The sequence below is a fragment of the Actinomadura pelletieri DSM 43383 genome, assembly GCF_003634705.1.
GTDB lineage: Bacteria > Actinomycetota > Actinomycetes > Streptosporangiales > Streptosporangiaceae > Spirillospora > Spirillospora pelletieri.
In genome coordinates this window covers 572353-685807 of record NZ_RBWU01000001.1, presented here as the reverse complement: position 1 = coordinate 685807, position 113455 = coordinate 572353, and the positions used below count along the sequence as shown (strand labels likewise).

The 113455-nt window shown below is 69.3% G+C and carries 110 protein-coding genes and 2 pseudogenes (2 of these 112 running past the window's edge); 65 read left to right on the top strand and 47 right to left on the bottom strand.

All coding sequences use genetic code 11. The features are described from left to right. Positions 1-777: the 5' portion of a metallophosphoesterase gene (locus BZB76_RS03100; protein ID WP_121432754.1), read on the bottom strand. It extends 123 nt beyond the left edge of the window; the window shows 777 of its 900 coding nt (coding positions 1-777); the start codon lies at positions 775-777; its stop codon lies beyond the left edge, outside the window. A gap of 78 nt (positions 778-855) precedes the next feature. Here BZB76_RS03100 and BZB76_RS03095 point away from each other — a divergent pair, with 78 nt between their 5' ends. Then, entirely contained in the window at positions 856-1308 is a 453-nt protein-coding gene (locus BZB76_RS03095; RefSeq protein WP_211342798.1) for a GatB/YqeY domain-containing protein, read from the top strand. A 153-nt stretch (positions 1309-1461) separates the two neighbouring features. Here the strand turns inward: BZB76_RS03095 and BZB76_RS03090 are convergent, their stop codons facing one another. Further along, positions 1462-3660 (bottom strand): penicillin-binding protein, encoded by a 2199-nt coding sequence (locus tag BZB76_RS03090; protein WP_170180493.1) that lies wholly within the window; start codon positions 3658-3660, stop codon positions 1462-1464. A 437-nt stretch (positions 3661-4097) separates the two neighbouring features. On the opposite strand from BZB76_RS03090, the gene BZB76_RS03085 reads away from it, so the two are divergent. Continuing rightward, positions 4098-4409: a WhiB family transcriptional regulator gene (locus tag BZB76_RS03085; RefSeq protein ID WP_117397528.1), complete on the top strand. Its 312-nt coding sequence runs from the start codon at positions 4098-4100 to the stop codon at positions 4407-4409. Between the two features lie 1099 nt (positions 4410-5508). Then, positions 5509-6432 carry a DUF418 domain-containing protein gene (locus tag BZB76_RS03080; RefSeq protein ID WP_147449296.1) on the top strand — a complete coding sequence of 308 codons (924 nt, stop codon included), beginning with the start codon at positions 5509-5511 and terminating at the stop codon, positions 6430-6432. Here the strand turns inward: BZB76_RS03080 and bagB are convergent. Both bagB and bagA read right to left on the bottom strand, forming a co-directional pair. Beyond that, complete coding sequence (bagB, locus tag BZB76_RS03075) at positions 6353-7489, bottom strand: ATPase BagB (protein WP_121432750.1); 1137 nt, start codon at positions 7487-7489, stop codon at positions 6353-6355. The two genes, BZB76_RS03080 and bagB, sit on opposite strands and share 80 nt — an antisense overlap. Before the next feature lie 42 nt (positions 7490-7531). Beyond that, a complete protein-coding gene (gene bagA, locus BZB76_RS03070; protein ID WP_121432749.1) occupies positions 7532-8527 on the bottom strand; it encodes an ATPase BagA in 996 nt (331 codons plus the stop codon). A gap of 222 nt (positions 8528-8749) precedes the next feature. Between bagA and BZB76_RS03065 the strand changes: the two genes are divergently transcribed. After that, entirely contained in the window at positions 8750-9796 is a 1047-nt protein-coding gene (locus BZB76_RS03065) for a slipin family protein (RefSeq protein WP_121432748.1), read from the top strand. Positions 9797-9842: 46 nt separating this feature from the next. On the opposite strand, the gene BZB76_RS03060 is transcribed toward BZB76_RS03065, so the two are convergent. Further along, complete coding sequence (locus BZB76_RS03060; protein ID WP_121433413.1) at positions 9843-10871, bottom strand: MFS transporter; 1029 nt, start codon at positions 10869-10871, stop codon at positions 9843-9845. 225 nt (positions 10872-11096) lie between these two features. Here BZB76_RS03060 and BZB76_RS03055 point away from each other — a divergent pair, with 225 nt between their 5' ends. Further along, positions 11097-12119 (top strand): LysR family transcriptional regulator, encoded by a 1023-nt coding sequence (locus BZB76_RS03055; RefSeq protein WP_211342797.1) that lies wholly within the window; start codon positions 11097-11099, stop codon positions 12117-12119. Here the strand turns inward: BZB76_RS03055 and BZB76_RS03050 are convergent. Beyond that, on the bottom strand, positions 12095-12442 hold the full coding sequence (locus BZB76_RS03050) for a peptidase inhibitor family I36 protein (RefSeq protein ID WP_170180491.1): 348 nt from the start codon (positions 12440-12442) through the stop codon (positions 12095-12097). The two genes, BZB76_RS03055 and BZB76_RS03050, sit on opposite strands and share 25 nt — an antisense overlap. Before the next feature lie 280 nt (positions 12443-12722). Between BZB76_RS03050 and BZB76_RS03045 the strand changes: the two genes are divergently transcribed. Together BZB76_RS03045 and BZB76_RS03040 are read left to right on the top strand one after the other, a co-directional pair. Next, positions 12723-12881, top strand: a complete 159-nt coding sequence (locus BZB76_RS03045) for a Sp36 family protein (RefSeq protein WP_021591512.1) — start codon at positions 12723-12725, stop codon at positions 12879-12881. Positions 12882-12913: 32 nt separating this feature from the next. Beyond that, the gene (locus tag BZB76_RS03040; RefSeq protein ID WP_121432745.1) at positions 12914-13375 is read left to right on the top strand and encodes a RidA family protein; all 462 of its coding nucleotides are present in this window, start codon (positions 12914-12916) and stop codon (positions 13373-13375) included. A 575-nt stretch (positions 13376-13950) separates the two neighbouring features. Here the strand turns inward: BZB76_RS03040 and BZB76_RS03035 are convergent. Continuing rightward, complete coding sequence (locus BZB76_RS03035) at positions 13951-14913, bottom strand: NADP-dependent oxidoreductase (protein ID WP_121432744.1); 963 nt, start codon at positions 14911-14913, stop codon at positions 13951-13953. A gap of 127 nt (positions 14914-15040) precedes the next feature. Between BZB76_RS03035 and BZB76_RS03030 the strand changes: the two genes are divergently transcribed. From BZB76_RS03030 to BZB76_RS03020, 3 genes are all read left to right on the top strand, one after another. Further along, positions 15041-15460: a winged helix-turn-helix transcriptional regulator gene (locus BZB76_RS03030; RefSeq protein ID WP_121432743.1), complete on the top strand. Its 420-nt coding sequence runs from the start codon at positions 15041-15043 to the stop codon at positions 15458-15460. Positions 15461-15587: 127 nt separating this feature from the next. Further along, on the top strand, positions 15588-16427 hold the full coding sequence (locus BZB76_RS03025; protein ID WP_246006723.1) for an NUDIX hydrolase: 840 nt from the start codon (positions 15588-15590) through the stop codon (positions 16425-16427). 128 nt (positions 16428-16555) lie between these two features. Next, positions 16556-17359: an MBL fold metallo-hydrolase gene (locus BZB76_RS03020; RefSeq protein WP_246006722.1), complete on the top strand. Its 804-nt coding sequence runs from the start codon at positions 16556-16558 to the stop codon at positions 17357-17359. 53 nt (positions 17360-17412) lie between these two features. Here the strand turns inward: BZB76_RS03020 and BZB76_RS03015 are convergent, their stop codons facing one another. Then, positions 17413-18099, bottom strand: coding sequence for a Crp/Fnr family transcriptional regulator (locus BZB76_RS03015; RefSeq protein ID WP_117397539.1), 687 nt, complete (start codon positions 18097-18099; stop codon positions 17413-17415). Between the two features lie 477 nt (positions 18100-18576). Between BZB76_RS03015 and nth the strand changes: the two genes are divergently transcribed. From nth to BZB76_RS03000, 3 genes are all read left to right on the top strand, one after another. Next, positions 18577-19317 carry an endonuclease III gene (nth, locus tag BZB76_RS03010; protein WP_117397540.1) on the top strand — a complete coding sequence of 247 codons (741 nt, stop codon included), beginning with the start codon at positions 18577-18579 and terminating at the stop codon, positions 19315-19317. Positions 19318-19435: 118 nt separating this feature from the next. After that, complete coding sequence (locus BZB76_RS03005; RefSeq protein WP_121433411.1) at positions 19436-20032, top strand: NUDIX hydrolase; 597 nt, start codon at positions 19436-19438, stop codon at positions 20030-20032. Between the two features lie 178 nt (positions 20033-20210). Further along, the gene (locus BZB76_RS03000; protein ID WP_211342796.1) at positions 20211-21407 is read left to right on the top strand and encodes a MarP family serine protease; all 1197 of its coding nucleotides are present in this window, start codon (positions 20211-20213) and stop codon (positions 21405-21407) included. A 24-nt stretch (positions 21408-21431) separates the two neighbouring features. On the opposite strand, the gene BZB76_RS02995 is transcribed toward BZB76_RS03000, so the two are convergent. The 4 genes from BZB76_RS02995 to nhaA all read right to left on the bottom strand — a co-directional run bounded on the left by BZB76_RS02995 (position 21432) and on the right by nhaA (position 24535). Further along, positions 21432-21791 carry a DUF309 domain-containing protein gene (locus BZB76_RS02995; protein WP_246006721.1) on the bottom strand — a complete coding sequence of 120 codons (360 nt, stop codon included), beginning with the start codon at positions 21789-21791 and terminating at the stop codon, positions 21432-21434. Positions 21792-21916: 125 nt separating this feature from the next. Then, positions 21917-22840: an alpha/beta fold hydrolase gene (locus tag BZB76_RS02990; protein WP_121432740.1), complete on the bottom strand. Its 924-nt coding sequence runs from the start codon at positions 22838-22840 to the stop codon at positions 21917-21919. Positions 22841-22849: 9 nt separating this feature from the next. After that, entirely contained in the window at positions 22850-23281 is a 432-nt protein-coding gene (locus BZB76_RS02985) for a phage holin family protein (protein ID WP_121432739.1), read from the bottom strand. A 15-nt stretch (positions 23282-23296) separates the two neighbouring features. Continuing rightward, entirely contained in the window at positions 23297-24535 is a 1239-nt protein-coding gene (nhaA, locus tag BZB76_RS02980) for a Na+/H+ antiporter NhaA (RefSeq protein ID WP_211342795.1), read from the bottom strand. A 149-nt stretch (positions 24536-24684) separates the two neighbouring features. Between nhaA and BZB76_RS34545 the strand changes: the two genes are divergently transcribed. After that, positions 24685-24858 carry a hypothetical protein gene (locus BZB76_RS34545; RefSeq protein ID WP_170180434.1) on the top strand — a complete coding sequence of 58 codons (174 nt, stop codon included), beginning with the start codon at positions 24685-24687 and terminating at the stop codon, positions 24856-24858. Positions 24859-25062: 204 nt separating this feature from the next. On the opposite strand, the gene acs is transcribed toward BZB76_RS34545, so the two are convergent. Then, entirely contained in the window at positions 25063-27030 is a 1968-nt protein-coding gene (acs, locus tag BZB76_RS02970) for an acetate--CoA ligase (protein ID WP_121432737.1), read from the bottom strand. Positions 27031-27268: 238 nt separating this feature from the next. Here acs and BZB76_RS02965 point away from each other — a divergent pair, with 238 nt between their 5' ends. The 9 genes and pseudogenes from BZB76_RS02965 (at position 27269) to BZB76_RS02930 (ending at position 36826) form a co-directional block, all read left to right on the top strand. Then, positions 27269-28036 (top strand): Fic family protein, encoded by a 768-nt coding sequence (locus BZB76_RS02965; protein WP_121432736.1) that lies wholly within the window; start codon positions 27269-27271, stop codon positions 28034-28036. A 31-nt stretch (positions 28037-28067) separates the two neighbouring features. Next, complete coding sequence (locus BZB76_RS02960) at positions 28068-28694, top strand: pentapeptide repeat-containing protein (protein ID WP_121432735.1); 627 nt, start codon at positions 28068-28070, stop codon at positions 28692-28694. A 2052-nt stretch (positions 28695-30746) separates the two neighbouring features. Next, on the top strand, positions 30747-31826 hold the full coding sequence (ssd, locus tag BZB76_RS02955) for a septum site-determining protein Ssd (protein ID WP_121432734.1): 1080 nt from the start codon (positions 30747-30749) through the stop codon (positions 31824-31826). A gap of 660 nt (positions 31827-32486) precedes the next feature. Continuing rightward, complete coding sequence (locus BZB76_RS02950; protein ID WP_121432733.1) at positions 32487-33638, top strand: TadA family conjugal transfer-associated ATPase; 1152 nt, start codon at positions 32487-32489, stop codon at positions 33636-33638. Then, positions 33635-34339, top strand: a complete 705-nt coding sequence (locus BZB76_RS02945) for a type II secretion system F family protein (protein ID WP_211342883.1) — start codon at positions 33635-33637, stop codon at positions 34337-34339. The genes BZB76_RS02950 and BZB76_RS02945 overlap by 4 nt, the downstream gene beginning before the upstream one ends. 48 nt (positions 34340-34387) lie before the next feature. Beyond that, positions 34388-34552 (top strand): annotated as a pseudogene (locus BZB76_RS34115) (class I SAM-dependent methyltransferase); the annotation flags it as partial. Between the two features lie 1089 nt (positions 34553-35641). Next, positions 35642-36196 (top strand): type II secretion system F family protein, encoded by a 555-nt coding sequence (locus BZB76_RS35650; protein WP_246006720.1) that lies wholly within the window; start codon positions 35642-35644, stop codon positions 36194-36196. An 82-nt stretch (positions 36197-36278) separates the two neighbouring features. Continuing rightward, a complete protein-coding gene (locus BZB76_RS02935) occupies positions 36279-36473 on the top strand; it encodes a DUF4244 domain-containing protein (protein WP_121432731.1) in 195 nt (64 codons plus the stop codon). Positions 36474-36484: 11 nt separating this feature from the next. Next, positions 36485-36826 (top strand): TadE family type IV pilus minor pilin, encoded by a 342-nt coding sequence (locus BZB76_RS02930; protein ID WP_121432730.1) that lies wholly within the window; start codon positions 36485-36487, stop codon positions 36824-36826. Positions 36827-37482: 656 nt separating this feature from the next. Here the strand turns inward: BZB76_RS02930 and BZB76_RS36620 are convergent. Continuing rightward, entirely contained in the window at positions 37483-37719 is a 237-nt protein-coding gene (locus BZB76_RS36620) for an S-adenosylmethionine:tRNA ribosyltransferase-isomerase (protein WP_170180433.1), read from the bottom strand. Positions 37720-37869: 150 nt separating this feature from the next. On the opposite strand from BZB76_RS36620, the gene BZB76_RS02920 reads away from it, so the two are divergent. From BZB76_RS02920 to BZB76_RS02915, 3 genes are all read left to right on the top strand, one after another. Further along, positions 37870-38625 (top strand): Rv3654c family TadE-like protein, encoded by a 756-nt coding sequence (locus tag BZB76_RS02920; protein ID WP_420534758.1) that lies wholly within the window; start codon positions 37870-37872, stop codon positions 38623-38625. Positions 38626-38699: 74 nt separating this feature from the next. Beyond that, positions 38700-39953 carry a hypothetical protein gene (locus BZB76_RS34105; RefSeq protein WP_147449294.1) on the top strand — a complete coding sequence of 418 codons (1254 nt, stop codon included), beginning with the start codon at positions 38700-38702 and terminating at the stop codon, positions 39951-39953. Between the two features lie 720 nt (positions 39954-40673). Further along, positions 40674-41045 carry a hypothetical protein gene (locus tag BZB76_RS02915; protein WP_121432728.1) on the top strand — a complete coding sequence of 124 codons (372 nt, stop codon included), beginning with the start codon at positions 40674-40676 and terminating at the stop codon, positions 41043-41045. Positions 41046-41054: 9 nt separating this feature from the next. On the opposite strand, the gene BZB76_RS02910 is transcribed toward BZB76_RS02915, so the two are convergent. Then, a complete protein-coding gene (locus BZB76_RS02910; RefSeq protein ID WP_121432727.1) occupies positions 41055-41471 on the bottom strand; it encodes a VOC family protein in 417 nt (138 codons plus the stop codon). A 72-nt stretch (positions 41472-41543) separates the two neighbouring features. On the opposite strand from BZB76_RS02910, the gene BZB76_RS02905 reads away from it, so the two are divergent. After that, complete coding sequence (locus BZB76_RS02905) at positions 41544-42143, top strand: TetR/AcrR family transcriptional regulator (RefSeq protein ID WP_121432726.1); 600 nt, start codon at positions 41544-41546, stop codon at positions 42141-42143. Between the two features lie 879 nt (positions 42144-43022). Here the strand turns inward: BZB76_RS02905 and BZB76_RS02900 are convergent. Beyond that, positions 43023-45338, bottom strand: a complete 2316-nt coding sequence (locus BZB76_RS02900; protein WP_121432725.1) for a DEAD/DEAH box helicase — start codon at positions 45336-45338, stop codon at positions 43023-43025. A gap of 254 nt (positions 45339-45592) precedes the next feature. On the opposite strand from BZB76_RS02900, the gene BZB76_RS02895 reads away from it, so the two are divergent. The 4 genes from BZB76_RS02895 (at position 45593) to BZB76_RS02880 (ending at position 51390) form a co-directional block, all read left to right on the top strand. Further along, entirely contained in the window at positions 45593-45946 is a 354-nt protein-coding gene (locus BZB76_RS02895) for an STAS domain-containing protein (RefSeq protein ID WP_021597910.1), read from the top strand. A 16-nt stretch (positions 45947-45962) separates the two neighbouring features. Beyond that, entirely contained in the window at positions 45963-46403 is a 441-nt protein-coding gene (locus tag BZB76_RS02890) for an ATP-binding protein (protein ID WP_121432724.1), read from the top strand. Positions 46404-47747: 1344 nt separating this feature from the next. Next, entirely contained in the window at positions 47748-50201 is a 2454-nt protein-coding gene (locus BZB76_RS02885) for a sodium-translocating pyrophosphatase (protein WP_246006719.1), read from the top strand. 721 nt (positions 50202-50922) lie between these two features. Beyond that, positions 50923-51390 (top strand): SixA phosphatase family protein, encoded by a 468-nt coding sequence (locus BZB76_RS02880; protein ID WP_121432722.1) that lies wholly within the window; start codon positions 50923-50925, stop codon positions 51388-51390. Positions 51391-51923: 533 nt separating this feature from the next. Here BZB76_RS02880 and BZB76_RS02875 read toward each other — a convergent pair. The 5 genes from BZB76_RS02875 to BZB76_RS02855 all read right to left on the bottom strand — a co-directional run bounded on the left by BZB76_RS02875 (position 51924) and on the right by BZB76_RS02855 (position 58578). Next, positions 51924-54173, bottom strand: a complete 2250-nt coding sequence (locus BZB76_RS02875) for an FUSC family protein (RefSeq protein WP_147449293.1) — start codon at positions 54171-54173, stop codon at positions 51924-51926. A 19-nt stretch (positions 54174-54192) separates the two neighbouring features. Continuing rightward, on the bottom strand, positions 54193-55401 hold the full coding sequence (serB, locus tag BZB76_RS02870) for a phosphoserine phosphatase SerB (protein ID WP_121432720.1): 1209 nt from the start codon (positions 55399-55401) through the stop codon (positions 54193-54195). A 65-nt stretch (positions 55402-55466) separates the two neighbouring features. Further along, positions 55467-56531 carry an S-adenosylmethionine:tRNA ribosyltransferase-isomerase gene (locus BZB76_RS02865; RefSeq protein WP_121432719.1) on the bottom strand — a complete coding sequence of 355 codons (1065 nt, stop codon included), beginning with the start codon at positions 56529-56531 and terminating at the stop codon, positions 55467-55469. Continuing rightward, on the bottom strand, positions 56528-57895 hold the full coding sequence (locus tag BZB76_RS02860) for an MFS transporter (RefSeq protein ID WP_121432718.1): 1368 nt from the start codon (positions 57893-57895) through the stop codon (positions 56528-56530). The genes BZB76_RS02865 and BZB76_RS02860 overlap by 4 nt, the downstream gene beginning before the upstream one ends. Beyond that, positions 57892-58578 carry an SDR family NAD(P)-dependent oxidoreductase gene (locus BZB76_RS02855; protein WP_121432717.1) on the bottom strand — a complete coding sequence of 229 codons (687 nt, stop codon included), beginning with the start codon at positions 58576-58578 and terminating at the stop codon, positions 57892-57894. The genes BZB76_RS02860 and BZB76_RS02855 overlap by 4 nt, the downstream gene beginning before the upstream one ends. A 212-nt stretch (positions 58579-58790) precedes the next feature. On the opposite strand from BZB76_RS02855, the gene BZB76_RS02850 reads away from it, so the two are divergent. From BZB76_RS02850 to BZB76_RS02830, 5 genes are all read left to right on the top strand, one after another. Further along, positions 58791-59936 carry a GAF domain-containing sensor histidine kinase gene (locus BZB76_RS02850; RefSeq protein WP_121432716.1) on the top strand — a complete coding sequence of 382 codons (1146 nt, stop codon included), beginning with the start codon at positions 58791-58793 and terminating at the stop codon, positions 59934-59936. Continuing rightward, a complete protein-coding gene (locus BZB76_RS02845) occupies positions 59933-60619 on the top strand; it encodes a response regulator (RefSeq protein ID WP_117397570.1) in 687 nt (228 codons plus the stop codon). The genes BZB76_RS02850 and BZB76_RS02845 overlap by 4 nt, the downstream gene beginning before the upstream one ends. 36 nt (positions 60620-60655) lie before the next feature. Then, on the top strand, positions 60656-61441 hold the full coding sequence (locus BZB76_RS02840; protein ID WP_121432715.1) for a PP2C family protein-serine/threonine phosphatase: 786 nt from the start codon (positions 60656-60658) through the stop codon (positions 61439-61441). Positions 61442-62074: 633 nt separating this feature from the next. Continuing rightward, positions 62075-62524, top strand: coding sequence for a DUF2752 domain-containing protein (locus tag BZB76_RS02835; protein WP_211342792.1), 450 nt, complete (start codon positions 62075-62077; stop codon positions 62522-62524). Positions 62525-62611: 87 nt separating this feature from the next. Beyond that, entirely contained in the window at positions 62612-63304 is a 693-nt protein-coding gene (locus BZB76_RS02830; protein WP_121432714.1) for an RDD family protein, read from the top strand. A gap of 49 nt (positions 63305-63353) precedes the next feature. Here the strand turns inward: BZB76_RS02830 and BZB76_RS02825 are convergent, their stop codons facing one another. After that, on the bottom strand, positions 63354-64109 hold the full coding sequence (locus tag BZB76_RS02825) for a hypothetical protein (protein ID WP_121432713.1): 756 nt from the start codon (positions 64107-64109) through the stop codon (positions 63354-63356). Positions 64110-64299: 190 nt separating this feature from the next. On the opposite strand from BZB76_RS02825, the gene BZB76_RS02820 reads away from it, so the two are divergent. The 5 genes from BZB76_RS02820 (at position 64300) to BZB76_RS02800 (ending at position 68301) form a co-directional block, all read left to right on the top strand. Then, entirely contained in the window at positions 64300-65088 is a 789-nt protein-coding gene (locus tag BZB76_RS02820; RefSeq protein ID WP_121432712.1) for an ABC transporter ATP-binding protein, read from the top strand. A gap of 108 nt (positions 65089-65196) precedes the next feature. Then, the gene (locus BZB76_RS02815) at positions 65197-65967 is read left to right on the top strand and encodes a sulfite exporter TauE/SafE family protein (RefSeq protein ID WP_121432711.1); all 771 of its coding nucleotides are present in this window, start codon (positions 65197-65199) and stop codon (positions 65965-65967) included. A gap of 90 nt (positions 65968-66057) precedes the next feature. Beyond that, positions 66058-66291, top strand: a complete 234-nt coding sequence (locus BZB76_RS02810) for a hypothetical protein (protein WP_121432710.1) — start codon at positions 66058-66060, stop codon at positions 66289-66291. Between the two features lie 349 nt (positions 66292-66640). Beyond that, positions 66641-67102: an RrF2 family transcriptional regulator gene (locus BZB76_RS02805; RefSeq protein WP_121432709.1), complete on the top strand. Its 462-nt coding sequence runs from the start codon at positions 66641-66643 to the stop codon at positions 67100-67102. Beyond that, entirely contained in the window at positions 67102-68301 is a 1200-nt protein-coding gene (locus tag BZB76_RS02800; protein WP_121432708.1) for a globin domain-containing protein, read from the top strand. Before BZB76_RS02805 ends, BZB76_RS02800 begins: the two co-directional genes overlap by 1 nt. 7 nt (positions 68302-68308) lie before the next feature. On the opposite strand, the gene BZB76_RS02795 is transcribed toward BZB76_RS02800, so the two are convergent. Further along, positions 68309-69223, bottom strand: a complete 915-nt coding sequence (locus BZB76_RS02795) for a Rieske (2Fe-2S) protein (protein ID WP_121432707.1) — start codon at positions 69221-69223, stop codon at positions 68309-68311. Between the two features lie 246 nt (positions 69224-69469). On the opposite strand from BZB76_RS02795, the gene BZB76_RS02790 reads away from it, so the two are divergent. Both BZB76_RS02790 and BZB76_RS02785 read left to right on the top strand, forming a co-directional pair. After that, entirely contained in the window at positions 69470-70573 is a 1104-nt protein-coding gene (locus BZB76_RS02790) for a CapA family protein (RefSeq protein WP_121432706.1), read from the top strand. 11 nt (positions 70574-70584) lie between these two features. Next, positions 70585-71538, top strand: a complete 954-nt coding sequence (locus BZB76_RS02785) for an alpha/beta fold hydrolase (protein WP_121432705.1) — start codon at positions 70585-70587, stop codon at positions 71536-71538. Here BZB76_RS02785 and BZB76_RS02780 read toward each other — a convergent pair. Both BZB76_RS02780 and BZB76_RS02775 read right to left on the bottom strand, forming a co-directional pair. After that, the gene (locus tag BZB76_RS02780) at positions 71516-72613 is read right to left on the bottom strand and encodes an AraC family transcriptional regulator (RefSeq protein ID WP_121432704.1); all 1098 of its coding nucleotides are present in this window, start codon (positions 72611-72613) and stop codon (positions 71516-71518) included. The genes BZB76_RS02785 and BZB76_RS02780 overlap by 23 nt on opposite strands. Before the next feature lie 38 nt (positions 72614-72651). Then, entirely contained in the window at positions 72652-72861 is a 210-nt protein-coding gene (locus tag BZB76_RS02775; protein ID WP_121432703.1) for a hypothetical protein, read from the bottom strand. 403 nt (positions 72862-73264) lie between these two features. Between BZB76_RS02775 and BZB76_RS02770 the strand changes: the two genes are divergently transcribed. The 6 genes from BZB76_RS02770 (at position 73265) to BZB76_RS02745 (ending at position 78433) form a co-directional block, all read left to right on the top strand. Next, positions 73265-74017: an endonuclease/exonuclease/phosphatase family protein gene (locus BZB76_RS02770; RefSeq protein WP_170180490.1), complete on the top strand. Its 753-nt coding sequence runs from the start codon at positions 73265-73267 to the stop codon at positions 74015-74017. 92 nt (positions 74018-74109) lie between these two features. Next, entirely contained in the window at positions 74110-74571 is a 462-nt protein-coding gene (locus tag BZB76_RS02765) for a carboxymuconolactone decarboxylase family protein (protein ID WP_121432701.1), read from the top strand. A gap of 156 nt (positions 74572-74727) precedes the next feature. Next, positions 74728-75351 (top strand): TetR/AcrR family transcriptional regulator, encoded by a 624-nt coding sequence (locus tag BZB76_RS02760; protein ID WP_121432700.1) that lies wholly within the window; start codon positions 74728-74730, stop codon positions 75349-75351. Positions 75352-75398: 47 nt separating this feature from the next. Beyond that, positions 75399-76007, top strand: a complete 609-nt coding sequence (locus BZB76_RS02755; RefSeq protein WP_246006718.1) for an LURP-one-related family protein — start codon at positions 75399-75401, stop codon at positions 76005-76007. Positions 76008-76582: 575 nt separating this feature from the next. Continuing rightward, positions 76583-77287, top strand: a complete 705-nt coding sequence (locus tag BZB76_RS02750; RefSeq protein WP_121432699.1) for a hypothetical protein — start codon at positions 76583-76585, stop codon at positions 77285-77287. Between the two features lie 516 nt (positions 77288-77803). Next, entirely contained in the window at positions 77804-78433 is a 630-nt protein-coding gene (locus BZB76_RS02745; RefSeq protein ID WP_121432698.1) for a septal ring lytic transglycosylase RlpA family protein, read from the top strand. A gap of 25 nt (positions 78434-78458) precedes the next feature. On the opposite strand, the gene BZB76_RS02740 is transcribed toward BZB76_RS02745, so the two are convergent. Next, positions 78459-79601 carry an alpha/beta hydrolase gene (locus BZB76_RS02740; RefSeq protein ID WP_121432697.1) on the bottom strand — a complete coding sequence of 381 codons (1143 nt, stop codon included), beginning with the start codon at positions 79599-79601 and terminating at the stop codon, positions 78459-78461. Between the two features lie 346 nt (positions 79602-79947). Between BZB76_RS02740 and BZB76_RS02735 the strand changes: the two genes are divergently transcribed. After that, the gene (locus tag BZB76_RS02735; protein WP_121432696.1) at positions 79948-80310 is read left to right on the top strand and encodes a YkvA family protein; all 363 of its coding nucleotides are present in this window, start codon (positions 79948-79950) and stop codon (positions 80308-80310) included. Between the two features lie 3 nt (positions 80311-80313). On the opposite strand, the gene BZB76_RS02730 is transcribed toward BZB76_RS02735, so the two are convergent. The 3 genes from BZB76_RS02730 to BZB76_RS02720 all read right to left on the bottom strand — a co-directional run bounded on the left by BZB76_RS02730 (position 80314) and on the right by BZB76_RS02720 (position 82129). Next, positions 80314-81060 (bottom strand): IclR family transcriptional regulator, encoded by a 747-nt coding sequence (locus tag BZB76_RS02730; protein WP_281273830.1) that lies wholly within the window; start codon positions 81058-81060, stop codon positions 80314-80316. 367 nt (positions 81061-81427) lie between these two features. After that, positions 81428-81808, bottom strand: coding sequence for a hypothetical protein (locus BZB76_RS02725; protein WP_121432695.1), 381 nt, complete (start codon positions 81806-81808; stop codon positions 81428-81430). Beyond that, positions 81809-82129, bottom strand: a complete 321-nt coding sequence (locus BZB76_RS02720; RefSeq protein WP_121432694.1) for a hypothetical protein — start codon at positions 82127-82129, stop codon at positions 81809-81811. A 283-nt stretch (positions 82130-82412) separates the two neighbouring features. Between BZB76_RS02720 and BZB76_RS02715 the strand changes: the two genes are divergently transcribed. Further along, positions 82413-82769, top strand: a complete 357-nt coding sequence (locus BZB76_RS02715) for a hypothetical protein (RefSeq protein WP_121432693.1) — start codon at positions 82413-82415, stop codon at positions 82767-82769. 168 nt (positions 82770-82937) lie between these two features. Beyond that, entirely contained in the window at positions 82938-83840 is a 903-nt protein-coding gene (locus BZB76_RS02710) for a carbohydrate-binding protein (RefSeq protein WP_147449292.1), read from the top strand. Positions 83841-83860: 20 nt separating this feature from the next. Here the strand turns inward: BZB76_RS02710 and BZB76_RS34535 are convergent, their stop codons facing one another. The 7 genes from BZB76_RS34535 to BZB76_RS02680 all read right to left on the bottom strand — a co-directional run bounded on the left by BZB76_RS34535 (position 83861) and on the right by BZB76_RS02680 (position 89829). Next, positions 83861-84031 (bottom strand): hypothetical protein, encoded by a 171-nt coding sequence (locus BZB76_RS34535; RefSeq protein WP_170180489.1) that lies wholly within the window; start codon positions 84029-84031, stop codon positions 83861-83863. An 11-nt stretch (positions 84032-84042) separates the two neighbouring features. Further along, the gene (locus BZB76_RS02705) at positions 84043-84396 is read right to left on the bottom strand and encodes a PRC-barrel domain-containing protein (protein WP_121432691.1); all 354 of its coding nucleotides are present in this window, start codon (positions 84394-84396) and stop codon (positions 84043-84045) included. Between the two features lie 80 nt (positions 84397-84476). Then, positions 84477-84782: an imine reductase family protein gene (locus tag BZB76_RS02700; RefSeq protein WP_121432690.1), complete on the bottom strand. Its 306-nt coding sequence runs from the start codon at positions 84780-84782 to the stop codon at positions 84477-84479. 131 nt (positions 84783-84913) lie between these two features. Further along, positions 84914-86533 carry a DUF4153 domain-containing protein gene (locus BZB76_RS02695; protein WP_121432689.1) on the bottom strand — a complete coding sequence of 540 codons (1620 nt, stop codon included), beginning with the start codon at positions 86531-86533 and terminating at the stop codon, positions 84914-84916. Then, positions 86530-87597 (bottom strand): HAMP domain-containing sensor histidine kinase, encoded by a 1068-nt coding sequence (locus tag BZB76_RS02690; protein WP_246006717.1) that lies wholly within the window; start codon positions 87595-87597, stop codon positions 86530-86532. The genes BZB76_RS02695 and BZB76_RS02690 overlap by 4 nt, the downstream gene beginning before the upstream one ends. After that, the gene (locus BZB76_RS02685) at positions 87594-88283 is read right to left on the bottom strand and encodes a response regulator transcription factor (protein WP_121432688.1); all 690 of its coding nucleotides are present in this window, start codon (positions 88281-88283) and stop codon (positions 87594-87596) included. The genes BZB76_RS02690 and BZB76_RS02685 overlap by 4 nt, the downstream gene beginning before the upstream one ends. Positions 88284-88347: 64 nt before the next feature. Beyond that, complete coding sequence (locus tag BZB76_RS02680) at positions 88348-89829, bottom strand: glutamate-cysteine ligase family protein (protein ID WP_121432687.1); 1482 nt, start codon at positions 89827-89829, stop codon at positions 88348-88350. A gap of 158 nt (positions 89830-89987) precedes the next feature. Between BZB76_RS02680 and BZB76_RS02675 the strand changes: the two genes are divergently transcribed. Then, positions 89988-91355, top strand: a complete 1368-nt coding sequence (locus tag BZB76_RS02675) for a sensor histidine kinase (protein WP_121432686.1) — start codon at positions 89988-89990, stop codon at positions 91353-91355. Between the two features lie 47 nt (positions 91356-91402). Here the strand turns inward: BZB76_RS02675 and BZB76_RS02670 are convergent, their stop codons facing one another. The 3 genes from BZB76_RS02670 to BZB76_RS02665 all read right to left on the bottom strand — a co-directional run bounded on the left by BZB76_RS02670 (position 91403) and on the right by BZB76_RS02665 (position 92687). Then, entirely contained in the window at positions 91403-91951 is a 549-nt protein-coding gene (locus BZB76_RS02670; RefSeq protein WP_121432685.1) for a YceI family protein, read from the bottom strand. Between the two features lie 176 nt (positions 91952-92127). After that, entirely contained in the window at positions 92128-92265 is a 138-nt protein-coding gene (locus tag BZB76_RS34530; RefSeq protein ID WP_170180488.1) for a hypothetical protein, read from the bottom strand. Further along, positions 92262-92687, bottom strand: a complete 426-nt coding sequence (locus BZB76_RS02665; protein WP_121432684.1) for an ATP-binding protein — start codon at positions 92685-92687, stop codon at positions 92262-92264. Before BZB76_RS02665 ends, BZB76_RS34530 begins: the two co-directional genes overlap by 4 nt. A gap of 217 nt (positions 92688-92904) precedes the next feature. On the opposite strand from BZB76_RS02665, the gene BZB76_RS02660 reads away from it, so the two are divergent. The 6 genes from BZB76_RS02660 to BZB76_RS02635 all read left to right on the top strand — a co-directional run bounded on the left by BZB76_RS02660 (position 92905) and on the right by BZB76_RS02635 (position 97213). Continuing rightward, the gene (locus BZB76_RS02660; protein ID WP_121432683.1) at positions 92905-93762 is read left to right on the top strand and encodes a DUF5753 domain-containing protein; all 858 of its coding nucleotides are present in this window, start codon (positions 92905-92907) and stop codon (positions 93760-93762) included. Next, entirely contained in the window at positions 93674-94036 is a 363-nt protein-coding gene (locus BZB76_RS02655; protein WP_337959729.1) for a DUF397 domain-containing protein, read from the top strand. The genes BZB76_RS02660 and BZB76_RS02655 overlap by 89 nt, the downstream gene beginning before the upstream one ends. A 208-nt stretch (positions 94037-94244) precedes the next feature. Next, positions 94245-94433: a DUF397 domain-containing protein gene (locus tag BZB76_RS02650; RefSeq protein WP_337959739.1), complete on the top strand. Its 189-nt coding sequence runs from the start codon at positions 94245-94247 to the stop codon at positions 94431-94433. Between the two features lie 325 nt (positions 94434-94758). Continuing rightward, on the top strand, positions 94759-95403 hold the full coding sequence (locus BZB76_RS02645; RefSeq protein WP_121432681.1) for a DUF4360 domain-containing protein: 645 nt from the start codon (positions 94759-94761) through the stop codon (positions 95401-95403). 403 nt (positions 95404-95806) lie between these two features. After that, positions 95807-96448, top strand: a complete 642-nt coding sequence (locus BZB76_RS02640) for a DUF4360 domain-containing protein (protein WP_121432680.1) — start codon at positions 95807-95809, stop codon at positions 96446-96448. 135 nt (positions 96449-96583) lie between these two features. After that, on the top strand, positions 96584-97213 hold the full coding sequence (locus BZB76_RS02635) for a DUF4360 domain-containing protein (protein WP_121432679.1): 630 nt from the start codon (positions 96584-96586) through the stop codon (positions 97211-97213). Between the two features lies 1 nt (position 97214). Here BZB76_RS02635 and sigE read toward each other — a convergent pair whose 3' ends face one another. After that, a complete protein-coding gene (gene sigE / locus BZB76_RS02630; RefSeq protein WP_121432678.1) occupies positions 97215-97754 on the bottom strand; it encodes an RNA polymerase sigma factor SigE in 540 nt (179 codons plus the stop codon). A 212-nt stretch (positions 97755-97966) separates the two neighbouring features. On the opposite strand from sigE, the gene BZB76_RS02625 reads away from it, so the two are divergent. Continuing rightward, positions 97967-99568 carry a serine/threonine-protein kinase gene (locus tag BZB76_RS02625; RefSeq protein WP_121432677.1) on the top strand — a complete coding sequence of 534 codons (1602 nt, stop codon included), beginning with the start codon at positions 97967-97969 and terminating at the stop codon, positions 99566-99568. Here BZB76_RS02625 and rho read toward each other — a convergent pair. Continuing rightward, positions 99565-100743: pseudogene (gene rho / locus BZB76_RS02620) on the bottom strand (transcription termination factor Rho); the annotation flags it as partial. The gene BZB76_RS02625 and the pseudogene rho sit on opposite strands and share 4 nt — an antisense overlap. Positions 100744-101180: 437 nt before the next feature. Here rho and BZB76_RS02615 point away from each other — a divergent pair. After that, positions 101181-101966 carry an enoyl-CoA hydratase/isomerase family protein gene (locus BZB76_RS02615; RefSeq protein ID WP_121432675.1) on the top strand — a complete coding sequence of 262 codons (786 nt, stop codon included), beginning with the start codon at positions 101181-101183 and terminating at the stop codon, positions 101964-101966. Between the two features lie 289 nt (positions 101967-102255). On the opposite strand, the gene BZB76_RS02610 is transcribed toward BZB76_RS02615, so the two are convergent. The 3 genes from BZB76_RS02610 to BZB76_RS02600 form a co-directional block, all read right to left on the bottom strand. Further along, entirely contained in the window at positions 102256-103116 is an 861-nt protein-coding gene (locus tag BZB76_RS02610; protein ID WP_121432674.1) for a coiled-coil domain-containing protein, read from the bottom strand. 266 nt (positions 103117-103382) lie between these two features. After that, the gene (locus BZB76_RS02605; RefSeq protein ID WP_121432673.1) at positions 103383-104027 is read right to left on the bottom strand and encodes a LuxR C-terminal-related transcriptional regulator; all 645 of its coding nucleotides are present in this window, start codon (positions 104025-104027) and stop codon (positions 103383-103385) included. Next, on the bottom strand, positions 103991-105289 hold the full coding sequence (locus BZB76_RS02600; protein ID WP_121433402.1) for a sensor histidine kinase: 1299 nt from the start codon (positions 105287-105289) through the stop codon (positions 103991-103993). The genes BZB76_RS02605 and BZB76_RS02600 overlap by 37 nt, the downstream gene beginning before the upstream one ends. Positions 105290-105852: 563 nt before the next feature. On the opposite strand from BZB76_RS02600, the gene BZB76_RS02595 reads away from it, so the two are divergent. Beyond that, positions 105853-106221: a hypothetical protein gene (locus BZB76_RS02595; RefSeq protein ID WP_121432672.1), complete on the top strand. Its 369-nt coding sequence runs from the start codon at positions 105853-105855 to the stop codon at positions 106219-106221. Positions 106222-106299: 78 nt separating this feature from the next. On the opposite strand, the gene BZB76_RS02590 is transcribed toward BZB76_RS02595, so the two are convergent. Then, entirely contained in the window at positions 106300-107145 is an 846-nt protein-coding gene (locus BZB76_RS02590) for a polysaccharide deacetylase family protein (RefSeq protein ID WP_246006715.1), read from the bottom strand. Between the two features lie 140 nt (positions 107146-107285). After that, positions 107286-108032: an IclR family transcriptional regulator gene (locus tag BZB76_RS02585; RefSeq protein WP_121432670.1), complete on the bottom strand. Its 747-nt coding sequence runs from the start codon at positions 108030-108032 to the stop codon at positions 107286-107288. Positions 108033-108141: 109 nt separating this feature from the next. Here BZB76_RS02585 and BZB76_RS02580 point away from each other — a divergent pair, with 109 nt between their 5' ends. From BZB76_RS02580 to BZB76_RS02570, 3 genes are read left to right on the top strand one after another with little or no spacing between them, the layout of a single operon-like run. Beyond that, on the top strand, positions 108142-109410 hold the full coding sequence (locus BZB76_RS02580; RefSeq protein WP_211342791.1) for an amino acid deaminase: 1269 nt from the start codon (positions 108142-108144) through the stop codon (positions 109408-109410). Next, on the top strand, positions 109410-110999 hold the full coding sequence (locus BZB76_RS02575; protein ID WP_121432668.1) for an N-acyl-D-amino-acid deacylase family protein: 1590 nt from the start codon (positions 109410-109412) through the stop codon (positions 110997-110999). Before BZB76_RS02580 ends, BZB76_RS02575 begins: the two co-directional genes overlap by 1 nt. A 40-nt stretch (positions 111000-111039) precedes the next feature. Continuing rightward, complete coding sequence (locus BZB76_RS02570) at positions 111040-112434, top strand: GntP family permease (RefSeq protein WP_121432667.1); 1395 nt, start codon at positions 111040-111042, stop codon at positions 112432-112434. A 545-nt stretch (positions 112435-112979) separates the two neighbouring features. On the opposite strand, the gene BZB76_RS02565 is transcribed toward BZB76_RS02570, so the two are convergent. After that, a protein-coding gene (locus tag BZB76_RS02565) for a helix-turn-helix transcriptional regulator (protein ID WP_121432666.1) crosses the window boundary here: on the bottom strand, positions 112980-113455 show its 3' portion. It continues 355 nt past the right edge of the window; only the last 476 of its 831 coding nucleotides appear in the window; its start codon lies beyond the right edge, outside the window — the gene reads right to left on this strand; its stop codon occupies positions 112980-112982.

Below are 113455 nucleotides of genomic sequence, written 5' to 3'. Positions count from 1 at the left end.
GCCCTTGACGCGTGGACGGTCGATGCCGCAGTTGGTGGCGAGGGCGCCGTAGAAGGGGACGCGGACCTGGCCGCCGTGGGTGTGACCGGCGAGGAGGAGGTCGTAGCCGTCGGCGGTGAACCGGTCGAGGTTGCGGGGCTCGGGGGAGTGCATGACACCGAGGTGGACGTCGGCCTGCGGGTCGACCGGGCCGGCGATCTTGTCGTAGCGGTCGCGGTTGATGTGGGAGTCGTCGATGCCGCCGAACTCGATGTCCAGCTCGCCGACCTTGAGGCGGCCGATGCGGTTGTTGAGGTCGAGCCAGCCGGCGGTCTGGAGGGACGAGCCCAGCTCCCGGTAGGGGAGGTCGGGTTCCCTGCGGTGCCGGTCGTAGTCGGACTTGCTGGTCCGCCAGATGTAGCGGAGGGGGTTCTTGAAGATCGGCGAGTAGAGGTCGTTGGAGCCGTAGACGAACACGCCGGGACGTTCAAGGAGGGGGCCGAGCGCGTCCAGGAACGGGCCGACCGCGTCGCGGTGCGAGACGGAGTCGCCGGTGTTGACGACGAGGTCGGGTTCCAGGGCGTCCAGGGCACGGACCCAGTCGATCAGGCGGGTCCGGCCGGGCGTCAGGTGCGCGTCGGAGATGTGCAGGATCTTCACCGGCGGGCGGCCAGGCGCGAGTATCGGCACCTCGATGCGGCGGAGCCGGAACCAGTTCCGCTCGATCACCGAGGCGTACCCGAAGGTCGCGGCGCCCGCGCCGAGGAGCGCCAGCGGCACGGCGTAGAACTTTCGCACCCCTCCATGCTTCCAGAGAATTGCACGGCGCGGTAATCCTGATGGGGCTTGGGATGCGGGAGGGGCATGATGGTGTGCATGACCTTGAAGGAGAAGCTGGAGACCGATCTTTCGGCGGCGATGAAGGCGCGCGACGAGGTGCGGACCCGTACCTTGCGGATGGCGCTCACGGCCGTGAAGAACGAAGAGGTCGCCGGCAAGCAGCCGCGTGCCCTGTCCGACGAGGACGTCGTCAGGGTGCTGAACCGGGAGGCGAAGAAGCGGCGCGAGGCGGCGGCCGCGTTCGGGGACGCCGGGCGCGAGGAGCAGGCCCAGGCGGAGCGGGCCGAGGGCGAGGTGCTGGAGGGATACCTTCCCGCGCAGCTCGGGGATGAGGAGTTGACGGCGCTGGTGGCGGACGCGATCGCCGAGACGGGTGCGGCCGGGCCCCGCGCGATGGGGCAGGTCATGAAGGTCGTCAACCCGAAGGTCGCGGGACGTGCCGATGGCGGACGGGTCGCCGCCGAGGTGAAGCGCCAGCTCGCGCAGTAGGGCTCTGGGCCTGGCTCGTGTCAGTGTCTGAGGGGGCGGCGGGAAGTGGGCTGAGGGGACGACAACCGTCCTCCTGATGATCCCATCATTGACCGACCGCCCCCGGCCCAAGTCAACGCTTGCTGCATTTCGCTTTGGCGTGGGCCCTGGGCGTCAGTCGCCGTTGCCCGGGGGACGGTCGCCGCCGCGGTTCTCGCCGCTGCTCACGTAGAGGATGACGCTGGTCCCGGGCGGGGCCTCGCTGCCGGCGGCCGGTGAGGTGGAGACGATCGTCCCCTTGGGCTGGTCCGAGGGGACGGAGCCGGGGGCGACACGGGCCCTGAGGCCGGCGGCGTGGAGTTTGGCGGTGGCCTCCGCGATGGTTTTGCCCTTCACGTCCGGGATTCGGGCGGTGTCGCCGAAGTCGCGGGACGGGGTCCGGAACCCGGGGGCGGGCTTCCCAGAGAGGGCGCGCTGCATGCTCTGCTGCCAGATGCCGCCGGGGATGTCGGCGCCGTACACGCCGTGGACCTTGTACCGCCAGGGGCCGCGGTAGTCCCAGTAGGCGGTGGCCGCGGCCAGGTTCGGGGTGAAGCCGGCGAACACGGCGCAGGTGAACTCTTCGCAGGTGCCGGTCTTGCCCGCGGCGGGACGGCCGATCCCGCGGCCCGTGGCGGTTCCCTGGGTGAGGACGCCCTGGAGGATCGAGTTGACCTTGTCGGCGACGTCCTCGTCGAGGGCCTGGTGGCAGTCCTGCTTGGGCAGTTCGAGCTGCTTGCCCTCGGCGTCGACGACCTCCGTCACCGAGATCGGGGCGCAATACTTGCCGCGGGCCGCGAATCCGGCGTACGCGGCGGCGAGGTGGACCATGTCGATGTCGTTGACGCCGAGGACCTGGGACGGGAGCGGCAGCAGCGGGTTGCCGTTGCCCTGCTTCATGCCGAACTTCTCGGCCATCTTCACCGCGTTGCAGACGCCGACGCGCTTCTCCAGGTACGCGTAGAACGTGTTGACCGAGTGCCAGGTGCCGGTCTTGAGGTTGAAGTTGCCCTTCTCGCTGTCACCCGCGTTGGACAGCGTCCAGGTGCCTCCGCCGAGAATGCCGTTGTCGTACTTCTTGCCCTGGTACATCCCGGTGTACCGGCAGGACTGGAAGCCGCCGACGGTGGTGGTCTGCGGTGAGTTGATCGTCGTGCTGACCGGAATGCCCTGGTTGATGGCGGCGGCAAGCGTAAAGATCTTGAACGTGGAGCCCGCGGACACCCCGTTGCCTCCGCCGTGCGCGGCGTCGGCCGGGAGGTTGATGGTGGTCCGTCCCTTGCCGGGGCCGAACTGCTTGCTCAACCCGATCGCCCTGACCTTGCCGGTGCCGGGCTCGACCATCGCCTCGGCGGCGACGCGGTTACCGGCGGGCGGAACCGTGCTGCGCAGGGTCTTGTCGACGGCGCGCTGGCTCTGGGGGTCGAGGGTGGTGCGGATCGTGTAGCCGCCCCGGTTGAGCTTGTTGACGACGTTCTCCTGCTCCTTCGGGGTGAGCTTCCAGTACTTGCCGTCCGACAGGATGTTCAGCAGGTCGTACTTCACGTACTCGCAGAAGTAGGGCGCCTTGCTCGTCTCGCAGCCGCCGACCGGGTCGGTGGTGTTCAGCTCGATCGGCTTGGCGGCCTCCGCGGCGGCCTGCTGCTTCGTGATGTGGCCGAGTTCCGCCATCCGGTTGAGGACGATGTCGCGGCGGCTCCGGGCGTCCCTCGGGTTGCGGATCGGGTCGTAGGCCGTGGGGTTCTGCGTGATGCCCGCGAGCAGCGCGGACTGTCCGAGGGTGAGCTGGGACGCGGGGACGCTGAAGTACCGCTTGGCCGCGGCCTGGACCCCGTACGCGCCCGCGCCGAAGTACGAGATGTTGAGGTAGCCCTCAAGGATCTGGTCCTTGGTCAGCCGCTCCTCGATGTCGAGCGCGTAGCGGAGTTCGCGGACCTTTCGGCCGATGGTCGGCGCGGTGACCTCGCGGTACTCCTCCGGCGTCTTGGCGGCGTCGACCAGCAGGTTCTTGACGTACTGCTGGCTGAGTGTCGATCCGCCCTGCGTCTTCTCGGACTCGACGTTGGTCGCCAGCGCGCGGAGCGTGCCCTTCAGGTCGAGGGCGCCGTGCTCGTAGAACCGCGAGTCCTCGATGTCGATGATCGCCTGCCGCATGACGGGCGCGATCTGGTCGAGCCGGACGGATTCGCGGTACTTGTCGAAGAACGTGGCGAACGGCTTGCCCTCCGAGTCGTACACCACCGTCTTCTCGGACGGTGGTGTCGTCTTCAGTTGGCTGTCCATGTCCTCGAAGTTGTTCGCGGCGTCGCGTGCGGTCAGCCCGGCGCTACCCACGGCGGGTAGCGCGATGAAGGCGGCAAGGACGCCTGCGACGACCCCCGCCCCGAGAAGCCTGAGGACTGTGGATACCGCCTTCGCCCGATCCATATTCGCAACGCGCACGGGCACTAGGGTACGCGGGATGACCAGTGCATTTGGGACGTGCCCCCCGTCGTCGAACCTTCCGGGCCCCCGCTGACCATGAGCTTCGTCCCTTATGCCCTCCTCATGACAACCTGTGCAGTGTCTGGCGCGTCTACTACAGGTAACTAGTCCGTTCCGGCGATATGGCCCCGGTGGGCCATATCGAGAATGGGCCCATCGGGGACTGTCGAAACGTGCCTCGCTTCCGTAAGTTCTTCCCCACGGCTTTCGTTTGGCGGCCTGACGTCCGCGCCCGTCCGGCCAAGGAGCGCAAATCGACACACAGACCCTAGGGGAGTGGGGCCAAGATGTGGATCACGGATTGGACCGCCCGCGCCGCCTGCCGTAACGCGGATCCGGACGCCCTGTTCGTGCAGGGAGCAGCGCAGAACCGGGCCAAGATGATCTGCCGCGGCTGCCCGGTGCGCACGGAGTGTCTTGCCGACGCCCTCGACAACCGGATCGAGTTCGGCGTGTGGGGCGGGATGACCGAGCGGGAACGTCGCGCTCTGCTGCGTCGGCGGCCGGATGTACGGTCGTGGCGCGACCTTCTGGAGACCGCCAAGGAAGAGTACGAGCGGTCGGTCGACGTGGACGAACAGGAACTCGTCGCGAGCTGACCCGATCCGCCGAACGGCGGTCGTCCGATTTCACGGGCTTTGAGAGCGGCCCGTCCAGGCTGATGACCTACCCGGTCCACTCAGAAACGTGTCAGCGGGCTCGTATCCCACCGAGATGCGAGCCTGTAACCACGTTCCCGGTCGTGGACGGGCTTGTCTGGTCGTCACTCACCCTTCGCCACGCTGTGTGGTCCGTGGCCGTGTGCATGTCGGCTGCTTCCTTTCGGACGGCGTAAGCCGCGACGCCGGCGGCCGTCGCCGGACTGCCTGCCTCTGCACAGGCGCGACATCAAGAGGATGAGGACGCCTTCACCAACTCGAATGTGGCTAGATGCTCGTCCATGTCCGCCACCAAGGGTTGTGGGTGTCCTCGGTGTTCGCCAGGGGAGGTCGCCGCGACTGCGATGCGGTGGTGGCGCAGAGGGTGAAGGCCGCATCCTTGACCGTTCGGCTTGTGCGGTGTGACGTCGTTGCGCTGTGGGGGCGGCGGTAGCGCGGGTAAGGGCATCTTCCGCTAGCTCGATCGACTGTCGGCTGGTACTCGTCCGCGTACGCCATCGGGGCTGAGCGGTGCGTGGGGTTCGTTCGTTGTGATTTCGTTGCGGCCGTAGGGACGGTGAGGTGGTGGCGGAGCGGGTCGCGGTGTTGTCTTCAGTCTGGATGTTGCCTGGTACCTGGCTATGTCCATGAGGGGGTGTGTTGGGATTCGTTTGGTTGTGATGTCGTTGCGGTTGCAGGGATGGCGCGGCGGAGCGGGTGAGGGGGGCGTCGACCAGGTCGAGTGTCGGTCGTATTCGTCCAGGTTCGGTTCGGTTGTTGGGAGTGTGCCTGGTGGCGCTGTTGTGGGGGCGGCTGGTCGGTGCGGCGCGGTGTGAGGGGTTTTCCTGTGACGGGAAGGTGAGCTTGCCGATGGTCTGGGTGTGATGTGAGGTGTTGGGCGGTCGGGTGGGTGTGGTCTTGTGGGTTGGTGGTCGGGCTTCGGGAGGGGGTAGGGCCGGCCTTGCTCCGAGGTTCCGTGGTGCCTGTTGGACGGGCTGAGACGGCGCGGCTTGTCGAGGTCGATGTGCTTCGTGGGTTCGCTCTATTTGGCATCTCGGTCGTGAACGCCGTCGGGCTCAGTGGAGCGTCCTCTGAGGGTGCGGGGAACTGGGTTTACGAAGCCCTGTTGCATCAGCGGTTCTTTCCTGTCTTTTCGTTCCTGTTCGGGGTCAGCTTCGGGTTGTTCCTGGACGCGGTACAGGAGAGGGCACAGAATCCGCGGCTGGTCATGTTGGCTCGGCTCGGGTTTCTCGTGCCCTTTGGTGCGGTGCATCGGGTGTTGCAGCCGGACGAGGTGTTGTTGACCTACGCGGTTGTCGGCATCGTCGTCCTGCTGCCCGCGTCGTTTCTGTCGCGACGGGTCGTCCTGATGATCGGAGTCGTTGCCGAGGTGGTCGCGGTGCTGGTCACGGGGGGTGGCAGCGTGTTGATCCCTGGGCTGTTCCTGCTGGGTTACGCTGCCCAGCGTTACGGAATTGAGAGATTGTTGAGTCTCTCTGGGTGTGGGTTCGGCCTGGGGGTCGGGGGTGTTTCCCTGGGGGCCATCGCCTTGAATGGCTGGCAGGTTGAGGGTGGTTCGGGTTTCGGGGGGCGGCTGGCGGGGTTGGTGACTGCGGCCGCTTATGTCGGTGTGATTTTGGTGTTGTTGCGTTCGCGTGCTCGGGGCGTCTTGCTGAGACTTGCGCCGGCCGGTCGGATGGCGTTGACCAACTATCTGGGTGCCACATTGATGGTCGTGGCAGCCGGTCAATTCGTGAGGCTCGGGACGGCGCGTGAGGCCATGGCCCTCGGGGCGTGCGTGTTCGTGGTCGAGGCGGTCTTCAGCGCATTGTGGCTGCGCCACGCGCGGTACGGGCCTGCGGAGTGGGTGTGGCGTTGTCTCACCTGGTGGCGGGTCGTGCCGATCAGGCGGCGAGGTCCTCGCCCACCCGGCGTAGGCCGTCCAGGTCGTGGACGTCCTCCGCCTGCGCCGCGACCGCCGTGACCGGGACGTTCGGATGCGCCGACGCGAAGTGGTCCCGGAGTCGTTCCTCGCGGGCGGACAGCTGCAGCCGGTCGGTGTGGAGGCGCAGCAACGCCGCGGTCAGCGTGTGCTCGCCGCGTTCCTCCAGGGTTTCGGCGGCGGCCTGGCTGCGGGCGGCGGAGAGCGTGTCGGCGGCGGACTCGTGGACGCGGTTGATCACAAGTCCGGCGAGCGGCATGCGCTCCTCCGCGAGACGTTCCACGAAATAGGAGGCTTCGCGGAGCGCGTCCGGTTCCGGTGCGGCGACGACGAGGAACGCGGTGCCGGGGGTCTGCAGGAGCCGGAACGTCTTCTCGGCGCGCTCCCGGAAACCGCCGAACATCGTGTCGAACGCGGCGACGAACGTCTGGACGTCCCGGAGGAGCTGGACGCCGATGACCTTGTTGAGGACGCCCGTGACCATGCCGAAACCGGCGCTGATCACCTTGACGCCGAACCGTCCACCGGTCTTGGCGGGGGTGGCGAGGATCCGCATGAAGCGGCCGTCGAGGAAACGACCCATCCGCTCGGGGGCGTCCAGGAAGTCGAGCGCGTTCCGGGACGGTGGAGTGTCCACGATGATCAGGTCCCACGCGCCGGAGCGGTGCAGTTGGCCGAGCTTCTCCATCGCCATGTACTCCTGCGTCCCGGACAGGCTGGACGACAGCGACTGGTAGAAGGGGTTGGCGAGGATCTGCTTGGCCCGGTCGGGGTCGGCGTGCGCCTCGACGATCTCGTCGAAGGTGCGCTTCATGTCGAGCATCATGGCGTGCAGCTCGCCGTCGCCCTCGATCTCGATCTTGCGCGGGTTGTTGTCGAGTTCGGACAGTCCCATCGACTGGGCGAGCCGCCGGGCCGGGTCGACGGTGAGGACGACCACGTCCCGACCCCGTTCGGCGGCGCGGACGCCGAGGGCCGCGGCCGTCGTCGTCTTGCCGACACCGCCTGAGCCGCAACACACGATGATCTTCGTGCGCGGGTCGTCGAGGAGCGCGTTCACATCGAGGGCGGGTGGGGTCTTGCCGCCGGTCGAGCTCATCGGTTCACCTCCGTCCGACCTCGGGGTCGTCGTTGTGCTCGGTCATGCGGCGCCCTGGGCGCGGAGGGCGGCGGCCAGGTCGTACAGGCCCGCGAGGTCCATGCCGTCCGACAGGAGCGGGAGGGTGTAGCGGGGACGGTCGATCGACTCGAGGCGCTCCTTCTCGCGCCGCTGGAGTGCGGTGCGGCGGGCGTGGTCGGCGGCCTCGGCGGCGAGCACCGCGGCGATCGACTCGGCGTCGTGTTCCAGACCGGCCGCCTTCACGCCCCGGATGATCTCGTCCATGTCGAGGTCGCCGGACGCGGCGGCGGCGAGGGTGTCCTCGGGGAGGACGGGCGGGTGCTCCATGTTGACGACGACGCCGCCGATGGGCAGGCCCACCTCGGTGAGGTCGCGGATGCCGTCCATCGTCTCCTGGACGGGCATCTCCTCAAGCACCGTGACGAAATGCACGGCCGTTTCGGGGCTGCGCAGAACCTTCATCACGGTGTCGGCGTGGTTGCGCACGGGCCCGACCTTGGCGAGCCCGGAGATCTCGTCGTTGACGTTCAGGAACTTGGTGATGCGGCCCGTGGGCGGCGCGTCCATGACGACGGCGTCGTAGATGAACGAGCCGTCCTTCTTCTTGCGCCGGACGGACTCGCTCGTCTTGCCGGTGAGGATCACGTCCCGCAGGCCGGGCGCGATGGTGGTGACGAAGTCGACGACGCCGAGCCGGGTCATCGCCTTCCCGGCGTGCTTGAGGTTGTAGAACATCTCGAGGTACTCGAGGAGCGCCTCTTCGGTGTCGATGGCGAGCGCGTAGACGTCGCCGCCGTCCGGTGCGATCGCGACGCGCCGTTCCCCGTACGGCAGGGGCGGGCAGTCGAACAGCTGGGCGATGCCCTGGCGTCCCTCGACCTCGACGAGCAGGACCTTGCGGCCACCGGCGGCCAGCGCGAGGGCGAGCGCGGCCGCGACGGTGGTCTTCCCGGTTCCGCCTTTCCCGGTGACCACGTGGAGGCGTACGCCGTCCCAGTCGGTGTCTCTCGCGCTCACTCGATCGACCATATCGTTCACTCGACAAACACTTGAGGGTGCGCCCGTCCCGCTGCAGTGATCCCTGACACGGTTCCGGCCACGATCGTTGGCTCGGGCACTGTCAATCGGCGTGCCCGCGCGGTTAGCTGGGAAACGTGAACCGTCCTCCGGGTGGTTCCGAGCTGTCGGGGCCTGGGCGCTCCCCGTGGTCCCGCCGATCACGAGAGAGAGGTGCCCGTGATGGCCGCGGTGGCCCTTGTCGTCTTGCTGATCGTCCTCGTCGGCGGGCTGGTCCTTCTGACGTCTTCGATCCGCGTCGTCCAGCAGTATGAGCACGGCATCGTGTTCAGGTTCGGCCAGGTGCAGCGGGGCGGGCAGCTGCGTCCTGGTGCGGTCCGCGAGCCCGGTATCACGGCGATCGTGCCGATCATCGAAAGGATGCAGAAGGTCAGCAGACAGACGGTCACGATGGGCGTTCCGGGCCAGGACGGCATCACCCAGGACAACGTGAGCGTCCGCGTGGACGCCGTTGTGTACTTCCGGGTGATCGATCCGGTGAAGGCGATCGTGAACGTCCAGAACTACGGTTACGCGGTCTCCCAGGTGGCGCAGACATCGCTGCGGTCGGTCATCGGCCAGGCCGACATGCAGGAGCTCCTCGGCGAACGCGCGAAGATCAACACGCGGCTTCGGGCGATCATCGACGAGATCACCGAGGGGCCGTGGGGCATCCGGATCGAGATGGTCGAGATCAAGGACGTCTCGCTGCCGGAGGGCATGAAGCGGTCGATGGCCCGGCAGGCCGAGGCGGAGCGGGAGCGGCGTGCCCGCATCATCACCGCGGACGGCGAGTTCCAGGCGTCCAAGCGGCTCGCCGCCGCCGCGGAGATCATGTCGCAGGACCCGGCGGCCCTGCAGCTCCGGCTGCTGCAGACGGTCGTCGAGGTCTCCGCCGAGAAGAACAGCACGCTGGTCATGCCGCTGCCGGTGGAGGTGCTGCGATTCTTCGACCGTGTCACGAGCGGCACCGGTGGAGGCGAGGCGGCGGGCAAGCGGGGCGGACCGGGTCTCGGGGAACGGCTCGCCAAGGCGGAGGAGGAGCTGGCGAAGGCGGCGGAGGCCTCCTCGGCGCTGGAGTCCCCCGACGACGTCCCGCCGGTCATCGGCCTGGACGAGCCGAAGCAGCGTGACGAGGCACCGGCCGTGCGGGATGGGTCGTCCCACGATCGGCCCGGAATCACGAGCGGTGACCCCCAGCCCGGCGACCCGCCGACCGCCGCTCCCTGATGCGGTGACCGGGGACCTTGCCCGACGGTTGGCAAGGCCCCCGCTGTTACTGGGCGGGCTCGGTGCCAGGGGTCTTGAGGGGCGCCGGGGGCTCTGGCGTGGGCATGGTCAGTTGGCGGACGCTCGGCACCGGCGCCGTGCCCAGGCAGGACGCGGCGACCAGAACCGCGGAAGCCGTCAGCGGCACGGCCGTTCCCCACGCCGACGCCGCCAACGGCGCGAGCGCGTAGCCGAGCGGCGCCGCCGCGAGGGAGAGCAGCCAGTCGTAGGACGTCACCCGGGCCAGCGCGTGCTGCGGAATGGTCAACTGGCCGACCGTCTGCCAGGTCGGGTTGAGGACGCCCAGCCCGGCGAGCGCCACCCCGTACGAGCCGATGACCAGTGGCGCGGGCGCGGGGACGGCCAGCAGGGCGAGCGGCAGAGCGAAGATCGCGAGGCCGAGGTTCGCGACGAGGACCGGGCGGCGCAGGTGGATGCGGGACGCCGGCAGCGACCCGGCGACGAGCCCGACGGCGCCGACCTGGACGGTCGCGATCCATGTCTCCTCGCCGCCGAGATGGTCGATCGCGATGGCCGGTCCGAGGGTGAGGAGGACGGCGGACGCGCCGTTCCAGACGCCGTGCGCGATCAGGCTCGTCCAGTACCAGTCGCGCGTCCGGACCTGCGCCCAACCTTCGGCCATGTCGCGTTCGAGTCGCTGGAACGCGCCGGATCGGCCGTCCGGGAGGTCCGGCTGCGGCACGTGCCGGACGCGCGTCGCCGCGAGCAGGGCGCCGCTGGCGGCGAACGTGGCGGCGTCGAGGACGAACGTCCAGCCGGGGCCGATGGTGAGCACGAACGTCCCGGCGAGGGCGGGACCGGCGAGCCGGGTGGCGCCGGTGGCGGCGCCGAGGAGGGAGTTGGCCTTCTGTAACCCGGACGGCTCCACGGTCCCGGCGACCAGCGGCGAGATCGTCGGGGTCTGGAACGCCGAGGCGGTGCCGCCGATCGCCTGGCGCCCGGCGCGCGGGCCTGGCCACGCTCCCGGGTGCTTCTGAAGATTCTCGCTGCCTCCCAGGCCGGACTGGACTAGCATGCCCGCGCCTTGCCGGCCCGGGGCGTCCGCGTCCTGACCCTCGGTCAGCCGCCCGCGCACGTTGTCACCGTCCTTCGGAGCGTTGACGTCTGGGTGTATGTCCGGGTGGTGCCCTCCAGAATGCGGGAGGCGAAGGGGAAGATCAGGGTTGGCGGAAGCCCGCCCGGTCGCCGGGGTGTTGCGGCGGGGCGTGAGGGACGGCCACCGGAGGTCATGGTGGAAGACGTGGCGACGCCGACCGCGGCGCAGTTGCAGGCGTTCCTGATGCTGGCGGAGGAATTGCATTTCGGACGGGCGGCGGTGCGGTTGTTCATGACGCAGCCGGCGTTAAGTCGGCAGATCAGAGCGTTGGAGCGGCGGCTCGGGGTGGCCGTGGTCGAGCGGACCAGCCGGTCGGTCGCCCTCACACCGGCGGGGCAGGCGTTGCTGGTCGAGGCGCGCACGGTGGTCGACGGCCTGTCGCGGTTGTGTCGCGTGGCGCGGGAGCACGCGCGTGCGGTGAGCGGTCACGTCGTCATCGGCACGATCGGTGCCGAGGGGGCGATGCCGCACGTCCACGCGGTCCTGGCCGAACTCAGGCGGCGCAGCCCGGACTTGCACGTGGAACTGCGACTGCTGAACCTGATCGAGCACTACCGCTCCCTGGAGCGGGCCGAGGTCGACCTGGCGTTCTGCCGCCCCCCGGCGCCCGACGGCATCCGCACCCTCCAACTTGCGACCGAACCCCGGGTGGTGTGCGTGCCGACCGGGGACCCGCTGGCCGAACGGAACGCCGTCACACTGGCGGATCTCGCCGGGCGCGCCGTCGTGTCGGCCCCCGACGCCTGCCCCGAGGTGTGGCGGGACTTCTGGGCGGTCGATCCACGGCCGGACGGGTCACCGGTGGTGTACGGGCCGGTCGCCCAAGACGTGGAGTCGATCCTGGCGACGGTCGCGCAGGGGCAGGGGATCGCGTTCATGCCGGAGGCGGCGCGCCGGTTCTTCCCCCGACCAGGTGTCGCGTACGTCGATGTCGTTGGTCTGTCGCCGTGCACGTCGGCGCTGGCGTGGTCGGCGTCGCGAGGGAACGAACCGCATGTCCTGGCCGTCCGGCAGGCGGCGTACCGACCGCTTGCCGCGGCGGACCCGGGCCCCGCCGCGCGGGGTGGGCGCGACCGCCGGGACCATCGGCGGTCGAGCCCGGGTCCGGTAAAGCGGTCACCCCGAGGGGATGACGGTGACCGTTATCGGCATCGCCAAACGATGTAGCTTTCCGCCCGGTCGTTGAAGCCGGGGAGGGTGCTGTGCACTTCGTCGTAGCCGATCGTGTAGGTGGCCCCGCTCCAGTCGTCGTTGTCATAGAGCCGGACGCAGAAGTCGAACGAGTTGTTCATCGCCGAAGAGATCTCGTTGTCGCCGTTCCACCAGTCGATCTGGTATCTCCCCGGAACCGCCGTATGGCTGACGTACCGGTCGCCGCGGTAGAGGGCGTCCTCGAACATGCAGATTTCGTTCCATCCACACCACTCTCCCGCCGAAGCCGGTGCGGATAGCCCGACGACGCCGAGCGGCACCATGGCGACCAGTGCCATGGCGGCCTTCAATACTCTCATTGCCTCTCCTTTACCCCGTTTTCCGGCAATGGCCGTGCAGAATTCGGCGCGTCGCCGGATTTGTCGCTTCGATTCTGCGCAGCGGATATGTGAAGATCAACAAAACGGCGATGCTGTCTCGAGCCGCATCGATAGCGGTCCGTGCATCGCTGCGGTCGACGGACGCGCGGTGGCCGGGAACCGGTCGGGTCCGCGCCTGTCGGGGCGTACGGGCGGGTTCCAGGGGGACGTGGCTGGGGCGATCGCTAAGGTGAGGCGCATGAAGAAGTGGGAGTACGCGACCGTTCCGTTGCTGGTGCACGCGACCAAGCAGATTCTTGACAACTGGGGACAGGACGGGTGGGAGCTCGTGACCGTCCTGCCGGGGCCGAATCCTGAGAATCTCGTGGCTTACTTCAAGCGCGAAGTGCAGTCCTGACCGATCGAGCAGCGCTTTCACGAGGAGTGGTCATGAGCACGCCCGAAGAGCGAATCCGCGAACTGGGGCTCGAGTTGCCGGAGGCCGTTCCGCCGGTCGCGTCGTACGTCCCGACGGCGCGGACGGGGTCGCTCGTCTACACGTCCGGGCAGGTCCCGATGGTCAAGGGTGAGCTGGCGGTCACCGGGAAGGTGGGCGCCGAGGTCGACGCCGAGGAGGCCGCCCGGCAGGCGCGCATCTGCGCCCTGAACGCGATCGCGGCGCTCAAGGCCGAGGTCGGCGAGCTGTCCCGGATCGCGCGGATCGTCAAGGTCGTCGGCTTCGTCGCCAGCGCGCCGGACTTCCACGGACAGCCCCAGGTGATCAACGGGGCGAGCGATCTGCTGGTCGAGGTGTTCGGAGACGCGGGCAGGCACGCCCGCAGCGCCGTCGGCGTCGCCGTCCTGCCGCTCAACGCCCCCGTCGAGGTAGAGCTGATCGCCGAGATCGCCTGACCCCAGCGGCCCGACGCCGGGGCGTCCCAAATGCCGGGCCAGCACGCTCGACCGGAACACTCGGAGGGGACGCCGGGCCGAGGCGCTAGGCACGACGCCAGGGCGTTCCAGACGCCGGGCTAGGGATGCTCGGCGGAACGCTTGGCGGGAACGCCGGGCTGGCATGCCGGGCCGAGATGCAGGGCGTTCAGAACGCCGAGCCAGGGATGCTTGGTCGGAACGCTCGGTGGGGACGCCGGGCCGGGGTGCTAGGCCAGAATGTCAAAGCGTTCAAGTCGCCAGGCCAGGGACGCTCGGCCGGATCGCTCGGGCGGGGGCTCGGCTGGCACGCCGGGCTGAGACGCAGGGCGTTCAGAACGCCGAGCCAGGGATGCTTGGTCGGAACGCTCGGTGGGGACGCCGGGCCGAGGTGCTAGGCCAGAATGTCAAAGCGTTCAAGTCGCCAGGCCAGGGACGCTCGGCCGGATCGCTCGGGCGGGGGCTCGGCTGGCACGCCGGGCTGAGACGCAGGGCGTTCAGAACGGCGGGCCAGGGACGTTCAGGCGGGAGGTCGGGTCTGGGTCGGCGGGGCGTGGTCAGGGGATGAGGATGAGGCGGCCGCGGAGGCCGCCCGCCTCCATTCGTGTGTGGGCCTTGGCGGCCTCCGTCAGCGGGAGGGTTTCGGCCACGCGAAGGGTGAGTCGGCCTTCGTCCACCAGGTCGGCGAGGTGGCCGAGTTGCCCGGCGTCGGCGCGGATCCACTGGTTGCGGACGCTGATCCCGCGCAGTGGTGGCGGTGTGGCCCGGGTGCCGCCGACGACCACGAACGTTCCGCCGTTGCGGACGGCGCCTAGCGCGGCGGTGGAGAGCGCGGCGGCGTCCATGGCCCCGTCGACGCCGCCTGGCACGAGATCGCGGACCGCGTCGGTGAGGTGGACGTCCCGCGGTACGAACATCTCCGCGCCGAACCCGCGGACGGCGGCCTCGTCCGCGGCGGCGGCGGACCCGACGACGCGGAGCCCGCGGAGCGCGGCGAGTTCGACGGTGTAGCCGCCGACCGCGCCGGCGGCGCCCGTGACCAGCAGCGTGCTCCGGGGGGGAAGGTCGAGCAGGTTCAGCGCCTGGAGGGCGGTCAGCCCGTTCAGCGGCAGCGTCGAGGCCTCCGCGAGGGAGACCGAACGGGGTGCCCGGACGACGGCGCCCGCGTCGAGGACGATGCTCTCCGCGTAGGTGCCGAGCGGCACGTCGGGCCGGTCCTGGATGCCGATGACGTCGTCTCCGGGGGCGAGCGGCGCCCTGTCACGCCGGACGACGTCAGGGCCGAGTTCGAGCACGGTCCCGGCGACGTCCAGTCCGAGGCCGACCGCCGGTCGCGCGCCGAGGGCGGGCATCACCCCGACGTCCGCCAGTGCGCCCGTGCGGACCGCCACGTCGACCGGGTTGACCGCCGCGGCGGCCACCCGGATCCGCACCTGGCCCGGCCCGGGGACGGGCTCCGGAACCTCGACCTCCTCCAATGCCTCCGGTCCGCCGAAGGCCTTGACGATGATCGCGCGCATGCCGGTACTCCTTGAGCGAAAGTGGTTTCGTGCGGGGAATCCCGCACGAACCACTGTCGGTGGAATTGCGCGGGGCGGGAAGGAGTTACTTCGGAGTGCGTTCGACACCCGGAGGTGAGCCCGCGGTATGGCCACGATGACGGCGGCGCAGCGCCGAGAAAAGGAGAAAGAGGCGTTCGGTGCCTTCATGGAGGCGTGTCCGCTGAATCAGTTCCTGGGCATTGTCGGCAGGCAGTGGACCACGATGGTGCTGACCGAGTTGGCGCGCGGGCCCCGCAGATACGCCGAAGTCAGCCGCGCCATGCCGGGTGTCAGCGCGAAGATGCTCACGCAGACGCTCCGCTCCCTGGAACGGGACGGTTTCGTGGTGCGGACCGTTACCCCCGCTGTGCCGGTTCAGGTGGAGTACGCCCTGACGTCGCTGGGTGAGCGCGTCATCCCGTTGATCCAGTCGATGCTGCATTGGGCGAATAACCACATGAGCGACGTCCATACCGCCCGTGAGCATTACGACGCGCGGTCAACGAAGGCGGCCCCAGATCGGTGACCCTGCCCCGGCAGTCGGGGCCGCTCAGGCAGGTCGGGCGGCACCCGAGCCGTCCGGGCGGGGTTGACGGAATGACGTTCGGTGTGTCCGAATGGGCCGCCAGGGGTGCCGTTTCGGATGGGGTGAAGTGAACGGGCGCAAGTTGCCGGAGTCGTTCCGGGGCCGGGTCGAGGACCTCCGGTCGGGCAGGATCGAGCCCGTTCCCGCACGTCCCGCCGCCACGGTCGCCGTACTTCGCGATCACGAGAGGCATGGGCTCCAGGCCTTCCTGCTGCGCCGCGTCGGGTCCATGGCGTTCGCGCCCGGCATGTACGTGTTCCCCGGCGGCGCGGTCGATCCGCGGGACGGGGAGGCGGACCTCGCGTGGTCCGGTCCGTCGCCGGCCGTGTGGGGCGAGGCGCTCAACGCGGACGAGACGCTCGCCCGCGAACTGGTGTGCGCGGCCGTCCGGGAGACGTTCGAGGAGACGCTGGTGCTGCTCGCCGGGCCGACGGAGCGGACGGTCGTGGCGGATACACGCGGTGAGGGCTGGGAGGCCGACCGCCAGGCGCTGCTGGACCGTTCACAGTCGTTCGGCGGGTTCCTCGACCGGCGCGGCCTTGTCCTTCGTTCGGACCTGCTGCGGCCCTGGGCGCACTGGATCACCCCGAAGATCGAGACGAAGCGCTACGACACCCGGTTCTTCGTCGCCGCGATGCCGGAGGGGCAGCGGGCCAGGGACGTCAGCACGGAGGCGGACCGGGTGGCGTGGGTGCGTCCGGCGGAGGCCGTCGAACGGGCCCTCGACGGCGCGTGGCCGATGTTGCCGCCGACGCTCGCGACGTTGGCCGATCTCGCCGAGTTCGAGACGGTCGCGGACGTGCTCGCCGCGTCCCGTGAGATCGTCGCCCATGAGCCCACCGCCGAGATCATCGACGGCGAGGCGTATCTCGTGCTGCCCGAGTCGGCGGCGCGGCACTACCGATGAGCCGTAGGGACGCGATGTCCAGGGCCGTGCTGCGGTGGCTGGTGGGGACGTCGGCGCTGCGGCGTCTCGAGCGTTTCCGCTGGAACCCGGTCCGTCACCCGGATCGGGCCTCGGGCAGGATGGGTGGCATGTCGGAGATCGACGGGATGGGCACCGAGCGGGCGACGTGCGTGCTCGCCCCGAACCCGTCCGCCATGACCCTGGACGGCACCAACACCTGGATCATCGCCGAGCCCGGCTCGGACGAGGCCGTCGTCGTCGATCCGGGCCCCAAGGACGGCAAGCATCTCAGGCGCGTCCTGGACACGGTCGAGGCGCAGGGACGCCGGGTCGGCCTGGTTCTGCTGACGCACGGCCATCCCGACCATTCGGCCGGGGCCGGGAAGTTCGCGCGGCTCGCGGGCGGTCCGGTGAAGGTGCGGGCGCTCGACCCCCGACACCGGCTCGGCGACGAGGGGCTCGGCGAGGGTGACGTGATCACCACGGGCGGGCTGGAGCTGCGGATCATGGAGACGCCCGGTCACACCGACGATTCGTTGACGTTCTGGCTTCCGGCGGACGGCGCCGTCCTCACCGGCGACACGGTCCTCGGGTACGGGACGACCGTCCTCGAAGGGAGCCTCGGCGACTATCTCGCCTCGCTCGACCGGCTCCGCGCGTTCGCCGCCGATGTCGAGGCCGCCACCATCCTCCCAGGTCACGGGCCGAAGCTGGACGATCCGATCGCCGTCCTCGACCATTACATCGATCATCGCCGTGAGCGTCTCGCCCAGGTGGAGGCGGCCGTCGCCGCGGGTGCGCGCACGGCGCGCGAGGTCGTCGAACGCGTGTACGCGGACGTCGACAGGTCCCTATGGGGGGCGGCCGAGTGGTCCGTCCAAGCGCAACTCGACTATCTGAACGAACGCCGGGGGCCACACGACGCTGTGTGACGCGGGCGCGGCGGTGGCCCGGTGGTCAACCGGTGATCAAACGGGACGGACGGTCACTTGGAGCGCTTGCGGAGGCGCTCGATGTCGAGGATCACGACGGCGCGGGCCTCGATCCGCAGCCAGTTGCGCTGGGCGAAGTCGGCGAGCGCCTTGTTGACCGTCTCGCGGGACGCGCCGACGAGCTGCGCCAGCTCCTCCTGCGTGAGGTCGTGGTGCACGTGCAGACCCGCCTCGGACGGCTGCCCGAACCGTTCCGCCAGGTCGAGAAGCGCCTTGGCGACACGCCCCGGCACGTCGGTGAACACCAGGTCGGCCATGACGTCGTTGGTCTTGCGCAACCGCTGCGCCAGCGCGCGCAGCAACTGGACGGCGACCTCCGGGTGTCCCGTCAACCAGGGCCGCAGGTCGTCGTGGCCGAGCCCGGCCAGGCGGCACTCGGTCACCGCGATGGCGCTGGCGGTACGCGGACGCGGGTCGAACAGCGACAGCTCGCCGAACATCTCGCTCGGCCCGAGCACGCTCAACAGGTTCTCCCGGCCGTCCGGGGCCGTCCTGGTCAGCTTGATCTTCCCTTCGAGGACGACGTAGAGCCGGTCCCCGGTCTCGCCCTCGTTGAAGAGCGTCTGACCGCGGGCGAGCCGTACCTCGGCCACGTTGGCGCGCAGCGCCTTGGCGCCCTGCTCGTCGAGGGCTTCGAAGAGCGGGGCTCTGCTCAGAACGTCCACGTCGCGATCGGTCACGCTTCTTCCTCCTCGAACACCGACATGCCTAGTGTGACGTACGTCCCACCGCGTACGTGAAGGCAGGGTCACGGCGCGCCGAAACGAAAGACCGGGCTTACCGTCCTTCCCGGGGCCGCCGCGGTCCCGTTCGCCCAGTGTACGGACCATTGGGTGAATGCCATCACACCGGTCTCAACACCTGTTACCGGACGTCCCGGGCAAGTATCGGCTGTGCCGTAATCTGATCAGATGTCCGGGATTGCTCCGGGCCCGTGCCCCAGGGGCGAACACGCGCCGTCACGCGGAGTCGAGGGGCCATGTCATGACCGTGGGAGGGTTCGTCCGCCTTCCCTGAAGTGTGGTCATGCTCACGTTGCGTGATATCGGAGTCGAACGGGTCGGGTCCTGACCTTGTGGGTCTCAAGAAGGCCCGGGACGACCCGAGATGGCTCGGGAGAAGCCGGATGGGGCCGGTGAGGCCTTAGGCTGGCCGGTATGGCGACGGAGGCGTCCGCGAGGCCGCGAGCCCGGAAATGGCAGAACGAAACGCGGTTGGGGCTCGTGCGGCGGGCCCGCCGGATCAACCGCATCCTGGCCGAGACGTACCCGGACGCGCACTGCGAGCTGAACTTCGGTACACCGTTCCAGCTTCTCGTCGCGACCGTCCTGTCGGCACAGACCACCGACGTACGCGTGAATCTGACCACGCCCGCCCTGTTCGCCAAGTACCCCACGCCGGAAGACCTGGCCGCCGCCAACCCGGAAGAGGTCGAGGAGATCCTCAAACCCACCGGGTTCTTCCGCGCCAAGACCAAGTCGGTCATGGGACTGTCCGCGGCCCTGCGCGACCGGTTCGACGGTGAGGTTCCAGGGCGGCTCGAAGACCTCGTCACCTTGCCCGGTGTCGGCCGCAAGACGGCGAACGTCGTTCTGGGCAACGCGTTCGACGTCCCCGGAATCACCGTCGACACGCACTTCGGACGTCTGGCCCGACGATTCGCGTGGACGTCTGAAGAAGACCCCGTGAAGGTCGAACAGGAGATCGGAACGCTCATCCCGCGCAAGGACTGGACGATCCTGTCCCACCGGCTGATCTGGCACGGCCGCAGGATCTGCCACGCGCGCCGTCCGGCCTGTGGAGCGTGCCCGGTCGCCCGTCTCTGCCCCTCCTTCGGCGAAGGGCCCACGGACGAGGAGACCGCCCGCAAACTCGTCAAACCCGGACCCTTCTCATGACCCGCGCCTTCGGGCCCGCGGGAAGGAACACGGACGTACCGGAGTTGGGACGGACGTGACCGACATCTCCCCCATCGGCCCTCCCTGGCTGGCCCGATTCCAGGTCGAGGGGCCCCGGATGACGGCGCCGCCGATGGCCGAGCCCGTCCCGGGCGCCCGTCCCGCCGCCGTCCTGATCCTGTTCGGTGAGGGGCCGGACGGTCCCGACATCCTGCTCACCCAGCGGGCCGCCACCCTGAACAAGCACGCCGGGCAGCCCGCGTTCCCCGGTGGCCGCATCGACCCGGGCGACGACGGGCCGGTCGCCGCCGCGCTCCGTGAGGCATGGGAGGAGGCCGGGGTCGAACCGTCCGGCGTGGACGTCCTGTGCATGCTGCCCGAGCTGTACCTGTCGCACAGCGAGCACCGGGTCACGCCCGTCGCCGGCTGGTGGCGCGAACCGTCGGACATCGCACCCGGGCATCCTGGAGAGGTCGAGGCGGTCGCGCGCGTTCCGATCGCCGAGCTGGTCGATCCCAACAACCGGGTGATGGTCCGGCACACGACAGGGCTCAGGTTGGGGCCTGCGTTCCGTGTCCGTGACATGTTCGTGTGGGGGTTCACGGCGGCGCTGCTCACCCGCGTCCTGGACGCCGGAGGGTGGAACCGCCCCTGGAACACCGACCGCATCGAAGAACTCCCGCAGGAGATCCTGAACCTCGCCGCACGCGACTGACGGCCCCCACCGGGTGGTCATATGACCCGCGACGCGTCCGACCGCAGGTCAGACGGCGCCGCTCATCCGGAACGACGACGCGGACGCGAGGACATCACACCGGGCGGCTACCCAACACGGCCCAATCTGGTACATCGAGGGGACGTTAAGCGGCGTCGCGGCACAGTACGGTGAAGCGGTGCTGCACGACCACGTTCTCGATCTCATATTGCTCGTGCTCGTCGTGCTGTTCGGAGTCTCGGGCTACCGGCAGGGCTTCATCGTGAGCCTGCTCAGCTTCGTCGGCTTCGTCGGCGGAGGCGTCGCCGGGGTGCTGATCGCCCCACCGATCGCGGAGGCCGCGGTGGACGGTGCCGCGCAACAGGCACTGCTCGCCATCGTGATCGCGTTCCTGGCCGCCACGCTGGGGCAACTCGTCGCGTCCTCGGTCGGCGCGGTCCTGCGCAACCGGGTGACCGGGATGAGCGCGCGCACGGTGGACGCGGTCGGTGGAACCCTCGTCAGCGCCCTGTCGCTACTGATCGTCGCCTGGTTCTTCGGGAGCCTGGTCGCCAACTCCGAGTTCAAGCCCGTCCGGACGCAGGTCAAGGGCTCCTCGATCATCAACGGCATCGACGACGTGATGCCCACGCAGGCCCAGACCTGGTTCACGTCCTTCCAGGGCTTCGTGAAGAGCAGCGACTTCCCGCAGGTCTTCAACGGGCTCGGCGGCGAGTCGGTGGTGCAGGTGCCGCCGCCGGACGAGTCCGTGCTGAACACGCGGGGACTGCGGGCGGCACGCGCCAGCATCGTGAAGATCGTCAGCACGGCGCCGCAGTGCCAGCGCCGGATCGAGGGCACCGGGTTCGTGTTCGCGCCGAAGCACGTCATGACCAACGCGCATGTCGTCGCCGGGGCGCGCGGCCACTCCAATGTGGCCACCGTGGAGGGCGAGACCGGCCGCGGACGGGTCGTCCTGTACGACCCGAAGCGCGACGTGGCCGTGCTGTACGTGCCGGGGCTCGACGCGCCGCCGCTGAAGTTCGCCGACGAGGCCCGCGTCCGCGACAGCGCGATCATCGCCGGGTTCCCGAAGAACCAGCCGTTCACGCCGGGCGCCGCCCGCATCCGTGCCCGGCAGACGGCGCGTGGTCCGGACATCTACCACTCCGGCCAGGTCACCCGCGAGATCTACGCCATTCGCGGCAAGGTCGAGCCCGGCAACTCGGGCGGCCCGCTGCTGTCCACCGACGGCCGTGTCTACGGCGTGATCTTCGCGGCGGCGTTGGACACCCCGTCCACGGGGTACGCGCTGACCGCCGACGAGGTCGCCCCGGACGTGCGCGCGGGCGCGACCGCCACCGAACCGGTGTCCACCCAGAGGTGCTCCGACTGAGCCGTGTCAGCCGACTGAGTCGTGTCAGCCGCGCGTTAGACGGACCGTGATGGGACCGTCGGCGGGAGCATCGGCAGCTAGTGCGCGTGCACGCCGAACGATCCCCTTGACGTCGACACCGTGCGGAGGAGCGGATTCATATGGGACGAGGCGTTCGGCGGCGCGGCTGAGGAGCGCCTCGGCGCCGCGGGCGTTTCCTCGACGAAGGTGGGTCACCCCTACTGCGACCTGGGCCAGACCCCTCCAGAGTTCCCGTTCAGGCTCTGGAGCGGCCTTCCAGACCGCTTCCAATACCTCGTGCGCGTGGAACGGCCGGTCGGCGTCCAAGAGCCGCTGTGCTTCTGTCAGGGCCTCTTTGGGGGGTATGTCGAGGTCGTCCGGCATTGTTGGTATACCGGTCGTGCCGTGGGGCAGCGGACGCCCGTACGCGTCCCTGGGCCGTGCGTTGCGTGGGCGTCCAGCCTCGTCCCGATCCCGCATGCTTCAAACGTACGTCGGGCGTCCCACAGTCAGTGTTCGGGTTCGGGATCGGAGAGCCAACCGAGGAGCTGGGCGTCGAACGCGTCAGGACGCTCCTGGTGCGGGAAATGACCGGCCCCGTCGATGAGCTTCCAGCGGTAGGGAGCCGAAACGTAACGTCCTGACCCCTGGGCGCTGGCGGGGAGCGTGCACGTGTCCAGCGCACCGTGCAACTGGAGTGTCGGTACCTGGATGGGGGCGCGCATACGGTGCGCGTAGCGAATGCCGTCCGGACGGGCCTGTGACCGGAACAACCAACGGTGGTACTCAAGCGCGCTGTGCGCCGCCCCCGGGATCTGGACGGCCCTCCGGACGAGCCGCTCGGTACGTTCGTCCGGCCACCCCTGGGCCGACCAGTCGTGCAGAAGCTTTCCCACAAGGGCGGCGTCGTCCCGGACGAGGCGCCGTTCGGGCCACAACGGCACCTGGAAGGCGAACGTGTGACGCGCCGCCCACCCCTGCCCGCGCGGGTCACCTGCGAAGGACTGGCGCAGCCGCAGCGGATGCGGGGCGCTCACCACCGCCAGCCGCTGGACGACCTTCAGATGGTAAACGCCCATCGTCCAGGCCAGCAGCCCACCCCAGTCGTGCCCGACCACGATCGCGTTGGCCTCGCCGAGCGCCCGGACGAGCCCGGCGGCGTCCCCGGCCAGCGTGACCAGGTCGTACCCGCGCGGCGGCTTGTCGCTCCCGCCGTATCCGCGCAGGTCCACGGCGGCGGCGCGGAAGCCCGCCGCGGGCAGCGACACGAGCTGGTTGTGCCACGACCACCAGAACTCCGGAAAGCCGTGCAGCATCAGGACGAGCGGCCCCTCACCGGCCTCGACGACATGGAACCGCGTCCCACCGGCACTGACCTGCCGGTGGGTCCATGGCCCTTCGACCTCGACCAGGGACGCGTCGTGCCCCGACATGGCGTCCGGTCACTCCGTCAGTTCGGGGACGTCGGAGTCACCGCCGCGCCGCAGTTTCGCCAGGTCGTCCTTCAGCGTCTTCCGGGTGCGTTTCGCCCCTTCGATCTTCTTGATGAAGCGTTTCGCGACGAGCATCAGCACGAGCGCGAGGATCACGTACACGACCGCGACGGTGAGGAACGCGGCCCATCGCCACAAACCCAGCCCGATCAGCCCGTACGCCAACGAGATCGACAGCAGAATGACGACGATTCCGCCCATCACCGCGGCGATGGTGAACATCACGCTGCTGACGGCGGCCTTCTTGGCGTCGGCCTTGAACTCGACCTTCGCCAGTTCCATCTCCAGCTTGATGGTGTCGGAGACGTCGCTCAACGCCAGCGCGACCAGCTCACCGAGAGACTTGTCCTCGACGCGCTCGTCCGGTACTGCCTCGGACATATCGCTGTTTCTCCTTTAGTCCGGGCGCGCCCGCAGACGCACCCTCCTCCGGAAGACGACGGCCGCGGCCGCCGAGGCGAGAACGCTCGCGATCAGGACCGCAGTCGTCACTCTCTCGAATTGTGACGGGTCGGTATAGGCCAAACCGCCGATCAGCAGCGAAACGGTGAAACCCACCCCGGCGAGCAACGCGACCCCCGCGATCTCATGCCAGTGCAGATCCTCGCCGAGAGTGGCCCATCCCAGCCGCACGGCCGCCCACGCGCCGCCGAAGACCCCTACGAACTTACCGATGACCAGACCGGCGATCACACCGAGGGCCACCCGGTCCTGGAACACGTCCCCCAACTGGGAAACGCCGAGCCCGACGCCCGCCGAGACGAACGCGAAGACCGGTACGCACACGCCCGCCGAGAACGGACGGAGCGCATGGTCGGCGCGTTCCGCGTTCGTGGGTCGTCCGTCCGGGGTCTCCTTCGAGCTGGTGAGCATTCCCAGCGCCACACCCGCGACGGTCGCGTGGACCCCGCTCCGCTGGAGGCAGTACCAGGCGAGAACGGCGAGCAGTACGTAAATCCAGGGGGATCGAACGTTCTTGTACTGCAACAGCCCGTACACGGCGATGAAGACCACTCCGAGGGCGAGCGGCGTCCAGTGCATCTCATCGGTGTAGAACAGCGCGATGATGCTGATGGCGATCAGGTCGTCCACCACGGCGAGCGTCAGCAGGAACGCGCGCAGGGGAGGCGGGCACGCCGTGAACGTCACCGCCAGCACCGCCAGCGCGAACGCGATGTCCGTCGCCGTCGGCACCGCCCAGCCGCGCGCCGCGCCCGTCTCGCCCGCGCTGACCACCAGGAAGATCAGCGCCGGGGCGGCCACTCCGGCGACTGCGGCGAGCACCGGCAACGCCGCGTCCTTCACATGGCGCAGCTCCCCGTGCGTCAGCTCCTCGCGCAGCTCCAGCCCGGCGATGAAGAAGAACACCACGAGCAGGCCGCTGGACGCCCAGTGCTGGACGTCCATATGTCCGAGGTGCAGCCAGTCCGGGCTGATCTCGAATGTTTGGAGACTCTTGTAGGCGTCCGCCCAGGGTGTGTTCGCCCACACGAGCGCCGCGATCGCGGCGAGCAGCATGATCACGCCGCCGATCGTCTCCGTGCGCAACGCCATGGCGACCTGCGTGCCATAGCGAACGGTCGGACGAAACGGCCACGTCGCGGCGACGCGGCGCCGCACAGGAGGGCGCGCCATGGATGAACTCCCGGAAAGGTGACGAACGGTCAGGTCCAGACCCGGCCCGCCATACGCGACGAACCCGGCGTTGCCGACCAGACTTCCCGGCGCACCGTCTCCGACCTTACCTGGACGATCACTGCCGCTTATAGGGCGACACGTCCGGAGTGGGGGATTTCACCAGCCACGTCGCCCCTAAGCTCGCGGTCGTCGAAGCCGCGTCGGTGCAGGCGCTCGACCAAGCCCTCCCCCTCACGCGGCGCGAACCTGACGCCGAAAGGCTCGACGTCGGCGGGCTCGAAGCCGCGCTCGGCCGGGCAGCCCTCGCGGAAGTTCGGTGACTCGGGGTGTTCAGGTACTTGGAGCCGTCGTCCTCGTAGAGCCGCCACGCACCGAACCTGATGACGTCACCGAACAGATCACAGACCGGCCACATCCGTCCTGCGACTGACCGGCTGTGCGGAGGTAACGCGACGGCCCGCGCCCGGTGCGTACCGGGCGCGGGCCGTCCTTGCGGGCCGTCCTTGCGGGTCGTCCTCGCAGGGTCAGTCGTCGGACTTGGCGCTCGGAAGCTTCTCCGAGATCAGGTCCATGACCGTGCTGTCGGCGAGCGTCGTGACGTCGCCGATGCTGCGGTTCTCGGCGACGTCCCGCAGCAGCCGCCGCATGATCTTGCCGGAGCGGGTCTTGGGCAGCTCCGGAACGATCATGATCTGGCGGGGCTTGGCGATCGGGCCGAGCGTCTTGGCGACATGGTCGCGCAGCTCCCGCAGGAACTCCTCGCCCTCCACGTCCCCACCGGCGTCCCCGCGCGGGATGACGAACGCGACGATGGCCTGCCCGGTGACCGGGTCCGTCGCGCCGACCACCGCCGACTCGGCGACCTTCGGGTGGGCGACCAGCGCCGACTCCACCTCCGTCGTGGAGATGTTGTGACCGGACACGAGCATGACGTCGTCGACGCGGCCGAGCAGCCACATGTCGCCGTCCTCGTCCTTCTTCGCGCCGTCACCGGCGAAGTACAGGCCGTCGAAACGGGACCAGTAGGTCTTGACGTACCGGTCGTCGTCACCCCAGATCGTCCGAAGCATGCTCGGCCAGGGTTCCCGGATCACCATGAACCCGCCGCCGCCGTTCGGGACGGACTGGCCCTGGTCGTCCACCACGTCCGCGGCGATACCTGGCAGCGGACGCATCGCCGCGCCCGGCTTGCCCTCCGTCACACCCGGCAGCGGACTGATCATGATGGCGCCGGTCTCCGTCTGCCACCACGTGTCGACCACCGGCGCCTTGTCACCGCCGATGTGCTTCCGGTACCAGACGTACGCCTCCGGGTTGATCGGCTCACCGACCGAACCCAGCACGCGCAGGGACGACAGGTCGTACTGCGCGGGGATGTCGTCGCCCCACTTCATGAACGTGCGGATCGCCGTGGGCGCGGTGTAGAAGATGGACACCTTGTACTTCTGGATGACGTCCCACCAACGTCCCTTGTTGGGGGTGTCGGGCGTCCCCTCGTAGATGACGCTGGTCGCGCCGTTGGCGAGCGGCCCGTACACGATGTAGGAGTGGCCCGTGACCCAGCCGATGTCGGCCGAACACCAGTAGACGTCCGTCTCCGGCTTCAGGTCGAACACCGCGTAGTGCGTGTACGCGCACTGGGTCAGGTAGCCGCCCGTGGTGTGCAGGATGCCCTTCGGCTTACCCGTAGTACCGGACGTGTACAGAATGTACAGCGGGTGCTCGGAGTCCATGGGTTCGGCCGTGTGCTGGTCACTCTGCCGGTCGACGACGTCGCTCCACCACAGATCACGGTCGTTCTCGGTCACCGGCTCACCCGTGCGACGGACGACGATCACATGCTCGATCGTCGGCGTCTGCGCGACGGCCTCGTCGACGATGCTCTTCAGAGCGGACGGCTTACCGCGCCGGAAACCGCCGTCGGCGGTGATCACGAGCTTGGCCTGCGCGTCGTCGATCCGGGTCCGGAGCGCCTCGGCCGAGAACCCGCCGAACACGACCGAGTGGGTCGCGCCGATACGGGCACACGCCAGCATCGAGATCGGCAGCTCCGGAATCATCGGCAGGTAGATCGCGACCCGGTCGCCCTTGCGGACCCCCAGCTCCAGCAGGGCGTTGGCCGCCTTGTTCACCTCACGCTGGAGGTCGGCGTAGGTGAGGGTACGGGAGTCGCCCGGCTCACCCTCCCAGTGGTACGCGACCTTGTCCCCGCGTCCCGCCTCGACATGACGGTCGACACAGTTGTAGGCGACGTTCAGTTCGCCACCCACGAACCACTTGGCGAAGGGGGGGTTGCTCCAGTCGAGGACGTCGTCCCAACGTTTCGACCAGGACAGTCGGTCCGCCTGTTCCGCCCAGAACCCCAGGCTGTCCTCGGACGCTCGCTCGTACGCCTCGGCCTTGACATTGGCCGACGCGGCGAGTTCTGCGGGCGGGGGGAAGCGGCGCGTCTCCTGCAGCAGGTTCGACAGTGTCTCTTGGCTCTGGCTCAACGCGAATACTCCTTGGTAGCTGAAGCGGGGGTCGCCCGGTATCCCCACTTCACCAGGAAGGTCCGCTGTCCCACAAGGCCGCGGTACCGGAAGTCGACCTGCGGAGACGACGGTCGATGGTGTCGTGTGGCGCCCGACACAGCAGACCTTCCCGATATCCGGTCAGGGAATCGCTTCCGTTTTACGCGTCCGCGCACCCTCTCGTCCATGCCGGCGACCCACCACGTAGGGTCGGCCCGTGACCGATGCCCTCGCCGATGTGGCGAACCTGCGCGATGTGCCCGGCGCCGTCGACGACGCGCGTGCCGCCGTGGATCGACTTCTCGGGCATCGAGTTCTGCGTCGGCGGAGCGCCGAGGTGTCCACCGAGTCCGCGTTGCGGGGTGCGCGGGCCTCGGCCGTCCTCGAAGGAGCCTCTGTCACGCTGGACGAACTGCGCTCCACGGAACACCCGTCCGACCCGATCGTCCAAGGGTCTCTGCGAGTATCGGCCGAACTGGGGAACCTGACCGAGACATGGCGCAAGGCGCCCAGGCAGGCCCTCGCCCGGCTCCACGTCCTCGCGGCGGCGGACGCGGTCGACAGCACAGCCCTTGGACGTCCGCGCAACCGGAACCTGGACGAGGCCCCTCCCCCGTCCGAGGTGGCCGCTCGTCTCGATCTGCTCAGCACGCTGCTGACCGCACCGACGAGAGCACCCGCCCTAGTAGTGGCGGCCGTCGTACACGGCGAACTGCTGACCCTGCGACCCTTCGGTTGGGGGGACGGGCTCGTCGCACGGGCCGCACAGCGGCTCACGCTCATCGCCCGTGGACTCGACCCCAAATCGTTGGTCGCCCCAGAAGTAGGACACCTGGAACTCTCCGAGGAGTACGCCGAAGCGCTCCGCGCCTACGCGTCCGGTACTTCAGAGGGCGTCGCCCAATGGATCGGCCACTGCTCCGCCGCGGTGGCCGCGGCGGCCAGGGACTCGCAGGCCATCTGCGAGGCGTTCATGCGCGGCTGAAACCGTCAGTGGTCTCTTGCATGCTGTGCGGATGGCCGAACGCATGCACGGACGCCCAGCCTCGCCCACCGAGACCACCATCGCTTCGGCGAACTGGGATTCGCGTGACCTGACGGGTGAAGAGCACGAGAACGTCCTGTTCGTGGACGTGGACATGACCGAGGCCAGCGGAGTCGGCGCCGTCTTCACCGACTGCACGTTCCGCGGTGTTCGGTTCAACGCGTCCACCCACACCGACGCGGCGTTCGTGAACTGCACCTTCGTGCGCTGCGGCTTCTTCGACGCCACCTTCACCGGATGCAAGCTCGTCGGCAGCATGTTCGACGGCTGCACATACGACCTGTTGAAGGTGAAGGGCGGCGACTGGTCGTTCACCGGCCTGCCCGGAGCCGACCTCCGCCGCGCGTCGTTCACGGACGTCCGCATGCGCGAAACGGACCTCACCGGCGCACGTTGCGCGGGCGCCGAGTTCCACGACGTCGACCTGTCCGGCTCCATGCTCCACCGGGCCGACTTCTCCGGCTGCGACCTGCGCGGAAGCGACATCTCGTCCCTGGACCCGCACACCACCGAACTGAAGCGCACGGTGATCGACACGTATCAGGCGGTCGTCCTGGCGGCGGCGCTGGGCCTTGACGTCCGCGACCGGGCCTCCTGAACAAGCGAACGGCGTCCCACGGCCGGGACGCCGTCGCCGAGCACGTCAAACCGGGTTACCAAGCGTGCACCTCATATCCGTCGGACCGGGTCAAGCCCGTCTCGACGCGCCTCCCGCGGCTGGTCGCGCGTGGGTGCCCGGCTGCCGTGCGCGGACACATGGTCCGTATGACCTGTCTACGCCTCATTTGCCCAGTTGACAAGCCCTTGTTCGGAAAACTCGTCCACCCGCCGAGTGCCACCCCGACAGCGGTACCGGCGGCCCCCGGTGTGGAACACACTATTCCGGACTAACCGGAACTACCTGACGCTTCCGGAATTGATCACTCACTGTGATCGTTTCCATTGGAAAGGGGCGATCTGACGGTGTGGCCGGAAAGATCTTTAGTTCTCCTGTACGCTCCCACTCCTGTTCTGATGTACTCCATGTGCTGGGGATCGGAGTTGCCCCGTCGAGGGCGGGACGGCGCCGCAGGCGCCGACTCGCCGCGTGTCGAAGGGATCGTCCCAACCAGATGAGAAAAATCGACACCTGCCGGGCGAGTTTGCGCCTCGACGGACCTATCAACGATCGGGCAGCATATGTTGTATCTGCCTAGACTGGAGGCAGTGAGTTTGCCTCTCCTTAGGGCAGACTTGTGTTCGGTATACCGAGCCCCCTGAGACTTTCTTGGGAAAGCGGCCCGGCTCTACCCCCCCGGAGCCGGACCGCCCGGCGACCCCCGCTCTCCCCCCCGGCGGGGGTCGCCCAGTCTTCACCGGCCGGGCGGTGGCGCACCAGCGCCACCGCCCGTCCCACATACAGCGACCACATCGCCCTAAGAGCAGCCCGCTCACCCAGCCCCCCACAGGTCGCCGCCCCCGGGTCCACCCTCCTGAACGCCCACGCCGCCCCCACAAACGACGGCGAACCCCCACGCCCCTCAACCAGCCGACAACGCCAACACCGCTCCCGACTCCTCCCCATGCGCTCGACATCCGGCCCCCACTCCAACCAAAGACCCGGCACTGAGCCCCCGCCACACCTCAGCTGAGACCCACCCCCTCAGCAACGCCGCCACCACCAACACCACCCCTCCTCGACCTCCGCATCCCTAACGACCCCGCCGCGCGGCCCCGCTGCGCCCTGTCGCCGTCTTCCCGCGCTGCAGAACACTGCTGAGCACGGCCTGCGGGCGGACGGCGTCCAGCAACTCCGCGCCGTGGACTTTGCAGCGGCCAAGACCACCCCGCCACCCTCCAGACTGAGACGCGAACCCATCCCCGCACCCCCGGCGCCAAGGTCAACACCACGCTTCCTCTGCCCCCGCATCCCTTCAATGACCCGCCGCGTGGACTCGCTGCGACCTGTCGGCGTCGTCCCTGCGCCGGAGAACTCGGCTGTGCATGGCGTTTCTGGAGCGGTTGCCGGGCGAACGGTGTCCAGCAACTCCGCGCCGTGGACTCTGCAGCGGCCAAGACCACCCCGCCACACTCCAGACTGAGACGCGAACCCACTTTGCAACAGGCCGCCGGCGTTATCACCACGCTTCCTCTGCTCCCGCATCCCTTCAATGACCCGCCGCGTGGACTCGCTGCGACCTGTCGGCGTCGTCCCTGCGCCGTAGAACTCGGCTGTGCATGGCGTTTCTGGAGCGGTTGCCGGGCGGACGGTGTCCAGCAACTCCGCGCCGTGGACTTTGCAGCGGCCAAGACCACTCCGTCACACTCCAGGCTGAGACGCGAACCCATCCCCGTACCACCGGCGCCAAGGTCAACAGCACGCTCTCTCTGCTCCTCGCGTCCCTCAACGACCCGCCCCGCTCCTGCTCCCAGCGTCCGAGCAGGACAGCGGCCCGCTCGCTCGATCAGTGCGGCAGCGCCTGGACGTGCCCTACACGCCTAACGACTGTCCCCGACCCGCGACCCGGGCCAACGGAGGCACAGGCTCGCCGTGCCCTGATCCGCACGTCACACGCCGCCGGGGCGAAGTTATCCACAGTTCGCCGAAGGCCTTCAGGGCCGACGCCAAGGGCCGCAAGGTGGAGGTCTCCGAACGTCGAAGGAGCATCCGATGAACCTCGCGGCACTGATCGTCACCGGCGACTCCGCGCTCGCCGACGGCCTGCTCCGTCTGGCGGCCGCCGCCGACGCCCACGCGGAGGTCGCCTACGACGCCGATGAGGCCAGAGCCGCCTGGACGTGGCCCGCCCTCATCCTCGTCGGCGCCGACGTGGCCGAGGACATGGCGTCCGCCGACCTCCAACGCCGACCAGGCGTCGTGCTGGTCACCCCGTCAGCGGCCACGCCTGACACATTCCGCCTCGCGGTGGAGGTCGGTGCGCAGGACGTCGCGACCCTTCCCGACCACGAAGACTGGCTGATCAACGCTTTCGCCACCGCCAGCGAACCCGAAAGCGGGTGGGCTACCACCCTCTGCGTCGTCGGATCCCGAGGCGGCGCGGGCGCCAGCGTCCTCGCGACCGCGCTCGGCCTCGCCGCCGCCGGGCAGGGCCTGCGCACACTCCTCGTGGACGCCGACCCCTTCGGCGGTGGCGTCGACCTCATGCTCGGCCTTGAGAAGCACGAGGGCGTCCGCTGGCCCGACCTGGCCGAGCGGCGGGGACGGCTCAACACCGCCACCCTGCGCGAGTCGCTGCCGCGTTCCGGCGACCTGTCGGTCCTGTCGTGGCTGCGAGGCGAGCCCGTCCCCGTCTCCTATGAGGCGGCCCGGTCGCTCTTCGACGCCGCGATACGTGGCTTCGACCTGGTCGTCGTGGACGTCCCCCGCTACCCCGACGACCTCGGCCGCGCCGCCCTGCGCTCCGCCGACACGACGTTCCTGCTCGTCCCGGCCGAGGTCCGCGCGACCATCGCCGCCGACGGCCTGGCCACCGCCCTCCGCCGCCACACGACCGACCTGCGCCTCGTCGTCCAGGGCCCGGCCCCGGGCGGGCTCACACCCGACGCGGTCGTGCACGCGCTAGACCTCCCGTCCGCAGGCGCGTTCGAACGCGACCGCCGCCTCCCCGCCGCCATCGACGAGGGCGACCTCGAGCGGGCCTGCCGCCGAGGCCCCCTCACCGAGTTCTGCACCGGCGTCCTCGCCGACCTAGCCCTCCAGCCGTACGCGTACCGCGAAGAGGCCGCCTAATGCCCACCGAACAGCGGACCCGCCCCCAACGCGGCGCAAACGACCCATGGACCTGGCTCACGAACCACCTCGCAGCAAGCACCCACATCCCAACTCCGGCGCTCCCCGTCAGCACCGGCATCTCACCGACCCGCCCTCCGACCCGCCTTCCGACCGGTCCGCCTACCGAGAAGAGGCCGTCAAACAGGCACGGAGGTCCTGGTCACCGGTCTCCCAGCCTTTCCCGTGCAACGCACGCAGCGCATGGATCTGGCTCGCGAACTTCCTCGCACCAAGCTTCACATCGCGGCTCCGGCGGTCTTCATTTACACCGGTGTCCTCGCCGACCTTTCCTCCAGCCGTACACGCACCGCAAGGCCGTCAACAGGCACAGACGTCCTGGTCACCGGGCCTCCAGGCGACCCAGCACGGCGCGCATAAGGCCCATGGATGTGGCCCGCGAGACACCTCGCAGAGGGCATTCAGATCCCGGCTCTGGAGTGCCGCGAACGCGCACCGGACAGAGCGAGGGCGGCTTCCGCTTCCGGGATCTCAGGGGGCGTTCGTGCGGACGCGGCGGCCCAGTCGCACGCCGAAGGCTTTCAGGCGTCCCCGTTTCGGGGGTTCGGGTGCGAAGTCTCGGCGCAGCGGTGTCCGGCCAATTCTGGAAGGGGAAATCGTATGACCAGGTTGTCTGATGCCGTGCGCGATCGGCTCGCGGGCACCGGCGGCGAACCGACCACGGGCCAGGTCGCCGCGGCGCTTCGGGCGGAGGAGCGGTTGCTCGGCGACCGCGAGGTGCTGACGCTCGCCGACGAGTTACGAGCCGAGTTCGTCGGCGCCGGTCCACTGGAGCCGCTTCTGCGCTCTCCGGATGTCACCGATGTTCTCGTCAACGGCCCGGACGAGATCTGGGTCGACACGGGCTCTGGCCTTGTCCGCACATCCTTGAACTTTCCGGACGAGCAGTCCGTCCGCCGCCTGGCTCAACGCCTGACCGCCGCAGCGGGACGCCGCCTCGACGACGCCTCCCCGTACGCCGACGCCCGGCTCCCCGGCGGGGTGCGCCTGCACGCCGTACTCCCGCCGGTCGCCGCCACCGGCACGTGTCTTTCCCTGCGCCTTCCGCGCCGCCGCGCCTTCACGTTGGACGAGTTGGTCGCGGCGCGCACCGTCCCACCCGAGGGCGCCGAACTGCTCGCCGCCCTGATCCGATCCCGGGCCGCGTTCTTGATCACCGGTGGCACGGGAAGCGGCAAGACTACCCTCCTGAGCTGTGTCCTTTCGCTGGTCGACCCCGGCGAACGGCTGGTCCTGGTCGAGGACTCCGCTGAACTGCGCCCCTCCCATCCGCACGTGGTCCGCCTGGAGTCACGTCCGCCCAACATGGAGGGCGCCGGGGGCGTCACCTTGAACGACCTGGTACGCCAAGCACTCCGCATGCGCCCAGATCGTCTCGTCGTAGGTGAGTGCAGGGGCTCCGAAGTCGTAGTCCTCCTCCAAGCGCTGAATACGGGACATGAGGGTGGCTGCGGAACACTCCACGCGAACACGGCGGCGGACGTACCGGCTCGGCTCGAAGCGCTGGCCTGCGCGGCGGGTCTGTCCAGGGAGGCCGTCCATAGCCAACTGGCCGCCGCCCTGGACATCGTCGTCCACCTGGTGCGCGACCCGGGTGGAGGCCAGCGGCGAGTCGCCGAGGTATGCCTCCTTCGCCGGGGGCCCGATGGCCTGGTCGGCGTCGTCCCCGCGGTGTCGTTCACAGCATCGGGCGAGATCCGTTTCGATTCCGGCGCCGAGGCCCTGTCCGCCAGACTGGAAGGAGCAACGTGATCACCACGCTCGCGGCCCTCTGCGCGGCAGCCGCAGTGTGGACGTTCCTGGCTCCACCCACCGCCGTCCACCGCCTTAACCGTCTCGCCTTCCCTCCACCCGGCAACCCGTTCGGCCTCCTCCTCGCTGTTAGGGCCAGAACAACAGCACTGCGTGAACGCCGGGCCCTCCCCCGACTTCGACGCACGTCCGTCATCGAACTCTGCGACGCGATGGCCGCCGAACTCGCCGCGGGCCGCACCCCTGACGAGGCGTTCACAGCGGCCACAACCACCCTGGATCCGCGAATTTCCAAGGAACTGCTGAGCATCCCCCGTCCACCTCCCGACCACCTGGCAGACCTCGCGGTCCGCCCAGGCGCCGAGGGGCTGCGTCTACTGGCGGCATGCTGGCGCGTGGGAGCCGAACGCGGCGGAACCCTCGCCACCGTGCTGGACGGTCTGGCCACGGCCCTCCGGGATGAGGAGGCCCAACGCCAGGACGTATCCGTCCAACTCGCCGGTCCCCGCGCGACAGCCCGCCTCCTCGCCGCACTCCCGGTCCTGGGCCTGGCCATGGCCGCAGCCCTGGGCGCGCACCCCTTGCCCTTCCTCTTCGGAACACTCCCAGGCATGGCATGCCTGCTCACAGGCACGACCCTCAACCTGACCGGCCTCTACTGGACCCGCCGCCTAGCCAAGTCCGCCGAGTCCCCCCACTAGAAACACCCACCCAATCCGTTCGCCACTAAGCCCCGGCAAGCCCTACAGATCGCCTCGCACGGTTGCCCCGCGCCACCCGCCCGACCAACACATCCGAGCCACGCCCTCCCCTTCCCCTCCGACACCTTCGACGCCTGCGTCACCTACAACGGCCTCCACTGCCTGACCGACCCACCCGCCGCCATCGCCGAAATGGCCCGCGTCCTCCGCCCGGGCGGCACCCTCCGCGACACGACCATCGTCCGCGGCACCTTCCGCGACCGCGTCATCCGCCACATGCAGCGCCGCGGCCTCTTCGGCCCGTCCGGCACCGCACCAAACCGTGGACGAGCTACCGCCCTCCAACTCCAAACAGACCAAACGAGAAAGCGACCAATACACACCGCCCCGCCCCCGTGCCCCGCCCGCGCCAGCGTGGCTCCCCCTCGACCGTGCGGCGGTCCAGAAGTCGTCCATGTCCCACCAAGTCCGCCGCTTCTCCTCGAGGAGACGGGGTCGGTACCCCGTTGCCGAGCGGTGACCTGCGAGGTGCGTAAATCCCGGCGGCTTGCAGCGACTCCACCCGCACCTGCGCGTCACCGCCGTTCCCTGGTTCCACACGAGGCGGGGCCAGCATGTAGGCGATCGCTTGCGCCGGACGCCCCAGAGACCGGTCGATATCGCGCGTCCGCTGCTGCCCGCGTCCCGTCCGCCCGCCGGGCTGGTGCCGGCGCTGTCGCGTGGAGGGCTGGAGTGTCGAGGGCGACTCCTTCTGACCTCAGGACTTCGACGAGCAGGAGAGATATGACGATTCTGTTGGCCGTGCTCTGCGCGGCGGCTGCGGGCTTCGTTCTTCCCGCATGGCCGACCACTGCCACGCGGCGACTCGCAGCCCAACTCCCGTGTCCATCCCGGCGTCATGGAGCCCCGGGATCCCACCCCATCAAGCATCAAAACGACCCGTCCACACGCGCAGGCCACAACCTCCAGGCCGCCCCCGTCGCCCGGACCAGGAATGACTATCGGGGCTGGCCGACCTTCTCCCCCCGCGTCTCTGATGGGCGAGGAAGGACGTTTCCCGCGCTAGTCGGCGGCCGGGAAGGTGAGAGCCTCTCGCTCCCTACTCCTAGTGACCAGGTACAAGAGGTAGACCACACAGCGAGTGGTTCCTGGGACCGGGGGCGCGGCAGGGCTTATGTGTGGCGCCAAGCCGCGGACGAGCAGACCCCGAGCCGTGCAGACGAGCCGTCGTCGGGCGGACGTCCTGGCCATCGTGATGTTCTTCTCCGGCGCGCGGCAGCGGCCGTTGCTGGGATTGTGTGCGTGGTGACGCTCGGCGGGCCGTTCGGCGCCGTGATCGGAGTTCTGGCCGCGGTCGGCGTCTGGTATTCGTTCGGTCGCCTCGGGGTTGCGGAAAGGAGACGCAGGCGGGCGCGCCTCGTCGCTGACCTGCCCGTGGCCGTCGATCTGTTGGCGGCTTGTCTGCGTGGTGGCGCTCCCTGGCAGGAGGCGGTGGACGCGGTCGCGGATGCGGTGGGTGGCCCGCTCGGCGACGAGTTGCACGCCGTTTCCGTCCAGATCCGGCTCGGAGCGGATCCTGCCGACGCCTGGCGTGCGCTCGCGAAGGAACCAGCGCTTGCTTCCCTGGCCCGGACGGCCGGGCGCGCGGCGTCCACCGGTGCGTCGCTGGCGCCGTCCCTGAGCCGGCTCGCACGAGACCAGCGGCGGGTGGCTCGCACGGCCGCTGCCGCCAGAGCTCGAGCAGCGGGCATCCGCGCGCTCGCCCCACTGGGCCTGTGCTTCCTGCCCGCCTTCGTACTGCTCGGCGTCGTCCCGGCCATCGCCGGGATCGCCTCAACGATCCTCCTCCCCGAGTGAGTTATCCACAGGTCGACGTTCATGCGTCCGCCGGGGCCTTGCCGAAGCAAGCTGAGGACAACCACAAGCGAAAGGAGCCCATATGCGGGCCATACAGAAGGTGGTGCGACGCTGTTCCCGAGCATCCGAGGACCGCGGGATGTCGACCGCCGAATACGCGGTCGGCACGATCGCCGCGGCCGCGTTCGCCGGTGTCCTGTTCAAGATCGTGACCAGCTCGCAGGTGAAGTCCCTCCTCTCACAGATCATCGAGAGGGCCCTCAATCTGGCCGGTTGAAAGACGGCGGGATGGCCACGGCGGAGATCGCCGTGGCGCTCCCCACCCTGGTCCTGATCACAGCGGTCGCGTTGTGGGGTCTGAGGGTCGCCTCCGTCCAACTCACCTGCACGGATGCCGCCCGAACCGGTGCCCGCGCCGCGGCGAGAGGTGAATCCCTCACCGCCGTACGCGAGCTCGTGGTGAGGGCCGTCCCCAAGGGAGCGACGGTGCGGGTGCACCGAGACGAAGCCACCGTCCAGGTCGACGTCTCGGCTTCCATCAGGGCACCCGCGGCCGCAGACCTCCCGGCCCTGACCGTCCACGGCCACGCGACCGCCGCCACGGAACCAGGCGCCTCGGCAAGCGAATGATCATCTCCGACCGGACGCGTGTGCTGGCCGTTCATGGCCGGAGCACCAGAGCGGCCACGCGATTGTCCCAATGAACCCGGCGGGCGAGAGATCTGCTCACTGGCGGTCGCTCAGGCGGCAAATCCTGATCTTTCACGGCCGGACGCCCGGCGCGGTTGGGAGAGTTAGCGGCTGCCGCCGTGGCCCCAGTCGCGCCGGTGAGCGGACGGCCTGTTCGGCGACGGTTGCTTGGCGGCGAGCGCTGGTCGTTTGTGGCTGGGCGCCGGTGCGGCGGGTGACTGCGGCTTGCTCATCGTTGTCCGGTGTGAGCGCTCGTCGTTCAGCGTCGGGTGAAGCGTCGAGGTGAGTTAGTGGCTGCTCGTGTGGGCCCAGTCGCGCCGGTGAGCGAGCCGTCTGTTCGGCGACGGTTGCTTGGCCGCGAGCGCTGGTCGTTTGTGGCTGGGCGCCGGTGCGGCGGGTGGTTGCATGGCTGCTTTGCTGGACCGGGCGCTCGGCCGGCGGGTGACTGCGGCTTGCTCATCGTTGTCCGGTGTGAGCGCTCGTCGTTCAGCGTCGGGTGAAGCGTCGAGGTGAGTAAGTGGCTGCTCGTGTGGGCTCGGGCGCCGGTGGGTGAGCTGCTTGCTTGATGACGGTTGTTGGGCACGAGCGCTGGTCGTTTATGGCTGGGCGGCGTCGTAGGTGGCGGTGAGCAGGTCGCCGCCTGCGGTGGCGGTGAGCATCATCAGGTGGGACGACTTCGGTTCGTGTAGGCCGGTGAGGAGGCCGTTCACGGCCCGGACGCCGTGGTCGGGGGTCACGACGTGTTCCGTCCAACCGGTTGACGATCGGACGTGTCCGGAGGCTTCCACGGTCGTCTCCAGGGCGCGGACGGCGGTCGTTCCGACGGCGATCACCCGGCCACCGCGGGAGCGGACGTGTTCGACCAGCGCGGCCGTTGCTTCGCCTCGTGGCGTTCGGCGTCGGGTGGTTGGAGTGCCGAGGTGAGTGTGGTCGCTGCCGTGGGGACGGGTGCGCCGGGGGGTGAGTTGCCTGGTCGATGACGGATGTGTGGGTGCGGGTGCTGGTCGTTCATGGCCGGGTGGCTGGAGCGGGGGGACCGTTGTGCGACCGCCGCGACTGGGACCAGGAGGTTCGGCTGGCGAGTGAGCCCTGCTTGCCGTTTTCGGGTGCGAGCGCTGGTTGTTCATGGGCGGGTCGCTAGCGCAGGGGTGGTGGCGCGAATGTTGCCGTGGGGAGGGGGCGGTCTGGGGTGGTTGTTCGGAGGGGGTGGCTGGAGGGGCGGTGAGGGAGTGTCGAAGGGGTCGGGTGGAGGGGAGGTAGGGATGTTCGTGCGCAGGGCTCTTTGGAGGGCCGACCGGGGGTCGGGGACGGTCTGGGTGGTGGCCTTTGCTGCTGTCATTTGGGTCGGTGGGGTCGCCGCTGTGGCGGTCGGTGGGGTGCGGGCTGCTCGGCATCGGGCGGACTCGGCGGCTGATTTGGCGGCGTTGGCAGGTGCGGGACGGGTGATGGAGGGGCGGGCGGGGGTGTGCGGGAAAGCGAAAAGCATTGCCGCCGAGTTCGGTGCCGAGTTGGTGCGCTGCCGAGTAGAGGGAGAGGACGTGGAGGTTTTGGTGTCGGTGAACGTTCAGGTGCCGATGGGCCTCGGAGCCGTGACGGTGGGGTCACGGGCGAGGGCGGGTCCCACGGTGCCGATGGCGGAGATCGTTGCGCCGAGTGTGGACAAGGGTGATGGGATGAAACCGTTATGTCACTCTTCGCCACCACTACGCAGTGATACGTTACGCTGCCGTAGCGCGTAATTTCACTCGACACCGTGTCCTGGTCGGTCATCGGCGGGACGTGCCGAACGGACGTTGTCGGAGGGATTCAGGACGTGACCCTCATGCGCAGGATCGGTGCAGTCGCACTAGCCGCTTCACTTGCGATGGGCGTCCCGGTGTTCGGCGCAACACCTGCGCAGGCCGCCGCGCCGAGTGTCCTCACCCCCGCGAACGGCGCGGTCATCACGAGCGGCTCTGAGTTGAGCGCCACGGCTCGCTTCGAGTTGGCGCTCACAATGCAGCTCTGGGTCGACGGTCCCGGGATCGGCAACAGAATCCTGCAGGAGCGGGTTCTCACGGGCAGGTTGTCCGGCACATTTCCGATCCGTCGGAACGGTGACTACACCGTCTACTTGAAAGGTAAAGAGACCGGGCGTATCTACGATTCCAACACCATCAAGGTGCGCATAGCGCCGGCTGTGCCGTCTGGGGTTTCGGTGCGGGTGTCCGGTAGGGAACTCCTCGTGAGTTGGAAGCGGGGGGTTGAGGATGATCTCACCGGCTACACGCTCTCGGGTTCCGGTGTCGCGTCCAAGTCCGGCTCTGTTGGCTCCTTCTGCCAAGGAAAGAGTTGCTCCGCCAAACTTGCGGTGACGCGGGTGAGTGGCCCGGTGTCTGTAGGCGTCCGGGCTCGCCGTTCCTCAGGTGGGGGTGGGGCGCTCTACTCGGGCAGCGCGACCGTGAGCGCGACGGTGAGCGGTGGTTCGGCGGCGCTGCAAGGGGGCAGTCCGTCGTCCGCGGGCGCGGGTGGCGGACTTCCCGGTGTTGGAATTCCGCTGAACAACCAGGCGCCGGTCACCGTGCCTTCTGTTCGGCCCGATGGTGCGGCGCCCGACGTCGCCCATCCGGCACCGCAGGTCGTGAACGGTGTACCGGAGGCGCGGGACGTCGTGGCTACTGACCGCCTTCGGTGGGCCAAGAGCGTCGGCATCGCGCTCGTCCTGCTGATCGTTGCTGCCCATCTCGGGATGTGGACGCGCGGCTTGCGCGTCGCCCAAGCTCGGGTGAGCAGCAGCGGTACGGCAGCCCGCGTGGCGCGTGGTGGGACCGGGCGCGAACGGGTCAGGCGAGCACGGCGACAGATCGCACGTGCTGAGGCACTCGCCAAGACGGCACCTGCCGAACCTGCAGGCGCTGCTGATAAGGGGGCCGAGGGCCTGGATGACTCACGGCTGCCCGGCGACGCTGCGGTTCACATACCGTTGTCGAAGGAAGCGAAGGCCGCTGGGAGTGCTGGTGAGCGAACCGGTGGTGTGAACGTCCGTGCTGCCGGGGCTACCTCGGCCACTGGTGAGGAGTCACGGTAGACCGCCTGTTCTCGGAGGGGTTCCGCAGATGGCCTGCCGAGTGTCTCTGGGGTGGTGATGGATGCCGACCGTGCGGGGCATGCCGCTGGCGATGTTGTAGGCGCGCAACCCACCCGGCTCGAGCCCGCTTGATCGACGACCTCCCCCCGCCCTGCGCTTCGCCGCGATGTCAGTGCCGCTGGCTTCAGGGGCAACTGGTGGGTGCTCGGGTGGGCTCTTGCAGATGTTGGTGGCTGCCGGTGAACCCGTGCTCCTCGGCTGGTTGCGCTTGGTGATCGTCTCCTTGGGGGGCGACTCAGTTGATCACCGGAGCGTGGTCGCGATCATCTGGGGGTGCGGGGGCGGTCGCTGGGGCCTCCTCCTGCGGGTGGTTGTGCCGTTTCGCCAGTTCAGCTTGGTCTTGCAGGCAATCTTTGGAGTCGCCGCCCTCGATTCCAGCGATGCAACTCATGCCAACGGTCGATCTCGGCTCCACCGCGAATGCGTCCGACCTTGATGATCAGAATTTCGGACGTGGTGTCCTGTGCTTTTTGGTGGGTGTGGGTGGTGTGAGGTGGTGCGGCTGCTGGAGGTGGTCTGGTCTGACGGCGCGTCGGGGTCTAGGCTGCCTTGCCAGTCGGAACGCCCGGATCACCCGGCAATGCGTGCCTATCGTCCGACACTTCGGCCCCGTCCCGACCGGGACGAAAGAAAGGGCCTGATGGAGAGGAGATCCTCCGCATGATGTTCTTTGGGCTGATCGTGGTGTTCGCCGCTGTTGCGGCGGGTGTCGCGGTGGTGCTGGACAACTCGGGCGGAGCCCAGATGACCATGTTCGGCAGCGAGATTCCGGGGATCACGGAACAGTGGCATGTGTTCACCGCCGGAGCCGTGCTGGCGATCGTGCTCATGGTCGGGGTGATGATCACGGCGCTCGGGTTCAAGCGCGCGGTCAGCATGCGACGGGAGTTGCGGGATCTCCGGGACGAGCACCAGGAGTCGTTGCAGACGCTGGAGTTGGAGCGGCGGAAGTTGCAGCAGGCGCTGGCCCAGGCGCGGCGCGGGATGGAAGAGCAGGCGGCGGTGCCGGCCCAGCGGGTTGCTTCGACCTGACCGTGTGAGTCACGTGGTCAGGTACTGGGCCTCGTAGGACTCGGTCGGGGCGATGGGCGTGATGATGTCGATGAGGACCCCGTTGGGGTCGGCGACGATGAAGTGGCGCTGCCCGAAGTCCTCGTCGCGTAGCCGGAGTTCCGGGTGCAGGCCTCCCCGGAGGACGAGCCGCTCCCATTCGGCGTCTACGTCCTCCACCTCGAAGTTCAGCAGGAGTCCCTGGGTGGGGACGCGGTAGCCCTCTGGCACCGTCGGGTGGGTGGGATCGAGCAGGGCCAGCTCGTAGGGGGACGTTCCCGGACGGCGCAGGCTCACGTACCAGTCGGACTTGAATGTGGTCTCGAAGCCGAACAGTTCGGTGTAGAAGCGGTGGGATTCCCGCAGGCGCGTCGTGCCGATCACCGGGTAGAAGCTCGTCAGTCGCACTGGTTTCTCCTTTCACATACCGTTGGTATGTGAAGCTACACTGACATACCGGTGGTATGTCAAGGAGGACGTGTGAACGTCAGGGTTCAGCAGCGGGAGCGGACGCGTGCGGTGCTGCTGCGCGAGAGCAGGCGACTGTTCGCCACGCGGGGATACGGCGACGTGAGCCTCGCGGAGATCGTCGGTGCGGCCGGGGTCACCAAGGGGGCGCTGTACCACCTGTTCAAGAGCAAGGAGGACGTGTTCCGAGCCGTCCTGGAGCAGGTGCAGCAGGAGGTGGCCCGGACGGTGGCGCAGACCGCCGACCGCGAAGACGAGGCATGGACGCGTTTCACGGCGGGCTGTCAGGCGTTTCTCACCGCCAGCACGGCCCCGGACGTCCAGCGGATCATGCTGGTCGACGGCCCGGCGGTGCTGGGCTGGAACGAGTGGCGGGCTATGGACGAGTCCGGCTCGGTCCGCCATCTCGCCGACGCGATCGATGAGCTGATCGCGGAGGGTGTGATCGAGCCGCAGCCGGTCGCTCCGTTGACGCATCTGCTGTCCGGGGCGATGAACGAGGCGGCGCTGTGGCTGGCCGCGTCCGGTGACCCGGAGAGCGGCCTCGCCGAGGTCTGGCCGCCGCTCGCCCAGATGCTCGACGCGTTGCGCGTAGGTCGGGCAGACGGTTAGAGCGTGGCTCAAAGTGGCGTCAGAGGGCTCGCCTGAGGACTTACGCCGCAGCGAGTTCGACGTGCTTCATGGAGTGCCTGCGTCCCGTCGTCGGTTCGGATGCTGGCGCGTCTCTGACGGTCACTTTGAGACACTGCCTAGGTAGGGCGGATCGCCGCTTGCAGGCGTTCTGTTTGAGCCGTCGCCCTCGCCGCAGAGCGTCCGGGGCGGTGTGCCTGGGGCCGCGGACGGCGTTCGGGTGGCGGCGCTTTCTGCATCAGGTCTGAGACGTTGCCTGGCTGGGGTGTACCGCCCGTCTCGGTGGTCTTCGTGTTCGAGTAATCACGCTTCGCTGTGCAGTGTCCGTAGTCGGTTTGCCTGGGTGGGTTGCCGGGCGGGTGGATGCGCTTTCGTGGCACGTCTTGAGATGTTGTCTGGCTTGGGCGGACTGATCGTTGGTGGTTTTCCTGGTTGAGTGCCCGCTCTTCGCCGTTGGTTCAGGCTGTGATCGGTACGCCTGGGTGGTGGATGACGTCTGGGTCGAGTGCTTTCGTGGCGGGTTTGAGATGTTGTCTGGCTTGGGCGGACTGATCGCTGGTGGTTTTCCTGGTTGAGTGCCCGCTCTTCGCCGTCGGTTCAGGCTGTGATCGGTACGCCTGGGTGGTGGATGACGTCCGGTCGAGTGCTTCCGTGGCGGGTTTGAGGCGTTGCCTACTGGGGCGGACCGCCCATCTGCGGTCCTTCTGTTTGGGTAGCCGCGCTTCGCTGTGCCGTGTCCCGGGTCGGTGTGCCTGGGTGGTGTTGGCGTTTGGGTGGGTGGGCAGGTTGAGGTGCGGTCTTGATGGGATGGATCGGCCGTCGTGGGGTTTCTGTTTGGGGGTCGCTCTTTGCTGTGCGGTGTCAGGGGGGTGGGGTGGGGGCCTCGGCCAGGAGGATGGCCAGGAGGTCCAAGGCGCCGTGTTTGTCCAGGGGGTCGTTGCCGTTGCCGCACTTGGGTGACTGGATGCAGGACGGGCAGCCGGTGTCGCATTCGCAGGAGGCGATCGCGTCGCGGGTTGCGCGCAGCCAGGACGGGGCGTTGGCGTAGCCGCGTTCGGCGAAGCCGGCTCCGCCCTCGTGGCCGTCGTAGACGAAGACGGTGAGGAGGCCGGTGTCCGGGTGGACGGCCGTGGAGACGCCTCCGATGTCCCAGCGGTCGCAGGTGGCGAAAAGGGGGAGCAGGCCGATGGCGGCGTGCTCGGCGGCGTGGGCGGCGCCGGGGAGGTCGAGGTCGAGGTCGGCGAGTTGGGCGTCGGACAGGGTCCACCAGACGGCGCGGGTGCGCAGAGTTCGGGGCGGGAGGTCGAGGGGTTTCTCGCCGAGCATCTCGCCCGTTTGCAGGCGGCGCATCTGGTACGCGACGACCTGGCGGGTGACTTCCACTGTGCCGAAGGAGAGGGTGGCCTCGCCCCAGGAGGTGGAGCGGAGCTGCTCGATGATGGTGATGTCGGTGACATCGCGGGCGGTGGTGGAGTAGTCGGGGTCGGCTGGTTCGACGAGGGCGACGGAATCGTCCAGGTCGAGTGTTTGGACGATGAACGAGTCGCCCTGGTGAATGTAGACGGCGCCGTCGTGGACGGTGGTGTGCGCGGACGCTTCGTCCACGGTGCCGAGGAGGCGTCCGGTGCCGAGTTCGACGACCTGGATGGGTTCGCCCCCTGCGCCCCGGATGTCCGCCAGGCCGGTGGCTTTTTCACGGCGCGTCCAGTACCAGCCCGCGGGACGGCGGCGGAGGAAGCCGCGGCGGACGAGGTCGGGCAGGAGGTCGGCGGTGGCCGGGCCGAACAGGGGCAGATCCTCCTCGGTCAACGGCATCTCGGACGCCGCCGAGCAAAGGTGGGGTTCCAGGACGTACGGGTTGTCGGGGTCGAGGACGGTCGCCTCCACCGGACTGCCGAAGATCGCCTCGGGATGGTGGACGAGGAAGGTGTCGAGCGGATCGTCCCGGGCCACCAGAATGGAAAGCGATGATTGTCCGGAGCGTCCCGCACGTCCGGCCTGCTGCCACAGGGATGCGCGAGTGCCAGGCCACCCGCAGACGACTACGGCGTCCAGCCCGGAGACGTCCACGCCGAGTTCTAGGGCGTTGGTGCTCGCCAAGCCGATGAGCGAGCGGGAACGAAGGGCGGCTTCCAGAGCGCGTCGTTCCTCCGGCAAGTACCCGGCGCGGTAGGCGGCGACCTGTTCGGCCAGGGCGGGTTCGACCTCATGCAGGGCGCGTTTGGCGCTCAGCGCTACCGACTCCGCCCCGCGCCTGGAACGAACGAACGCGAGCGTCTGAACGCCTTCGACAACGAGGTCGGCCAGAAGGTCTCCCGCCTCGGCCGTGGCGGTACGGCGTACGGGAGCACCGCGCTCACCGCGCAGTTCGGTCAGGGGCGGCTCCCAGAGCGCGAACGTCGCGGGGCCCCGTGGTGAGGCGTCGTCTTCGACGGCGACGACATCGAGACCCGTGAGGCGGGACGCGGTGGTCGCCGGCTCGGACGTGGTGGCCGACGCGAGGATGAACGTCGGGTCCGCGTGGTAGCGGCCGCACAACCGGCGCAACCGGCGCAGGATCTGCGCGACGTGCGATCCGAAGACGCCGCGGTAGCCGTGGGCCTCGTCGACGATGACGTACCGGAGGCGGCGCAGGAACGATGACCAACGGGCATGGCTCGGCAGGATCGACCGATGCAACATGTCCGGGTTCGTCAGCACATAGTTGGCGTGTTGCCGGATCCAGGTCCGCTCGTCCTGCGGGGTGTCGCCGTCGTAGGTCGCCGCCCGCACCCGTGTGAGCCGCAACGAGCGGAGCGCGCGCAACTGGTCGGCGGCGAGGGCCTTGGTCGGCGACAGGTAGAGAATCGTCCCCTCGTGCCGGGGATTGTCGTCTTCGGTGTAGATCGCCGCGACGGAAGGCAGCAGGTAGGCGAGCGATTTGCCGGACGCGGTCCCTGTGGCGATGATCACAGAACGGCCCGCATGGGCATGGTCGGCCGCGATGGCCTGGTGTTCCCACGGGGCGTCGATGCCCGCCGCGGCGAGCCGCTGCACCAGAAGCGGCGTCGACCAGGCCGGCCATTCGGCGCGACGGCCCTGACGTGCGGGAACGTCCTCGACATGGGTGATGCGGTCGCGTCTCGTGGGATCGGCGAGCAGCCGGTCGAGAGGGGGTGAGGTTCTTTGGGCGCCCATCAGGTTTTCAGTTTGCCAGCCGGGGCAAAACAACGGGAACGCCCCGGCGCCGGTGGCTTGGTTCCCCCTATCCTGCCCACGAGATCAGCAGGTCAGGCGGGACGACGCGAACTTACGTCCGTGTGGACGATAACGTGCGTGCCGGGCGCTGGAGCGTGGTTGAATCACGGCGAAGTCTCGATGGCCGGTCGCCTCCCCGGGGGGCCGGAATTCGAGATCGGATAGTGCTGCACGGCGCGCTGGAGGATGGATCTGTGGACCTGAAGGTGAACGACTACACCACCGACGATGGCCTGACCGTCATCAACGTGGAGGGCGAGATCGACGTCTACACGGCGCCGAAGCTTCGCGAGAAGCTCATCGACCTGGTCAACAAGGGCAAGTTCCACCTGCTCGTGGACATGGAGAAGGTGGAGTTCCTCGACTCCACCGGCCTCGGCGTCCTCGTCGGCGGCCTGAAGCGGGTGCGCGCCCATGACGGCTCGCTGGAACTGGTGTGCACCCAGGAGCGCATCCTCAAGATCTTCCGGATCACGGGTCTGACCAAGGTCTTCGGCATCCACGACTCGATCGCCGAGGCCGAGGAGAAGCGCAAGGGCGCCAAGTAGGCGGCCCGCAGCTGAGATGTCGACCGTTGAACTGTCCTTCAGCGCGCTGCCCGTCCATGTCCGGACCGCCCGGCTGATCGTGACCGCCGTGGCCCGCCGCAGCGGCGTCGAAGAGTCGTTGCTGGACGAGGTCAGGCTCGCGGTCGGGGAGGCGTGCTCACGCGCGGTGGAGACACATCGCCGACACTGCCCCGATGAGCCCGTCCGTCTGGAGTTGAGCGGCGCCGACCGCCGTTTCGAGGTGACCGTCAGCGACACCGTCCCCGGTGACGACACGGCGGGCGGCCTCCCGACGGCGCCGGACGCGGCGGACTTCGAGTACGGCTTCGGCGAGGACGCCGCCGAACTCGGTCTGGCCGTCATAGCCGGGCTCGCGGACGATGTGGAGATCGCCGCGACGCCCAAGGGGGTCCAGATACGGATGAGCTGGCCGGCCGAGGCCGAGGCGACCATCTGACGCGCCCGTTTCGACGAAGGCCCTGCCGCACCTGCGACAGGGCCTTCATCGTGACGTCCCGCAGGACGAGGCAATGCCAGCCGAGCCTTGCAGAAGGCCGCCGCTCCTGTACGTGCGGAGGAGCCTAGAGGACGGTCAAGGCCCGTCCTCGTAAGTGCGCCCTTGACATGCGACGACACCAGTGGGCAACCGCTCCATCCCCCCGCACTCTTCGCCATCCGTTGGCCGTAGGGGGACCTTCCCGGCGAGTCGGGGGTCGGGGGCGACTGATGGCGAGGGTGGGGCATGGCGCCCGCATTCGACTTCGACACGGCTCGCTGGTCCGACCAGTACTTAGGCGGTGTCTCTACGGGGGCGTTCAGGCACGCGCCAGCGTCGGAACGGGCAACAAGAAGGGGGACATTCTGCGGGTCGTCGACTCCGCTGACGGTCGGCCGCAGCGTGAGAGCTCTGGCGGCACTTCGAGACACGCCATAGCCGGGCTCGACGAGGTCGCCGAACGCCTGACGTCCTTCAGGTACTTAGGACGTCCGGTGTGGACGGGAGTGGAGTGGTCGACGGTGTGCGGGGCGGGCACTTGGTGCATGTGGTGTTGGGACGTCAGGACGTCGCCGTGTGTCGGCGGGGGCGCTGGTGGTTGGGGGCGGAGCCGTCTCGGAGCGGTGTCAGTGCCGGGCGGGCGTCCGGTTGATCCGATCCGGCGACGAGGCGCGGGCATGACGGGGTGCTCTGTGAAGCGACGTCGGGTCTCCGCTGTGGCGCGTGGGGACGTCGGGCCAGCGCCCTGAAACACGGCGGTGCTGAGCGGAGAGGGGGCCGTCTCGGGGCTTGGTGCGGGTGCGTTGGTTGCAGGGCGTCGGCGGGGTTGGGGCGGGCGTTCGGGGGCTCCGGACGGGGTTCCCGGTGGAGTTTCTTCTGGGGCTGGTGTGACTTGTGGGGCGTGGCTGCTGCGGACGGCCGGCTGTTGATCTTGGCTGAGTTCGATTTGGGCCTAGACATATTGCGATTTAATGCTTAGCTTAAATGGAGTGCTGGTAGGGCGCTGATGTGTGGAGTGTGGTGCGCGCCTGCCGGTGTGGCCGCGGGGTAATAGCGGGCTAACCATGGCTGACCTGCGGAAATGCCGCATGGATCGGCAAGCATGTCAAATTCCGGCATATCGTTTGTTGCAATTCGGCGACATCTCTGTCCATGGCCGTGCGGCCTTAACAATCGACTGTCGCGTGCGTAGACTCCCGGGACCCGCGCTGCCGTGCGAGGCGTTCGAAATCATGACTCGCGGGGTACGCGGTAAAGATCGTCTTTTGACGGTCGAGATCGCAAAACCCCTGTCGAGGAGGACGGATGTCTGGGCTTTCCCTGTCAAGCCCGGCCAGCGCGGAGGTGGATCTCGGCGGCGGCGACCTTTCTTTGGTCGTCGTCGTCGCCGTGATCGCACTGTTGGCACTGGCCGTCGCCGCGGGTCTCGTACGTGAGGTACTGGCCGCGGGCCAGGGCACCACGAAGATGCAAGAGATCGCGCGGGCCGTTCAGGTAGGCGCGGGTGCCTATCTGAAACGCCAGTTCCGAACGGTCGCGGTCTTCGTCGTCCTGATCCCGCTCGTTCTGCTGCTGCTGCCGGCCGACTCCACCGGTGAGCGGATCGGACGGTCGGTCTTCTTCGTCATCGGCGCGCTGTTCTCGGCCGTCACCGGGTTCACCGGCATGTGGCTGGCGGTCCGGGGCAACGTCCGGGTCGCCGCGGCCGCTCGTGAGGAGGGCGGCGAGCGGACCGCGATGCGGATCGCGTTCCGCACCGGCGGTGTCGCGGGCATGTTCACCGTCGGGCTCGGCCTGTTCGGCGCGGCGGTCGTCGTCCTGGCGTACCAGGGCGACGCGCCCAAGGTTCTGGAGGGCTTCGGTTTCGGTGCGGCGCTGCTCGCGATGTTCATGCGGGTCGGCGGCGGCATCTTCACCAAGGCCGCCGACGTCGGTGCCGACCTGGTCGGCAAGGTCGAGCAGGGCATCCCCGAGGACGACCCGCGCAACGCCGCGACCATCGCCGACAATGTGGGCGACAACGTCGGTGACTGCGCGGGCATGGCCGCCGACCTGTTCGAGTCGTACGCGGTGATGCTGGTCGCGGCGCTCATCCTCGGCACCGCGGCCTTCGGCACCGAGGGTCTGGTGTTCCCGCTGATCGTCCCGATGATCGGTGTGATCACCGCGGTGATCGGGATCTTCGCGGTGGCGCCCCGCGAAAGCGACCGCTCCGGTATGACGGCGATCAACCGGGGCTTCTTCATCTCCGCGGCGATCTCGGCGGTGCTCGTGGCGATCGCCGCGTTCGCATACCTGCCCTCGTCGTTCGCCGAGCTGAGCGGCGTCACCGACGCCGAGATCCGCGGCCTGGACGCCGACCCGCGCTGGGTGGCGCTCGGCGCGGTCATCATCGGCATCGTGCTGGCCAGCGCGATCCAGCTGCTCACCGGCTACTTCACCGAGACGAACCGCAAGCCGGTCCAGGAGGTCACCAACAGCGCCCGCACCGGCCCCGCGACCGTCATCCTGTCCGGCATCTCGCTCGGCCTGGAGTCGGCCGTCTACACCGCGCTCGTCATCGGCGGCGCCGTGTACGGGGCGTTCCTGCTCGGCTTCGGCAACACCACCGTCGCGCTGTTCGCGGTGGCCATGGCCGGTACCGGGCTGCTGACCACGGTCGGCGTGATCGTCTCGATGGACACCTTCGGTCCCGTGTCCGACAACGCGCAGGGCATCGCCGAGATGTCCGGTGACGTGCAGGGCGAGGCCGCGGCCGTGCTGGAGCGGCTGGACGCCGTCGGCAACACCACCAAGGCGATCACCAAGGGCATCGCGATCGCCACGGCAGTGCTGGCCGCGACCGCGCTGTTCGGCTCGTTCCGGACGACGGTCATCTCCGCGCTGAACGACGCGTCCGACGACGCCAAGGACGCCCTCGGCGACTTCAGCGTGTTCAGCCTGTCGATCGACAACCCGAACGTCCTGATCGGACTGATCATCGGCGCCGCGGTGGTGTTCCTGTTCTCCGGCCTGGCGATCATGGCGGTCGGCCGCGCGGCCGGACGCGTCGTCGTCGAGGTGCGCGAGCAGTTCCGCACCAAGCCCGGGATCATGGACTACACCGAGAAGCCCGACTACGACCGGGTCGTGGACATCTGCACCCGGGACGCGCAGCGCGAGCTCGCCACCCCCGGACTGCTGGCGATCATGACCCCGATCGCGGTCGGTTTCGCCCTCGGCTACGCACCGCTCGGCGCGTACCTGGGCGGCGCGATCGCGGCCGGTGTCCTGATGGCGGTGTTCCTCGCCAACTCCGGTGGCGCCTGGGACAACGCCAAGAAGCTCGTCGAGGAGGGCCACCTCGGCGGCAAGGGCAGCGAGGCGCACGAGGCCACGATCATCGGCGACACCGTCGGCGACCCCTTCAAGGACACCGCCGGGCCCGCGATCAACCCGCTGATCAAGGTGATGAACCTGGTCGCGCTGCTGATCGCGGACGCGGTCGTGACCTATGCGGGCAACATGGTCCTGCGTGTCGCGGTGACCGCGCTGTCCGTCGCCGTCGTGGTCGCCGCCATCCTCGTCTCCAAGCGGCGCGCCGACCCGATCGCCGAACCCGCCGTCGAGGGCGGCCCGCCCGAGCCGAGCGCCACGGAAAGCGGCGCGGCCAAGGGCGGCGCTCTTGAGAAGGGCGCCCCCGAGGAGGCGGCCGTCGGCGCCGAAAACGGCACCGCGGCCGAGTCCGGCAGCGAAGAATCGTCCACGAACAAGGCATAACCGTCCATCCACGGGGACCGGTGGCAACCCGCCACCGGTCCCCGTGCGCATTTCGGGACCGCTTTGCGCGCGGCTCGCGAAGGTCTGCGCGGTGAAGGGCTTGGAGAGTCTTCGTTCGGGTGTACCTGCCCCGGTCGCCGTTCGTGGAGGTCTGCTCGGACGGTCCTCTGGAGTAGCGGCACAGGTGTCGTCGGGGTCCGGTTGTAGTTCGGGGACGGTGTCTCGGGAGCGTCATGGCCGGGTGTGGCTCAGTCGTGCGGGTGCCTCGTTTATGGTCGGGTGGACGGCGGCCATACGCTGTAGGGGAAGTGCGGGCGTCCATCAGGCGGCGCGGCAGCAGGGAACGCGGGAGGCGCTGTGGCGAGCGGCGGCAAGTCGACGATGTCGGGACCGAAGGGCATGGCGCTCATGCTCGGCGCGATGCTCGGCATCCTGCTCCTGATCTGGGGCCTGGCGGCCCTCGTCGCCCCCTGACGTCAGCCGTGCGGAATCACCGCGGTTCCCGTGAGCACGGCATCCCGCCGGACCCCTCCGTTCCGCGACACCGGCCATCGCAGCAACCCCGCGACGACCTCCAGGTTCGCGATCGCGTCCGAAGACACAGCCGGGGGCTGAAGCACGAGCGAGGCGAGAACCTGATCGCGCAGCCGACCCTCAGGCGAGACGAAGCGATGCCGGCGATCGCGTCGCGTTTCTCCCCCGAGGCCGCAGGAGGAGAGAAATGCCAGAACTGATAGTGCTTCGTCACGCCAAGGCCGTTGCGGGGTTGGGGATCCCGGACGTCGATCGAACGCTCAACGAGCGTGGGCGGCGGGACGCCGCGGCGGCCGGGGAGTGGCTGCGGGCGAATGATCTCGTTCCCGGTCTGGTGCTCTGCTCGACGGCCGCCCGGACGCGGGAGACGTTCGCGCTGCTCGCGTTCGATGCCGAGGTGAGCTTCGAGTCCGGGATCTACGACAACGACCCGGATGGGCTGCTCGACCTGATCGCCCAGGTACCGGACGATGTCGGGCGGGTGTTGCTGGTCGGGCACAACCCGTCCGTGCACCAGCTTGTTCATGACCTCTGTGGGGAGGCGCCGGATTCTTATCCGACCTGCGCGCTCGCCGTGATCGAGGTGCCGGGCGCGTGGGCGGACGTCCGTCGCGGCATCGGAACGCTCCGGACGGTCCACACGCCGAAGGACTAGCCGTACTGCCCAAGGACGTTGGTGACGGCGACACCGGGGCTGAATGATCTTGCACTGGGAGAGCCTTCCGGCGTGGTGCGGAGCTACCACACAGACACTTCGCGCCCGGGACGTCCTTGTGCCCGACCGCGACGCTCCGCTGATCGAGCCAGGCCGACGAGCGGTCCAGGTGCCGCACACCACGGCTGCCCCCGGCGGCGGCGTATCCGGGGCGCTGCCAGGTAGAGGGACTCCGCGTGATGGTCCGCGACGTAGATGGTTCGTCCTGGCGTGGTGCGGAGCTACCACACAGACACTCCGCGCCAGGAACGTCCCTGTGCCCGACCGCAACGCTCCGCTGATCGAGTCGGGCCGGCCGAGGGGTTCAGGTGTCGTACGCCATGGCCGCTCCCCGGGGGCGCTGCCAGGTTGGAGGGGTCCCGGGTGATGGTCCGCGAAGTAGAGGGTTCGTCAGCGAGTTGCAGCGTGGTCCTCAAGGAGCTGGGGCCGGTCAGGTGGGCGCCAGGCGTGGGTGAGGGTCACTGAGGCACGGCTCAGGGGCGTGGGGTGGCGGCGGACAGGGATGACTCGATGACCGTTGCGGTGTCGTGGCGTAGGGCTCTGATCGTGTGGCGGGTGCCGGAGACCTGGAAGAGGGCGTGCTGGACGGGGGTGAAGTCGTCCCGTCCGACGCCCGACTTGATCTCGGCGCGGCGGCGGCGGGTCAGGGCGGACAGGTGGGTGTCGAGGTCGGCCAACTCGTCGCGGAGTTCGTCGGCGGGGGTGGCCGCGTCCGGGTCGATGTCTTCGGGGTCCTCGAGGTTCTCTGCGGCTTCTTCGAGTTGGTCGGCCAGGCGGTCGAGGATCTCGGGGATCGGGCCGGTGTCGACGGCCTCCTCGCGGGAGAGCCTGGCGACGGCGATGAGGTGGTCGCGGGTGCGGTGGGCGGCGGCGACGGTGGTGCGTAGTTCACTGATCAGTTCGAGGTCGGGGAGGCGTTCGTGTCCGAGGCGGGTGCGGGTCTCGGCGACGGCCTCGGCGGAGCGTTCGGCGGCGACGATCGTGTCGTGCGGAAGTCGGACGCGTTCGCCGGAGAGGACGTCCGCGGTCGTCCGGACGAGTCGGGCATGGGTGCCGAGGAGCCGTTCGAGTTGGACGGGTAGCCGTTCGAGGTGACCGGTGGGCCACAGTAGCCGGACGGCGAGGTAGGTCAGGAGTGTCCCGGCGAAGGTCAGGACGATCCGTTCGCCGGCGGTGCGCCAGTCGGCGGGTGTGGAGAAGTCGAGCAGCATCATCGCCAGCGGGGTTCCGAACAAGGCCCAGTAGGCGTAGTTGACCGCGCGCATGGCGAATCCGGCGAGCGCGAACCCGAAGACGATCACGGCGACGGTGGGTGGGCCGGCGGCGAGGGTGAGGATCACGGCGGCGATGACGGAGCCGGCAGCGGTGCCGCCGACGCGCTGGACGACCCGTTCGACCGTCTCGCCGTAGGTGGCGCGCAGGCTCAGCATCGCGGTGATCGTCATCCAGTGTCCGTGGGAGAGGCCGAGCGCGGCGGCCAGCGACATCGCCACGACGGCCGTCACGAAGACGCGTGCTACCTGCCGGAACATCGGGGAGCGGGTGCGGACGGCGCGTCGCACCTGGGCCCAGATCGGCATCGGGTCGAGCGTCTCCGGCATTCTGGGCGCGCGGGGCCGGAGCCGGAGGCCGCCCGCGACGATGCGGCGGGTGGAGGCGACCTCGCCCGCGATGCGGTCGATCGAGCGGCGCACCTGGCCGATCAGCGATACCGCGATGAGGTCCTCGTCGCCGGCGAGTCCGGCGCGTCTGATGTGTTCGGCGGCCCGGCCCATCCGGCGGACGGCGGCGGACTCCTCCCCGCCGAGCGGCGCGTCACCTGCGGTGGCGATGGCGCCGGACATCAGCCGCAGCCGTGCCGCAAGCGCCGAGATCGCGGTCTGTGTCTCCAGTTCCCAGTCGCGGTCCGGCGGATAGTTCTTCGCGGCCTCCAGAACGGCCTGGAGCGTCACCGTCTCGTGCAGTACACGGCTAAGGCCGTCGATGAGCCGTTCCGGTCGGGTCGGGTCGCTGCGGGTGCGTCCCGACCTGTAGAGGCCGTAGGTGGTGCGCGCCGCGGTGAGGGCCTCGGACGCCGCGCGCCGTTTGGGCTCCCAGTCGGGGATGCGGGTGACGGCGAGCAGGTCCGGGTTCGTCAGGTCGACCGCGTCGAGGGGGCTGCTGTCGGGGGCCGCGACGTCCTGCGCGACCGCGTCCAGTGCCTCGGCGACCGCGTCGGCGGCGTCGCTCAGGGCCGCGCGCAGGGGACGCAGCCGCCGCGCGGGCCATGGCGCCAGGAGGAGACCGGCGGTGAGCAGTCCACCGGTCAGCTCCAGCAGTCCGATGCCGATGACGTCGGCGGACGGCGGTCGGACGGCGCTGAGCAGCACCGCGAGCCCGGCCGTGGGCCCGATCCGCGGCACGGCGACACCGAGCGCGATCAGCGGCGGGACGACGATGACCGACGGCCAGGTGTGCCCGGCGAGCAGCCCGCCGACCGCGGCCCCGACGGAGACGACGAGGACCCCGACGGCGAGGTCCCTGGCCCGCGCCCCGTAGGGGCCTTCCGGTGCCCGCAGCGCCACCAGGTACGCGCCCAGCGCGATCATCGACCCCTGCGCGTCGTGCCCGGTCAGCGCGCCGACGAGCAGCGGCACCGCCATGGCGAGCGCCGCCGCGACCCCGTACATCGGCGCCGCGGCCCCGCCCACCTGGGCGTAGGCTTCGCGCGCCCGCCTGTGCACGGTGCGTCCCCCCGAGGGTTCAGCCGGTTCCCTGGGAGTCGAGGGCGTCGGCGGCCTCTACCTCCTCGTGGGAGATGCCGAGGAGGAACAGGATCGTGTCGAGATAGGGGACGTTCACGGCGGTGTCGGCGGCCTGCCGGACGACGGGTTTGGCGTTGTAGGCGACGCCGAGGCCCGCGGCCTGGAGCATGTCGAGGTCGTTGGCGCCGTCCCCGATGGCGACGGTCTGGTTGATCGGGATTCCGGCCTCGCGGGCGAACCGTTCGAGGGCGGTGGCCTTGCCGGCCCGGTCGATGACCGGGCCGGTGATCCGGCCGGTGATCTTGCCGTTCTCGATCTCCAGGGTGTTGGCGGCGGAGTAGTCGATGCCGAGATCGTCGACAAGGGCGTCGGTGACCTGGGTGAAGCCGCCGCTGACGATGGCGAACTTGTAGTCGAGGCGCTTCAGCGTGCGGACCATGGTGCGGGCGCCCGCGGCGAGCTTGACCTTGTCGCGGACGTCGTCGATCGCGGCGGCGTCCAGCCCGGCCAGCAGCGCGACGCGTTCGCGCAGGGAGCCCTCGAAGTCGAGTTCGCCGCGCATCGCCGCCTCGGTGACCTTGGCGACCTCGTCGAGACATCCGGCGTGCTCGGCGAGCAGCTCGATGACCTCGCCCTGGATGAGGGTGGAGTCGACGTCCATGACGATCAGGCGTTTCGCGCGCCGGTGCAGACCGCCCTGCTGGACGGCGACGTCCACCTGCTGCTGCGCGGCCTCGGCGGCGAGCCCGGCGCGCAGGGCGTCGGGGTCGGCGCCGGACACGTCCATCTCGATGCAGGTGACGGGGGTGTGCGCGAGCCGTTCGATGCGGTCGATGTTGGCGCCGTGCGCGGAGATCCGGCCGGAGATCCCGGCCATGGCCGCGGGCTTCAGCGGCGCGCCGAGAACGGTGACGTGGAGTCGGCCGCGGCGCTTCGGGGTCCGCTTGTTGCGGCCCGTGGCCAGCTCGATCTCCATGTCGAGGTCGTTGGCGACGCGTTCGGCGGCGTTCCAGACACGGCCGATGTCGGTGCCCTCGCTGTAGGCGAGCAGCACGCCGAGGACCAGCCGCCCCCGGATGACGACCTGCTCGACGTCGGCGACCGTGAGTGGGAACTCCGCGAGTGTGGTGAACAGTCGCGAGGTCACGCCGGGGCGGTCGCGCCCGGTGAGCGTGATGAGCAGTGTGCGTTGCGCTGACCCGTCCATAGCTGGTCACAACGGTACCGGGCGGAGATGAACGTCCTGTGCACGAGGGTCCGCCGCGCGTCCGCTCAACCCAGAACGAGGTTGATGTCGCCGAATTCGTGCCACAGGTAGCCCTCGGCGAGGGCGGCGTCGTAGGTGGCGGTGAGCAGGTCGGGGCCCGCGATGGCGGTGAGCATCATCAGGTGGGACGACTTCGGTTCGTGCAGGCCGGTGAGGAGGCCGTTCACGGCCCGGACGCCGTGGTCGGGGGTGACGACGTGTTCCGTCCAACCGGTGGACGGCCGGACGTGCCCGGAGGCGTCCACGGCCGTCTCCAGGGCCCGGACGGCGGTCGTTCCGACGGCGATCACCCGGCCGCCGCGGGAGCGGACGTGTTCGACCAGCGCGGCCGTCGCCTCGGGAACTTCGTAGCGTTCGGCGTAGGGCGGTTCGTGCGCCTCGGGCGACGCGACGCCGGTGTGCAGCGTGATCGGGGCCATGAGAACGCCGCGCGAGACGAGCCGGGTCACCAGTTCGGGCGTGAACGGACGCCCGGCGCTCGGCATCTCCGCGCTGCCGGTGGACCGGTCGCGGGCGAACACGGTCTGGTAGGCGGTGGTCGGCCAGTCGCGACGGACGTACCCGTACCGGATCGGTGCGCCATGGCGCCGCAGATACGGGACGACGTCCGTGCTCAACCGCGCTTCCCAGAGCCGCTCCGATCCCCCGTGAGGGGACGACCGTCCACACTCCCCGGGACCGCCTCCATGGCGTCCGACGAGGGTGAGGGTGGCGCCGCCGGGGAGGGGGATCCACTCGCCGGCGCAGCCGCCCGTGTAGGGCTTGCTGGTCTTGCCGGTATTGCGGCGAAGCTCGACGATCCAGAGCCGGTCGTCCGCGCCCGGGACGGGTGTGGAGAAGTGCACGCTGATCCGGTCGAGCCGGACGGCGGCGGGCAGCGTGGCCGACGTGTTGACGACCAGGAGGTCGCCGGGGTCGAGCAGGTCGGGCAGTTCACGGAACTCGTGGTGGGCGATCTCGCCGGTGGCGCGGCGGGAGACGAGGAGCCGGACGCCGTCGCGGGTGCGGCCGCGCGCCTCCGGAGGCTCATGGGCCTCCAAAGCGGTGGGAAGGGTGAAATCGACGGTCATGTCCGGACCTCCAGGCGGAGTGCGGCGATCACGCCGAACGCGGCGATCGCCGCGAACAGCCCCCCGGCGACGGCGAGGCCCGTGCCGAGCCTCTCGCCGCCGAAGCCGGTGACCAGCGCGCCCGCGATCCCGACCACGAGGGAGGAGCCGAGGGTGTCGCTGATCTGCAACGCGGACGAGTTGACGCCCTGCTCGTCCTCGGGCGACAGGTCGAGAAGCAGGACGGAGAGACTGCCGATCGAGAAGCCCATGCCGGCGCCGCCGATGATCCACGCGGGCACGGCGAGCCAGCCGGAGATCTGCAACGCGACCGCGACGGCGATGACCCCGGCGGTGACGAACACGGCGCCGAGCAGCGCGTAGAACTCGCGGGGACGCTCGGACCTGCCCTGGATCTGCGACGCCGCCGACCAGCCGAGCGCCCCCACGGTCAGCACGATCCCCGCCTGTGTCGCGGTGAAGTCGTGCAGCCGGGTCAGCGCCAGCGGGATGAACACGTCGGCGCCGAAGAACGCCCCGGCGAGCAGGCCCCGGACGAGGACGACGCTCGGCAGCCCGCGGCGCAGCCGGAGCGTCCCGGCGGGCAGCAGCCTCGGCAGCCCGTAGGCGAGGCCCGCGATCCCGAGGGCGGCGGCGAGCGGCATCGTCCAACCGGGCCTGTCCAGGCCGTACAGCAGGGCCCCGGCACCGGCCGCCACCGCGACGGCGGCCACGGCACGACCCCTGCCGTCGGACGGGGAGCCCTTCGACTTCTCGATGCCGCGCAGCGCGGGCACCAGCAGCAGCGTCGGCGGGATCACCAGCGGGACCAGCCCGAGGAACACCCACCGCCAGTCGACGTGCTCGGCGACGACCCCGCCGACCCCCGGGCCGATCAGCGACGGCAGCACCCACGCCGCCGACAGCGCGGCGAACACCCGGGAACGCAGCGCCTCCGGGTACACGCGGGCGATCACGACGTACAGCGCGACCAGCGACACGCCCGTGCCGAGGCCCTGCACGGCGCGACCCACGACGAACAGCCACATGGACGGCGCCGCGCCCGCGACCAGCAACCCGACGACGAACGTGCCGAGCCCGATCATGAGCGGCCGGACGGGCCCCGACCGGTCGATCCAGCCGCCCGCCAGCACCGTCGACAGCAGGCTCATGATCAGCGTGGCGCTGAAGCCCCACGCGTACAGGGACAGGCCGTCCAAATCGTCCGCGACGACCGGCATGACGGTTCCGACGGCCATGCTCTCGAACGCCAGCAGCGTGACGACCAGCACGATCCCGAACGTCGTCCCCCGGTATCCGGAGCCGAGCAGGCCTCGCCCGGGAACGGCCCCCGCCGTGTGTTCGGGTTCGAGGACGGTGGTCATCGCGCGCCCGCCAGGTCGGCGGCCCGGTAGCGGCCGCTGGACGGACGGTCGGTCACAAGACGACGCAACGCGGCCGCGGCCTCCTCCGGGGGCGGAGCGGCGTCGGCGTCCTCACCGGCCGCGCGCAGCATGTCGGTGTTCATCTCGCCCGGATCCGCCCACCACACGGCCACCTCGGGCTCCTCGGCGGCGAGGACGTTGGACAACTGTTCCAACGCGGCCTTCGTCAACCCGTAGCCGCCCCAGGTCTCGTAGTTCTCCACGGCCGCGTCCGAGGTGATGTTCAAGATCGCGCCGCGCCGTTCCCGCAGGCTCGGCAGGACGTCCTGGATCAGCGCCAGCGGCGCCAGCACGTTCGTCGCGAACGTGCCGGCCAGGTCGGTGACGGGCAGGGCCGCGAGCCGGTACATCGGTGTCGGGCCGAGCGTGCTCGCGTTGTTGACGAGCAGGTCGAGCCCGCCGTCCACCGCGCGGACCAGTTCGGCGCGGTGAGCCGGGTCGGTGACGTCCCCGGCGATCGCGGTGACGTTCCCGGGGGCGTCGTCGGCGATGGTACGGGCCGCCGCCGACAGTTCGTCCGCGTTGCGCGCGTCGACGACGAGACGCCAGCCGTCCCGGGCCAGCTCGCGGGCCAGCGCCCGGCCGAGCCCCCGTGACGCCCCGGTGATCAGTGCTGTTCTCATGCTCTCGACGCTAGGAATCCGCGGTGTTCGCGGCATCGGCCAACGGGCCGTTCCGACGCTGGTCAGATGGTCCTAGGACCGGCGTCCCGGACGTCCCGACCGCGTGGGCGAAGACCTCCCCCCGGGGGCTGATTCGGGAAGCGCCGTGCAGCGAGTACGGTCTTCACATGTGAGCGCCATCGGGCGCTCGGCCAGCGGAGACGAGAGACCGGATGGAAACGGGCGACGGCCGCCGCGGCGATCAGGGCGCGACCCTGCACGCCGTGAGCTCCGCCGTGCTCGCGGTGACCCGGCACCTGTCCGTCCACGAGGTCCTCCAGGTGATCGTGCGGGCGGCGGCGCGGCTGCTGGACGTCCGGTACGCGGCGCTCGGCGTCCCGGACGACGAGGGCTCGTTCGCCGAGTTCGTCGTCGAGGGCGTCACCGACGAAGAGTGGGACCGCATCGGCCCCCTGCCCCGCCAGCACGGGATGCTCGCCGCGATGCTGCACGGCGACACGCCGAAACGGCTCGCCGACATCCGCAAGGAGCCCGAGTTCGAGGGGTGGCCGCACGCGCACCCCGTCCTGAAGGACTTCCTCGGCGTCCCGATCCGCGACGGCGAGAACGTCCTCGGCATCGTCTTCCTCGCCAACAAGCGGCACCCCGGCGGTTTCTCCGCCGAAGACGAGGAGCTGCTCACCCTGTTCGCCGCGCACGCCGCGATCGCCATCACCAACGCCCGCCTGTACGAGCACAACCGGGAGCTGACGGTCGTCGCCGAACGCAACCGCATGGCCCGCGAACTGCACGACGCCGTCGCCCAGAAACTGTTCTCGCTGCGCCTCACCGCCCGCACGGCGTCCGCGCTGGCCGAACGGGATCCGGCCCGGACCGTCCGGGAACTGGAGCAGGTCGAGCGGCTCGCCGCCGAGGCCCTCGCCGAACTCCGCGCCGTGATCTTCGAGCTGCGCCCGGCCGACCTCGTCGACGGTCTCGTCGCCTCGCTGCGCAAACACGTCGAGGTCCTCGACCGCGCGCACGAGACGAGCGTGCGCATCGCCGCCGACGAGGCCGTCGTCCTCCCCGAGGAGCACGAGGCCGTCGCGTTCCGCATCACCCAGGAGGCGCTCTACAACGCGCTGCGGCACGCCGACGCGCGGACCGTGGAGGTGCGGCTCGGCACCAGGGACGGCCAGGCCGTGCTGGAGGTCGCCGACGACGGCTCCGGGTTCGACGCGTCCGGCGGCACGGCCGAGCCGCAGAACGGGCTGGGGCTCGCGTCCATGCGCGACCGCGCCTACTCGATCGGCGGCGAGCTGACCATCGACGCCGCGCCGGGGAAGGGCACGACCGTCCGGCTGGAGGTGCCGCTGTGACCGCGAACGGGCGCGGGCCGATCAGGGTCCTGATCGCCGACGACCATCCGGTCGTCCGGCAGGGGCTGCGCACCTTCCTCGGCATCCAGGACGACATCGAGGTCGTCGGCGAGGCCGAGGACGGCGTGTCGGCCGTGAAGCTGGCCGAATCCCTGGAGCCCGATATCGTGCTCATGGACCTCAAGATGCCGGGCGCCGACGGCCTGGTCGCGCTGACGGAGCTGCGGGCGCGCGGGGTGGCGGCACGGGTCCTGGTCCTGACCAGCGTCACCGAACGCGGGCATGTGCTGCCCGCAGTTCAGGCGGGCGCTGCCGGGTACCTGTACAAGGACGTCGACCCGCAGGCGCTCGTCCAGGCGATCCGGGCGGTCAACGATGGACATGTGCTGTTCGCGGCCGACGCGGCCGAGGCGATGCTGGCGGGCGGGCCGGAATCGCACGACGACCGCGGCCTGGCCGCGCTGACCGAACGGGAACGGGAGGTGCTCGTGCATATCGCGCGGGGCAGGTCCAACCGGGAGATCGCCCGTGCGCTCGTGGTGTCCGAGAAGACGGTCAAGACGCACGTCAGTAATCTGCTCATGAAACTGGGAGTCCAGGATCGTACACAGGCGGCGCTGTACGCCGTCCGGCACGGCGTCGGCCCGTCCGACGCCGATGGCGACGCCGCCGCCCGTGACTGATACAACTCCTCTGACCGGATCGTCATCGAAATTGGTATGAACGTAGCAATCAGATACGCAGCAGGCAGCGACATCGGCTGCAACCGAGAGAACAACGAGGACTCGGGTTATGCCGGTGCGCGGCTGATCGCGGTCGCGGACGGCATGGGCGGCTACGCGGGCGGCGAAGTCGCGAGTTCCACCGTGATCGGCTCGTTGCGCTCCCTGGACACGGGCGCCCCCAAGGACGACCTCGTCGAGATACTGGGCCGCGCCGTGGCGGAGGCCAACGAGAAGCTGCGCATCGTCCGGGAGGAACGTCCCGACCTGAGCCGCATGGGCACCACGCTCACCGCGATGCTGTGGTCCGGCGACGCGGTCGCCCTCGCGCATGTCGGCGACTCGCGCGGCTACCTCCTGCGCGACGGCGAGCTGTTCCAGATGACGCAGGACCACACCATGGACGAGCTGCTCAAGGCGGAGGCCGAACAGGCGGGCCAGCAGGCCGACCCCGCCGAGACGTCCCGCCTGTCGCACGTGCTCTACCGGGTCCTGGACGGACGCGAGGACCGCGAGCCCGACCTGCGCCTCCGCGAGGCCCGTCTCGGCGACCGCTACCTCCTGTGCTCGGACGGCCTGAGCGGCCCGGTCGACGCCCAACGCATCTACGAGATCCTGTCCGCCGAGGCCGACCCGCAACGCGCCGTCGACCGCCTCATCGAACAGGCCCGCGACAACGGCGGCCCCGACAACATCACGGCAGTGATCGCCGACGTCGTCGAGCCCGACCACGTCACCGGCAACGAACCCCCCCTGATCGTGGGCGCGGCCGCCCAATCCTGACCCCGCCCGCCCTCCCCGCACCAACCGATCAGAAGCCGCCACCCTGCCAACCCGTGCTCGCCCCCCGCCCAGCCCCACCCGCTTGACCCACGACGAATCCGTCCGGCACATCCCGCTCCCATCGGGACCTCGAGCGATCGCCCCACTTCGACCTCGACCGCCCGCACTGACACGTCTTGTGCCGCCCGAACAGGGCTGTCCACCCGCTTGCTGGATTGTGTTCGTGCCTGCCCGGATTTGGCGCGATGCACTGGTCCGGCACGAACGGAGACGACGTGGAGTGCGTCAAGCTCGCGACTTTTTCCAACAATCTTGACCGTCCGCACCCGCACCGCCGAGTGGGGCTGGCTCGGTGGGCTCTTGGGTGGTCCTCTCTCGTTGGGGGCGGGGTTTTCGTCTCGATCAGTGCAGGTTGTCGCAGGTGTTGCAGTGTCGGGGGATCGGGGATTCGTTTGACGGTTCGGGCGAAAGGGTGCCCACGTAGCTGGTGATTTGTCCTACTCTTGCCCTGGGGCGGTGTCGCCGAGCGTGGGGTAACGGTCCGATCGCGGATTGTGGTCCGGGCTTGACCCGCCTCCGGGTGAACCCGATATACGGGTCACTCACCTGTATGTCATCGAGGCGGAGGATTCAGTGGGGGAGTCGCCCGGGACGGCGGTCGCCGGTGCACCGAGAGGTGCGCTCGGCGGGCTCGTCGGCCGGTCCCTCACCGCGGCGCGGCACGGACCCCAGGGTGTCGTGTTGCGGGTCGCGGCGGTGGCCGTGGCGGCCATCGGCGCGGCGTGGATCCACCGTGTCAACGACCCCGGCGTGCTCTGTCCCCTTCGGGCGTTCACCGGAATTCCGTGTCCCCTGTGCGGGGGGACCACCGTCTTCATCGAGCTCGGTTCGGGCCGTCCCGGTCAGGCCGTGCTCGCGAACCCGGTGGCCCTCACCGGCGCGGTCGCGCTGGTGCTCGCGCCGCTGGGCACGGGACGACGGTGGTGGGCACTCCAGCCGACAACCCGTGCCTGGATGCTCGGCACCGCCCTCGTGGGGTCGGAGCTGTGGCAGCTCGTCCGGTTCGGCGTTCTGCGGGTTTGAGCCGCGGTCGGTCCTCGGTCAGACTTGCGGAGCCCACCGGGTCCGGCGGGCGTCACATAAGACAGGGTCAATCAATAAGGAGCAAGTGTGGGTAACCCCTACGACCCCTACGGCCAGCAGCCGGGCTACGGGCAGCAACAGCCCGGGTACGGCCAGCAGCCCCCGGCGCAGCCCGGGTACGGCCAGCCTCCGGCCCAGCCGGGCTACGGGCAGCAGCAGCCGGGCTACGGCCAGCCCGCCGCGCAGCCCGGATACGGGCAGCAGCCGCCTCCCGCCGCGCAGCCCGCGTACGGGGCGCCGGCGCAGCCCGCCCAGGCGGGCTACCAGGAGGTGCACCACCACCACTACGGCTCGACCGGTCAGCTGGCCGAGTGGGGTTCGCGGGCGGGTGGCCTCATCATCGACGCCCTGGTCGTCGCGGCCCCGGCCATTGTGCTCTTCATCGTCGCGGGCCTGCTGTTCGGTTCCGGTAGCGGCGGCGCGGCCCTGATCGGCGTGTTGTTCTACATCATCGCCATCGGTGTCCAGTTCGGTGGCGCCCTGTGGCTGTGCTACCAGGAGGGCACCACGGGCCAGACGATCGGCAAGCGGCAGATGGGCATCCGGCTCGTCAGCGCGCAGACCGGTCAGCCGATCGGGTTCGGCATGGCGTTCGTCCGCAGGCTCGCGCACTTCCTCGACCAGGCGCTGTGCTGCCTCGGCTACCTCTGGCCGCTGTGGGACGAGCGCAAGCAGACCTTCGCCGACAAGGTCTGCAACACCATCGTGGTGCGCAACTGACCTGAGCCACGATGAGCGGGGCGTCCCTTCCGGGGCGCCCCGTCTCTCATTACGGGACGGGGTCGAACGCGCTGTTGCACGCGGCGACGAGCGCTCGCCGGACGGCTCCGTCCAGCAGTCGCAGTGCCTCACCCCGGCGCCGTATCTGGTCGGCGCCGAGGCGACCGTCGTCCATCTGCCGGGCGAGGTCGACGACGAGGGACAGGCGGCGGGCGAGCGCGGCGACACGGTGGGCGCGGGCCGGGTAGCCGGGGGCGAGCGGATGGTCGCCGCGGTCCGGGTCGCGCAGCGCGGCGAGCGCGTCGGTGATCTCGGGCGGGACGGCGGCGACATCGTCGACGGTCACCAGCGCCTCGGTGGCGTCCCGCATCGCGAGGGTGAGTTGCCGGTCGGCGTCCGCGAGGGACGGCACGTCCGGCGGACCGGGCGCCGCGTCATGGGTGGCCCAGCGGACCCCGACGTAGGAGGATCCGCGCCGATCCTCCGCGGGGACGAGCCCGATGGTCCGGTCGCCGAGCACCGCGACGACGGCGGCGCCCGCGTCGATCGCGGCGCGGTTGAGGGCGGGCGGGCCGGTCAGCCCCAGCGGGTCGCCCGGTTCGGGCAGCGACAGCCGCAGCGCCGACATCCCGCCGACGCGCAGGTCGCCCAGGCCGCGGCGCAACGTCACCTCGGCGGACGCGCAGTCGAGGATCTGCGGCCCGGAAACCTTCTCGACCGCGTCGACCGCCTCGTCCAGGCCGACGTGACCCGCCAGCCAGGCATTGCCCCAGGCGACCAGTGCGGTCGCAACGTCCTTGCTCATCGCCGTTCCCAACACTCCCTGATGGGCATGCGACCCACCATAAGCGTTCGGACCGACGACACCACCGGACCGTAAGGAACCTCTTGCGCCGAAGCCTCTCCGACGGCAAACCCGGGCGCCACGTCCACCAAGGCATCGCATAGGTTCTTTCCTGAGAATTCAGGACCAGCGGATTGGACGAAGGCGCGCGATGGCCGGCGAGGTACTTCAGCTCCGCGGAGTCGGGGTCAGGCGCGGGAGGAAGAACCTGCTGCGCGATGTCACATGGACGGTGAACGAGGGCGACCGGTGGGTCATCGTCGGACCGAACGGCGCGGGCAAGACGACCCTGCTCCAGATCGCGGCCGCGATGATGCATCCGACCGAGGGCACGGCCGTCCTGCTGGAGGAGCGGCTCGGCCGGACCGACGTGTTCGAGCTGCGTCCCCGGATCGGCCTCGCCAGCTCGTCCCTCGCGGCGGCGGTCCCGCCCGAGGAAAAGGTCATCGACCTGGTGCTGACCGCGTCGTACGCGATTCTCGGACGCTGGCGGGAGGAGTACGACTCCACGGACGTGGACCGCGCGGTCGCGTTGCTCGACGCGCTCGGCTGCGCCGACCTGGTCCGTCGCACGTTCGGGACGCTGTCGGAGGGCGAGCGCAAACGCGTCCAGATCGCCCGCGCGATGATGCCCGACCCCGAACTGCTGTTGCTGGACGAACCCGCAGCCGGCCTCGATCTCGGCGGACGCGAGGACCTCGTCGCCCGTCTCGCCGCCCTCGCCGACGACCCCGCCGCGCCCACGATGGCGATGGTCACCCACCATGTGGAAGAGGTCCCCGAGGGGTTCACGCACGCGCTGCTGCTGCGCGACGGCGAGATCGTCACGCAGGGCAAGGTGGACGAGGTGTTCACCGCGGAGCATCTGTCGGCCACTTTCGGCCTTCCGCTCGCCGTGGACCGTCAGAATGGCCGTTGGTACGCACGTTCCACCCGCTGAATCCGGTTTAATCACCCCGGAACCGCCACCCCATCGACGGTTGTGGGCGGCGTAGAACCTACGATGTGTGCGCCGTGGGGATTTCATAGGGGCCGGGGTGGTGCGTACGTGGACGTACTGGACGCGGTCGCCGTGTTCGCGGCCGGGGTCGCCGCGGGCGGCATCAACACGATCGTCGGATCCGGCTCCCTGATCACGTTCCCGACCCTGGTGGCGCTCGGCTATCCGCCCGTGGTGGCGAACGTGTCCAACAACCTCGGCCTCGTTCCGGGCGGCGTGGCCGGCGCCTACGGGTACCGCGAGGAGTTGCGGGGGCAACGCGCGCGGCTGCTCCGGTTCGCCGTCGCCTCCGTCATCGGCGCCGTGATCGGCGCGCTCCTGCTGCTCGGCCTTCCGGCGGAGGCGTTCAACGTCATCGTCATCGCCCTGATCATGATCGCGCTGGTTCTGGTGGTGGCGCAGCCGCGCCTGCAAAGGTGGGTGCTGCGACGCCGGGAAGGCGAACATCGTCCGCACGGCGGCCCGGTGCTGTGGGTCGCGATCCTGCTCACGGGCGTGTACGGCGGCTATTTCGGCGCCGCGCAGGGCATCATCCTCATCGCGCTCCTCGGCATTCTGCTGGACGAGGAACTCCAGCGGGTGAACGCGGCCAAGATCGTTCTTTCGGCCGTGGTGAACGGGGCCGCCGCGGTGCTGTTCATCCTCACCTGGCTGTTCTTCGACACGAAGATCGACTGGGGTGTGGTGCTGCTCATCGCGCTCGGCACCACGGTCGGCGGGCTGCTGGGGGCCAGGGTCGGCCGCCGCATCCCGCCGTTGGCGTTGCGCGGGGTCATCGTCGCGGTGGGCGTCATCGCGATCGTCAATCTGCTGGCCTGACCAGCCCGTACGCCCCGTCGTCACACGGTTGGCGACCCGACGTTCCGGGTATAGATCGAATATACGTTCGACTGCCGGAGGTTCGTGCCGATGAAGGGCGACAGGGTCGAGATCGTCATCGATGCCGGGGGCGAAGGAACGCGAACGTACGAGGTCGTGGCGAGCCGGGCGGGTCGCCGTGTGGAGATCGCCAACCGGCGCGGCGTCGTGGAGGTCAGCGAGGTGACCCGCACGGGCACCCCTGTCCGCACGGCCCGTTTCATGTCCAGCCGAGTACTCGCCCTCGTCGAACATCCCGTCTCCGTCACCCCCGACAACGCCTAGAGTCGGGCTCTCCCTTCCTCCCGGTGGACGTTCGCCCCACCGATGAAGGGCCCCTCCCCGGATCGACATCACCCGGCTGGAACCGAAGGGCTGGTTCTTCGGCGTCCAGATCACCGCCTCGACGCGCCGGCGCAGCCGTCCCGTGAACACCTCCCGACGGGCTCGGCTTCGTCGCCGCGGACCGGGCAGGTTCCCAGGTCGGCCGCGGCCTTCTCCGCACCGGCGTCGGCGAATCCCCTGTGGCGCAGGCAGGGCCGAAGGCCGGCGGGGTGCTCGCCGCCGCGCATGCCCGTATGTGGGGATTCCCACAAATCGGACTTCAGGAGTCCGATTTGACTATGATCAAGGCGTGCATCTGACTCAGTCCACCGATCTGGGCCTGCGCGTGCTGATGCTGCTGGGCGCATCCGACGAGCGGCGGTCCGCCGCCGAGCTCGCCGAACGTCTCCAGGCCGCGCCCCAACACATGGCGAAGATCGTGCAGCGGCTTCGCAAACACGGTTGGGTCGAGACCGCGCGCGGCCGGAGCGGTGGCGTCGTCCTCGCCCCCGGCGCGACCGATGCCTCGGTCGGTGCGATCGTCCGGGCGCTGGAAGGGCCCGGCGAGGTCGTCGACTGCGACGGTCCGCCCTGCCCGCTGCGCGGTGCGTGCCGGCTGCGCGGGGCGTTGCGGACGGCGCAGGAGGCCTTCCTGGCGTCGCTGGATCAGGTGTTGCTCGGTGACCTGGTGACCGGTCCCGCCGGCCAGGTCCTGCTCTCGCTGGCTTCGCCGGCGCCCCCCGTCACGTTCCCCCCAGAGAAAGGCCCGTGATGCTCTCGTCCGACCACGCCGAGATCGTGCGCGCCACGCTGCCCGCCGTGACCGCCCACGGTTCGACGATCACCGGTGAGTTCTATGCCGCGATGTTCGCCGCGCACCCCGAACTGCGGAACCTGTTCAACCAGGGCAACCAGGCCAACGGCGAGCAGCGCCAGGCGTTGGCGGGCTCGGTGGCCGCGTTCGCCCGGCACCTCGTGGAGCCGGAGTCCACCATCCCGTTCCAGCGGATACTCGCCCGTATCGCGCATAAGCACGCCTCGCTCGGCGTCCGTCCCGAGCAGTACACGATCGTCGGACGGCATCTGCTGGACGCGGTCGCCGCAGTACTGGGCGATGCGGTGACGCCCCAGGTTCATGCCGCATGGTCCGAGGTGTACTGGCTGTTCGCGACGCTGCTGATCGCCGAGGAGGCCCGGCTCTACCAGGACGCCGCCTGCGACCCGCAGCACCCGCTCCGCCCCTGGCGTGTCTTGGAGCGCCGGGACGAGGCGGAGGACACGATCTCGCTCGTCCTCGCTCCCGCGGACGGCGGCAAGGTGCCGACGCATCGTCCAGGCCAGTACATCTCCGTCGAGGTCACGCTCCCGGACGGGCTGCGCCAGCTCCGCCAGTACACGCTGTCGCGGGCGGCGCGCGACACCGTCCAGATCACGGTGCGGCGGGTCCGCGGCCACGGCACCGCCCCCGACGGCGCCGTCTCGACGCTCCTGTTCGACCATGTCGCGGTCGGGGACGACCTGGCGCTCTCCCGGCCCTACGGGGACGTGGTCATGGACGACGAGGACGACCCGCTCGTCCTGATCAGCGCGGGCATCGGCATCACCCCGGCCGCCGCGATGATCGATCAACTGGCCACCGTGCGGCCCGACCGGCCTGTGCTGGCCGTCCATGCCGACCGGAACCCCCGCACCCACGCGCTCCGCGACCAGATCGCCCGCGCGGGCGCCCGGATGACCACCTTCCGGCAGCTCACCTGGTACGAGGACCCGGAGGGAACCGAGAACGCGAACGTCCGGCCCGGCCGGATCGACGTGACCGCGCTACCACTGCCGAGCAAGGCGCGCGTCTTCATGTGCGGTCCGATCCCGTTCATGCGGGACGTCAGGCGCGGCCTGGTCGACGCGGGCGTCTCAGACGAACGCGTCCACTACGAGGTGTTCGGACCCGACCTGTGGCAGGGAGCCGAGTGAGTCCGCGCTAGTACGGGCGGACCTGGACGGTGCCCTCATCGGTCACGCGGGACTCGAACGCGGGTTGGCGGGCCGTCGCCGGGCCGTGCACGACGGAGCCGTCGTCCACGCGGAACGTGCTCCCGTGCCATGGGCAGATGACACAGGTGTCGGCGTTGTCGTCGGTGACGATGCGTCCCTGGTGCAACGGCCCGGCGAGATGGCTGCACCGGTCGGCGAGGATATGGATGTCGCCGCCCTTCCGCAGGACGAACAGGCTGATGTAACCGAGGCGGCGATGGACGGGCCAACCGTCCGGCAGTTCCTCGACGGCGCACAGGTCATGCCAGCCGAGCGGGACGAGATGACTGATCTGATCGGCGTGGCTCGCGCCCGCGGCCTGCCGGAACGCCAGATGGCCGCCGAGGTAGGCGCCCGCGAACAGGACGGTGAGCCCGGCGAACCCGAAGGCGCGTCCGGCGGCGTCGCGTCCCTGGCCGCGGGCGACGAGCGACGCCGTGTACAGCGAGCTCGCCGTGGCCATGCCGGCCGCGTGGAAGAGACCGACGCGCTGCTGCTCGCGGTGCAGAGCCGACCAGTCGGCGATTCCGGTGAGGACGGTCGGTACGGCGCTCGCGAGCCCGGCGGCCACGAGCGTCTGGGACGCGCGCCGCCCGCCCGGCAGCAGATCGAGGACGGCTGCCGACACCCAGAAGCCGATGGGCATGTCGGACAGGGGCGGGTGCGCGGGATGCCCGAGAGGGACTCCGTGCAAAGCGTCCTTGACGGGCCCGGGACGCAGCGTCCGCCGCACCGTCGTGGACATGACGCGGATGACGCGGTCGAGGCCGCGCATGTGTTCGAGGCTTTCGGTGGCGTCGGCCAGCCGCGTCGATCCCTGCGGCCGGGACATGCGACGGAAGATGTTCACTTTGCGTTCCATGTCCCTCCTCCGCGGTCGTGCTGGGTCCCTGTCGCGACACTAGCTTTCCGCGTTCCCTCACGGCCAGTCATACCTACCTGTAGCGGGCAGGGCCTAAACCCCACGGTCGGCGCCCCCGCCTCCCGGCGCCGTGACGTGGATCTTTAGTCGGTCGAGTGTGACCCGTGGGGTGGACGTGACCGCCTGCCGTGGGATGCTGGGCGTCCGATGGACCGGGTCCGTGGCGGACCGGACGGGAGGTGGGCGATGGGCGGGCGTGCCAGGAGGGTCGCCGCGGCGGCCATGGCCGGGACGATGGCGCTGACCGCGGCGGCGTGCGGCGACAACGGCGGGTCCGTCGTGGAGGGCGCGACGAAGGGGCCCACGTCCGAGGGCCGGGGCAACTCCCCCGAGGGGAAGCCGTCCAAGGCGCCCGCCAAGCAGCCGATCGTTCTGGCGTTCGGCGGTGACACGCACTTCGAGGGGATGCTGCGCTCCCGGCTCGGCAATCCCGAGACGGCGCTCGGCCCGGTGGCGAAGCAGCTGCGCTCCGCCGACCTCGCCATGATCAACCTGGAGACCGCGATCACGACGGGCGGCGGGACGCCCGCGCCGAAGGCGTTCACGTTCCGCGCCCCGCCGACCGCGTTCACCGCGCTCAAGGCCGCCGGGGTCGACGTCGTGTCCATGGCGAACAACCACGGCATGGACTACATGGAAGGCGGCCTGCGCGAGTCCTTGGCCGCCATCAAGCGCAGCGGGTTCCCGGTCGTCGGCATCGGCAAGAACGCCGACGACGCCTTCCGCCCGTATCGCGTCACCGTTAAGGGCAACAAACTCGCCATCGTCGGCGCGACTCAGGTACTGGACGACAACCTGATCCAGGCGTGGACGGCCACCGACACCAAGGGCGGGCTCGCGTCGGCAAAGAACGTCCCCCGGATGGTGCAGGCGGTGAAGGAGGCACGCAAGGGCGCCGACGTCGTCATCGTCCATCTGCACTGGGGAGCGGAGCTTCAGCCCTGTCCGCTGCCGCGCCAGCAGGAACTCGCCAAGCAACTCGTCGCGGCGGGCGCCGACATCGTCGTCGGAGGCCACGCGCACATCCCGCTCGGCGGCGGCTACCTGGACAACGCCTACGTCCACTACGGCATGGGGAACTTCGTGTTCTACTCCGCGAACGGCAAGACCGCGGAGTCCGGAGTGCTGTTCCTGCGCGTGCAGAACGGCAAGGTCGTCAAGGACAAGTGGGCGCCCGCACGGATCTCCGGCGGCCTGCCGATCCCGCTGAAGGGCGCGGCCGCGCAGTCCGCACTCCAGCGGTGGAACGGCCTGCGCGACTGCACCGGGCTCCAGGCCGACCCGCCCTGACGAGCGGAGCCATGCGAGAGCAGCGGGTGAGGTCGGGCGAGGTCCGGCTGGCCGTACGCGTGCGGGGCGAGGAGCACCGGTCGACGGTCGTGCTCGTCCACGGATATCCGGACACGGGCGCGGTGTGGGACGAGGTCGCCGACCGGCTCGCCGAACGGTTCCGCGTCGTCGTGTACGACGTGCGCGGGGCGGGGGCGTCCAGCAGCCCGTCCGACCCGCTCGACTACGGGCTGGACGCGCTCGTCGGCGACCTCGAAGCCGTCCTGGACGGGGTCGGCGTCGGCGTCGACGAGCCCGTCCACCTGGTCGGGCACGACTGGGGCTCGGTGCAGGGCTGGGACGCCGTGACCGGTGACCGGCTGCGGCACCGGATCGCGTCGTTCACCTCGATCTCCGGCCCGGACGGGCGGCACATGTCGGCCTGGATCGCCCGGACCGTCCGATCCGGGCCGCGCGGCGTGCTCCAGGTCGCCGACCAGGCGCTGCGCAGCACGTACATGCCCGTGCTGGTGGCGCCGAAGGTCGGCGAGGCCATGGCGCGCCTGGTGGCGTTCGGGTTCCCGCGCGTGCTGAGGCTGCGGGAGGGCGCCGCCCCACGGAACGGCCATCCGGCCGACACGCTGCCGGTGGACGCCCGCAACGGCCTCGGCCTGTACCGGGCGAACCTGCTGCGGCGCGGCGCCGACCGGGCGGCCGGTGACGGGCGCACGGACGTGCCCGTGCAGCTCATCGTCCCGATCAGGGACCGGTACGCCTCGCCGTCGCTGCTGCTGTCGGCCCGTGGCCACGCGACCCGCCTGTACGTGCGCCGGGCACCGGCCGGGCACTGGGTGGCGCGCAGCCATCCCGACCTGATCGCCCGCTGGGTCGCCGAGTTCGCCGCGCATGTGGACGGCGCCCCGGAGACCCCCGCGCTCGCCCGCGCCCGCGCGAACGGGCGCCCTACGGAGCCGCGTTCCGCCTGACGGTCTGGGTGGGGGTCTCCCCGAACCGCTGCCGGTAGTGGGCGGCGAAGCGGCTCATGTGCACATAACCGGCCGCCTCGGCGACATCGGTGATCGTGCGGGGGCCGGGCCGGGCGGCGAGGAGCGCGGCGCGGGCGTGGTCGAGCCGCACCCCGCGCAGCAGCCGCGTCGGCGTGACGCCCCACTGGTCCTGGCAGATGACCTGGAGTTGCCGGACGCTGATGCCCACCGCCGCGGCGATGTCGGTGACGCCGATCGGACGATGATGATGGGCCTCGATCCATTCGCGGATCACCCCCGCGAGACGGTGCGGGGGCCGGGACGGCGCTTCCGTGAGGCTCGCGGTGGCCGTGTTCGGCAGACCGAGCAGGATGGCGGTGAGCAGCGACTCCTCCAGGTTGCGTTCCGCCATCGGGTGGAGCCCGCCGCTCGCCGTCGCGTGGTCGAGCATGTCGCAGACGTGCCGCCAGGTGCGGTCGATGATCGAGGACGCCAGCGCCGGTTTCCCGGTGCGCAGGAAGCGCAGCGGCGGGGCCTGCTCGCGGCCGAGGTGACCGGACAGATGGTCGGTGAGGCGCCCGGTGCTCGTCGCGATGACGAGGCAGCCCCGCGCCGGGTCGGGGATCACCCGCATCGGCTCGTCGTGAGGCAGGACGTGGCTGTCGTCGATGGTGTGCCGGCTGGTGGAGACCCGGTATTCGATGTCCATGGGCGCGAGGGGCACGCACATGGCGAAGTGTCCCTCGGTGGGCGGCGCGTCCACGACGACGCCGTCGCCGCCGTACCGCACCCAGACGAGGTTGACCGCGCCGACGCCGAGCGCGTTGACCTGGCCGTCCAGCGGCGTGCCCGGGCGGCGGGCCTGGAGGTCGTGGCCCACGGCGAACGGTTCGACCGCGTCGTGCAGGACGTCGATGTCGTGGCTGGCGACCCTCTTGTAGGCGGACAGGGGCGGTGATGTCTCGGTAAGGGTCATCATGGTCGTGTCGACGGGGTGGTCTTCGGCGGCGACCGCCGCGACCGGCTCGGCCTTCCGGTCGGGTGAGGGTGCGGCGGTGCTCGCCCAATATCGCAAGTCCTTCGGCGGCAGGCAACGTCTGGGAGCGGCCAAGGTCACACCGAGATGGTGCCGAGGACGAGCCGATCGAAGGGGACGGCGCCGTTCGAGGACGGATCGTCCGTCATCGCGTACACGACGACGCGCGCGGGCCGCCGCGGCTGGCCCCGCGCCCACAACGCCAACTCGTGGACGACATCACCGAGATGCGCACCACAGCAGCCGCGTTCGCCGCCCCGGTCCGCGGAGACGGTCGCCGTTTCCACGCGTACCTGAAAGCAGGAGAGGCGTCCGCACCGGGCCGTCGAGCATGTGAGCCGGTCGGCGGGCGAGTGATATGCGGGGTGTATCGGGGGCACTTCGGGCCTCGCGGAGTGAACGGTGGCGGGGGGCTTACCGTGATGGTCCGAATTTCAATGACCACCATGGCAAGGGGCAGGTATCGCGCCTTCGAGAGACCGGCCGTTGCTGGGCCTCAATGATGCACGAGCCTTCCCGTCACATCAACGCATACCGGACATCTCACCGCGCACTCCGGCCAGGGATTTTGCCATTTTTTTGCCCTTGTCGGTCGTCCGGCGGGGCGCCGTCACGTTCACGTAGAGTGGCGCGCATGGCCGAATGGGACAACGAAGTACGGCGACCCGTCGCCGGGTACGGCGCCGCGTCATGAGGGTCCGCGTCCTGACGTTCAACACCCTGTTCCGGGGCCGCTCCCGGGCCCGCCTGGGAGTGTTCGCCCAGCTCATCGAGCAGTCGGACTACGACGTCGTCTGCGTCCAGGAGGTCATCTCCCCGCGGAACCTGGCCCACCTGCGCCGCGCCGCGACCTCGTATCCGCACGTCGCGCACGGCTCGCCTTTCCCTCTCGTGCGCGGCGGGCTGGTGACCCTTTCGCGCCGTCCCATCACCCGCCGCCATTTCCAGCCGTTCACGCCCACCCGCCCGGCGCGGCCCGAATGGCTGCTACGCAAAGGCGCCCTGTTCACCCGTGTCCGGCTCCCCGAAGGATTCCTGACCGTAGTCAACACACACCTCTCAGCGAACATGGACATGGACTGGTCACCGGCCAATGCCTACACCAAGGCCGAGGAGTCCGAGTTGGGCGAACTGGCCGCTCTCATCGGCAAAATCGACCCGGCGGAACCCAAGGTGGTGATGGGCGACTTCAACGTTCCCCGCGCCCATGCGCATTTGCGCGATTTCGCGTCCAGGACGGGCCTGCGTGACGCCACCGGCGGGGACACCGCCCCCACCTTCCGGCCCGAGTACGCGGTCCTTGAGCCGATCGACCAGATCTTCGTCACCCCCGGCGTCGAGGCCACCACACGGCTGCGCTTCGAGCAACACGTCCGCCTCCCCGACGACGACCTCGTGCCACTGTCCGACCACTTCGCGGTGGAGGCGACCCTCACGCTCTGACGAACAGGGATGTCACATCCGTCCCGCGGGCTCCGTCAGTGAAGTGAAGACCGGCGCCGGACCGCGCCGTCGCGAACCCGCAGGAGGAGACCATGCAAGCACGGATGCAGAACCCCGCCTACGCCCTGCCCAACGCCCTGAAGGGGATCGGCGGGCTCGTCCGGGCCATCGACGAGGGCGGCATCTCCAAGCAGCTCAAGGAACTCGTCGCGTTGCGCGCCAGCCAGATCAACGGATGCAGCGCCTGCGTCTACGGCCACGTCCACAGCCTCACCAAGGAGGGCGAGTCCCCCGAGCGGATCGCGGCCGTCGCGGCCTGGCGGGAGGCGCCGTTCTTCACCGACGACGAGCGGACGGCCCTGGAGCTGACCGAGCGGGTCACCCGTCTCGCCGACCTGTCGGAGGAGCCGGTGCCCGACGAGCTGTGGAACAGGCTCGCCGACGCCTTCGACGAGAAGCAGATCTCCGCGCTGCTCTTCACGATCGGCATGACGAACATGTTCAACCGCCTCAATGCGACCGTCCGGGAGCCCGCCGGATCGACGTGGGACTGAGAGGCGCTCGGGGACGAGGGGGGAGGCCGTTCCGCGACCGCGCGTCCCGGAACGGACCCCGCCAGGGTGGTGCGCACGGAACACTCCCCTGACTCCGGGTCGCCAACCGTACGCACTTCGAGCCCGGATCCGTGGCCTCCGGGTGACAATGGTGGGGTGACCGAGACCCGGACCCCGCTCCGCCGCCGTCCCGCCCAGCGTCGCAGTGCCGAACGCGTCCAGCGGATGCTCGACGCCTGCGCGGAGATCCTCGACGAGGACGGCTACGACGGCCTCAGCACGACGCGCATCGCGCAGCGCGCCGAGGTGGCCATCGGCTCGGTGTACCAGTTCTTTCCCGACAAGCGCGCCGTCGCGCAGGCGCTCGCGCTGCGGAACCTGGAAGAGTTCGGGGAGCGGATCTCCGCACGGCTGGCCGAGGGCGGCTTCGCCGACTGGTCCGACACGGTCGGGGCGATCATCAAGATCTTCGTGGACATGCACCGCACCGTGCCGGGCTTCCGGGTGCTGCGGTTCGGGGACGTCGCGGACGTCAACCTGCTCGACTCCGACGCCGACAACAACGCGGTGGTCGCGGGACGGCTGCGCAAGATGATCGTCGGAACGTTCGACGTCCAGGACACCCCCGCGCTGGCCACCGCGCTCGCGATCGCGGTGGAGGCGGGGGACGCCGTGCTGAAGATGGCGTTTCGCCGTGACCCGGACGGCGATCCACTGATCGTCGCCGAGGCGGAGCGGCTGATCCACGGCTACCTCGCCGCGCATATCGAGGAGTCCTGACCCCACCCCGTCATCTGTGGCAGACTCCGCAGAACGCTACAGAACGGGTGAGTTCACTGGACGAGGAACGGCTCCAGGCGCAGACCAAGCTGCTGATCCGGCAGCGGCTGCGTCTGATGGTGAACCAGTACGAAGTGCACGCCGAGGCCCCCGGCGGCGGCGAGGGTGAGTTGGTCGCGTTCGCGCAGCAGAAGCGTCTCGCGTTCAAGGAACAGGTCACCCTTTATTCGGACGACTCCAAGACGCGTCCGATCCTCGGGTTCAAGGCCCGCAAACGCATCGACCTGGCCTCCGCGTACGACGTCACGGACGCCAACGGCCAGCCGATCGGCGTCTTCCGAAAGGACTTCAAGAAGTCGCTCCTCGCCTCGACCTGGCATCTGGAACAGCCGGGCCTCGGCGTCACGACCGGCAGCGAGCGCAACAAGGTCGTGGCGGTGCTGCGCCGCGTCTGGCAGTGGATCCCGTACGTGGAGGTCCTGCCGTTCGCCTGGCCGTACCACTTCGACTTCTACGCGGGCGACCAGGTCGTCTTCTCCGTCGACAAGAAGCTCGGTTTCCGTGACCGCTACGCCGTCGACATCAAGGACCCGCGCCTGGACCGCCGCCTGGTCATCGCCCAGGCCGTAGCCCTGGACGCCCTCCAGTCCCGCTGACCCACGCCGCCACCCGGCCCCCGGGCCTCCCTCCACCCTGCACCCGTCCCTTAGGCGCCCCGGCCGACCCGCTCCCCGGCCGACCGCTTTAGGCGCCCTGGTCGGCCCGCTTTAGGCGCGCTGGTCGGCCCGCCTTCGGTGTCCTGGTCGGCCCGCCTCCGGTGTCCTGGTCGGCTCGCCTTTGCCGTGCCGGCTGACCGGCTTTCGGTGTGCTGGTCGGCTGCCTCTAGTCGGGACGTCGAGGTCGACGCGGTCGACGCGGTCGACGCGGTCGACGTTGCGGGCTGTTCGCGACCGAGTCGACTGAAAGGGAGCGGGTCGCGGGGCAGGACGAGGGCGGGCAGGTGATCTTCCTGGGTGCGGATGAGCGGCGGCCCCTTTCCCCTATTCGGGATTTAATGGCATTTGTTCGGTCGTGGCCGTGGAGATCTACACGGAGTTTACCGATCGATGTTCCAATGGCCGATGCGGGTCTACGGTCTGTACTAACGTCCCCGGTCGACGGTGCGCCGGTTTTTGCGAGTCGCGCGGACGCGCACCGCAAGTGCAGGGTCAATCCGAAAACCGGGGGAAAAATGCATCGATCCGCCAGAAGCCTGCTGACCGTCTCCGTTCTCGTCCCGGCGGCGATGGCGTTCGCCGTCGCGGCAGCGCCGTCCCATGCGGCGCCCGGCCCGACCACCACGCTCCTCTACGACACCGCCACCGACGCCGCGCCCGCCACCCGAAACCTGCCCAAACCGGTCGTCCGGACCGCGGGCAAGACCGCCGAGAAGGGCACGGCCACCGTCGACAAGGCCCTCGCCGCGGGTCCGGTCTCGCCGAAGCTGCGTACCGTGGCCGAACGACACTGCACGCTGAACCCGGGCAAGACGGTCAACTCCCACACGGGGATCGGCCTCCCCGAGCCGAAGCTGCCGACCCTCGGCAAGGATGCCTTGGGCGTGGTGCCCAAGGGCGACGACTGCCTTTCCTCCGGCCGCCGCGTGGCGATGAACCCGCCCACTCCCAGCCCGATCAGCCTGCCCCTCCCGGACCTGCTGGCCCCCCTGGGCGTGGCGAAGGGCGGTCTGCCGCTCGGGGGGACGCCGGTCGCTCCGGGCGGACGGCTGGCGGGGCCGAAGCCGTCCGGCGACGTGCTCGACGAGGCGGCCAGGGGAGTAGGCATGACGGGGGACGGCGTCGACCACGCGACGACCGAGGTGCGCAGTGTGGTGGAGGTGCTGAAGGCGGGCGAGCGTGCCGTGGGCCCGGTCGAGGCCCCGCTGTCCCTGCCGTAGGCGGAGGAGACGATCTGTCGGGCCGAGCGGAATCCGGCCGAAAACGATCACTCGAAGGGGCGTTCCGCGGCTGCGCATGAGGTGTGGCGTATTCGCGGAACGTCCCGTTCCGGCGGCGAGCGGACGCTTGTTATATGACCGAGATCGCCGCTTCCATGGGTAGTAAAGCTGATCTACCATCTCGGCTACTCGGCGGAGTTGATCAACTCCTTAGGGCAAAAGCTGAGGTGACAAACCCCACAATCTCCCGTTCTTTGTCGTGTTCCGCGTGCTACGCACCGTACGGTCAAGGACTTGTGCGGCGTCTTAGAGATCAAAAGTGAAGATGCCTTTCCTTCGCCGCACCTGCCGGACGCCGGACCCGCGATGAGGCGGGAGCGCCGCCAAGGACGGCGCGGAGGCGGGCCAACGAGCCCGCGCACGGTGAGCGCTTCAGGGTCGGACGACGACGTCGCCTGAACACGCCGCGAGAACACCGGGCGTCCGGGGTCCTGTCCCCTAACAAAGGACTCCTCTGTGGGTAGCCCTGTCAGGCGTCTTCTCCAAGCGCGCCTCCGTACCATCCTGATCGTCTCCGGCGCGGCCGTCGCCGTCCTCGCGGTGGGGGCGTTCGCCCTCGTCGACGGGAACGCGCCCGCGAAACCGGCGTCCGCCGCACAATCCGCGCCGCAGGTCACGACACCGCTGCGGGACGAACCGCGAACGGAACCCACCCGCGCCAGCCGCGGCGGGAACCGCTCGCCGGAGCCTTCCCCGACGAAGAAGAAGACGAAGTCGCCGAAGAAGAAGGCGGACGTCGCCGCCGGTCACGTGGCGAAGCCCAAGAAGGAGAGCAGCGCGCCGACGCAGAAGGTCGTGAGCACGGGCTCCTGCAAGGCCTCCTACTACTGGGAGGGGCAGATGACCGCCAGCGGTGAACGCTTCAATCCGAGCGAACTGACGGCCGCGCACAAGACACTGCCGTTCGGCACGAAGGTCCGCGTGACCAACCAGAACAACGACCGTTCCGTCGTCGTCCGTATCAACGACCGTGGCCCGTACGCGGGCGGTCGCTGCCTGGACCTGTCGAAGGCCGCGATGGTGGAGGTCGGCGGCACTGGATCGGGCGTGATCCCCGTCCGTTACGAGATCCTGTCCAAGGGCTGACGCGACCGGACGTCCGGCAACCGACTCATCGGGGCTGCTCGCCCGCACTCACGATCGCCGTCGAGTGCGGCGTCGGATCCTGGGGTGCGGAGGGGACGTCCTGCGTACCGGTCGACCACGTGCCGTCGCCGTCGGCGCCGAGCGGGGCGTTCGCCGACCGTAGGTCGTCGGGCAGTGCCGGTCTCGCGTCAGCGGGTGGTGGCTCGACGTTCAGCCAGCGGTCGAAGCCGTCCGGGTGAGTCCGGTCCAGGTCGACTTCGTCGGGCCCGTCGTTCACGCCACTGTCCTCTGGGCGGGTGTCGGCGACGGGCAGGGACTTGTCGGGAGGGACGGGCACGGATCGAGCAAGACGGTTCCGGAACCAGTCGGTGAGGGCGCCGTCCACACGCACGGCCTCCGTGATCGGAGGACGGGCCTCGGTGCCGGGCTCGGCCGCCAACGCGTGCCCCATGCGGAACGTCGTCGACTCGACCGAACCGGTGCCGTGCTGGCGCAGCGCGTCGCGCAGGGACGTGATGTCACCGGCCGGGACGACCCGGTCCTGGGCACCGCCGATGAGCAGGGTCGCCACGTTCCGTCCGGCCAGGCCCTCGGCGAGCGAGCCGAGGTCGAGGCCGTCCGCGAGCGTGGTCGCGGAGTCGGACCAGGACCGGTCGCGGCCGGAACGCTTCTCCACGGCCCGCGCGGCCCGTGACGGCGAGACGATCGGCGTGACCAGGGCGAGGGCGGACACCTGGACGGCGCCGCGCGCCACCGCCAGCAGGGCGGCGGCCCCGCCCACGCTGAAGCCCGCCAGGGCGACGGGACCGTCGGGGAGTTCGAGATCGCGGCGGATGTCCGCCAGCGCCGCCGGAAGGCGCTCCACGGCGTTCTCGACCGCCGCGCAGTACGTCTCGATGGTCTCGGTCTCCAGAATCGCGCCGGAGCCGAGCCCGCCGGGCGAGTGGCCGGGCAGGTCGAGGTAGACGCGCCACACCGGCACGCCCGTCAGCGGGACGGCGGCGGCGAGCGCGCTCGCCGTGCGGGGCGGATCGAAACCGGGCCACGCCACGATCAGCCGGGTGGACCCCTTGGCGGTCGCGTCGACGGCGGTCGGGGGCAACGCGATGTAGGCGTCCCCGGCCGCGGTTCCGTGGACGGGGTGGTTCGTATGGTGGTCGCCGCTCATGTCGGTACTCAGCTCCTGCGGTGCTCGACGGGCGATGCCGGTCGTGCGGGGGGAGGCGGCACCTGCCGCCCGCCCATGCTTCCAGCGGACGCGGGGCAACACGCCGCGAATCGCCGCACCTCGCCCATGAGAGTGATGAAGAACTCACCTGAGGTAACTCGCATCCGGATTCGAGAGAGCACTGAAACACCAGGTCATGCGAATGTTCCGGTGCCGTTATGCGCGTGGCGCGTGTGACACGGGTTTCTCGACCGGTCCCGGGGAACAATTCCGGCACTGATCGCGTCGTAGTTAGTCGTGGGCGTCGCGGGGGCGCGCCCCCCGATCGTTCCGCTGAGGAGTGCACGTGGACAGGAAGCGCAGCGCGGCCGCCGCGGGGCAGGCCTGGCAGATCTACGCCGAGACGTTGGAACCCACCGCACCCGGGTTCTGGGAGCGCGTGCGAGCCGTTCCCCGAATGCTCAAGTCGGTGATGCGCGGACAGTACAAGGGGCTGTCCTTCAAGATGGTCGGACTGCTCTCCCTGAGCGTCGTCTACCTCGTCTCCCCGATCGACGCCATCCCCGACGTGATTCCCGTCGCCGGGATCGTGGACGACACCGGGTTGGCGCTGTGGATGCTCGCGATCCTCGTCAAGTCCGCGGGCGACTTCGTCGCCTGGGAGCGTGGTGGACGCCCGACGGTCCTCGTCGGCGAACCCGTCGACTGACCCTTACGCGCTCGGGCCCAGTTCCCGGGTGAAGCGTTCGGCGGCGTCCCGCATGATGGGCACGACGTTCGAGACGGCCTCCCGCGTCATGCGACCGGACGGGCCGGACACCGACAGCGCGGTCAGCGCCGGAGCGCCGCGCAGCGGCACCGCCACACAACGCACCCCGATCTCCTGCTCCTCGTCGTCCAGGGCGTAGCCCTGCTCCCGGATGCGCGCCAGTTCGGCCAGGAGGGCGTCCGCGTCGGTGAGGGTGTTGGGGGTGTGCGCTTCCATCCCGGTCCGGGCGAGGATGTCGCGAACCCTCTCGTCGGACAGCTGAGACAGCAGCGCCTTGCCCACACCCGTGCAGTGGGGCTGGACGCGCCGTCCCACTTCGGTGAACATCCGCATCGAGTGCTTGGACGGCACCTGCGCCACGTACACGGCCTCGTCGCCTTCCAGCACCGCCATGTTGGCCGTCTCGCCGGCCTCGTCCACGAGACGGGCCAGGACCGGGCGCGCCCAGGTGCCCAGCAGGCGGCTGGCGCCCTCACCGAGCCGGACGAGGCGCGGACCCAGGGCGTACCGCTTGGACGGCTCCTGGCGCACATAGCCCTTGTTCACCAGCGTCCGCATCAGCCTGTAGATCGTCGGCATCGGCAGCCCGGAGACCTCGGTCAGCTCGGACAGAGCCATCTCACCCCCCGCGTCCGCGAGATGTTCGAGCAGGTCGAACGCACGCTCCAGCGAGCGGACCGCCTCCGCCACCCCCGACTCCTTCCCCCTCGGAACACCCCCGAGTGTACGGAGGGGCGATTTCGCTATGTGAAAGAAAAGTGGGTTGGTGGAGTGACGCACGTTACTTGTGGCGTTGACCTGGCAATAACTGTCGTTGCCCGGCGCTACGCCGCCGCCCCCCGGCAGCCGTATGGGACGAGGGGGACCGGATGCCGACAGGGCACCGAAGAAGACCTTGGCGTGCGATCGCGGTAGGCGGCGCACTGACCGGCCTGGCGTTGACGCTGGCGGGTCCGAGCGCCTCGGCCCTTCTGGCCGGACGTTCGTCGTCTGTCCGGTTGATGATGGACATGAGAGCCGACGGCGCCATGGCGACCGGCCGGGACTACGCCCTGAGCTACACGGTTCGGGTGCGGGCCCAGGGTGGAACGGCCAGGGATGTCGCGTTGCGGCTCACCGCTGAGCGTCCGCTGTCCTGGTTGAAGTACTCGTCCGAGTGTGTGCGAGACCGTTCTGATGACCGGGTGAGGTGCGACCTCGGTGACGTCGGCGCGGACGCTGTCGAACGGACGGCGATCGTCCGGATTCCGGGTTCCGCGGTGTCGGATGCGTCCGCGAAGTCGTTGACCGTCCTGGCCATGGCGGACGCCGCCAACGCGACCCATCGTTGGATCCGCGCCGTCGTCGACTTCTCCAGCAGCACGACGAGGCCGACACCCGGCGGAGTCACCAAGCCGAGCAGCCACCCGTCCAGCCCGAGCCCGACGGCTTCAACCACTCACGGCAAACCTTCGGGGAAACCGAAAACCGAAAAGCCGCCGACGAAGAAGCCGCCCACAACCAAGCCGCCCACAACCAAGCCGTCCACGGCCAAACCCACCACGGCCAAACCCACCACGGTCAAACCCACCACGGCCAAACCGCCCACTGTGAAACCGCCCACTGTGAAACCGCCGACTGCGAAGCCGTCCACAGTGCGGCCCTCGCCGGTGAGGCCGAGCGCCGCCGGGAAACCTTCCGGCAAACCGTGCAAGGGCGGCGCGGACGGACGCTCATGCCACGCGGGAAAGCCCAAGACCCGCTCGCCGAAGTCCGGCATGGACGGCGATTCACCTCGCAAGCCGACGTCGCGCCGACCGGGCGGCGGCACGACATGCAGGGGCGGTGCTTGCCAGGGCGGTGACGGTCCGAGGCCGCGGACACCCGGCCAGGCGAGACCGAACCCGAGACCCTCCGTTGTTCGGCCGTGCCGGGGCGGCGGATGCCCGGCGGGCCCGATGCCGTCCGGCGGGGACGGAGGAATGGCACCCGATACGCATGAGCCAGATGAAGCCCAACCATTCCCAGAAATTCCGGAGAGCCCAGACGACCCAGGAAACGCAGTGATCCCGGAGCTTCCGGCGCCGCATTTCCCTCCGGCGCCGAGTCTGCCGCCCGAGCCCGCGGCACCGAGTCTGCCGCCCCTTCCGCCCGCGCCGCAGCCCGACGCGGTCGTCCTGCCGCCGTTGCAGGCGCCCCGTGCTCCGCGCCCTCCGGCCGGTGAGAGCCGGCTGACCCTGATGTCCCCGACCAGCATGAACGAGGGGGACGGGATGGACTGGGCCGTCGTCATCGGCATCGCGCTCGTCGCCGAGTTCGGCCTGCTGTGGACCGCCGCGTGCATCGGCCTGTGGAGGCGGCGGATCGCGCTGAATCGTGCCGTGTCCAGGGCCCTGGACGACGGCCGGACACCGGAGTGACGTCCACTGAAAAACATTCGAGTCGTCCTTGAAACGGTTTGAAAAATGGCTCATTGACTGTTGAGGGCCGTTTCGGGATTCTTTGTGGACGGCATGAAAGCTCCAATTCTGGACGGTCCGACCTGTATGCCGACAGGTCCCCGCCCCCGCGTCGCAAGGAGTCGTGTGATGAAACGTCGAAGCATGTTCGCGTGCGCCGTTCTCATCGCCACCACATTCACCTCCGCCGGTGCCGCCGCCGCGGCCACCGGTTCGGGGCCCGGGACCGCCGCCTCGCCGGATCCGAACGCCCCGAAGGGCGGGGTCGTCGCGGGCGCCCATGCCTTCGCGCCCGGGGCGCGGAACAGTCTGGCCGCCAAGCGTTTCCGTGAACTGCATCGCGCCCGCCTCCAACGCGACGAGATCCATGAGTTCTGGGGCGTCCAACCCGCCGGCGACACGCACGACGGAATAATGGCCACGCAAAGCGTCGCCCCCAACTATCGGGTGTCCTCCTACGAGGACTTCACCTACGCGCCGACCCTCAAGGCGGCCGGGTCCTGCATGGAGGTCACCACCGTCTATTCCCTGACGATGGGGAACGGGCTGTGGGCCTGGGACTGGTGTGGCCATGAGGGCCCCGCGAGAGAGCTCAAGATCGACGACGAGTTCATCGAGACCTACACGAAACCGGTGAACGACCGCCCGGCGTACAACATCCAGCTTGTCCAGACGAACGCCGCCACCAACGAGTGGACGGCCTACCTCTACAACCACAAGACGGCGGTCTGGGACCTCTTCTACCGCCAATCAGGCCGCGACCAGAGCAATGCGACCTACGGCTGGGACATCTTCGAGATCTACGCGACCAACGACCCGAGTTCGGGGAACGCCTACTTCTGCAGCGAGGCGAAGAACGACGTGTTCGAAAGCAGCTCCATTCGGCTCCGGCTGAAGGAGGTCTGGCGTCCGGCGAGCCCGGTCGACTCCCCGTGGGAGCCCACCGCCCAACCGAACCCGAAGGACTGGGGGTGCCCGGCGTTGAAGTTCGACCGCGCGGGAGCCAATGACCACTGGGCCGTCCACCAATAGGACAACAAGCCGATGGGGCGTCAGCGCGCGGGACGAGAACCGCGCCGGCGCCCCATCCGCATTCCGCTCAGGACGAGATCGGCCAGGAACACCACCACACCGATCACCAGCAGGTAGAACAGCCCCTCGACGACGACGCCCACGATTCCCAGCGCGACCGCGACCAGGAGAAGGAACAAGAACAAAGCCACGTGGAGTCTCCTCAGCGACGCGCGAGCCGGCGTTCGTCCGCGGCCGCCTGGTAGGGCATGTCGTAGTGGTCGAAGACCGCCCGCTCGTCTCCGGCGAGCAACTCGCCGTCCGTGCCGATCGACGGAGCGCTCTTGATCTGCCGCTTCCCGTGCGCGACGCGAACATGCCCCGGCCCCACCGTGGCCCCGTCGAGCGGCGCGAACACCAGCCGCTGCCGGGTCGGCAGACCCACCTTGATGGTGATGAACGAAGGCTGGTCGGTCCCGGTGTCGACGTAGACGGCCTCCATCTCGCCGACCTTGCTCCCGGACGCGTCGATCACCTGATGACCGCGCCACTCCCGAATGTCCTCGACCTTCAACATGTCACACCCAGCCGTCGATACCTCTGTCAGCCCCTAGGGTTACCCAGCTCACAGAAGCCAATGCGTCGCCCGCGCCCCCATCACCCAGGAACACGAAACAGCTCGATCATCGCCGGGTAACTCTCGCCGCCGTGCCCGGCAGCCACCGCACGATCGGTCATGGCCCTCATGAACATCGGCAGCTCGGCGTTGACACCGAGGGCCTCGCTCTCGGCGACGACGTGTTCCATCTCGGCCCGGTGCAGGTCGATGGCGACGTCGTCGGGCGGGAACACGCCCTCGTCGATCTGCTTGGCGTAGCCCGCCAACCATCGGGTGGCGCTCTCGATCGCCTGCTCGGCGATCGGGGCGAAGTCCGAGGCGTTCACGTTCACCGCGCCGAGCATGGTCGGTGTGGGTCCACCCGACTCGAGCCTCGACAGGGCAGGCCGAACCTCTGCACTGTCGCGCCCCGCGCCGAGCACCCACCGGCTGTGCTGCTGTGTCACCGTCTCGTCTCCCTGAGAGATGAAAATTGTCAGGGGCGGTGGGGGTAGATGGGGTAGCAGTCTGTGGTGGTGATGGTGGGAGTGTCGGCGAGGAGTTTGCGGGCTCGGGAGCGGGCGAGGTTGGCGCTCATGGACGGTTCGTCCTCGCTCAGGTCGGCGGCTATCAGGAGGAGGGCGCAGGTTCGGCGGGGTTCCGGTAGACGGTTCAGGGCGGGGACCGCGTCGGCGGACAGTTCTTGTAGGTAGGCGACGTCGATCTTGCCCGTCTCCTTGTAGCGGGTGACGTTGTGTTCGGCGATGAAACCGTCCGGGTTGATCGACACCAGGACGATCATCGCGGCCGCGGCGCTGGCGGCGACGGCGCGGGGTAGCCAGGTGACGCGGCCTCGGACGACCCCGGCGACCGCGACCAGGATGATGACGACGCCGAGCCACAGTTCGAACGCGTGCACCCACAGGCGCAGGCGCGTCCAGCCGAACGTCTCCTCGTACAGGTAGAGGCGCCGCAGGGCGACGCCGACGACGACGAGGGTGAGCGCGCACAGGAGTCCGAGGAGGGCACGGACGGTGGCGCGGTCGCGGCGGCTTGAAGAGGGCGCGTACCGCATGGCGACGGCGACGACCGCCAGGACGAGGACCGTCACGGCGACCAGTTGGAAGAAGCCCTGCCGCGCGTACTCGGCGTAGGTGAGACCGGTGGAACGGAGCAGTTCGTCCTTGTCGTCGGCGAGGAACACGCGGGCCTGGATGGCGCAGAACATCAGGAACAGCAGGTCGAGCGCGGCGATCGGCACGACCCATGACCAGCGTCCGGCCGGTTTCGCCGGGTCGGGGTTCAGCATCCGCAGTGGCGGGGGTGCCTGTCCGAGGAACGCGGCCGACGCCGCCAGCAGCAGGATCAAGGCGCCGGTGTATCCGTAGGCGACGACGGAGTCCGGTGAAACCTCCGGGAAGAGTCCGGCGGCGAGGCTGCCGAACGCGGCGTCCGCGCCGACGAACAGCGCGCCGAACACGGCGAGCAGCCCGGCCGCGATCAGGCTCGTCCGGATGATCGGCCATGCGGTGCCCCGCCCGGACGTCACCGCCCGGTACGCGCCGCGTCCCGCCCAGGGCAGCATCCAGCAGGTCGAGGGCAGGATCGCGAGGCCGCCGCCGAGGACCTCCACCCAGGACCGTCCACCGGACGCCGCATAGGAGCCCATCGCCACGGAGAGCATGAGGGCGAGCACGACGACCCACTCCGCGTCCCGGATCGCCGCCGTCGCGGAGAGGCACAGCGCGAGCGCCACGAACATGAACCAGGTGCGGTTGAGGCGTCCGGGACGGATGAGACGTCCCGCCGACCAGACCGACACCCCCGACACGTACGCGACGGCCGAAGCGGAGATGAGGACGCCGACGCCGATATGTCCGTTGCGCAGCGCCGGGCCGAGTGTGATCGCGCCGATCACCCCGGCGATGGCCGCGCCCGCCACGAGCGCCGGGGACATCGGGAGGGTGGGAGCCTTCCAGTCCGCGATCGCCCGGCCCAGTTTCGTCGGCGGCGGGGCCGGAGGGCGCGGCGGCGCGGGCGGTCTTGGGGCGGGCGATGGTTTCGTCGTGGTGCGCGGGTCGGGCGGCACGAAATCGGCGCCGGGTGGGTTGGTCATGCGTGTTCTCCGGTGTTCGGGGGGATCATGACGCGGATGCGGCAGCCGCGCAGCGTGTCCAGGACGGTGATGTCGCCGCCGTGCAGTTCGGTCGCCCAGCTCGCGATGGCGAGGCCGAGGCCGGTGCCGCCGCCCGGTGTCCCGGCGGGCGGGCCGGACGCGGAGCCGCGGGTGAACCGTTCGAACACGCGGGACCGTTCCTCGGGTGGAATGCCGGGCCCCTCGTCGGCCACCTCGATGGCGATTCCGCCCGGCGCGGCCCAGGGACGCGCGGTGACGAGGACGGGCCTGCCGTCCGGGCCGTGCCGGACCGCGTTGTCCAGCAGGTTCGCGACGATCTGGTGGAGGCGGTCGCGGTCGGCGGCGGCGCGCAGGCCGGGCGTCACATCGAACTCGAACACGGCGTCCGGGTGCCCGGCGGCGGCCTCCGCCACGACGTCGTCGACGAACGCGGCCACGTCGATGTCGGTGACGTCGAGGGTCGCCGCGCCCGCCTCGACCCGGGACAGGTCGAGGAGCTGCGTGACGAGACGTCCGAGCCGTTCGGTCTGCTCCAGCGCCGTTTCGAGGACGTCGGGCGTCGCGGGCGTGACCCCGTCCGCGACGTTCTCCAGGACGGCGTGCAGCGCGCTGATCGGGGTGCGCAGCTCGTGCGACACGTTCGCGACGAACTCGCGGCGCTGCCGGTCGACCTCGGCGAGGTCGGCGGCCATCCGGTTGAACGCCTGCGCCAGCTCGCCGACCTCGTCCCGGGACGTGGCCCGCACCCGGCGGCTGTAGTCGCCGCGCGCCATCGCCCGCGCCGCCGCCGTCATCTCCCGCAGCGGCGCCGTCATGCCGTGCGCGAGCAGCTGGATCACGACCAGGGAGATGATCACACCGACCGGCAGCGTCTCCCTCGCCCGGAATCCCATGGGGTATCCCCACAGGACGATGAGGACGGCGACGCACGCGGTCACCACGACCACGACGCCGAACTTCACCTTGATCGAGCGCAGCGGGTCCAGCGGTCGCGGCAGCTTTGCCCACAGCCTGTGGACGAAGTCGCGGTCGACGGCGGTCACGACGCCGTGTCCAAGCTGTATCCGACGCCGTGGACGGTCCGGATGAGCCCTTGCCCTAGCTTGCGGCGCAGCGCCTTGACGTGACTGTCGACGACCCGCGTGCCGGACGCGTCCGCCCAGTTCCACACCTGTTCGAGCAGGACGGCGCGGGTCAAAACCGTCCCGCGGTTGCGCAGCAGGCAGGCCAGCAGGTCGAACTCGGTCGGTGTGAGGTGCACTTCGCTTCCGTCCAGCCGGACACGGCGGCCCCGCTGGTCGACCTCCAGCGGCCCGATCCGCACCGCGTCGTCCTTCAGCGCGCTCGCCGGGGGCCGGTCGACGCGGCGCAACACCGCGCGGACGCGGGCGACCAGCTCCCGCATGCTGAACGGCTTGGTCACATAGTCGTCGGCGCCGACCCCGAGCCCCACGAGCAGGTCCGTCTCATCGTCGCGGGCCGTCAGCATCAGCACCGGGACGGGACGGCTCGCCTGCACCCGACGGCAGACCTCCAACCCGTCGAACCCGGGCAGCATCACGTCGAGCACGATCAGGTGCGGCTCGAACGCGCGGGCGCGTTCGACGGCCGACGGGCCGTCGCCGGCGACGTCGACGGCGAACCCCTCGGCCGCCAGCCGGTCGGCCACGGCCCGCGCGATCGTCGGTTCGTCCTCGACGACGAGGAGCCGCGTCTGGTTCTCGGTCACGCAACCAGACTCTAGAAGTCGGACTTGTCCGCCTTGAGCGGAAGATGTGCAGGAGTTGTGAAGATCAGGGACCGATCGGCCAGGTATGGACGGGCGCGTTGTCGCGCATCCGCTCCACGTAGGCGCGGGTCATGACACGCAGCGCCTCATGACGCGAGACGCGTGCGGACCTCTCGATGGCGTCGACGGTGTTGATCTGCCAGGCGGCCCCGGTCTGACCGGTGACGCACCGCCGTTCGACGATACCGAGGAGCCGATCGCGGCGGGCCGGTTCGACACCCCACCGGGTCAGCCCTTCGTGGGCCAGCGGCAGGAGCGTCTTCAACACGAGCTCGGACGCGGGCACTTCCCCCATTCCGGGCCAGTACAGGCTGGCTTCGAGCCCGTCACGGGCCGCGCGATGCAGGTTCTCCTCCGCCGCAGAGAACGACATACGCGTCCACACGGGACGTTCCTCTTCGGCGAGCATGCGCACGACGCCGTAGTAGAAGGCCCCGTTGGCGATGACATCGGCGACGGACGGCCCACCCGGCAGGACGCGGTTTTCCACACGCAGGTGCGGACGGCCCTTCACGACCGCGTAGATGGGACGATTCCAGCGGTAGATGGTCCCGTTGTGGAGGGTCAGTTCGCCCAGTTCGGGGATGCCGCCCTCCTCTAGAACGGCCCGCGGGTCCTCCTCGTCGCAGAGCGGCAGCAGCGCGGGGAAGTAGCGGGTGTTCTCCTCGAACAGATCGAACACGGACGTGATCCAGCGTTCGCCGAACCAGACGCGCGGCCGGACGCCCTGCGCCTTCAGCTCGTCGGGACGAGTATCAGTGGACTGCTCGAACAACGTGATCCGGGTCTCCTGCCAGAGCCGATGCCCGAACAGGTACGGGGAGTTGGCGCCCATCGCGACCTGCGCCGCCGACACGGCCTGGGCCGCGTTCCAGTAGGCGCCGAACTCGTCGGGGCTCACCTGAAGGTGGAACTGGACGCTCGTACACGCGGCCTCGGGAGTGATGCTGTCGGCGTGCATCCGCAGCGCCTCGGGGCCGTCGATCGCGATCTGCATCTCCTCGCCGCGCGCCGCGAAGATCTGGTCGTTCAACATCTTGTAGCGGGCGTTGGCGGAGAGGGTCTCCTCGCCGATGTCCGAACGCCGCAGGGTCGGCAGAATGCCGATCATGGCGAGCCGTCCGCCCAGCTCACGGGCGCGTGTGTCGGCATGGGCGAGATGGTCGCAGACCTCCGCCTCCAGCTCGCCGGTACTCTCGCCGCCCAGCTCCCGGGGCGGGATGTTGATCTCCAGGTTGAACTGGCCGAGCTCGGTGGCCCAGGCCGGGTCCGCGATCGCCTTGAGCACGTCCGCGTTACGCATCAGCGGGTCACCGAGTGAGTCGATCAGGTTGAGTTCGATCTCCAGCCCGATATGGGGGTGCTGGAAATCGAACTGGGATTCGCCCAGCATGCGGGCCAGCACGTCGAGGCACGCGCGAACCTTGTCGCGGTACCGCCGCCGATCCTCGCCGCTGATGGTGGCCGAGGCCACGTCCCTGCCCATGTGTCCGTCCCTGGTGATTCGGAGGAACCGTCATAAACGGGATCTCCCGGTGCGTGGAGGTGAAAACCACGCCTGTCGATTCCGGCGCCCCTTTCGTAACCGGCAGGTAGCGTGTTGGTTCGTCTGGAATCCCGCCTATCCCCCCGGCGGAGGGCTTCATGCGCATGCGCCCCCGGTCCATCAGGGCCAGGGACACGATCATCGCCGCCGTGATCGCCGCCCTCGTCCTCGGCATCACGGCCGTCGGTGTCGACGTCACCGTCCGCACGGTCGTCAAGGCCGACCTCATGCAGAACACGCAGGTCCCGGGCCGAAGGATCAGCGCGGCCGTCCGCGACGGATCACTGGAGGGCCAGATCCCGGACGGCACGCGCGGACGCGTCCTGGTTCAGGTCGTCGAGCCCGGTGGACGTGTGACCAACGCCACCCCTGCCGCCGCGAGTCTGCCGCCGGTGAGCAGACTCTGGCCGTCGAGCAATGTGCGCATCCGCGACTACACCGAGTGCCATGGCGCCTGGCCGATACGTGAGTGTTCCGTCATCGAGGCCATACGTGTCACCACCGCGCCCGACTCCGTCGTCGTGTACTCGGCGGAGCGGCTCCCGTCCTACCTGGTGAACGGGCTGCTGGAGATGGTGCTCGCGCTGGCCGTCCTGCTGCTGACCTGTCTCGTCGCATGGATCACCTGGCGCGTCGTCGGCCGCACCCTCGGCCCGGTCGAGGCCATCCGCGTCCAACTCGCCGTGATCAGCGCGACGGACCTGAGTCGCCGCGTCCCCGAACCGCTGCGCGAGGACGAGATAGGCCAGCTCGCCCGCACCGCCAACGCCACCCTCGACCGGCTCGAACGCGCCGTCGCACGACAGCGGCAGTTCGCCTCCGACGCGTCCCACGAACTGCGCACGCCCATCACGGCACTGCGCGCCAACCTGGAAGACGCCTCGATGCACCCGGAGGACAACGACCTCCACGCCGTCGTCGAGTCGGCGCTGCGCGACACCGACCGGCTGGAGGCGATCATCACCGACCTGCTGCTGCTCGCCCGTATCGGCACCGGCGGAATGCTCGCCCTGGAGCCGATCGACCTGTCCGAACTGGCCTCCACCGAGATCCGCCGACGCTCCTTCAACCGGAAGATCAACACCCAGCTCTACCGGCATGTCATGGTGCGCGGCGTCCGCGTGCAGCTCGCCCGGCTCCTCGGCAACCTCCTGGACAACGCCGAACGCTACGCCGACTCGACCATCACGCTGGAGGTGACCCGCAAGAACGGGCACGCCGTCCTCACCGTCACCGACGACGGCGTCGGCATCGCGCCCGCCGACCGCGAACGCGTCTTCGAACGCTTCACCCGCCTCGACACCGCCCGCAGCCGCCACGCGGGCGGCACCGGCCTCGGCCTCGCCATCGCCCGCGAGGTCGCCCAGGCGCACGGCGGAACGCTCCGCGTCGAGGATCACCCACACGGCGCCCGCTTCGCGCTCCGCCTCCCCCTGATCACCACCCTCGAACGCCTGCCACGCTGACATGCGGCGTGCCGCCCCCCCCGACACGCCGCAGGTCAACAAGGCACTCAGGCGCGGACGGCCTGAATCTCCAGCAGAAGGTCGACCTTGTCGCCGAGCAGAGCCTTGTCACCCTTCAGCGGGACGTTGAACTCGATGCCCCAGTCCTTGCGGTTGATCGTGGTGGAGGCGGAGAACCCGGCGCGCGTCCCGCCCCAGGGGTCCTCGGCGACACCGTTGAACTCGACCGCCAGGCTGACCGGACGGGTCACACCCTTGATCGTCAGGTCGCCGTCCAGGTAGTACTCGCCACCCTCGGCGCGCACGCCCGTGGTCACGAACGTCATGGTCGGGTGGTTCTCGACATCGAGGACGTCGGCGGTGCGCACATGCGCGTCCCGGTCGGCGTTACGGGTGTCCAGCGAAGCGACCTTGATCTCCGCCGTGGCGGTGGACTCGGCGAGCTCCTCCGCGATCTGCACGGACCCGCTGAACTCGGTGAACGTCCCCCGCACCTTGGTCATCAGGTGCCGGATGACGAAGGTGACCTCGGAGTGCGCGGGGTCGATGTTCCAGGTACCGGCGGTCAGTCCGGGCGCTACGGCGGTGATGCTCATGCTGGCTCCTATGCTTGAAACTTCAACGACATCTCGAAGATTAGTTGAGGGTTCAAGCACATGTCAAACCCGGACCGCTAGATCTCCGACCCGGAGCCCGTACGCAACACCCACGCCCTCAAGGTAGAGGCAAACCACCCATCCCAGACTCCGCCCACACAAGGCCAGATTCGGCCTCAACCACCCCACACGAGAAGCAGCAGGCCCAGCAGCACCAACCCCAGACCGACCCCCACGATCACGCCGTGCACGATGCCCCGGGCATACCGGTCGGACGGCCCCCGATGCCGCGCGGGCGCCCGGTAGCCGTTCACGTGAACCTCACCTTGAACCAGACCTTGACCGCGTCACCGGGCAGAGCCGTGATGCCCCACTGCTCGCAGAACGCCTCGACGAGTTCCAGCCCACGCCCACACTCGGCATCCGGCGCGGGCGACTGCTTGCGCGGAAACACCCCACCGGCCCGCCGATCATTGTGGACGGCGACCTCCGCCCACTCGCCGTCGAGCAGATAGGTCACCCGCACATACCGCCCGGTCCCATAGAGGATCGCGTTCGTGAGGACCTCCGACAGCGCCTGAACGGCATCATCGGTCACCGAGCGCCCGACCCCGAACTCCTGGTCGAGGACGTCCCGCAACCACTGCCGCCCGACCGACACGTTCCCCATCTCGGTCTCCAGCCGCAGAGACCCCTTAACCATCCGCCGCTGGCCGTACAGGCCCTCCCGAGCCATGAGCGCCTGCCCACCCGTCCGACGATGCCCATCAGGCAAGTTCCCCTCGTCCACCGCGCACGCATGACGTCGAATCCCCAAAAGACCCGAACACGCCGCGTTATGAGTCGCTACGCTCCGAGTGTGCACCGAGAGTCACATGGCTGTACAGAATTCCTGTGAGAATTCTCAAATATTGTTTTCGCAATTCGCTATAACGCGAACAAGGGGGAACAGAATGACAACTCGGACAAGCCCGACAGTCCGCCGCCGTCGCCTGGCCAGGGAGATGCGCCAGCTCCGCCGCACGACCAAGGCGTCCCGCGAGGACGCTGCCGCATACGCCGGGATCGCCCCGGCGACCCTGAGCAGAATCGAGGCGGCCACCCACGCCCCCAAGCCCGCCGACATCCTCGCCCTCTGCAAGTTCTACGGCCTCGACGACGACGCGACCGAAGCTCTGGTCACGCTCGCCAGGCAGAGCCGCCAACGCGGCTGGTGGCACAAGTTCGGCGACACGATGCCCCCAGGCTTCGAGGTCTACGTAGGACTGGAGGAAGAGGCAGTGGAGCTGCGCTCCTACATGTCCGAACTAATCGATGGGCTCTTCCAGACGCCGGAGTACATGCGGGCTCTGGCGCTTGCGTCGCTGGAAGTCCCGGATGACTCCGAGTTGGAGCGACTCATCGCCGTCCGGACTCAGCGCCAAGAGCGGTTGCTCGATGGCCTTGACAACCCACAAATCTGGACCATCCTGCACGAGGGTGCACTTCGGACGCATGTTGGTGGCGCTGACGTGATGCGAGAGCAGCTGGCTCACATCAAGGAGCTGTCCATGCGCAATTTTCTGACGCTTCAGGTGATGCCCTTCACGGCTGGTGCGCATCCAGCCATGTTGACGGGCTTCCACCTTCTGAAATTTCCCTACCCAGCGGACCCCGACGTTGCGTACATTGAGTACGAAGCAGGCGGCATCTACCTAGAGCAACCAGTGGAGGTTGATCTCTATGTCAGGCTCTTCGATCAGCTCCGCGCCAGGGCTGCAAGCCCGGATGAGTCGCGAAGGCTGGTGGACAGAATCCAACGAGAGTTCTGAGTCGCGAAAGCCCGAAAAAATCGTTACGGGCGTACATTGGCGTAAGAGCACCTGGAGTGGTAACGGGGGTGCCGACTGTGTAGAAGTAGGTGTGTGGCGCAAGAGCGCCCACAGTGCGAACAACGGGGGATGTGTCGAGCTCGGACCCTGCGCTTGTTGCGGGACGGCCGTGCGGGACAGCAAGGACCCCGAGGGGCCGAAGTTGGCGTTCAGCATCGCCTCTTGGCGTGCGTTCCACGCCGACGTGCTAGCAGGCCGGTACGACCTGCCCTAGCCTCTTCCGCTGCGCGTTGAGCCCTGGCCGTTCGGCTGGGGCTCACGCGCTGTAAAGCAAGACCGACCAGGCACTTTGGGCACTTCAACAGACTCGGTCTTCGACCTATCGTCGTCTAAAGCCCGAGGAGAGGAGTGCCTTGATCATTTACGACGAGTCCGGGTGGCGTAAAAGCGGCCACAGCGCCAATAACGCCGCATGCGTCGAGGTGACTGAATGGCGCAAGAGCATTCACAGCGCGAACAACGGGGCGTGTGTCGAGGTCGGGCCTTGCGCTTGTTGCGGGACGGGTGTCCGGGACAGCAAGGACCCTGATGGGCCGAGATTGTCGTTCAGCCTCGCGTCCTGGCGAGTGTTCCACGCTGACGTCCTGGCCGGACGGTACGACCTGACGTAACCCCATCGCTCCGCGTTGAGCCCTGGCCGTTCGGCTGGGGCTCACGCGCTGTAAAGCAAGACCGACCAGGCACCTGACGTAGTTGCGTCGCCCTGGGAGGACGGCGGGCTTGCAGGAGTAAGGTCGCTACGGCGATTTTGAGGGATGGCGGCGCTGCTGGCGCAAAAGTTTAGGGTGGTGGAGAGGCTGTTTAAAACTGGCGATTGACGGTGTTGGGGGTGGGGGTTACCGTCCGTGCAGTTCTCGGTCTAGGGCGTACGCGTAGTCCGGAACTCGCTTCCACGGTCGTTGGATCGGCGACCGCTCCCGGGGACGAGGGAATCGTATGCGTGCAGGACTTGCCATTTCCACCGTGGTCGTTGTGGGGGCGGCTTCGACTGTGGCTTCGGTTGTACCGGCCGCGGCCGGTGCTCGCCTCGTTCGAGGGCCGGACGGGGCCAAGGTCGAGGTCGTGAGCGTGAACGGCTCAGGGTGTCCGGCCGGAACCGTCAATGCGTACCTCACGCAGGATACGAACCAGATACGCCTCGGATACAGCGACTTCGCGGCCCGGACGGGTCCTGACTCGAACCTCCCTGACCTCCGCCGCAACTGCCAGGTCTCCCTGAAGATGCACATGCCGGAGGGCTTCACCTACGGCATCGTGTCGGCGTCCCACCTCGGCTATGCCCTCATACAAGAGGGCGCGAACGCCGTCGTGAAGGTCGAGTACTCCTTTCGAGGTACTCCGAGCCCCTTCAGACACACCGTGAACGGGCCCATCGACGACATCTGGTGGTTCCCGGTGCCGCCGCCGATCGACTCGCCCACCTGGAAGCCATGCGACGAGGACCGGCCGCTTCGCATCAATAGCGAGCTGCGGATCCACCCGGGAACCTCAGATCCGTCGAAGGTCAACTTCATCAGCATGGACTCCCTCGAAGAAGGCCCTCACCACGTCTACGCCCTGGCCTGGAAGACCTGCCCTTAGCACGCGAACAGCGACCACCCACTTCTACGAGCTTTGGGGTACCACTTCGGGCGTCCCTCCTTCGCAGAGTGCCGCCGAGACTTAGTTCGTCTTGAGGCGTGATTGAGTCGGTGATGATCGATTGATTTGATATTTGTGGTGCGGGTGGGAAATCTGTGCGGGGGCGGCAACCAGGGTGGAGGGATTTAGTGGTGTGCCGAGTGGGCAGCAGGTCCGTTTCGGCGGAGTTAATCGTATTTCGATGGGTTTTGCAGGGGTGGAACCTGTTGAAAATCGGTCATTGACGGTGTCGGGGGTTGGGGTTACCGTCCGGGCAGTTCTTGGTCTAGCGCATGAGCGTAGGCCGGAAAACGCTTCCATGGTCGTTGGATAGCGGCCATTCCCCCAGGGAAGAGGGGATCGTATGCGTGCAGGGCTTGCCATTTCCGCCACCGTGGTTCTGGGGGTGGCCGTGACCGTTGCTTCGGCTGTGCCGGCCGTGGCCGGTTCTCGTGTCGTTCCGGGGCCGGACGGGGCCAGGGTCGAGGTCGCGACCGCGAGCGGCACGGGGTGCTCCCTCGGTTCCGTCTATGCGGGCCTCTCGGAAGATGCAGATTTGATGTACCTCAACAATTCCGTGTCCGCGCAGGCGGGTGCCGGTTCGTCACCCAGTCAGAGCCGCCGCTACTGTCAGGTCTCCCTGAGAATGACCGTTCCGGAGGGTTTCACCTACGGCATCGTGTCCTCGACCTACCGTGGATATGCCCAGATACAAGAGGGCGCGAGGGCCATCGTAAATGCCAATCATTCCTTCTCCTCTGGCTCTGCTTTCTTCAGGCATGCCGTGCTCGGGCCCATCGACGGTCCCTGGGAGTTCACCGGTCGGTGGCCGAATGATGAGATTCTCTGGAAGCAGTGCGACGACCTCCGGAATTTCGAGACTCGCAGTGAACTGTCGGTCGAACTGGGTAGCTCGGATCGCTCGAAGCTCAGTTCCATCTCCATAGGAGAGGGAACCGGTCTGGCCAACCACGACTATCAACTCGCCTGGAAGACCTGCCCGTAGTCCGCGAGCGCGACGCTCTTGTTTTTGCCGACTTGGACCGTCCTCAACGGCTCTCGTCTTACGCGGACGGGAGTCGCGGACTACCACCTTCACAGTCCTTGGACGGGCGACCGTACCCAATGAAGAGGGGATCGTATGCGTAAGGGACTCGCCGTTTTCGCCGCGGTTGTTGTGGGGGCGGCTGCGACTGTCGTTCCGGCTGTACCGGCTATGGCCTGGCCGCCCGGGACCTGGCTCGAGGTCGTGAGGGCGAACGGCTCAGGGTGTTCAGCCGGTACCGTCCGGGCGTTCTTCGCGGAAGATACGGGAAACCAGATGGAGGTCGAGTACAGCGGCTTCACGGCGAGGGCGGGTGGTGACTCGAAACCCCACGAGAGCCGTAGCGACTGCCAGGTCGCCCTGATGATGCACATGCCCGAGCGCTATACCTACGGCATCTCGGCGACGTACCACAGAGGATACGCCCACCTACAGGAGGGCGCGGATGCCACCGTGAAGACAGTGCATGCCTTCGAAGGTGCTCCAGATGCCTTCACGCGCACTGTGAAGGGCCCCTTTGACAGCATCTGGACGCTCTATCATCACCCGCCGTCGCCGCGCCTGATCACCTGGAAGCCGTGCGACAAGGACCTTCTCTATATCAACAGCGAACTGCGGGTCGACGCGGGAACCTCGGATCCGTCGGAACTCAGCGACATCGCCATGGATACCGGCAGCGGAGCCTACGACCACAGCTACATACTCATCTGGAGAGACTGTTCGTAGGTCAGTGGTGGCAGGTGGTGGGGACTTCGGTGGGGCGGCGGTGTTCCAGGGCGTCGCGTAGTTGGGCGCGGCCGCGGTGGATGCGGGAGCGGACGGTGCCGAGTTTGACGTTCAGGGACGCGGCGATCTCCTCGTAGCTGAGGCCCTCGATGTCGCACAGGACGACGGCGGCCCGGTATTCGGGGGCGAGGCCGTCCAGGGCGCGTTGGATGTCGGCGTCCAGGAGGCGGTCGTCGTAGGCCTGGGCCGGGGACGGTTCGCGGCCCTGGAGGCGTTCGGCGGCGTCGTCGGCGAGGGCGTCGAAGCGGATGCGCTGCTTGCGGCGGGCGCGGTCGAGGAACAGGCTCGTGGTGATGCGGTGGAGCCAGCCTTCGAACGTGCCGGGGGTGTAGGACGACAGCGAACGGAAGACCCGGATGAAGACGTCCTGGGTCAGATCTTCGGCGTCGTGCCGGTTGCCGGTCAGCCGGAACGCCAGCCGGAACACCCGTGTGGAGTGTTCGCTGACGATCTCCTCCCAGGTCGGCGGGGTCCACGCCATAGCGCCTGCGCTCACCACTACCCCCGTCTGATACAGAATCGTTACTGCCAAGCATGCCGGTACCCGGATAAGAGCCGTGTAAGGACGGCGGGCGTGGCCGTTCGCGGCCGGGGCGTCGTTCACGTGGTTGTTACGGATAGTTATGGCTTGGGTGCGGAGTGTGGCCTATACCACGCTCGGACGCTTTCTCTGCTGCACGCACCGGTCAAGAAATGATTGGGGCGGTGGGAGCATGGCTTGGGTGCGTACCGGCGATTAACCTGCGCATGAATAGGGATCGGTTGATACCGCTCGCGCGACGGTATCGTCTGCTCTCTGTGGTCGGCCGGGGCGGCATGGGGACCGTCTGGCGGGCCTATGACGAGACGCTGGACCGGGACGTCGCCGTCAAAGAAGTACATCTTCCGGGGCGTGTCACCGAGAGTGAACGCAAGGTGATGTGTCGGCGTCTGCTGGCTGAAGCGCGGGCCACGGCGGCGTTGAAACATCCCGGGGTCGTCGCCGTCCACGATCTGCTCATCGAGCAGGGGCGTCCGTGGATCGTCATGGAGTTTCTGGAGGCGTGCTCGCTGCACCGGCTCGTCACCGAGGACGGTCCGCTGGGCGTGCGAAGGACGGCGGAGATCGGCGCGGCCGTCCTGTCGGTGCTGCGGGCGTCGCACGCCGTGGGAATCCTGCATCGTGACGTCAAGCCCAGCAATGTGCTCATCTGTAATGACGGACGGGTGCTCCTGACAGACTTCGGGCTGGCCGTGCACATCGACAATGGGCGTGAGTTCGTCGACACGATGCCCGCGGGGATTGAGGGTTCTCCCGCATATCTGCCGCCTGAACGGGTGAACGGGCAGCCGGGCGTGGAGGCGTCCGACCTCTGGTCGCTGGGCGCGACGCTTTACACGGCCGTGGAGGGTTTCTCGCCGTTCCTGCGCTGCCACGCGTTGGCGTCGATGGTGGCGGTGCTGATGGGCGACTACGCGCGTCCGGTGCGGGCGGGGCCGCTGACGCCGGTCATCGAGGGGTTGTTGCGGGCCCGGCCGGAAGATCGGCTGACGGCCGAGGCCACCGCCGAGCTTTTGCAGGACGTCCTTGGGACCGTTCCGAAACCGGGTGCCACGCGGGCGACGCTGCCGAAGACCCGCCGGGTGTCACGGAGCGTGGTGCGGACGCGGGTGTTCCGGGGGCCGCGCGTTCCGTGGACGTTGCCGCCGCGGCCACGGGTGTCGTGCGGGGCGCGACGGCCGGTGGGGCGGCGGGTGCGGCCCGGCGCCGTCCTCGGGGTGGTGGCGCTCGCCGCGGTCGCGGCCGGAACCGGTACGTGGACGGCCCGCTGGACGTCCATCGGCAAGGGCGACGCCGTGGCGTTGCGTCCGGCGGCGGGGGTGACGGCCAAGACGACGAGATACCGGGAGGCCGGCGCGTACTCGGTGCGCGTGCCCGTGGGCTGGCAGGCGGAGCGGCGCGGGGCCGTGATGCGCTGGAGGGACCTGCGCACGGGCCGGGGGCTGCGCATCTCCCCGGCGGCCGGAGATCCCCTGGACGGTCTGCTCGCCGAGGAGCGGGCGGCCGTCGCCGACGGCCGCTATCCCGGATACCGGCGGCTGCGGCTCGAAGCCGTGCCCGAGGTCATCGCCGGTGCCGCCGAGTGGGAGTTCACCTGGCGGGACGCCGCCCATGGGAACAGCACCAGACATGTGCTGTGCAGCCGGGCGGCCGGTTACGAGTTCTGTTTCCACGCGCCCGATCGGGAGTGGACGCCCGGCCAGCGCCTCTATGACAGGATCCTGAAATCGTTCCGTCCCGAGGGGACGCCTTAGGTCGTCTGCTGGAGGCGGAGCAGGAACTCGGCGTTGGACGAGGTGCCTTTCATCTTCTCCAGAAGCTGCTCGACGGCCTGCTGCCTCTCCAGCCCCTGGAGGGCGCGGCGCAGACGCCAGGAGAGTTCGAGTTCCTCCCGCGTCATGAGCAGCTCGTCGCGGCGCGTCCCGGACGCCTCGATGTCGACGGCGGGGAACACGCGGCGGTCGGCGAGGCCCCGGTCGAGCTTCAGCTCCATGTTGCCGGTGCCCTTGTACTCCTCGAAGAAGACGTCGTCCATGCGGGACCCCGTCTCCACCAGCGCGGTCGCGAGGATGGTGAGCGAGCCGCCGTTCTCGATGTTGCGGGCGGCGCCGAAGAACTTCTTCGGCGGGTAGATCGCGGTGGTCGCGACACCGCCCGCGAGGATACGGCTGCTGGACGGCGCCGCGAGGTTGTAGGCGCGACCCAGCCGGGTGATCGAGTCGAGCAGCATGACGACGTCGTGGCCCTGCTCGACCAGGCGCTTGGCGCGTTCGACGGCCAGTTCGGCGAGTTCGGTGTGGTCGGCGGCGGGACGGTCGAACGTCGAGTGGATGACCTCGCCGCGGACGGTCCGCTGGATGTCGGTGACCTCTTCCGGCCGCTCGTCGATGAGCACGACCATGAGGTGCACTTCGGGGTTGTTCTGCGCGATCGCGTTCGCGAGGGCCTGGAGCATCATCGTCTTGCCGACCTTCGGCGGCGACACGATGAGGCCGCGCTGGCCCTTGCCGATCGGCGCGATCAGGTCGATGACGCGGGTGGCGAGCGGGCCGGTGTCGAGGCGAAGCCGCTCGTCCGGGAACAGCGGGGTCAGCTGCGCGAACGCGGGACGGTCCGCGGCCTCCTCGGGCGGCACACCGTTCACGGTGTCGACGCGGGCGAGGGCCGAGAACTTCTCCCGGTTGGACTTCGGCGGACGGGCCGTCCCCGCGACGGCGTCGCCCGGACGCAGATTCGCGGCCTTGACCTGGGCGAGCGACACGTACACGTCGTTCGGCCCGGACTGGTAGCCGGAGGTGCGCACGAACGCGTGCTTGTCTTGGACGGCGAGGATGCCGTGGAACGGGACGGTCGGCGTCTCCTCGACGGGGCGCCGTGCCTGCCGGCCGCCCCTGCGCGCGCCGGACGCGGACACACTGTGCGCCGCCTGAACCTTGCGGCCGGGCGCCGTGCGGCCCGCGACCTGTTCCGTGGTGGGGCGTTCGGTGGCGAGTGTGGAAGTGGACATGCGGGTCCCTTCTCAGGCCGTTGCGGAACGTTCCGCGTGGCCCGCGGTCGAAATCCGCGTACAGCGGCGGATTCCGCGGCTCGTACGCGAGTGGAAAGAAAGAAAAGCAGCTCGGTTCACCGGGCTGAAGTCGGCTCCCTTGGACGGTGGCTCGGGACGCCCGTCGCGCGCCCGAACCGGGGAAGTCACCGGGCTCTCAGATGACCCGGGGCGGGGAAGAAACGCCCTCACCGCGAGGCGCGGAATACGAAGACGCTGCCTTGACAGTACAGCACTCCAGGGCGGTTTCGCATTCCCCGAGGTCAGTGAGAGTTTCTTGGCGCCGGTTACGATGAGCGGCGTCCGAGCAGAGGAGGATCATGGCCGGGGCGCCGGACGGGCGGCTGCGCGTACGGGTCGAAGACGGTGTCGGCACGGTCGTGATCGATCGTCCGGCCAAGCTCAACGCCATGTCGGCGGCCATGTGGCGGGCACTGCCCGGCATCCTGGACGATCTGGCGGCCGATCCCGCCGTGCGGGTCGTGGTGCTGACGGGCGCGGGCGGAAACTTCTGCGCGGGCGCCGACATCGCCGAGCTGGACGACATCCACCGCCCCGACGACTCGCACCTGTCGGTGGCCGCGGAACGGGCGCTCGCCGCCTTCCCGAAACCGACGCTCGCGGCCATCGAGGGCTACTGCGTCGGCGGCGGCTGCCAGCTCGCCGCGGCGTGCGATCTACGGTTCGCGGCCGACGATGCCGTGTTCGGCGTCACCCCGGCGAAACTCGGTCTCGTCTACCCGACGACGGCGACGGCCCGGCTCGTCGGCCTGGTGGGGCCGTCCACCGCGAAGTACCTGCTCTACTCGGCTGACCTGATCGGCGCCGACCACGCCCTCCGCGTCGGCCTCCTCGACGAGATCGTCCCCGCGAAGGACCTCCACACGCGGGTCACCGAGTTCACCGCGACACTCGCGTCAAGATCCCTGCTCACCCAACAGGCGACAAAGGACATCGTCGACGCCATCGTCACCTCGGCCGACGTAACGGAAAAGGCCCGCCACTGGACGGCCGAGGCCGCCGCAAGCCCCGAGGCCGAGGAGGGCATCACCGCCTTCCTCACCGGCCGCCCACCCGTCTTCACGTGGACGTCTCCAGCCCGCTGAGAACCCGGAGACGCCGGTAGCCGCGCCGCAGGACGTGGCGGGGACGGCATGTCGCTGGACGGCCGAGGCCGCCGCAAGCCCCGAGGCCGAGGAGGGCATCACCGCCTTCCTCACCGGCCGCCCACCCGTCTTCACGTGGACGTCTCCAGCCCGCTGAGAACCCGGAGACGCCGGTAGCCGCGCCGCAGGACGTGGCGGGGACGGCACGTCGCTGGACGGCCGAGGCCGCCGCGAGCAGCCGAAGGCGAGGAAGGCGTCGCCGCGATTCCTGCCCGTCGGCCGCCTGTGTTCACGTGGACGTCTCCGAGCCGGTGAGGGTGTGGAAGCGGGTTTCGGGGAGGAGGTGTAGGCGGCGGAGGGCGGCGGGTGGGTTGTCCAGGAGGGCGGCGGTTTCGGGGCGGAGGAGGTCCGCGAGGGGTAGGACGCCGTACGCCGTTGATTCTGGGGTTCGGACGAGTAGGAGCGGCCCGATCTGCGCCGTGCCCCATTCGGCGTCGCGGAGGGCGCGTTCGAGGTCCTGGAGTGGTTCCGTGTCCTTGGTGCCGTCGCGGGAGACTCGTACGAGTTCGATGAAGTCTCGTTCCAGGCCGCGTGGGCTGCGGCCCGACAGGTAGTAGCGATCCAGGTCGGTCAGCTCGACCCGGAGGCCGTGGTGTTCGGCGAAGCGCTCGTACGCGCCGGCGACCGGGGGGCGTGCCTCCGGTGGCTCCACGCGTAGTGTTCCGGCGACGATGTCCACGGGGTCGGCGCCGAGGGACGCGGCCACGGCCTGGTCGAGGCGGCGGGCCAGGTGGGTGCGCAGTCCGGCGACGTCGGCGGCCAGGCGTTCGGCCGCCTCGCGCTGCCGGTGGAGCTTGTCGTTGACGTCCGGCACCATCCGGTCGTTGATCTGTGTGATCAGAGATCGGATCCTGGCGTCGGCCTCGCCGAGCGCCTCCCGGTCGCGGTCCTGTTCCTGGGTCAGCCGGTCGAGCCGTTCCGCCTGTGACCTGCGGACGCTTTCCAGCTCGTCCCGGGTTCCGCGCAGCGCGCGGAGCTGGGTGCGGATATCGGCGATCTCGGGCGCGGCCGGAATCCGCTTGCGCTCGAACGCCAGATAGAGCTCCCGGCCGGCGATCGCCAGGCAGAGCAGGACAAGAATCACCGTCATCGCGCCCCTCCTGAATAGGGCCATCTCGCGAGAGCAAACTATGCCACCCCCCGCGACATGTGACAGATCAAGTATTGGCGACAAGTCCGAACCTGGAGGGTCTGCCGTGCGTCTCAACAAGCAGTACGGAAGATCATCATGGGCCGCGGGAACGGCGGAAGGAAACCGGTGGCCGCCGATTCGTCGGCGGTCCGGTCGGGGGGAGACACGGGCGCGGCGCAGCCACGGCGCCGCGCCCGTGTGCGTGCCCGTGTGCGTGCCGGGCGTCAGCGGTTCAGATAGGCCAGGACGGCCAGGACGCGGCGGTTGTCGTCGCCGGTCACGGGCAGGTCCAGCTTGGTGAAGATGTTCGCGGTGTGCTTGGTCACGGCCCGTTCGGTGACGACGAGCCGGTCCGCGATGGCCGCGTTCGACCGTCCCTGCGCCATCAGCTCCAGGACCTCCGTCTCGCGCGGTGTCAGGCGGCTCAGCGGCGTGTCGCGGGTGTTGCTGGCGACGAGCCGGGAGATCACCTCGGGGTCCATCGCGGTGCCGCCGGCGGCGACCCGGCGGACCGCGTCCACGAACTGCGCGGCGTCGAACACCCGGTCCTTCAGCAGGTAGCCGATGCCGCCGCTGCCGTCGGCGAGCAGCTCCCGCGCGTACAGCTGCTCGACGTACTGCGACAGCACCAGAATCGGCATTCCCGGCACCTGGCGGCGCGCTTCCAGCGCGGCCTGCAACCCCTCGTCGGTGAAGGACGGCGGCAGACGCACATCGACCACCGCCACGTCAGGGCGGTGGTCGAGGAGCGCCTTCAGGAGCGAGGGGCCGTTGTCGACGGCGGCCGCGATCTCGAAGTCATGCGTCTCCAGCAGGCTGACCAGGCCCGCTCTCAGGAGGGCGAGGTCTTCGGCGATGACAACGCGCACGGCAGCTCCATGGTCACGATCGTCGGGCCGCCCACCGGCGAGCTGAGGGCGAGGACGCCGTCGAATGTACCGATCCGTCGCTCGATGCCGCGCAGGCCCGTACCGTTCGTCATCGTGGCGCCGCCGCGACCGTCGTCGGTGACGGTGATCCGCAGCATTCCGCCCTCGTGTCGCAGGTCGATCCAGACACGGGACGCGCCGGAGTGCTTGGCGGCGTTCGTGAGAAGCTCCGACACCGCGAAGTAGGCGGCCGACTCCACCGGCGGTTCCGGCCGGGCCGGAAGGTCGGATTCGACCTCGACCCGCATGGGGTGGTCGAGCGCGAGGGCCTTGATCGCGTCGGCGATGCCGCGGTCGGCGAGCACCGGCGGGTGGATGCCGCGGACGAGGTCGCGCAGCTCGTGCAGGGCCTTCGCGGACGACTCGCGCGTCTCCGCCAGCAGGATCCTCGCCTTCTCCGGGTCCTTGTCGAGCAGGTGCTCGATCGCGCCGAGGCTCATGCCCATCGCGACGAGACGGGCCTGGGCGCCGTCGTGCAGGTCGCGTTCGATGCGGCGCAGTTCGGCGGCGGACGCGTCCACGGCGTCCGACCGGGTCTCGGTCAGGTGCTGGACGCGCAGTGCCAGCTCCGACTTCCGCGTCGGGCCCAGAATGTACCGTCCCCATCGCCCGTACACGTTCAGCATCTTCGGGCCGATGAGGTAGCCGATGACGATGCACAGCGTCGCGATCACGACCGTGGACGCGATGCGTCCGGCGTCCCGGGAGTACGACTCGGTGATCGGGATGTAGGCGTACCAGTCGCTACCGCCGTAGTGGCCGATCAATTCGCCCGCGAAGGTCGCGACGGCGAAGCCCCAGATGCCGTACAGGATCAGCAGGCCCGGCAGCGCCGCCGTGAACACCGTCACGCACGGATCGACGACCACCCACAGGTAGTCACGCCACGTCGCCGGGTCCTTGATGAGTGAGATGAACCGTTTGAGCATGCCCTGGAGGCCGGGCTCGATCTCCTCTTCGGGTAGGTACGGCCGTTGGATCTTGGCGTCGGTCCACCGGTTGATCCTGCTCCGGTACGCGTCGAGCTGGGTGCGCAGCAGCATCGTCGCGGACGGGAACAGCAGCACCCCGACCAGACTCGTGATCATCGAGACGACGGTGATGAACCACAGCCCGACGAGCGTCGCCGGGATGCCGAGCAGCCATAGCGCGAGCCCTCGCCAGGGCGCCCTGATGTGCCGCTGTAGTCGTGTCTCTTCCATCGGTGTCTCTTTCGCCCGTGTCACCGACACGGGTCCGCCGCTCACCAAGTTGCCGTCCACCGGTTCCTCCGCAGGTCGCTTGCCCGATGACGTCCAGTCTTCTGGCGCGCGGCCGCACACACAGTGTGCCCGGAACCCGAAGTGGGGGTGTAGCTGGCTACACCCGGACGGTGTCGGCGTCGCCTGGGCTCGGTGGGCACCGGTGTTTCCGGACGGGCCTTTTTCACGGGCCATCATGGACGGTTGACAAATTTGGCACCGAACGATTCCTGCTACCGTTCCAGGTCTGAGCCGTTGTCAATTGCAGTCAGATTTTCAAGATCGATTGGACGGTTTTGCATCGGACGATGCCGCCCTGCCATGTTCGATAGTTGTTTTCCAAGGTAAGAGGTCGGTATAACAAAATCTGATGGGGTTCTGGCATTGCCTACTTGGTCCACGGCATCCGATGATGGGTTCTGCATTCGCCGGTCCGGTTCCGCGGAATCGAGCCCGGTAATGCGACGCCGGCGCCAAGCGTGATCACACTGCTTTCACCATCAGCCACCCAGAGGAAGTGCGTCATGAAGGCTCGTAAGTTCGCCCTGTCCACGCTCGGTGTCGGCGCCGCCGCCCTCGGCCTGTACGGCCTTGGCATCGGCCCCGCGCTCGCGGACGAGGACAAGCCCAAGCCGCCGCCGATCACCTGTTCCCTCGACAGCAAGGTCGGCCCGTTCGTGGCGGCGACCTGCATGGGCGCCGGTGCCGTGCAGCTCACGGTCCTGTGCCCGGAGGACCACTACACGGACTCCACCATCAACGCGTTCAAGGGCCGCTCGACACTGCTCGACAACCGTTGCGAGGACGGCCCGACCTTCGCGGCTCTCACGCTCTTCGACATGAGCAAGCGCCAGGCGGGCGAGACGCTGGTGCCCATGCAGAGGGTGGCGTGACCGTTAGATACGGCTAATGCCGCAGCGCCGTCCCGTGAACTGCGACACGGGACGGCGTTCCCTTTTGTTCCGGCCCGTTCAGAGGGTGACGAACGTCAGCCCGCGCTTCTTCAGCTTGGGAATGACGGACTCCAGAGCCGCGACGGTCTGGGAACGGTCTCCGCCGCCGTCATGGCAGAGCAGGATGTCACCGTCATCGCATTCCAGCAGCCCCCTGCGGATGCTGCCGGTCCCCGGCCGGGCCCAGTCGCGGGGGTCGACGGCCCAGTCGATCGGCAGCATGCCGTGCTCGGCGGTCAGCTCCAGGACGGTGTCCGACCAGGCGCCGCCCGGTGACCGGAAGAACCGCGGGACGATGCCGGTCGTGTCGGCGATCCGGTCGTGCGCGTCGACGATCTCCTGGCGGACCCGCTTGGTCGACAGGTCGGCGATGTCGATCGGATGGGTCTCGGTGTGGTTGCAGATCTGGTGACCGGCGTCGGCGATGCGGCGGGTCAGCGCCGGGTACTCCTTCACCTGCTCGCCGATGATGAAGAACGTCGCGCGCACGTTCTCCTCGGCGAGGAGATCGAGGACCCGCGGCGTCCACTCCGGGTGCGGGCCGTCGTCGATGGTGAGCGCGATCGACTTCGGCGGCGGCGGGGGCGCCAGCGTCGTGAGATACCGGACGGGCGTCTCCGACGCGGTGAGCTGCCCCGGCGTCCAGGACGCGGGACGCGGCGTCGGCGTGGGCGTCGGGGTCGGCGTCGGTTTGATGACCGGCCGCGCGCGCACGGTGGGTTCCGTCGGAGCCGGGGAACGGTCGCCGGGACGGACATCGTCGGCCGCCAGCCCGGTGAGGCCCAACGCGGCCGCTCCCATCAGGAAGAGCGCTCTGCGGCGAGATGGCGGGGAGGGCGCCGCACCGCCCACATCAACCTCCACAACTCTCACGGTATCGAGGTTTTACGGGGGAGGAGGACGCTATGGGATCTTCATCTCATTTGCCGGACGGTTACCCCGCACATGAAGTGGGGGCGGAGGCCGGTGATCTCCGGACGGTCGCACAGCCCGTGGCCGTTCCGTCACGGTTCGGCGTGGCCGCAGTCGGCGGAGACGGCGGAGACGGTACGGAGCAGATCGGGCAGCAGGGCGAGGACCTCGTCCCGGTTCAGCAGCACCTCCGGCACCGAGATGGAGACGGCGGCGATGACGCGTCCGGTGGCGTCCCGGACGGGTGCGGCGACGCAACGGATGAACGTCTCGTGTTCGGCGTCGTCGAGCGCGTAACCCTGCTCGGCGACGCGGGTCAGCTCGTCCAGGAGCGCGGCCGGGCCGTCGATGGTGTGCTCGGTGAACCGGGTGTACTCGATCTCGGCGGCGGCGCGGCGGCGGCGCGGCTCGGGCAGATCGGCGAGCAGGACCTTCGCGATCGCGGTGGCGTGCAGCGGCATGCTCAGCCCGACCCGCGAGTACATCCGGATCGCATGCTGCGAGTCGTACTTGTCCAGGTAGATCACGTTTCCGCCCTCGTAGACGCCGAGGTGGACGGTCTGCCCGGTCTCGTCGTTCAGCCGGGCGAGATGCGGGGCGGCGATGTCGCGGATGCCGCGCCGTTCCAGCGCCGCGCCCGCCAGCGCGAACAGGCGGGATCCGAGATGGAAGCGGTGGTCGGAGTCGCGGTGGACGAAACGTTCGCCCTCCATGGTGCGCAGCAGCCGCAACACGGTCGTCTTGTGCACGCCGACCTTCGCGGCCAGTTCGTCCAGCGTGTGCGGCCCCTCACCCAGCTCGCCGAGGATGGTGAGCGCGCGGCCGAGGCTCTGGCTCATCCGACTCCTCTGACTCCCGGATCGTTGACCGGCACCCGCACACGGTGCTACAACCACAATAGCACGAAGCGCAATTTATATTGCATATTGCGCAACTCTGGAGGTCGTGATGGTCGCGAGCATCGACGCCGGGGCGGTCGATGCCCTTGGTGACGAGCGGCTCGACTGGCGCTTCAAGGCGATCCCGGCGTCCCTGCACGGGATGACGGTCGCCGAGGTGCGCCGCATTCGCCCGTCCCTGGACGCCTTCGGCACCCCGCTGCTGACGCTGGACGCGGGAGCCCTTGACCACAACCTCCGCACCATGGCCCAGTGGGCGGACGCGGCCGGGGTGGCGCTCGCCCCCCACGGAAAGACGACGATGGCCCCGCAGCTCTGGCGGCGGCAGCTCGACGCGGGCGCCTGGGGCATCACCGTCGCGAACCTGCCGCAGCTCCGCGTGGCCCGCGCGTTCGGCGTCCGCCGGATCATGCTCGCCAACGCGCTCCTCGACCCGGCGGGCCTCGCCTGGCTCGCCGCCGAACTGGAACAACACCCCGAGTTCGAGTTCGTGTCCTGGGTCGACTCGGTGCGCTCCGTCGAGCTGATGGACGAGGCGCTCCGCCTCGCCCGCGCCCAGCGCCGCGTCGGCGTGTGCGTCGAGATCGGCGGGCCGCACGGGCGCACCGGCGTCCGCGACGACGGCGACGCCCTCGCCCTCGCGGACGCCGTCCGGGCGGCGTCGACGCTCCGACTCGTGGGCCTCGGCGGATACGAGGGCGCGCTGGCGCACGACGCGTCCGACGAGGGCCGCAGCTCCGTCGACGCCTACCTGCGCCGGATGGCGCACCTGTTCGGGCGGCTCGAGTACGAGACCGACGAGCCGATCGTGACGGCCGGGGGCAGTTCCTTCTTCGACCAGGTCGCCGACGTGCTCGGCGGCCTGGACGGGCAGGTCGTGCTGCGGTCCGGCGCGTACATCGTCCACGACGACGGCTTCTACCGAAAGATCTCACCGTTCTCGCGGGGAGCGACGGGCACGACGCTGCGCTCGGCCATGCACGGCTGGGCGCGCGTCGTGTCCCGGCCCGAACCCGCGCTCGCGCTGCTGGACGCGGGCAAACGCGACCTGCCGTTCGACGAGGGACTTCCCGAACCGCAGCTCATCCGCGGCAAGGGCCCCGAACCGGTCGAGAAGGCGAGCGTCGCCGCCGTCAACGACCAGCACGCGTTCCTCGTCGACTTCCTCGTCGACCCGTCCGTGGAGGTGGGCGACGTGGTCAGGCTCGGCCTGTCCCACCCGTGCACCGCGCTCGACAAGTGGACGCTCCTTCCCGTAGTGGACGACGCCGACGCCGAACGGCCCGTCGTCGTGGACCTCGTCAGGACGTGGTTCTGATGCCCGGCACCGTCATCCGCGGCGCCACCGTCGTGGACGGCACCGGCGCCCCCGGCCGCGTCACCGACGTCGCCGTCGCCGAAGGCCGCATCACCGAAATCGGGCCGGGACTGTCCGGCACGACCACCATCGACGCGGACGGTCTCGTCCTGTCGCCCGGGTTCATCGACATGCACGCCCACTCCGACCTGGCGTTGCTCATCGAACCGGACCATCTCGCCAAGGTCGGCCAGGGCGTGACGACCGAGGTCATCGGGCAGGACGGGCTGTCCTACGCCCCCGTCGACGACACCACCCTCGCCGAGACCCGCCGCGCCATCGCGGGCTGGAACAGCGACCCGCCCGGCTTCGACTGGTCATGGCGCAGCGTCGGCGAGTACCTCGACCGGCTCGACCGGGGCATCGCCGTCAACGCCTGCTACCTCGTCCCGCAGGGCACCGTGCGGATGCTCGCGATGGGCTGGGACGACCGCCCTCCGACGCCCGCCGAAGTCGACCGGCAATGCGAACTCGTCGCGACCGGGATGCGCGAAGGCGCCGTCGGGATGTCCAGCGGCCTCACCTACGTGCCCGGCATGTACGCCGCCGACGAGGAACTGGCCGAGCTGTGCCGCGTCGTCGCGTCCCTCGGCGGCTTCTACGCGCCGCACCACCGCTCGTACGGGGCGGGCGCGCTGGAGGCGTACGCCGAAATGGTCGAACTGTCGCGCCGCACCGGCTGCGCGCTGCACCTCGCGCACGCCACCATGAACTTCGGCGTCAACAAGGGCCGCGCCCCCGAACTGCTGAGCCTCCTCGACGAGGCGATCGCGGACGGCTGCGACATCACCCTCGACACCTACCCGTACCTGCCCGGGTCCACGACCCTCGCCGCGCTGCTGCCGAGCTGGGCGGCGGCGGGCGGCCCGTCCGCGCTGCTCACGCGGCTCACCGACCCCGCCGAACGGGCCCGGATCCGGCACGCGATGGAGATCGAGGGGTCGGACGGCTGCCATGGCGTCCCCGCCGAATGGGACACGATCGAGATCTCCGGCTCCCCGGACCGCGCCGTCGTCGGACGGACCATCGCCGACCTCGCCGCCGCAGCCGGACGTCCCGCGTTCGACGTCTACTGCGAACGGCTCATCGCCGACGATCTCGCCACCACGATCCTCCAGCACGTCGGGCACGAGGAGAACGTCCAGGCGATCATGCGGCATCCGTGCCATACCGGCGGCAGCGACGGGCTCCTCGCCGCCGCGAAACCGCACCCCCGCGCCTGGGGGACGTTCCCGCGCTACCTCGGCCACTACGTCCGCGACCTCGGTGTCCTGACCCTCGAAGAGTGCGTCGCGCACCTCACCGGACGGGCCGCGCGGCGGCTCCGCCTCGAAGACCGCGGGCTGATCCGGCCCGGACACCACGCCGACCTCGTCCTGTTCGACCCCGCGACCGTCCGCGACACCGCCACCTTCGACGATCCGAAACAGCAGCCGGAAGGCATCACCCACGTCCTCGTCGGCGGCACCGCCGTCATCGAGGACGGACGCCATACCGGCGCGCTCCCGGGCCGCTCCCTCCGCCGCACCCCCACCGGAACGACCCGCTGAGCAGGATCCCCACCCCCATCACCGAGAGGGTCCCCCCGCCATGGTCCACTGGCTGCAACACGAGACGGGCGGCCTGCTGACGCTGTGCGCCGCGTCCATCGCGGTCCTGCTGTTCCTCATCATCAAGGTCAAGCTGGAACCGTTCATCGCGCTGCTCGTCTCCGGTCTCGCGCTCGCGCTGGTCGCCGGACTGAGCGTCGAGGAGATCGTCGGCACCGCGCTCAGCTCCAAAGAGTCCGTGCTGGAGAAGGGCTTCGGCGGGCTCCTCGGCCATATCGCGCCGATCGTCGGGCTCGGCACGATCCTCGGGGCGATCCTGGAGCGGTCCGGTGGCGCCGACGTCCTCACCCGCCGCCTGCTGAGCGTCGCGGGCGAACGCGGCGCACCCCTCGCCATGGGCGTCGCCGGACTCATCTTCGGAACCCCCGTCTTCTTTGACGTAGGCATCTTCGTCCTGGCGCCGCTCGTCTACGTCACCGCCAAGCAGGGCGGACGCTCCCTCGTCCTCTACACGATGCCGCTGCTGGCCGGGCTGTCGATGACGCACGCGTTCCTGCCGCCGCACCCCGGCCCGGTCGCCGCCGCCGGGCTCCTCGAAGTCCCGCTCGGCTGGCTCATCATCTTCGGCCTGATCTGCGGCATCCCCGCGTTCCTCGTGGCGGGCGTCGCCTGGGGCGCCTGGATCGGCAAGCGCGTGTTCATCGAGGTGCCCGAGGAGTACATCGTCGCGGAACAGGAGAAGGCCGCCAAGGAGGAGCCGGAGCCGGAACCGTCCCTAGCCCTCGTCGGCTTCATCATCGCGGTGCCGCTAGTCCTGATCCTGCTCGCCACGTTCGGCACCGTCTGGTGGGAGGACAGCCCCGCACTGCCCACGCTCACGTTCCTCGGCAACCCCGTCGTCGCCCTCACCATCGCCGTGCTGCTCGCCATGTACACGCTCGGCATCCGCCGGGGCATATCCACCGCGGAGCTGTCCGATCTGGCCGCCAAAGCGCTCCGCCCCATCGGCATGATCCTGCTGGTCATCGGCGCCGGCGCGTTCTTCGGCGCCGTCATCTCCGCGACCGGGGTCGGCAAGGCCCTCGCCACCACCCTCTCGGACGCGGGCCTGCCGGTGATCCTGCTCGCCTACCTCATCGCCTGCGGTCTGCGCATCGCCCAGGGCTCCGCGACCGTCGCGATCGTCACCACCGGCGGCATCGTCGCACCGCTCGTCCAGGCGGAGAACTACTCCGACCAGCGCATCGCCCTCATCGCCATCGCGATCTCCGCGGGCTCCATCATCGCCTCCCACGTCAATGACGGCGGCTTCTGGATCATCTCCCGCTACTTCAACATGTCGGTACGCGACACCATCAAGACCTGGACGGTCCTAGAAACGATCCTGTCGATCGTAGGCTTCGCCATGGCCGCGTCCCTGAGCGTCTTCATCTAGAAGTCGCCCAACGCCCGAAGATCGGCGCCCCCGCACGAACCTCAATCCGTCTCCGCAACCCCGCAACAACCCGGGCCCCTGCGATCGCGTCCGAAGGCAGGTTCAAGCGAAGCGAGAACCTGATCGCGCAGCGATCCGCTAGGCGAGTCGGAGTGATGCCAGCGATCGCTCGCAGTTCACGACGATGGAGGGCCGCCAGGCCCGAAGGAGGAGTGCACTGCAATAAACACAGCACAACAACCCCAGCCCGTCTCCGCAACCCCGCGACAACCTGGGCCCCTGCGATCGCGTCCGAAGGCAGGTTCAAGCGAAGCGAGAACCTGATCGCGCAGCGATCCGTTAGGCGAGTCGGAGTGATGCCAGCGATCGCCCGCAGTTCACGACGATGGAGGGCCCTCCGGGCCCGAAGGAGGAGTGCACTGCAATAAACACAGCGAGAACCTGATCACGCAGCGAGCCGTAAGGCGAGTCGGAGTGATGCCAGCGATCGCCCGCAGTTCACGACAATGGAGGCCCGCCAGGGCCGAAGGAGGAGTGAAATGCAATTAGGGCAGCAGCCCAGTTCGGCGGGCCTTCGTCACGGCCTCCAGGCGGGTGCGGCTGTCGAGTTTGCGCATGGCGGAGCGGAGGTAGCTTTTGATCGTTGCGGGCATCAGGCCGAGGTGGTCGGCGGTTTCGGCGTTGGTGCGGCCGAGGGCGACGTAGGACAGGACGTCCAGTTCGCGGGGGGACAGGACGGGGCGGGGTGTCGTGGGCGGTTCGGTCAGGCCCGCGGCGGCCAGGCGGAGGGACGCTTCGCGGAGGCGGTCGCGGGTGGCGGCGTCGTCGACCTGTTCGGCGAGGGCGCGTAGTTCCGCGTGGACGGCTCTGACCTCCTCCCAGCGGGCGGTGGTCGTGTCCGGGCGGGAGCGGGCGAGGGCCTCGTCCGCCCGGTCCTGGACGGCCAAGTCCTGTTCGAGGTCGCGGGCGGTTTGGACCGCCGCGCCGATGACGCGGTCGGCGAGGGACAGGGGTTCGCGGA

Bases quoted from the DNA above. Each gene is read 5' to 3' on its own strand.
- BZB76_RS02670 (WP_121432685.1), bottom strand. From the start codon at position 91,951: ATGAGCATCACCGCCGTAGCGCCCGGACTGACCGCCGGTACCTGGAAC.
- BZB76_RS02990 (WP_121432740.1), bottom strand. From the start codon at position 22,840: ATGTCGGGGCACGACGCGTCCCTGGTCGAGGTCGAAGGGCCATGGACC.
- BZB76_RS03020 (WP_246006722.1), top strand. From the start codon at position 16,556: ATGTCGGAGATCGACGGGATGGGCACCGAGCGGGCGACGTGCGTGCTC.
- BZB76_RS02700 (WP_121432690.1), bottom strand. From the start codon at position 84,782: ATGCTCGGCGCGGTGAACGTGAACGCCTCGGACTTCGCCCCGATCGCC.
- BZB76_RS02950 (WP_121432733.1), top strand. From the start codon at position 32,487: ATGACCAGGTTGTCTGATGCCGTGCGCGATCGGCTCGCGGGCACCGGC.
- BZB76_RS02920 (WP_420534758.1), top strand. From the start codon at position 37,870: ATGTGTGGGTGCGGGTGCTGGTCGTTCATGGCCGGGTGGCTGGAGCGG.
- BZB76_RS02575 (WP_121432668.1), top strand. From the start codon at position 109,410: ATGCCCGGCACCGTCATCCGCGGCGCCACCGTCGTGGACGGCACCGGC.
- BZB76_RS02665 (WP_121432684.1), bottom strand. From the start codon at position 92,687: ATGGCTCGGGAGGGCCTGTACGGCCAGCGGCGGATGGTTAAGGGGTCT.
- BZB76_RS03005 (WP_121433411.1), top strand. From the start codon at position 19,436: ATGACGGCGCCGCCGATGGCCGAGCCCGTCCCGGGCGCCCGTCCCGCC.
- BZB76_RS03035 (WP_121432744.1), bottom strand. From the start codon at position 14,913: ATGCGCGCGATCATCGTCAAGGCCTTCGGCGGACCGGAGGCATTGGAG.
- BZB76_RS02855 (WP_121432717.1), bottom strand. From the start codon at position 58,578: ATGAGAACAGCACTGATCACCGGGGCGTCACGGGGGCTCGGCCGGGCG.
- BZB76_RS02615 (WP_121432675.1), top strand. From the start codon at position 101,181: ATGGCCGGGGCGCCGGACGGGCGGCTGCGCGTACGGGTCGAAGACGGT.
- BZB76_RS02790 (WP_121432706.1), top strand. From the start codon at position 69,470: ATGGGCGGGCGTGCCAGGAGGGTCGCCGCGGCGGCCATGGCCGGGACG.
- BZB76_RS02675 (WP_121432686.1), top strand. From the start codon at position 89,988: ATGCGCATGCGCCCCCGGTCCATCAGGGCCAGGGACACGATCATCGCC.
- BZB76_RS02850 (WP_121432716.1), top strand. From the start codon at position 58,791: ATGGAAACGGGCGACGGCCGCCGCGGCGATCAGGGCGCGACCCTGCAC.
- BZB76_RS02860 (WP_121432718.1), bottom strand. From the start codon at position 57,895: ATGACCACCGTCCTCGAACCCGAACACACGGCGGGGGCCGTTCCCGGG.
- BZB76_RS03045 (WP_021591512.1), top strand. From the start codon at position 12,723: ATGAAGAAGTGGGAGTACGCGACCGTTCCGTTGCTGGTGCACGCGACC.
- BZB76_RS02770 (WP_170180490.1), top strand. From the start codon at position 73,265: ATGAGGGTCCGCGTCCTGACGTTCAACACCCTGTTCCGGGGCCGCTCC.
- BZB76_RS02680 (WP_121432687.1), bottom strand. From the start codon at position 89,829: ATGGGCAGGGACGTGGCCTCGGCCACCATCAGCGGCGAGGATCGGCGG.
- BZB76_RS02580 (WP_211342791.1), top strand. From the start codon at position 108,142: ATGGTCGCGAGCATCGACGCCGGGGCGGTCGATGCCCTTGGTGACGAG.
- BZB76_RS02585 (WP_121432670.1), bottom strand. From the start codon at position 108,032: ATGAGCCAGAGCCTCGGCCGCGCGCTCACCATCCTCGGCGAGCTGGGT.
- BZB76_RS02600 (WP_121433402.1), bottom strand. From the start codon at position 105,289: ATGGAAGAGACACGACTACAGCGGCACATCAGGGCGCCCTGGCGAGGG.
- BZB76_RS02635 (WP_121432679.1), top strand. From the start codon at position 96,584: ATGCGTAAGGGACTCGCCGTTTTCGCCGCGGTTGTTGTGGGGGCGGCT.
- BZB76_RS02625 (WP_121432677.1), top strand. From the start codon at position 97,967: ATGATTGGGGCGGTGGGAGCATGGCTTGGGTGCGTACCGGCGATTAAC.
- BZB76_RS02610 (WP_121432674.1), bottom strand. From the start codon at position 103,116: ATGACGGTGATTCTTGTCCTGCTCTGCCTGGCGATCGCCGGCCGGGAG.
- BZB76_RS02645 (WP_121432681.1), top strand. From the start codon at position 94,759: ATGCGTGCAGGACTTGCCATTTCCACCGTGGTCGTTGTGGGGGCGGCT.
- BZB76_RS03040 (WP_121432745.1), top strand. From the start codon at position 12,914: ATGAGCACGCCCGAAGAGCGAATCCGCGAACTGGGGCTCGAGTTGCCG.
- BZB76_RS02720 (WP_121432694.1), bottom strand. From the start codon at position 82,129: ATGCCGGACTTCGGCGAGCGGGTCTTGGGCTTTCCCGCGTGGCATGAG.
- BZB76_RS02595 (WP_121432672.1), top strand. From the start codon at position 105,853: ATGAAGGCTCGTAAGTTCGCCCTGTCCACGCTCGGTGTCGGCGCCGCC.
- BZB76_RS03095 (WP_211342798.1), top strand. From the start codon at position 856: ATGACCTTGAAGGAGAAGCTGGAGACCGATCTTTCGGCGGCGATGAAG.
- BZB76_RS02960 (WP_121432735.1), top strand. From the start codon at position 28,068: ATGGCCGAACGCATGCACGGACGCCCAGCCTCGCCCACCGAGACCACC.
- BZB76_RS02570 (WP_121432667.1), top strand. From the start codon at position 111,040: ATGGTCCACTGGCTGCAACACGAGACGGGCGGCCTGCTGACGCTGTGC.
- sigE (WP_121432678.1), bottom strand. From the start codon at position 97,754: ATGGCGTGGACCCCGCCGACCTGGGAGGAGATCGTCAGCGAACACTCC.
- ssd (WP_121432734.1), top strand. From the start codon at position 30,747: ATGAACCTCGCGGCACTGATCGTCACCGGCGACTCCGCGCTCGCCGAC.
- BZB76_RS02915 (WP_121432728.1), top strand. From the start codon at position 40,674: ATGATGTTCTTTGGGCTGATCGTGGTGTTCGCCGCTGTTGCGGCGGGT.
- serB (WP_121432720.1), bottom strand. From the start codon at position 55,401: ATGGACGGGTCAGCGCAACGCACACTGCTCATCACGCTCACCGGGCGC.
- BZB76_RS02995 (WP_246006721.1), bottom strand. From the start codon at position 21,791: ATGCCGGACGACCTCGACATACCCCCCAAAGAGGCCCTGACAGAAGCA.
- BZB76_RS02740 (WP_121432697.1), bottom strand. From the start codon at position 79,601: ATGAGCGGCGACCACCATACGAACCACCCCGTCCACGGAACCGCGGCC.
- nth (WP_117397540.1), top strand. From the start codon at position 18,577: ATGGCGACGGAGGCGTCCGCGAGGCCGCGAGCCCGGAAATGGCAGAAC.
- bagB (WP_121432750.1), bottom strand. From the start codon at position 7,489: ATGAGCTCGACCGGCGGCAAGACCCCACCCGCCCTCGATGTGAACGCG.
- BZB76_RS03060 (WP_121433413.1), bottom strand. From the start codon at position 10,871: ATGCTAGTCCAGTCCGGCCTGGGAGGCAGCGAGAATCTTCAGAAGCAC.
- BZB76_RS02900 (WP_121432725.1), bottom strand. From the start codon at position 45,338: ATGGGCGCCCAAAGAACCTCACCCCCTCTCGACCGGCTGCTCGCCGAT.
- BZB76_RS02640 (WP_121432680.1), top strand. From the start codon at position 95,807: ATGCGTGCAGGGCTTGCCATTTCCGCCACCGTGGTTCTGGGGGTGGCC.
- BZB76_RS02890 (WP_121432724.1), top strand. From the start codon at position 45,963: ATGTCGACCGTTGAACTGTCCTTCAGCGCGCTGCCCGTCCATGTCCGG.
- BZB76_RS02840 (WP_121432715.1), top strand. From the start codon at position 60,656: ATGAACGTAGCAATCAGATACGCAGCAGGCAGCGACATCGGCTGCAAC.
- BZB76_RS02985 (WP_121432739.1), bottom strand. From the start codon at position 23,281: ATGTCCGAGGCAGTACCGGACGAGCGCGTCGAGGACAAGTCTCTCGGT.
- BZB76_RS02765 (WP_121432701.1), top strand. From the start codon at position 74,110: ATGCAAGCACGGATGCAGAACCCCGCCTACGCCCTGCCCAACGCCCTG.
- BZB76_RS02930 (WP_121432730.1), top strand. From the start codon at position 36,485: ATGGCCACGGCGGAGATCGCCGTGGCGCTCCCCACCCTGGTCCTGATC.
- BZB76_RS02710 (WP_147449292.1), top strand. From the start codon at position 82,938: ATGAAACGTCGAAGCATGTTCGCGTGCGCCGTTCTCATCGCCACCACA.
- BZB76_RS02785 (WP_121432705.1), top strand. From the start codon at position 70,585: ATGCGAGAGCAGCGGGTGAGGTCGGGCGAGGTCCGGCTGGCCGTACGC.
- BZB76_RS02705 (WP_121432691.1), bottom strand. From the start codon at position 84,396: ATGTTGAAGGTCGAGGACATTCGGGAGTGGCGCGGTCATCAGGTGATC.
- BZB76_RS02885 (WP_246006719.1), top strand. From the start codon at position 47,748: ATGTCTGGGCTTTCCCTGTCAAGCCCGGCCAGCGCGGAGGTGGATCTC.
- BZB76_RS02795 (WP_121432707.1), bottom strand. From the start codon at position 69,223: ATGGAACGCAAAGTGAACATCTTCCGTCGCATGTCCCGGCCGCAGGGA.
- BZB76_RS02695 (WP_121432689.1), bottom strand. From the start codon at position 86,533: ATGACCAACCCACCCGGCGCCGATTTCGTGCCGCCCGACCCGCGCACC.
- BZB76_RS02935 (WP_121432731.1), top strand. From the start codon at position 36,279: ATGCGGGCCATACAGAAGGTGGTGCGACGCTGTTCCCGAGCATCCGAG.
- BZB76_RS03065 (WP_121432748.1), top strand. From the start codon at position 8,750: ATGGCCGCGGTGGCCCTTGTCGTCTTGCTGATCGTCCTCGTCGGCGGG.
- BZB76_RS02865 (WP_121432719.1), bottom strand. From the start codon at position 56,531: ATGACCGTCGATTTCACCCTTCCCACCGCTTTGGAGGCCCATGAGCCT.
- nhaA (WP_211342795.1), bottom strand. From the start codon at position 24,535: ATGGCGCGCCCTCCTGTGCGGCGCCGCGTCGCCGCGACGTGGCCGTTT.
- BZB76_RS02825 (WP_121432713.1), bottom strand. From the start codon at position 64,109: ATGAGCAAGGACGTTGCGACCGCACTGGTCGCCTGGGGCAATGCCTGG.
- BZB76_RS02880 (WP_121432722.1), top strand. From the start codon at position 50,923: ATGCCAGAACTGATAGTGCTTCGTCACGCCAAGGCCGTTGCGGGGTTG.
- BZB76_RS02655 (WP_337959729.1), top strand. From the start codon at position 93,674: ATGTCAGGCTCTTCGATCAGCTCCGCGCCAGGGCTGCAAGCCCGGATG.
- BZB76_RS02750 (WP_121432699.1), top strand. From the start codon at position 76,583: ATGCATCGATCCGCCAGAAGCCTGCTGACCGTCTCCGTTCTCGTCCCG.
- BZB76_RS02800 (WP_121432708.1), top strand. From the start codon at position 67,102: ATGCTCTCGTCCGACCACGCCGAGATCGTGCGCGCCACGCTGCCCGCC.
- BZB76_RS03050 (WP_170180491.1), bottom strand. From the start codon at position 12,442: ATGGCACTGGTCGCCATGGTGCCGCTCGGCGTCGTCGGGCTATCCGCA.
- BZB76_RS02820 (WP_121432712.1), top strand. From the start codon at position 64,300: ATGGCCGGCGAGGTACTTCAGCTCCGCGGAGTCGGGGTCAGGCGCGGG.
- BZB76_RS03085 (WP_117397528.1), top strand. From the start codon at position 4,098: ATGTGGATCACGGATTGGACCGCCCGCGCCGCCTGCCGTAACGCGGAT.
- BZB76_RS02810 (WP_121432710.1), top strand. From the start codon at position 66,058: ATGAAGGGCGACAGGGTCGAGATCGTCATCGATGCCGGGGGCGAAGGA.
- BZB76_RS03030 (WP_121432743.1), top strand. From the start codon at position 15,041: ATGGCCACGATGACGGCGGCGCAGCGCCGAGAAAAGGAGAAAGAGGCG.
- BZB76_RS02660 (WP_121432683.1), top strand. From the start codon at position 92,905: ATGACAACTCGGACAAGCCCGACAGTCCGCCGCCGTCGCCTGGCCAGG.